Source organism: Schaalia sp. JY-X159, from assembly GCF_014525425.1.
Classification (GTDB): domain Bacteria; phylum Actinomycetota; class Actinomycetes; order Actinomycetales; family Actinomycetaceae; genus Scrofimicrobium.
The window spans coordinates 173,015-286,369 of sequence record NZ_JACEXI010000003.1; the positions used below are offsets into that span (position 1 = coordinate 173,015).

Genomic DNA, 113,355 nt, shown 5'->3' on the forward strand with positions numbered 1-113,355 from the left:
CGTGATGCGACATCGCTGCGTGAGGATGCCGGTTCGATGACGGACGCCCTCGGCGAATCCGTCGAAAACGTCGTCAAGGGTCTGCGCGTCGCCGTCATCGACGAAATCCTTGCCGAAGATTACGACGAGGACGTGCGGGCGAACTTCGAACGCACTCTCAAAAAGCTTGAGGACGCGGGCGCGGAGATCATCCACGTTTCCCTGCCTTCCATCCAGTACGCCTTCCCGACGTACTACATGATCCTCCCCGCGGAGGCGTCCTCGAACCTGGCCCGCTTTGACGGAATCAGGTACGGGACCCGCTGGATCCCCACCGACAACCCGACCCCGACGGTCAATGAGGTCATGGCGTACACCCGCGACCAGGGCTTCGGCGTCGAAGCGAAGCGCCGCATCATCATGGGCACACGCGTCTTGCGCGCCGAAAACTACGATGACTACTTCGGTGCCGCACTGCGCATGCGCACCCTGGTTCGTGAGGACCTTGAGAAGCTGTTCGAGCAGGCCGACGTGTACGTTTCGCCGACCGCTCTTTCGACCTCGTTCCCCTTTGAACGTGAAGTGAAGAGCCCGGTTGAGGCCTACCTCAACGATGTTGCAACCATTCCCGCAAACCTCGCGGGACTGCCCGCCCTGTCGATCCCCAACGGGGTTGACGCCGCGGGCCTGCCCACCGCAATACAGGTGGTGGCGAACCAGCGTGAAGATGCGCGCCTTTACAGCGTCGCGTCTGCCATTGAAGAACTTGTTGCAGAGGACGTGGTGGAATGCCGCTACCTCGATGACTACTCGGTGCCCGCCCCCGCGCGCGCCGATCGGGAAGGTAAGTGAGGGCGTCGTGGCAAAGATGACGTATGAAGCGGCAGTGAAGAAGTACCAGCCGACGCTCGGCCTCGAAGTTCACGTGGAACTGAACACAGCGACGAAGGCTTTTGACGACTCCCCGCAGGAGTTTGATGCGGAACCAAACCGTTCCGTGAACGAGGTCTCTGTGGGGCTGCCCGGAACACTTCCGGTTTTCAACGAGCAGATGCTGGAGTCGGCGATCCGCCTGGGACTCGCCCTGAACTGCAAGATTGCCGAGAACACGACGTTTGCGCGCAAGCACTACTTCTACCCGGACCTGCCGAAGGCCTACCAGATCTCGCAGGCTTCAGACCCAATCGCGTACGACGGTTATGTCGACGTTGAGTTGGCTGACGGTTCCATGCACCGCATTGAGATCGAGCGTGCTCACATGGAAGAGGACGCCGGCAAACTCAACCACGTGGGTGGCGACGGGGCCCGCATTCATGGTGCCAACTACTCGCTGGTCGACTACAACCGTTCCTCGGTTCCGCTGGTAGAAATCGTCACGAAGCCATTCACCGAGGGCGGGGAGCGTGCCGACGAAATCGCTGCCGCCTACGTGCAGACGCTGCGCGATATTTTCCGCACGCTGGACATTTCTGAGGCGCGGATGGAACGCGGTAACGTCCGGGCCGACGTGAATGTCTCCCTGCGTAAGTCCGAGGACGATCCGCTGGGAACCCGCACTGAAACAAAGAACGTCAACTCTTTCCGCTCCATTGAGCGTGCGGTGCGGTTTGAGGTGGCGCGACAGGCTGAGATCCTTGATGCTGGTGAGAAGGTCTTCCAGGAGACACGCCACTTCCATGAGGAGGACGGTTCGACCTCGTCCGGGCGTCCCAAGTCAGACGCTGACGACTACCGTTACTTCCCCGACCCCGACCTACCACCACTAACCCCGGACCCGGTGTGGGTTGAGCAGTTGCGGGCGGGCCTCCCCGAAATGCCTGCCGTGAAGCGGCGCCGCTTGCAGAAGGAATGGGGTTTGGCAGACCTGGAGATGCGTGACATCGTCTCGGCGGGCGCGTTGGAGCTGGTTGAGGCCACTGTTGCCGAGGGCGCCAGCCCGGCTGCTGCTCGCAAATGGTGGAATGGTGAACTGGCTAAGACTGCGCGTATCGACGGCGTCGCACTGGCAGATCTGCCCGTCACACCGGCGCAGGTTGCTGCCCTGCAAACGCTGGTTGATGAGGGGCGTTTGACGGACTCACTGGCGCGTCAGGCACTGGAAGGCGTTTTGGCGGGCGAGGGCGAACCACACGAGGTTGTCGCTTCCCGTGGCCTCGAAGTTGTTTCTGACGATGGCGCACTTGGTGAAGCCATTGATGCCGCGATCGCTGCAAACCCGGATGTGGTTGCAAAGATCAAGGCCGGCAAGGTTGCAGCGATTGGCGCCTTGGTTGGGGGAGTCATGAAGGCAACCCGCGGCAAGGCTGATGCAGCTAAGGTTCGCGGCCTGATCGCAGAGGCCCTAGAGGTCAACTAAGGTGCGGGTCTACCGCCGTTCTCACCCGTAGTAAAAGCCGTTTCCTGAGGAGTTTCCGTGGCTGTTTCACCGTCTTACACCGCTTCATACCGTCTGTTGGTTGATGAATCCAAGACACGTGTGGCAGCCATAGTTGACGTCGCCACCAAGAGTGGGGCAAGCATCAAGGGTCTTGATGTGGCAGAGTCCGAGGGCGGGGCGATGGTCATTGATGCCACGTTTGACCTGCGGGATTCGCAGCACCGCCACGAGGTGCGTGGGGCCCTGGAGGCGATGCCAGGGGTCACTGTTAAGTCGATTGCTGACCAGACGTTCCTGGACCACATTGGTGGGAAGATCTCCGTGTCGCCGCGCAGTCCGCTTCGTAACCGTGACGACCTGTCACGGGTTTACACTCCTGGCGTGGCGCGCGTGTGCACGGCCATTCATGACGAGCCCTCCAAGGCGCGCCTGCTCACGATGAAAGCCAACACGGTGGCGGTGGTTACGGATGGGACGGCCGTCCTCGGCCTCGGGGATATTGGCCCGGAAGCAGCCCTGCCCGTCATGGAGGGGAAGGCTGTGTTGTTCAAGCATTTCGGTGGGGTGGATGCGTGGCCGGTCGTCCTCGACACTAAGGACACGGAAGAGATTATCTCGATCGTCAAGGCGATTGCTCCGGCGTATGGGGGCATTAACCTTGAGGATATTTCGGCGCCCCGATGCTTTGAGATTGAGGCGCGGCTGCGCGACGAACTGGACATTCCTGTCTTCCACGATGACCAACACGGCACGGCAATAGTGGTTTTGGCGGCCCTGCTGAATGCGTTGAAGGTGACGGGGAAGAACATCGAGGACGTGCGGATTGTCGTCTCCGGTGTGGGGGCGGCGGGCTCGGCCATCATCAAACTGCTGCTGACTGCCGGGGCTGTTGACATCATCGGCTACGGCCGCGATGGTGCGCTGTCGCGTGACACGATTGGTGACGCACACGAGTCACGTCGCTGGCTGGCTGAGAACACTAATCCCCACCTGGTGAAGGGGGATTTGAAGGCTGGGCTCAAGGGTGCGGATGTCTTTATTGGCGTGTCCCGCGGGGGCATTCTCACCGGCGACGATATTGCCACTATGAATGACAAGGCGATTGTTTTCGCTTTGGCGAATCCGACACCTGAGGTGGACCCGTGGGAGGCCAACCAGCACGCAGCGGTGGTGGCGACGGGGCGGTCTGACTACCCGAACCAGATCAACAATGTCTTGGCGTTCCCGGGGTTGTTCCGCGGCGTATTGGATGCTCGGGCAACGGAGATCACGGATGAGGTCCTACATGCTAGTGCAGAGGCGATTGCCGGTGTCATTAGCGAGGACGAGCTCAGCGAAAACTACATCATCCCTGGCGTCTTTGACGATCGTGTGGGGCCCGCGGTGGCGCACGCGACGAAGAAGGCGCTTGTGGGTGCCCACCATGTCAAGATCACTCCGCAGGAGGACCTGGGGTCGGAGAGCCAGAGGGCAAGCCTGGGCTAGGCCACTGGCTCCACCCGCCGGTTCCTGGCACAGCCAGTGCCGGCCCGCCCCCGACCCCCTTTACCGCACCATCGCCCGGTCCGCGACGCGCCCGGCCTGAGGCGTCACACCCCCAGTCGGTGTCGGCGCGCCCCGCCCCCGCTTCCTCCACCGCCCGGCCGGCGACGCCCCCGGCCTGAGGCGCCCCGCCGCCAGCCGGTGCCGGGCCGCCCCACCCCCGCGAGCCTTAGCGAGCCGGTTAGGGCATAGGGAGCCCGCTAGGCTTGTAGAACACTGTTATTCGAGGCTGGTTGAGCCTAGTTGGCTCCCTATGCCCTAACCGGCTCCGTAATGCGGGGGCATTCCGTAGCGGTGTGGGGATTTCCGGCTCCGGCAGCGATGACCGCACCCCGGCAGCGATGACCGCACCCCGGCAGCGATGACCGAACCCCGGCGGCGATGACCGAACTCCGGCGGCGATGACCGAACTCCGGCGGCGACAGTTGCACCTCCAGTCTCGGAAACCGCAGCCCGGATCGCTCGGCCGCGCCCTGTCGAGGCGGTTTCTTGGCCGTGCTCTCGAGCGCCTTCCCGAAATGTATACGTGGGGATGAGAAGTGAACGTGGGGTATGTGCCCCAGACGGGGGTCTCGCCCCGACGTATACATTTCGCGGTGGTTGGGGCGATGTGGTCAGGGTCTGGGGGCCTCTGACCCGGTTCGACGGCATCCGACCCGGACCCGCCTCCACCCTGCGATGCGTTGGATCTGGATCTGGGGCTGGGTGCGTTCCCCTGGTGTCGTTAGGGAGCCAGCTAGGGCATACCGAGCCGGTTAGGCTTGTAAAACGCCGTTATGCGAGATCTGCTGGGCCTAGCGGGCTCCCTATGCCCTAGCCGGCTCCGTAATGGTGGCGGGGATGGTGGTGCCGGCCGGATCGGAGCTGGGGATGGCCCGGGGGGACGGCCGGATCGGAGCTGGGGACGGCCAGCGCAACAAGAAACGGGACACCGCGGTGGCCCAAAGCCGCGCGATGTCCCGTTGGAAGCCGGAGCCGCCCTGGGCTACAACCCGCCCAACACCTGCGCGATGAGGATCTTCGCCACCATCGCCACCGGGTAAACAAGGGCGTATCCGAGGGCGACCCGGGGGTCATCCCCGGTACGCGTGTTCGCGAACGCGAGCACTGCTGGTTGGGTCTGCGCCCCGCCAAGCAGGCCGGACAGCCGGGTCCCGCCCATGCGGAAGATCCATCGCATCGTGACGTAAAGGCCAATCGCCATGATCAGCGTGATAATGATGCCGAGGGCGAGGATCTTGACCCACGACCCACCGCGGAACGCCTCCATGATCTGCCCACCTGCGACCGTTCCTGCCTGCGCTAGGAAGATCAGCAGGCCCAGTTCAATCAGCACCTGGCACGCGGTGAACGGCACAGCCGTAACAAATGGGCCGATGCGCCCAAGCTTGCCGAAGATCAGGCCGATAATCAGCGTGCCAGCCGCGGCACCAATGCTAAAGCTTGACCCGCCAACGGGAATCGCGATGTGTCCGATGAAAATACCAAGTGCCATACCAAGGCCCATGGCGATCGGGTTGATGTCTGAAAGACCGCGCGCCGAGTCACCAAAGAACTTGGTGATCTGTACCATTTTGGAGGTCGGGGCAACGACACGAACGCGGTCACCCTGTTGGAGGACGAGGCCGGGCTCACCGATCAGGTCAACGTCACCACGGCGAACGCGAGAGACGGTGGCTGAGTACTGCTGAGCCAGGTCGAGGCTGCCAATTGTGCGACCCGCAACCTTGGGGTCCGAGACGGTGATGCGGCGGAAGTCCAGGTAGGAACGGTCACGCATCAGTGAATGGCTTGAGCCATGTCCCAGTTCTTTGGCGGTTCTTGCCACCAGTTCGGTAGGTCCAACAACGGTGATCAAGTCGCCGGGATCCAGGGTGTCAGACATTGATGGGCGGGTGATCGGCCCGGTCTCCCCGCGGCGCAGGCGTGAGAAGGTGACCTTGCCACCCATCTTTTCGTAAAGGTCACCGATGAAGGGGTGATCCGTGCGCTCCACGCGAACCGTACGGTTCGCGATGGGGGTGGGCGCGTCCTTGTCCGTCTTGGAGTAGGCCAGTGCGGCAAGGCTTGCGCCGATCATGCCAATGACACCAAAGATGTAGGCAATCGAGTAGCCGACTGTTGCCTGCCCGGGGTTGCCCGAAGCATCACCCGCCGCAGCCAACGCCGGGGTGTTCGTGAGGGCGCCAGCGAAGGTACCTGCAACAACGGCCGGGTCGAGGTCGAAGACGTAAACACCAACGCCGTAGCCAACGCCGGCCGCGATGATAAACAGAACCACCATTGTCAGGAGCGGTCCAACTGCAGTCTTGAGGTTATGGAAGAAGGAGTTGCCAGAGTTGATACCTATAGCAAAGGCAAATAGCACCAGGCCAAGCGTGCCAATAGCTGGGGGAAGTACCAGCTCGACGCCTAGCTCGCCAGCCCAGGCAGCCAGGATGATTGCACTGAAAAGAACGGCTGCAGGCCCAAGCCCGATACCTTTGATCTTGATATGGCCGAACGCCATACCAACACCAATTAGGAGGAAGAGGACCAGCACAGGCTGTTCCGCAAGATATTCAAAGACGCCAGTCAACTTGGTTCACCTTTACGGCAGGGGGACAAACAGGCTCATGGTACTTCACCTAGGGCGCCTAGCCTCTAGCACAAGGTCCCGCCCGGACGAACCTCACAGACCGACAGGCCTAAAGCCCTCTCGGTTCCAGAGTTGAGCAGCGGCTTCCTGGAGGTAAACGTTGGGGTATCGCGGCATTGAACCAAACTGTGAGACGTAAAGCTTCCCGCGGCCGCAACGCCTAATATGGGCCAGGTGAAGATCTTGGCGGCAGTCCTGGCGTTTGCGCTCGTGGTCGTTGTACCCGGGCGTACGGTGCCTGCTGTCTGACAGATGGTCCGTACGCCTTACACCCCACGCTCACAAGTGCGGGGGTTTTTTGTTGCCACGGACGGGCTAGGACGGAGAACAGACAAGTGACCACAGACCAAACAATGACCGGAGCGGAAGCCATCATCCGCTCCCTCGAGGAGCTGGGGGTGAAGGAAGTATTCGGCATGCCGGGAGGCGCCATTCTTCCCACCTACGACCCGCTCATGGATTCAAGCATCCGCCACATCCTGATTCGACATGAACAGGGGGCAGGCCACGCGGCCGAAGGTTTCGCTATCACTAGTGGACGGGTTGGGTGCGCAATCGTCACCTCGGGCCCGGCGGCTATGAACGTGATGACGGCCCTGGCAGATGCCAATCTTGACTCGGTTCCAATCGTCATCATCACCGGCCAGGTTGGGTCCGCGCTGATTGGCACGGATGCCTTCCAGGAGGCTGACGTGGTTGGGGCTTCGATGCCGATCTCCAAGCACTCATTCCTTGTGACAAACCCTCAGGACATTCCCTCGCGGATCGCCGAAGCGTTCCACATTGCTTCAACGGGTCGCCCCGGTCCCGTCCTCGTTGACATCACCAAGGATGCCCAGGCAGCACAGATGCAGTTCTCGTGGCCGCCTGCATTCGATATTCCTGGCTATAAGGTGCCGGGGAAGCCCTCTCAAAAGCAGATTAGGGCAGCGGCGGCAGCAATCAACGAGTCAAACGCCCCCGTGCTCTATGTAGGTGGCGGCGTGATTCGCAGTGGCGCATCCGCTGACTTGATGGAGCTGGTGAACCTCACCGACGCTCCGGTTGTCACAACCCTTCCTGCTCGCGGCGCCATTCCAGACAGCGACCCCCACAATCTGGGCATGCCCGGCATGCACGGCACGGTTGCCGCCGTTGGTGCGCTACAGCGCGCCGATCTGGTGATTGCACTGGGCGCCAGGTTTGACGATCGCGTGACGGGACGCCTGGACACATTCGCACCCCGTGCCAAAGTGATCCACGTCGACATTGACGCTGCTGAGATCGGCAAGAATCGTGAAGCAGACGTGCCGATCGTTGGCGACTTGAAGGCCGTCATTGAGGCACTCAATGAGACCCTCCCCAGCGTGCTGTCCCCGACCTACAAGGATGACCTCTCCGGTTGGTGGCGCTACCTGGATCGCCTCCGTGACTCCTACCCGCTGGGATGGATCGATACGGCAGACGGCCTGATGGCGCCGCAGTACGTCCTCGAACGGCTTTCTGAACTGTCAGGACCGGACGCCATTTACGCGACCGGCGTGGGTCAGCACCAGATGTGGGCGGCGCAGTTCTTGAAGATTGAGAAGCCGCGCCATTTCGTGACTTCCGCGGGGCTTGGCACCATGGGTTACGGTCTACCAGCGGGCATCGGCGCGAAGGTTGCCAACCCCGACAACGTGGTGTGGATCGTTGACGGCGACGGATCCCTGCAGATGACACTGCAAGAGTTCGCAACGGCGGTCACCAACAACATTCCAGTCAAGGTCGCCCTCATCAACAACACCGTCCTCGGCATGGTGCGCCAGTGGCAGAACCTGTTCTATGGGGAACGCTACTCAAACACCGACCTCAACGTCGGGGTGGAACGTCAGGTGCCTGACTTTGTCGCGCTGGCGGAGGCATACTCAATGCCTGCCCGCCGCGTTGAGGTGGCCGAGGACGTAGATGAAGCGATCAACTGGGCCCTGTCCATCAATGATCGCCCCGTACTTCTTGATTTCCGTGTCTCTAAGGATGCGATGGTGTGGCCGATGGTCGCAGCCGGCGTTTCCAATGATGACATTCGCTTCGCGCGGGGAATGGCGCCAATCTGGGATGAGGACGAGTGACCATGGCTGAACATTTGCACACCCTGACAGTTCTGGTAGAGAACAAGCCTGGCGTTCTGACACGCGTCGCCGGCCTGTTTGCTCGCCGGGCGTTCAACATCAAGTCTCTGACGGTGGGGGAGACGGAGAAGTCCGGTATTTCCCGCATGACAATCATCGTTGACGCGCAAGACCAGCCCCTTGAGCAGGTCATCAAGCAGCTCAACAAACTCGTCAACGTCCTCAAAGTGGTTGAGTTGCCCGAGGACGAAAGCGTGGAGCGGCGCATGCTTCTGCTCAAAGTTCGCGCGGATGATGAGACCCGCACGGCCGTCTTGCAGATCGTTGACCTGTTCCGCGCTCACGTCATCCACGTTGCCCCCAAGACCGTCATCATTGAGTCCGTGGGCACGCGCGGCAAGTTGGAAGCGCTGCTGGAGAGCCTCGAGCCCTACGGCGTGAAAGAAATTGTTCAATCAGGTGCGGTGGCGCTCAGCCGCAGCCCACGGTCTTTGACCGACCAAATTAAGGAGAAATAGTGGCAAAGGTTTACTACGAAAACGACGCCGACCTGGACCTGATTCGTGCCAAGAAGGTTGCGATTATTGGCTACGGCTCACAGGGACACGCACACGCACTGAACCTGCGTGATTCGGGTGTTGACGTTGTGGTCGGGCTGCGCGCGGGCTCCGCGTCGTGGGCGAAGGCCGAGGCCGCTGGCCTGCAGGTTGCAGAGGTCGCCGACGCTGTCGCCCAGGGTGATGTCGTCATGATCCTGGTGCCAGACCAGTACCAGCGCACTGTTTACGCCGAGCAGATTGCCCCGAACCTGAAGCCGGATGGCGCCCTGTTCTTTGCTCACGGTTTCAACATTCGCTACGGCTACATCGAGGCCGATGCCGCCCACGACATCTGCATGGTTGCCCCGAAGGGCCCGGGTCACAAGGTTCGCGAATCCTACGTTGACGGCCAGGGCATTCCCGCCATTGTTGCCGTTGAGCAAGATGCTGACGGCCAGGCTTGGCCGCTGGCCCTGTCGTACGCCAAAGCAATTGGCGCGACGCGCGCCGGCGCCATCCAGACCACCTTCACGGAAGAGACTGAAACCGACCTCTTCGGTGAGCAGGCCGTCCTTTGTGGTGGCGTGTCGAAGCTGATCCAGTACGGCTTTGAGACGTTGACCGAGGCCGGCTACCAGCCCGAGATCGCCTACTTTGAGGTCCTTCACGAAATGAAGCTGATTGTCGACCTCATTTGGGAGGGCGGCATCACCAAGCAGCGCTGGTCGATCTCTGACACCGCCGAGTACGGCGACTACGTGTCCGGCCCCCGCGTCATTGGCCCGCAGGTCAAAGAGGCAATGCAGGACGTCCTCGCCGACATCCAGGACGGCACTTTCGCTAGGCGTTTCATCGCCGACCAGGACAACGGTGGTCAGGAATTCAAGGCCCTGCGCGCCGAGGGCGAGTCGCACCCCATCGAAGCCACCGGCAAGAAGTTGCGCGCCTCCTTCGGTTGGACGCAGGAAGATTCCGACTACAAAGATGGATCTGCTGCCAGGTGAGTAAGGATCGTTCCGCCCTCCGCGTCGCCGTCATTGCCGGGGATGGTATCGGGCAAGAGGTGACTGCGGAGGCGGTCCGTGTTCTTCAGGCCGCGTTGGTTGATAGCGACCGCACCCTGGTGCTGGCCGACTTTGATTTGGGCGCCAACCGCTACCTGGCGGATGGGCACATTTTGGACGAGGACGATCTGGCTCAACTGGCCGAGTTTGACTCGATTCTGCTCGGTGCGGTGGGGGATCCTCGGGTCACGCCGGGCGTCCTCGAACGCGGTTTGCTGCTCAAGTTGCGGTTCGCTTTTGATCACTACGTCAACCTGCGTCCTTCCAAGCACTACCCGGGCGTGGCGTCGCCGCTAAGGGACCCTGAAGGCATCGATTTTGTTGTGGTGCGTGAGGGGACCGAGGGGCTCTACGTCGGCAACGGCGGGGCGGTTCGTGTCGGCACCCCGCAAGAGATCGCCACAGAGGTGTCGGTTAATACTGCGTTCGCGGCCGAGCGTCTGCTGCGCTACGCGTTCGCCCTCGCTGACTCGCGCCCGGCGAAGCACCTGACTCTGGTGCACAAGATGAACGTCCTCGTCCATGCCGGTTCCCTGTGGAAGCGGCAGGCGGACGCGATTGCGCTGGAGTTCCCGCAGGTCAGCGTGGACTACCAGCACATTGACGCCATCACAATCCACCTGCTCAATAAGCCGCAGAGCTTTGATGTCATCGCAACCGACAACCTGTTCGGGGACATCATTACGGACGAGGCCGGGGCGATCACCGGTGGGATTGGTCTTGCGGCCTCGGGCAACATCAACCCGGACGGCACGTTCCCTTCCATGTTTGAGCCGGTCCACGGCTCAGCACCTGACATCGCGGGGCAGGGGATAGCGGATCCGATCGCCGCGATTGCTTCAGTGGTCCTGCTGCTGGAGAACGCGGGCTTGCAAGCACAGGCGGACCGTGTGCAGCGGGCAATCGATGCGGATATGGCGTGGCGGGCGGAGCATCCCGACCTGGCGCGCGAACGTGGGACCAAGGACGTCGGTGCAGCGGTCCTTGCAAAACTAAGCTGAGGATGGGCCGGGCGCGACTGGAAGTGGTTGCGTCGCCCTCGACCAAAATCACGTGGATTTTGAGAGGAATGGGTCGCCATGACCGAAACGAACTCCGACAGTAAGTGGAACTCTCTTGAGGCGGAGTTCCGCGCCCAGCGGCTTCCCGACGCAGATGTTGCGGCGTCTCGTTTCCCCGTCATCCCCAACGTTAATCCTGCCAGCGAAGAGGATCACGCTGCGGCGATGGAAGAGCTGGCTTTTGGGGTCCGATTTGGCGACTACATGGCTGTTGCTGACTGGTCGGTCGAGGACGGGTGGCACGACAGGCGAGTCGTCCCCTTCGGGCCATTGCAGCTGTCCCCGGCGGCAGCTGTCTTGCACTATTCACAAGAGATCTTTGAGGGGTTGAAGGCGTTTCGGTGGGCGGATGGGAGCATTTGGACGTTCCGTCCCGGTTTCAATGCGGCACGTCTGAACCATTCTGCTCGGCGCATGGCGATGCCGGAGATCCCGCTGGATGACTTCATTGGGTCTTTGGTGCAGATGGTGCGGATGGATGAGCGTTGGGTGCCGGGCGTTCCCAACTCTTCCCTGTATCTGCGCCCCTTCATGATTGCCGATGAGGAGTTCGTTGGCGTCCGCCCCGCCCACCACTACAAGTACGTGGCGATCGCGTCGCCGGTTGGCCCCTACTTCAAGGGCGGTATGAGTGGCGTGTCGATTTGGGTGAGCACAGACTTCAACCGGGCCGCTCCCGGTGGTACTGGTGACGCCAAGACGGGTGGCAACTACGCGTCGTCGCTACTCCCGCAGCGCCTCGCAGCCGAGAAGGGGTTTGAGCAGGTCTGCTACCTTGATGCGGAAACAAACACCAACCTTGAGGAACTGGGCGGCATGAATGTCTTTGTCGTCAAGAAGGACGGCAGTGTCCTCACCCCGCGCCTGACCGGCACCCTCCTTGAGGGTGGGACGCGTAGCGCCATCATCCAGCTGCTGGCCGACCGTGGCATTGAGGTTGACCAGGCAACCATCCCGCTCGCCTGGTTGGTGAAGGCGATCGAGGGCGGGGAGGTGGTCGAGATGTTCGCTTGCGGCACAGCCGCCATCGTCACGCCGATCGCGCGCCTTGCGGGCGACGGGTTTGACGTCACCCTTGACGGTGACGAGGTGACGGGGCAGATCCTTGAGGAGCTCGGCGGTATCCAGCGCGGCACGATCCCGGATCGTCACGGCTGGATGTACCAGTTGGTCTAGCCCGACCCGCCCCAACCTCCCAGACTTCGCGAGATCGCTTAACTCAGCCAAAAAACACCCAAAAACACCGGAGAATTGGCTGAGTTAAGCGATCTCGCGAAATGTATATGTTGGGGCGAAATGTGCGTCTGGGGTAGGTACCCCAAGGCCACATCGGTTCCCCACGTAAACATTTCACGAAGGCACTGGCCCCACCCGCTGCATGCGCGGTCTAGCTTGCGCCAAGCATGCCCTGCGGGCGGGGCGCATGACCTGCGCGCCGCCCGCCCAACGCCCGTTGGCCCTGCGCACGTCGGCCCTGCCCAGGCCCTGCGCGCCGCCCGCCCAGCGCCCGTCGGCCCTGCGCGCCGCCCGCCCTGCGCGCCACCGGCCCTCCCCAGGCCCTCCGCGCCGCCCGCCTCTGCCGAGGTGGTGGAGTGCCCCTGCAGAATTACTACCTATGGAGTCAGATTTCGTCCGATTACCCTATCTGTCAAGCTGGTTGTGAGTCAGTTGATTAGGGAGGGTGTGATGGGTGGTAGACGGCGCTGGAGTGCGGCGGAGGGTGTGCCGATGTTTTCGGTCGCGAGCATCTGGGAAGTGGCAATCAAGTTTGCTCAGGGGCGTTCTAACTTTCAGGTTCCACCAGTAACTCTGCGCAGGGGTCTCTTGAGGAACGGGTACGCGGAGGTCCCAATCGAGGGTGGGACTGCTGAGGTCGTCCAGTCACTTCCGGCCATTCATGGAGATCCATTTGACCGCATGTTGGTGACGCAAGCCCGCGTTCTTGGGGTCCCCCTGTGGACCTGCGACGCCAAGGTTTCGGAGTATGGCCCGGGAGTGCGACTTATCTAAGTCGCCCGGAACCAACAGAACTGCAGACACCGCCCACTTGAGCAAGCCCGATCCTAAGGTCGCCGCTGTCACCTAAAGTCGCCGGTAATTCACAAGAACATAAGCGACCTTTGGTGATAGCGGCGACCTTAGGGGGTGGGTCGGGTGATTCCGGCGACATTAGGACCAGGCACCAGTGCTTTTGGATGTCGCATCACGTACGAGAGCGGGCCCTCTTCAGTGCGTGCCCAGAGATCCACACACCGTTACGCTCATGGCCCGCTACCCATGTCTCGGCGCCTGCATGCCTCCTGTTGTCACCCGTCGTCTTTCGTGTCGGAAGGTCTAACTTCGCTGACTGCGCGGCAAGCATCGAGTAGTGGGTCGCAGAAGACTCAAAGGCGGTAGGTAGTGACATCATCCTTTCCGTCTGGAGTGCAGGTGGCAGCTCGTTGACCGCCTCCTGCGTTGCCTGGGGGAGACGCGCCCCAATCGCCTCGAATATCTCTGAAAAATGAGTGCGGGAGATGCCTAGATCGTCGGCTGTGAGGGCGAGGCTCTCCCCATTTATATAGTTGTATTGGAACGCATTCCCGTAGCTCATGGCCGAGCTCCCCCGAAGTCGCGCCGATCGCGGGTAGTAGATCCCCTGGGTTGAGATGAGGTCGTACAGCGGCGCGAAGAGAGTACTAGCACCTGAGTGCAGCACGCTGTAGTTTTTCGCGTGAGCGTCCGTTCCAGCAGTGAGGAGATTGAAGATCACTGCCTCTGCAAATTTCCTCAAGTCATCTTCAACCCGCATGGAGTGGGATCGAATCGCAGCGGATACTTGCGCAATTCCCGGGCCGCCGTGTTCTTCATACTTCAATTCAGGTGGCGTCGCCAGAACTTGGCAGAAGTCTTCCTGGTGAACTCTGGCTACCGTGCCTTCAGGGGTGACCAACCGGTCAAACCTCTCCACGACCAAGGTCGGCAGACCGTCAAAATCGAGCATCTCCACAGCTGCTACATCTAGGCCCGTAAGATTTGCGGCTCGCATCGTGACGTACTCAAGTGCCTGTGTCTCTAGGTTGCTCATCGAAGCGACTGCCATGCCGGGCTTGACGATGTGTGTACTCGGCATGTTGCCTTGCGGCTCAAACCAGTCACCGCCTGTTTTGACAACTGCGAACTTTGGTTGCCCTCCGGCAAGTGACCACCTATCAAATGAGTCGCCATGGTCCCACACCTTGGGGGACCTGACGAGCGACTCAATCTTCGCGGCCATCCCAGCCTCACCTATTCCGGCGAGGTGTCCGTCCTGGCCTGGCGCCTCGCCGTTAGGAAGAATCTGCACCGCGCCTGGCGCATCGACCCCCATGTGGTGCAGCAGTGCAAATGCGCTTGTCTGAGTGATTCCGAAGTGGGTGGCCCAACTTCTCCGCGTTGTCGGATCATCAGGAAGGAGGTTCTCAAGCCATGGCATGACCACCGACGGGCCACAAGTCGAGCGTGTGCATCACTTGCGCCCCAGGTGTTCTAGGAGAAGATTGGTCTTTGCCTGGCTTTCCTCGCTCACGACCTTGACGTCGAGGTATCGGTTCAGCGCCCTCATCGCCGCGATTGCTGCCCCGATGGTCGGCTGCTGCCGACCTGATTCAACGCTGATCACCCAGGATCGGCTCTTGCCAACCCGCTTGGCCAACTCTTCTTGGGTGATGCCCTCGCGGATTCTTGCGTCGCGGAGAACGCGGGCAAAAGTTGAGGCGTTACGTAGTTCCACGGTACCCCCAATGTTGCTTATAGTCTTCTTTATATGGATGCTTACTATAAACAACATTGCTGCGAATGTAAACATTAGTGAACATTTAGGCTGTTCGGGATGACGTTCGAAAGCTCGTGTGTTCGCCCGGGACCAACAGAACTGTAGACGCCGCCCACTTGAGCAAGCCCGATCCTAATGTCGCCGCTGTCACCTAAGGTCGCCGGTAATTCGCAAGAACATAAGCGACCTTTGGTGACAGCGGCGACCTTAGGCTGGGGGCCGGGCTACCGCGGGTGTCGCGGGAGCGGGCGCGTACGAGGGCGGGCGCGGGCGCGTATGAGGGCGGGTCCCTGGTGCAACGCGGCCCATGTGGTCGAGGTCGCCCTTGTTAGGCTCACCTAACCTGCGATAATAGACAGGTGTCGTCTAGAGCCCTTGTGAAGCCCCCGTTGCCCAAAGGCCGCCTCCTCATTCTCTTGGGAGCGATGGTCGCGCTACTGAGCGGGCTCGACGCCGCCCTGCTGCGTCTGGGCCTCAAAGCCCCCGTCACCTCCATGGATCTTGCGAGCCTGCACGGCGTCCTCATGATCTTCGGGTTCCTGGGCTCAGCCATCACCCTTGAACGAGCCGTCGCCCTTCAGTCTGACCGCCGCCGCATCTCCCTGTGGGCCTACCTCTCGCCCGTCGCAGCCGTTGCGGGCACCGTCCTCGCCCTGATACAAATCGCGCTCCACGGACCCGAAGCCACCCGACTCCTTCCCGCACTCGCCTGGTCCGCATCCATGGCGCTCTTAGTCGGCATCTACGTCGTGGTGTGGCGCAAGCAGCCCATGATCGCAGTGCTCATCCAAGGCATCGGTGCTGTCACGGGTCTAGCCGGCATCCTGCTGTGGGGGCGCGGGTTTGAGATCGCCCAGATCGTCCCCTGGTGGTGTGCGTTCTTGATCTTCACCATCATCGGCGAACGCCTCGAACTTGCCCGCATCACCTTCGCCCGCGGCTCGACAGAGGCGCGCGTCCTCGGCGAAGTGATCCTCACCTGCGTCGGCCTAGTGATGACCCTGTTCGCCCCCGCACTGGGCTACCCGCTCCTCGGCCTCGCCCTTGTCATTGTTGCCATCGACACCGCCCGCCACGACATCGCGCTACGCACCATCCGCCTGCCCGGCGCCCCCAGGTTCATGGCCGCCTGCATGCTGGCAGGGTATGCCTGGATGATCGTGGCGGGCAGCATCTGGGTGATTTGCGGTCCGGTCTTCTCCGGTTACGGCTACGACACCGTCGTTCACGCCCTCACCATCGGGTTCGCGCTTTCCATGGTCCTGGCCCACGCCCCCGCCATCATCCCCGCCATCGCCCGCCGCGACCTGCCCCACAACAGGGCAATGTGGGCTGTGTGGGGCTCGCTGCAACTGGGTTTGGTGATCCGCGCCCTCGCTGGGGCCCGCATGGCCGAGGGCGCCTGGCAGTTCGGCGGCGCCCTCGACATCGCGGGCGTCCTCGCTTTCGTCGTGGTCACCGTGACGACCATCGTCATCGCGGGCCGCCCCCGCGCTACAACGCCGCCGGCACCGGCCGCCCCCAACCCCGAGGCCGCCAAGTGAGCCCCCAGCCCACCACCGCCAAACACAACCGCGGCGACCGCATGACCACCGCGTGGATGGCCGCAGCCCTACTCCTCTTCTCCGCCACCATCGTCGGCCGCACCGCCATCCCCCAGTCGTGGTGGCTGTCGATCCACATCCTTACCCTGGGTGTCCTGAGCAACGCCATCCTGCAGTGGTCGTGGTACTTCTCCCGCTCCCTGTTGCGCCTGCGCCGCGATGACCCGGCCGCCACCACCCACCAGCACATCCGCCAAGCCTTCTTCAACGTCGCCCTGGTCGCCCTCATCGTCGGTATGCTCGCCGCCAACCTCCTGACCGTCACCATCGCCGCAGCCGGCGTCGGCGCCATCATCGCCTGGCACGGCATCGCCCTGGTCGTCAGTGCGAGGGCGAAACTGGGATCCCGCTTCGCCGTCGTCATCCGCTACTACATGGCCGCCGCAGCCTTCCTGGTGATTGGCTGCGTCTACGGCGCCATCATCGCTTCCGCCATGTTCCAGATCGACGCGCCAACCTGGGTGGTCGCGGCACGCAGCGGCCTGACGCTAGCGCACTCCCTAGTCAATGCCCTGGGGTGGCTGGGCTTGACGATCCTCGGCACCCTGGTGACCCTGTGGCCCACCATGTTGCGCACACGTATCGACGAGGACGCTGTCGCCTACTCGACCCGCGCCCTCCCCGCCCTGGTTGGCGGACTCCTCATCGCCCTTGTCGGCGCAACCCTGGGACACATGCTCTTCACCGCAGCAGGCATCGCCATCTACACCTGCACCGCTGCCTGGGGGATCGGCATGCCGCTGGTGGCTGAGGCCCGCAAGAAGCACCCGCACGGTTACGCCACCTGGTCCGCCCTCTCCGGCGTGACCTGGGGGGTGCTCGGCCTCCTCGCAACCACCGTCACCGCGGCTACTTCCGCAGGCCCCGACCAATTCCGCCTGGTTTCCCCCACCCTGATTGTGGTGCTCGGCGTCGGCGGCGCGCTGCAGATCCTGGTTGGCGCCCTCACCTACCTGATGCCGGTTGTCATCGGTGGCGGCCCCGCCGTGGTCCGGCTGGGCATAACCGTCTTGGAGCGCATGGGTCCATTCCGCCTCATCCTTCGCAACGCCGGCCTTGCCCTGGCGCTCACCGCCGGCCCCGCAGCGCCTCTTTTTTGGCTTCTGGTGCTCCTTTCCTTCGCCCTCGACCTGGTGATGTTTGGCGCCGACGGCATGGAGCAGGGCCGCGCCAAACGATCCGCCCAAAACAGAACAGCCACAGAACCCGCACCCCTGGCAGATGAATCAGGAGCCCAGAAATGACGACAGACCAGACCAACCGCAGAGCATCCTCTGCCGTCGCAGCCATCGTCGCCATCATCGTCGTGGCAGTCGCTGCGCTTATGGTAGCGCCCAACCTGGCGGTGACCTCACCGGATGGGGCCGAGGACGCAGCCACGCCACCACCCTCGACCGTCACCGCAACCGGGGCGGTCACAGAGGTAGAAGTGACCGTCCAGGGCATGTCCTTCATTCCCGGAACCATCGAGGTCCCGGCTGGCAACACACTTGTCGTCACACTCAACAACACCGGGGATCAGCGCCATGACCTTGCCTTCGCCAATGGGGTTGCCATTGACCCTGTCGCTCCCGGTGCTTCCGCCACCGTCGAGGTCGGCGTCATCACCGCAGACATGGAAGGCTGGTGCACACTACCCGGGCACCGCCAGATGGGCATGACACTCAACGTCATCGCTATCGGGGCCGAGGACGAGCCTAGCGACTCTGCAACCCCAGAGCCGACGGGTCACTCCATGCACACCTCCACGGCTCCCGGCATGGACGCGCTGATCGCCGAAGCCGCCGCCACCGACCCTTACCCCGCCGAACTACCACTCCTGAGCGACGGGACCACCCACGAGTACACCTTCACCGTCACCGAAGATGAACAGTCCCTAGCCGAGGGAGTTGTGCGTCCGGTGTGGACCTACAACGGCACCTCCCCGGGCCCCACCCTGCACGGCCGCGTCGGTGACACCTTCAAAATCACCCTGGTCAACCAGGGGACAATGGGCCACTCCATCGATTTCCACGCCGGCATCGTTGCCCCCGATGAGCCGATGAGGACGATCGAGCCGGGAGAGTCCCTGGTCTACGAGTTCGTCGCCCCCCGCTCCGGGATCTGGATGTACCACTGCTCCACAATGCCCATGGCCACCCACATCCAAGCCGGCATGTTCGGCGCCGTCGTCATCGAACCGGACGACCTAGAAGAAGTGGACCGCCAGTACGTCCTCGTCCAATCCGACATCTACCTGGATGACGATTTTGCGGCTGGCGACCTCGTCCCCGACCTGGCCGCCTTCAACGGTCGCCCCTTCCAGTACGACGCGCACCCCCTCCAGGCCAATGTGGGGGAGCGGGTGCGGGTGTGGGTGCTTGACGTCGGACCCAACTCTGCCCTGTCATTCCACGTCGTCGGCACCCAGTTCGACACCGTGTGGTCCGAGGGCGCCTACTCCGTCCACCACTCCACCTCCACAGACGGCCTCACCAAGGGGGACACGGGCGCCCAAGTCCTTCCGCTCCTCGCTGCGCAGGGTGGCTTCGTTGAGTTCGTGCCGGTCGAGGCCGGAACCTACCCCTTCGTCAACCACATCATGTCGCTTGCGGAACGCGGGGCGCACGGGCTTTTTGAGGTGGGGGAATGACGCCAGATTACGGGACTGACACCTGTGCAACAGTGCCCAGACCCGAAAGGATGATGGGTCCGTCGCTGTCTGGGATAAAGAGGGCTTGGCCGCGCTGAACCCTAGCCTCACCTTTGAGAGTCTGCACCTGGGTTGTCTCACTGAGACCAACAAGGATGCGTGGGCCGGTTCCCGGGATATGCAGTGGACTGAGGACACCAGGGGCCGCAGGAGTTGCCACTGTTAGTTCGAAGTCTTCCACGGGAGAGCGGAAGAGGTCTAGGCCGGGAACGGGGTGCTCTGGGGCGATGCGGGTTGGTGGGATGCCATCAAAGTTTGCACTGTCCAAGAACCGCTGCGGGTCAATGTGCTTCGAGGTCAGGCCCGCGCGTATCACGTTGTCAGAGTTTGCCATCACTTCAAGACCCAGGCCACGCTGGTAGGAATGGACGGTCCCTGTGGGCACAAATGCTGCGGTTCCTGGAAGAAGGTGCAGGTAATTCATCAGGAAGCACATGACGATTCCTGGTTCGCCGGGGAAATCCTTCTGCAACCCCACGACTATTGAATCAACCTCAGGCTCGGGAGACACACCGGACTGAAGCCGGTCTGAGCAGGCTGTCGCGAAGTCCCTCACCTCGTAGGGCGTCGGTCCGTCCTCGGGGTCAAGAATCCATGACACCACGGGCTTGATACCCCGCCCGGTTGCCAAACGGAGTCGGCGGGAAAGCCGGGAGGCGAGGTGACAGTCCAAACCTTCGAGGCGTGTGCGAGCTTGGCGTCTCACACAGAATCCCACCAGGGCCACGAAGTCCGTGAGTGCGTAGATCATTTCAGGCTTGTGGGTCGTGTCTTGGAAGACTCTTTCAGTCGAGCCGATTGGTATGCCTGCTGCCTCATCCTCTTCGAACCCCTGAACAGCGAGATTTCGGCCGGGGTGAACCTGGAGGGAAAGGGCGCGAGCCGGAGCGATCAGCTTCACCAGGTAGGGAAGTTGGTTTCCAAACATGTACTGGGTGGAGGGCCCAAGGAAAACTGTCGGGTCATTGTCTATGGCTGACCGCAGGTTGGTGCCTGAGTCCAGCAGCCCTGTCCCTAGTGGGTGAGCGCCAAACCACTGCTCTGCCCAGGGTAAGCCGTCCTCGTCCTGCCCCAAGAATTCGGGAATCAGGCTTGATGAACCCCAGTCGTGGTGCTTAGTTACCCCGGTGAGCCTATCCACGGTTCCCTGTCGGTCTAGTTGTGGGCTGCGTAGTACTCGGCGAGAGTATCCGTCTCGAATGCCTCGCGCAACTGTGCCATTCCCTCTGGGTCGAGGAGAATGATGGACTGCCCGTCCGCTGAAGTCCCAACCCCGGCCGTTGGTGCAGTCATGAAGTATAGGTCAGAGGTGCGCACGTTGCGAAGGCTGGCCGCGGTCTGCACAATATATTCGGTTGTGACGCCCTCGGTAACAGCCAGGTAGGGAGAGATAGCGTCAACCATTGCGATCAAACGGGTTGGGTTCGTGAGAGTCTCGCTTGAGATCATCTGCTTGACCACGGCCTTCATGTAAGCCTGCTGGTTGCGAACACGTTGGTAGTCACCATCGGCAAATGGGTAGCGGGCACGTACAAACGTCAGGGCTTCTTCGCCATTGAGTTTGATGTCGCCGACCGGAAAGTTGTGACCGTTTGATTCGAAGGCCACCGTGTTAGTCACAGTAACGCCGCCGAGGGCGTTGGTGAGATCCTTGAAGCCCTCAAAATCGATGACGACCACGTCATCGATACGTGTTCCAATTAGACCTTCAACTACCTGAACGGTAAGAGGTAGCCCCCCGTAGGCCATCGCTGCGTTGATCTTTGCCTCACCGAACCCTGGGATGTCAACCCACGAGTCGCGCATGATGGAAGTGAAGTAGATACCTTCACGATCCGCGGGAAGGTGCATGACCATCAAGGTGTCGGAGCGGCTGTCCTGTGGTCCGTCCAACGCCCCTTCATCGATAGCGCCGCGCGTATCCGAGCCCAAGAGCAGAATGTTCTGCGCGGCATCTTCACGTTCTGCGGGACGGGTCTCTTCCTCAGGGAAAGCCTCTGTTAGAGTCTCCGTGTTTCCTTCATACGAGGTCGAAACGCGAGTCACGAACCATCCCAGAGCCGCGGCGACTGCCACAGCTACTACCACCAGAACACCCAGAAGCGTCAACCCGATTTTGCCGCCCGTGGTCATTTTTGTTCTGGCGGTGGGGGCGGGTTTGCGCGTCCGGATCCTCGGGGTTTGCTGGCTCATGTTTCGCTTCCTGCAATGCTAATCGGACAGGTTTAACCAGGGTGTTGTTCACGCCCTCTAGGACTCTACCAACGCACTGTGGGGAGCTGTCAGTGGATTCGCGCAACTAGTGAGACATCACGCGCGGCGCCCTGAGATGCTGACAGCGCTGTCATGCCGTACAGCTTGAGGGAGGGAGAGACTCGACGCTCGCGTTCCACGGGGGTCCAGGGGTGTTCCCTCTCTTCCTGGTGTATGCGCCGCTCTTCCAGTTCGGCTGGGTCTACAAGCAACTCCAGTTTCGCCTCATTAACGTCGATGAGGATGCGGTCGCCCGTCTCAACCAGTCCGATCAGGCCGCCTGCCGCAGCTTCGGGGGAGATATGACCGACCGAGATGCCGGAAGTTCCACCAGAGAACCTTCCATCCGTGATGAGGGCGCACTTGGTACCCAGACCACGACCCTTGATAAATGAGGTCGGGTAGAGCATCTCCTGCATACCGGGTCCTCCCGAAGGACCTTCGTAGCGGATTACGACCACGTCGCCTTCTTTGACCGTCTTGTCAAGGATCTTCTCGATTGCTTCGTCCTGGGATTCGACGACGAGGGCGTTGCCCTCGAAACGGAACAGGGAAGGGTCAATGCCCGCGGACTTAACGATCGCGCCCTCGGGAGCGAGGTTGCCGTAAAGGACTGTGAGGCCGCCGGATTTAACATATGCGTTCTCAACGTCGTGAATGCACCCGCCCTCGGCATCCCGGTCAAGTTCGGCCCAGCGGTTATTTGTAGAGAACGCTTCGGTGGTGCGCTTATTGCCGGGTGCGGCGCTGAAGAGGTCGATCGCCTTCTGGCTGGTCTTTCCACCGCGAATATCCCAGTCTTCCAGCCATGACTCAAGGTCAGGTGAATGTATGGAATGCACCTCGTGGTTGAGCATGCCACCGCGGTCGAGTTCGCCCAGGAGGGCGGGGATGCCGCCGGCGCGGTGGACGTCTTCCATGTGGTAATCGTTGTGGTTCGGCGCTACCTTCGACAGGGTTGGGACCTTGGCTCCGATGCGCCCGATGTCAGCGAGCGTGAAGTCGATCTTCCCTTCCCGGGCAACAGCGAGAATGTGGAGCACGGTATTGGTTGAACCGCCCATCGCCATGTCTAGAGCCATCGCGTTCTCGAAAGCCTCTTTGGTGGCAATGTTGCGGGGCAGGACCGAGTCATCATCCTCGTTGTAATAGCGCTGGCACAAGTTGACGATGATCTGGCCGGCCTCTTCAAATAGGGCTTTGCGTGCAACGTGGGTTGCAAGTGTGGAGCCATTTCCTGGAAGTGACAGGCCCAGGGCCTCGGTCAGACAGTTCATTGAGTTGGCTGTAAACATGCCCGAACACGAGCCACAGGTGGGGCAAGCCAGCTTCTCAAGGCGCAGCAGTTCGTCATCGCTGATCGAGTCGTCAGCCGTCGCGTTCATGACGGTGATGAGGTTGCCGTGACCCATGGTGGAATCGCCGATGATGGAATCGGCAGGGATGTTCTTGCCCGCCTCCATGGGGCCGCCAGAAACAAAGACCACGGGAATATTGAGGCGCATGGCGGCCAGCAGCATGCCCGGGGTGATCTTGTCACAGTTGGAAATGCACACCATGGCATCCGCGCAGTGAGCCTGCACCATGTATTCCACCGAGTCGGCAATCAGTTCACGGGAGGGGAGGGAATAGAGCATCCCCTCGTGACCCATAGCAATCCCGTCATCCACTGCGATGGTATTGAACTCCTTGGCAACGCCCCCGGCATCGACAATCGAGTCCGCCACCAACTTACCCATATTGCGCAGGTGAACGTGACCGGGAACGAACTCGGTAAATGAGTTGACCACGGCGATGATCGGCTTACCAAAGTCATCGTCACCCATACCCGTTGCGCGCCATAGGGCGCGAGCGCCAGCCATATTGCGACCGGCTGTTGAAGTTGCAGAACGGAGAGGCCGTGGCATGAGTTCCTCCTGGGAGTCCGAGCGGCCTACCTGTTCCTCTTATCCAACGCTGTTGACCGCAACTGGTGTTGCACCAGCTTAGGCGGCCTGAGTGGAGAGAAACTGATCCGTTCATCACGCGGCCAGCTCTTTAGGAGCGCGAGATGTCGGAACCCCCTTTTAGACTGGGAGTATGCACGGAGAATACAAAGAGCCTGGTGGGAAGCTGGTAGTCGTCGACCTGGAAGAGGGGGTTGATGACTATGGTGTGAAGCGCGCGGTGAATGTGAAGATCTCGGGTGACTTCTTTGCTGAACCTGAAGACGTGATCTTTCGCCTCCAGGACGTGGTTGAAGGTGTGCCGACTTCGTCTTCGGCAAGCAGTATCGCTGCGCGCATTGAAGCGCAGTTGCGGTCAGACGACGTCTTGTTCGGGGTCAGCCCGCATGGCATCGGGGTTGCGATTAGGCGTGCGCTGGGGGCGGCCGTTGACTGGGATGACCTGGACTTTGAGGTGATTCACGGGCCATCTGTGAACCCTGTTGTAAATGTTGCGATGGATGAGACGCTGGTGGAAGAGGTGGCTGCTGGACGGCGGAAACCATTCATGCGGATTTGGGAATGGGATGCGCCGCAGATCGTCATTGGCTCATTCCAGAGCTATGAGAATGAGATTGACCCACAGGGCGTTGAAAAGCATGGAATCACGGTGTCGCGGCGGGTGTCGGGGGGCGGCGCCATGTTTATGGAGCCGGGGAACTGCATCACCTATTCGCTGGTGATTCCCACGTCCCTGGTGGACGGGATGTCATTTGAGGATTCCTATAAGTTCCTCGATCAGTGGGTGTTGAAGGCTCTGGAGCGGGTGGGGGTGGAAGCGTACTACGTGCCTCTGAATGACATTGCGTCCGCCTACGGAAAGATCGGTGGGGCGGCGCAGAAGCGGTACGCCAATGGATACATGCTGCACCACGTCACTATGGCCTACGACATCGATGCTGTGAAGATGCTGGAATGCCTGCGGATTGGTAAAGAGAAGGTGCGGGATAAGGGGTTGCGGTCAGCGATCAAGCGGGTCGACCCCATGGCCAGCCAGACCGGGTTGCCGCGCGGGGAGATCATTGAGGTTTTCATCGATGAGTTTGCTAAGACCTACGGGGCAGTGCCGGGGAAGATCACTGAGGCAGACCTAGAGAAGGCGGAAGAGCGGGTGCGCACCAAGTTTGCGACTGAAGAGTGGGTGCACCGGGTGCCCTGATGCAGGAATGGTAGAAAGCTATTCTTGGGGAGGGTAGAATATGTTCATGAGTCTGAACATCAAGAATGAGGAGACGCATGCGAAGGTTCGTCACCTCGCTGAACTCACTGGGGCAAGCCAAACTGCTGCGGTCGATGACGCTGTGGAACGCCGCCTCAGGGAGCTGGGCGCCGACCCCAATCTTGACCGTCGAGCTGGAGTCAATGCTGCGCTCGCAAGGTTCGCAGCCGCATTCTCAGATGAGGAAGCTCATGCCCTTCAGGAGGCTCAAGAGGCCCTCTACGATCCTGACGGGTTGCCAGTGTGATCATCGATACCTCAGCCATCATCGCGGTACTTCGCTCTGAAGATGAATCTGAGCGAATCGCTGAAGCGTTGGCAAGCACCTCAGACTTGAGGATCTCTGCTGCAACGTACGTAGAGCTGTTCGCAGTCCTAAGTCGTTCGCGGGATCACACGATTGCTGCCAGGCGGCTCCTTGACGATCTGGGTGTTACCGTGGAGCCCTTTGACCATGCTCAAGCGAAGATCGCATCATCCGCATACGTGCAGTACGGGCGGGGAAGCGGGCATCGAGCAGGGCTCAACTTGGGGGACTCTTATTCATATGCGCTTGCGTGGATCACGGGGCAGGAACTTTTGTTTGTTGGGGACGACTTCTCACACACCGATGTCCTCCCCGCACTCCGATAGGCCCGGGGCCCCTAGTTGAGGGCCCCGAAGGCGGCCGTCCTCAGGACCACTTGGTTAGAGTCGAGAGTTGCTGGGACATCGAGCACGCAGGTCAGTCGCCATGCCCCCGTGTCATCGGGATCAGCAATGATTTGTCGGGACACCCACCAGTTGCGATCTCCGGCAGATGTCACTGGCACGTCCTCGATGTTGTCGACACCGAAGGCTTCGAGGACCTCGACGCCCTCGGGTGCTTCGGTGAGGTCGAAAAACTCGGAGGCGCGCGCCACCTGGTCGATGCGCATCCACTCAAACTCATCCCAGTAGGGGTCCAGTGCTGCCTCCCAGCGCTGCTGGTCCCACGGCGACCCTTCTGGTTCAAGCGCAGCAAGGCGCATGCAGTTGTCACGAGACAGAAGCTCGACGCGCTTGAACATCTCGTTGCGGACCGCAACGCGCAGGGCGTGACGGTTGGAGCCAAAGAGGATCCGTCCGTCCTCGTCGGCTCCAAAAGCACGTTCAGCACCTTCGGCCTCGGCATCCTGGCGGGTCAGTGACGTAAGTTCCCCGCCGGAGGCGCGGGCTTCCATCATCTGCTGCCATTCGGCAAGCAGCGACGTATCGACTGACCCGAGCATGTCACCCATCCACTCGATGATGGCCTCGACCTCGTCGGTCTGATAGTGGGCGGGCAGCACCTGGCGCAGGGCTTTGTAGACGTCGGACAGGTAGCGTAGCACCACGCCCTCGGCATTGTTGAGGTCGTAGCGTTGCACCAGTAGCGAGAACGTCAACCCGTCCTCGACCATCTCCCGAACCACGCGTTTCGGCGACGGTTCGTACCCCTTCACCCACGGGTTGGTCTGCGCGAAAGTCGCGAACATGGGGACCAGGAGCTCTTCCAGGGGCTTGGGCCAGGAGATCTGCGCCAGGGCGTCGCGCCGCTCCTCATACTCCATCCCCTCGGCCTTCATTGTCTGGAAAGCGCGGTCCTTCGCCATGCGCTGCTGGGCGTAGAGGATCTGCCGGGGATCCTCCATGACGGCCTCAATGACAGAGATGACGTCCATGGCGAATGAGGGCGATTCTTCATCAAGCAGATCTAGCGCCGCCAGTGCAAACGGGGCCAGCGGCTGGTTGAGGGCGAAGTCATCCGGGAGGTCGCCAACAACGCGGATCGCCGTGCCCGTCCGCTCCTTTAGGGGGACGCGCTCGATCAAACCGGCCTGGAGAAGCGACTTGTAGATGTCGCCGAACTCGCGAAGGAAACGGTTCGACTCGGCCTCGCCCGCGGGGAGGCGCTGCGAATCGGAGGCCTCACGCGCCAAGCGAAGGATGCGTTCCTCCGGGTCGCCCGGACCGTCCAGAACATTGAGGAAGGCTGCGTGGCTGGTGTGGAAACGAGGGCGGAGGACCTCGGGTTGTGCGGCGGTGAGGCGCTCGAAAGTGGCCTTGGTCCACGACAGGTCCCCCCGCTTCTTAGGGGAGGCGCCCTTCTTCGCCATCTTCTTCTGCTTCTTGCGGTCCCCGGCCTCTTGGGCCGCGGACATGCGGGCGCGTCGGGCCAGGGCTTCGACCTCGGCAGGAGCGGCAATGGCCTTGACGTAACCAATAGTGTCAAACCCGGGGCGGCCAGCGCGTCCGGCAATCTGGTGGAACTCGCGAGCAGAGAGGTGGCGGGTGCGGGAGCCGTCGTACTTGACCAGGGACGTGAACAGGACGGTGCGGATCGGCACGTTGATGCCGACGCCGAGGGTGTCGGTCCCACAAATCACCTGGAGGAAGCCGCGCTGGGCTAGGCGTTCAACCAGGCGGCGGTAGCGGGGGAGCATGCCGGCGTGGTGGACGGCGACACCCTTAAGGAGCAGTTCCCGCAGTGTTTTGCCGAAACCTCGTGACAGTTCGACACCTCGCAGGGTGTCCTGGATTTGCGTCCTCGTCTCCTTTGGCACGTCGAGCGTTTTTCCCAGGGTTACGGCCGTTTTCACCGCATCATTTTGGGTGAAGTGGACAATGTAGACGGGGGCGCGGTCCTCTTTGATGAGGCGTTGGACGATGGGGTCAAGGTCGTCAACAAGGTACTCAAACTCCAGGGGAACAGGGCGGACCGCATCAGAGATAAGGGATGTGTCACGCCCGGTGCGTTCCTTCAGCTCCGCCGCGATTTCAGAGGTGTCGCCCAGGGTGGCTGAGAGGAAGACGAACTGGGGGTTGGGCAGTTCCAGCAGAGGCACCTGCCATGCCCAGCCGCGTTGCGGGTCGCCGTAGAAGTGGAACTCATCCATGATCACCATGTCGGTGTCCAGGTCTGCGCCCTCGCGCAAAGACTGGTTGGCAAGGATCTCAGCGGTGCAACAGATGATGGGTGCCTTCGGGTTGAGGGCAACGTCGCCGGTCACCATCCCCACATTGGCGGCGCCGAAAGCATCAACCAGGTCAAAGAACTTTTCAGACACCAGTGCCTTCAGGGGGGCGGTGTAGTATGAGCGGCCCCCGCGTGCCAGGGAGATGAAGTGGGCGGCCAGCGCGATTAGGGACTTGCCGCTGCCGGTGGGGGTTTGGGCGATGACGTGATTGCCGTCCAGCAGCTCCAAGAGTGCATCTTCTTGGTGGGGGTAGAGCGGGCGACCCGACTCTTCAGCCCAATCCGCGAAGGCTTCGTAGAGGGCATCGATGTTGTCGGCCTGCCCCGTGTCGTCGAGTTCATCGAGTATTTTGTTTAGCGATCCTGGCACCATCTGTTGATCATCCCACGTCTGCTCTGGTGAGTCGTGCCGGATGTGCGCCGCGGGCGAAAGGAACGGATTTGGAGCTGCTAGGTCAGCGGTGCGCAGCTAGGATCGTGGCATGCGTATCGTGCGATTTTCCGATGGTTCCTCACCCAAATATGGCTTCCTCAAAGATGACTCCACAAGGATCTTTGTGCTGCGGGGGGACCCCTTGTTCTCCAAGATTGAGCTAAGTGGCGAGGTTTTCGAACTGGACGAGGTGCGGTTGTTGTCACCCGTCATCCCTCGCTCGAAAGTTGTGGGAGTTGGTCGTAACTACGCGGCTCACGTTGCTGAGATGGGGTCTGAGATTCCCGCTGAACCGGTGTTTTTCATCAAACCGAACACCTCCGTGATCGGCCCGGATGACCCGATTGTTCTGCCTTCGTGGTCAAACCATGTTGAACCCGAGGGCGAGTTGGCCGTCATCATCAAGACCGTCGCGAAGGACCTCACCCTTGACGCGGTTGACGACGTCGTTTTTGGTTACACCATTGGCAATGACGTTTCGGCGCGGGACAAGCAGAAACTGGACGGCCAGTGGACGAGGGCGAAAGGGTTTGACACTGCCTGCCCGCTGGGGCCGTGGGTGGTTGTTGACCCCGACCTCGATGTTGACAACCTGCGCCTCACCACCACGGTTGACGGCCAGGTGCGTCAGGATGATTCGACCTCGGCGATGATTGTTGGGGTACGGGAACTGGTGGTTGCCGCGTCTCAGACCTTCACGCTCTTGCCGGGCGACGTCATCCTCACGGGGACGCCCGCCGGGGTGGCTCCGATTCATCCGGGCGACCGGGTCGACATCACCATTGAGGGCATCGGCACGCTGTCGAACCCGGTGGTGCGCCGCTAGCGCAGGCCCTCCACGCCCACTACCGCCGGGCGAGGTCCGCGATCGCTGCCACGACCTTCTTCCACGGCTCGGGCGACATGGCGGCGTTGACGCGGATCCAGCGCTCGTAGCCGCGGCCCAGGGTGCCGCCGTCGTTGACGCCCACTCGGTACTCCTCACGAAGCGTCACTGCCGGGTCCTCAAGCTCTGGGTAGGCGTCAAAGCCCAGCCAAGTCAGGTAGGTAGCCTCGGGTCGGTGGTAGTCGACGTCCGTGCCCTCCAGCGCCTCGCCGAGTAGGTCCAAGTTGGCGTTGATCTGGGCGATTGCTTCAGCCAGCCACTCGTCCGACTCCAGGTATGCGGGTACTGCTGCCAGCAGGCCTAGCGCCGCCGGGTAGCCGAAGCGCGACTTGGGGGAGTCCTCGTACTTCTGCCGCAACGCGGCATCGGGCAGGATCACCTGGGCGCAGTTGAGGCCCGCCACGTTCCACGCCTTGGAGGCTGCGACGGCGGTGACCGTGTGTGCCGCGTAGTCGGGGCCAAGCGAGGCGTAAGAAACGAAACTGCCGGGATCGCCGAGGACGAGCGGGGCGTGCACCTCATCCGCAAAGACCAGTGCGTCATACTTGCCGACCACGGCGTGCAAAGCCTGGAGTTCAGCCACGGTGAGGCTGCGGCCCGTCGGATTCCAGGGGTTGCACAGGACGACCAGGCCAGCGCCGTTTTGCAGGGCTTCCTTAATGGCGATCAGGTTGAGCGCCCAGGCGTCCTCGTCCTTGTCCGCTTCAGCATTGTGGAGGGAAGGAATCTCGATAACGTCACGGCCGTGTTCGGCGGGGATGGTGAGGAAGGGCATGTAGGCCGGAGTGGGAACGATCACCGCGGAACCGGGCCGGGTAAGGGCGTCGATGGTGACGCGCAGGGAAGCGAGGATCGACGGGGCCAGGGTGACCCACCCCGGCTTGATGGCCCAACCGTAGCGGCGGTCTTCAAGCTCAACCAGCGCCTCCTTGACGGCCTCGCCCGCCCAGGCCGGAGGGTAGCCAAGAAACCCCTGCTCAACAGCCTTTTGGAGGCGTGCCTTCACGGCGGGGGAGGTGCCGAAATCCATCTCCGCTACCCATGCTCCAAGGGTTGACTCACCATCGGTCGTCTTCACGCCCGACCACTTTTGGGTGCCGGTTTCGTAGAGTTCGGCCTCGGTCGGAGTCCACAGGGTCATTCTTCGCACCTACTTCACTAGGGGGTTGGTCCGCCCCCATTCTTCCACCTTCTACGCGGGCGGTAAGCTGGTTCATCATGACTACATCGCCTGTTGACGGATCCCAGGTCCGCGTCCGCTTCTGCCCCTCTCCGACCGGAACCCCGCACGTCGGTATGGTTCGCACCGCCCTCTTCAACTGGGCCTACGCGCGCCACACCGGCGGTACTTTTGTCTTCCGCATTGAAGACACTGACGCACAGCGGGACTCCCAGGAATCCTTCGACCAGATCATTGAGTCAATGCGCTGGTTGGGCTTGGATTGGGACGAGGGCGTTGGCGTCGGCGGCCCTCACGGCCCCTACCGCCAGTCGGAGCGCATGGACCTTTACAAGGAGGTGGCGGCGAAGTTGCTCGAGGGCGGGTATGCCTACGAATCCTTCTCCACCCCCGACGAGGTCGAAGAGCGCCACCGGGCTGCCGGGCGTAACCCGAAGCTGGGATACGACGGGTTCGACCGCGACCTCACCGACGAACAGAAGGCAGTGTTCCGCGCCGAGGGTCGTGAGCCCGTGATCCGCATGCGCATGCCGGACGAGGACGTCTCGTTCGACGACCTGATCCGCGGCGAAGTGACGTTCAAGGCCGGCTCGGTGCCGGACTACGTCATTGTCCGCGCCAACGGGGATCCGCTTTACACGCTGGTCAACCCGGTGGACGACGCGCTCATGAAGATCACCCACGTGCTGCGGGGGGAGGACCTGCTGTCTTCGACGCCGCGCCAGGTCGTCCTCATGCGCGCCCTCGTCGAAATCGGTGTGGCAGATGAGATTCCCCTTTACGGTCACCTGCCCTACGTGATGGGGGAGGGGAACAAGAAACTCTCCAAGCGTGACCCGGAGTCCAACCTGCTGCTGCACCGTGAAAACGGGATGATCGCGGAGGGGCTGCTCAACTACTTGGCGCTGCTCGGCTGGTCAATCAGCCCTGATGAGGACATCTTCTCGATGGAAGAGATGGTGGCTGTGTTCGACGTCGCCGACGTGAACCCGAACCCGGCGCGCTTTGACCAGAAGAAGTGCACGGCCATCAACGCTACCCACATTCGCATGTTGTCCGAGGACGATTTCGCGGCGCGGGTTGTGCCGTTCCTGCACTCGCAGTCGTTGGTGTCCGCTGACCGGTTTGAGGACCTGTTGCCGCGGGAACGTGAGATTTTGACCAAGGCGGCGCCGCTGGTACAGACCCGCGTGCAGGTACTGTCTGAGGCCGTGGGGATGCTGGGCTTTCTCTTCACTCTGGATGAGCAGATTGTGGTCGAGGACGATGCACGCAAGCAGTTGAAGGGTGACACCGAGGCCGTTTTGGCTGCGGCGGTTGCAGCTCTCGAGGTGATCCCGGCCGAGGAGTTCACGGCTGAGCGGATCCACGAGGCGCTGAATGTTGCGCTGATCGAGGGGTTGGAGCTGAAGCCGCGCTTCGCGTTCACGCCCCCGCGGGTGGCGCTGACGGGGCGTCGGGTTTCACCGCCGCTGTTTGAGTCGATGGAGATCCTGGGGAAGGATGCGTCGCTGACGCGCTTGAAAAACTTCAAGTAGCGGCCCGCCGCGTGGGGCGCGACAGGTCGCTGCCGCACCAACGTTCGCACGTGCCCCGCCACAGGCCGCTGGGGCAATGCCCGCGGTCGTCAGACCCGGGCGTCCCTCACCCACTTGCTTCCCAGGGTGAGAAGTGTGGCGTCTGCGGTCAGGAGCGTGCAGTTCTCATGGAGTGCCTGCGCATAGATGAAACGGTCGAACGGGTCATGCCTGGCAAGCTCTGGCACATCCAGCATGGCAAGGGCATCGGGGCCGGTGAGCGGCAACTCAAGGAGTCCGGACTGCGCTAAAGCCCGTGGGAGATCCCCGTTTCCGGGCATCTCCAACCTGCCAAGCAGGTGTTTGATGACAATCTCTGCGACCGAAACTGAGGAATAGGCAACCACATCTGAGCGGGCAACAAGCTCGCGGGCTTCCCGCCCCAGGCGAGGTGAATCCAAGTAGAGCCAGAGGAGAGCGTGGGTGTCGAGCAGGATCATGCGCCCTGCCCGTAGAACATGGCTCTGACCTCAGCATCTGCACCGTCGAAGGCGCCCTCGTCAAACTGGAACTTACCCTTGCCCAAGCCGAAGACGACTGTTCGCTTGCGGTGGGGAACAAGGTCAGCAACAGGCGTTCCAGCTCGCGCAATGGTCACTTCCTCCCCGGCAAGAACTCTCTCCACGAGCGCTGAGAGCTGCGTCTTCGCCTCATGCATGTTTACTTGGCTGCGGGCCCGGGGAGCGGTGACCCTGTCGACTTGTTGGCTCATAGCCTTAGTCTAGGCGGACTAAGTAGAATCATTCAAGACGTCCTCGGCACGGTATCTGTCGGGTGTCCCCGCGACATGCACCACAGATGGCCGTGATGATTTGGGGATGGGCGTTCGCTCCGGTAATCTTTTCTTTCGCTGGCCCCACAAGGGCCAGCAAACCTTGGGGTATGGTGTAATTGGCAGCACGAGTGATTCTGGTTCATTTAGTCTAGGTTCGAGTCCTAGTACCCCAGCGATTCCGGTGGTCACTTCGTGACCAATGGTTTCAGAGGCTCCCATCGTCTAGTGGCCTAGGACGCCGCCCTCTCACGGCGGTAACACGGGTTCAAATCCCGTTGGGAGTACAAGCGTGGCGACACCCGGTTTGCCGGGTGGTCGTAGCGTCGGGCCCCCATCGTCTAGCGGCCCAGGACGCCGCCCTCTCACGGCGGTAACACGGGTTCAAATCCCGTTGGGGGTACTTTTCAACTCTGCTTGGGGTGCGCGGCCCTGCCGGCACGGTCATTGTGATCGATGCGGCGGGGCTTTTTTGCGTCTCTGGCCGCGCGTGCTGTGTGTGCGGGGTAACGGGGTACCGGGGACAACGGGGGATACCGGCCAGAACGGCCCTTCGAGCCCATGCCTAAGGTCGCCGATGTCGACCTAGGTCGCCGGTAATTTGCCCAAACACCGGCGACGTTAGGCGACATCGGCGACCTTGGGTTGTGGGGTGGGCGACATCGGCGACCTTGAGCTGTGGGGTGGGCGACATCGGCGACTTTGCCCCTGGGGTCTGGTGGCACCCGGCTGCGGTGCCGTTCTTGAGCGGCGCCCCAGATCCCGTAAGCTCAGTGCGGCCGACCTGCTTGCTCAACCATGGGAGATCCGGTGCGCATCATCCACGTTTCTGACACGTTTGCTCCCGTCATGGGCGGCATCGAAACCCAGGTTGCCCGCCTCGCCACCCAACAGGCTCGAGCCGGCCACGATGTCACCGTACTGACGGCTGCCATGGCTGATCCAACCAAGGGCGTGCCCCGCAGCGTTGGTGACGGGCTTGTGTTTGATGACGAGGACGCCCAGCCCTACACCGTTGTGCGGTCACAGTGGCAGAACCCCTTCGGTGCCCCGGTTGACCCGCACGCTCCGGGTCGGTTTATCGAGTACATCCGCGAACAAAAGCCTGACGCCGTCCATGTTCACCTCGGCGAACTGACCCCGGTGGCGATGGGAGTGCTTGCCGCCCTCAAGGATGGCGACATCCCAACCGTCGCATCCGTGCACTGCATCTGGTCCAAGTTCCCAACTGTCCCGCTTTACCGGGGCGGTGCGAAGCTCCTCGACCTCTACGATGCGCCAATCTTCTGGCTCCCAAACTCGGAGTTGACAGCAAGCCGTGTCCGCGAGGTCGTCAACCCCGATCGCGTCCGCGTGCAGAACAATTCCGTTGATCCCGGCGGGTGGAAGACTGAGCCTGTCGCACATCATGGCCTCGTTGCCGTCACCGCCACTCGGTTTGCGCTTCGCAAGCGCGTGCCCGCCCTGCTGCGCATGCTGCGGGAAGTGGGGGAGCAGCTGGGGCTGAACGGAGCAGGCCAGCGCCCTCGTCCGCTGCTTGTCGTTGTTGCCGGTGAGGGGCCCGGACTCAAGGCCGCCCAATCCTACCTTGACCATCGCGGCATGTCCGGCTGGGTGGAACTCCCCGGGCGCCTCAGCAAGGACGCCCTCGTCGAACTCTATTCTCGCAGCGACATATACCTGGCTCCCAGCGTCAAGGATGCCTTCTCCATTTCGGGGTTGGAGGCGCGCGCAGCCGGCCTCGCGATCCTCACCAGGTCCCAGTCGGGCTTCGGGGCGGCCGTCCTCGACGGAATCGAGGGACGAGCAGTCCCCACGGATCGCGCGATGGCGGCAGTCCTAGTGGAGTGGGCGCGGGACCCGGCGGACGTTGCGCGATACGAGGACCACAACCAGGCGGTGGAAATGCCGTACTCGTGGAAGAACGCTCTTCCACAGATTGAGCGGGCCTATAAGGATGCGGCCGCCCTGCACCTGAGCCGCATGTGAAACTCATGAGCCGCCCCCAAATGTATATGTGGGGACGAAATATGCCCCTGGGGTGCGTACCCCCGACAAACATTCCGCCCCCGCATACACATTTCGCGAAGTGGGGGGCGGGTCCGGCAGCAGAGAGGCGTTACAGACCCATCTCCTCAGCCGTCCTCAGGAAGTCGGTGAGGCGGTTTGCGGCGGCGACAACCGCTGGTCCGTAGAGACGACCCGGCTGACGCCCCATGCGCTCAATCGGCCCCGACACGGACAAAGCCGCGATGACGCGCCCATCAACGCCGCGCACGGGGGCGGACACGGAAGCAACACCGGGTTCACGCTCCCCAACGGACTGTGCCCACCCGCGCCTGCGCACCTCAGACAAGGTGGTGGCAGTAAACGATGCGTCGATGAGGCCACGGTGCAATCTCTCGGGCTCTTCCCAGGCCAGCAGCACCTGCGCGCCAGAGCCGGCCTTGAGGGACAGGGTTGCACCAACGGGTATGGAGTCTCGAAGCCCTGTGGTTGGTTCTGCCGAGGCGACGCAGACGCGGTACTCACCCTGCCAGCGGAACAGCTGGGCGGACTCTTTCGTGTGGTCGCGAAGCGCCACCAGGATCGGCAAGGATGATGAAATCAGGCGGTCTTCACCGGCTGCCGAAGCCAGCTCTTGCAAGCGGGGTCCAAGCACGAACCGTCCCTGCATATCCCGGGTTACGAACCGGTGGTGCTCAAGTGCCACCGCCAAACGGTGGGCCGTGGGTCTTGCCAACCCTGTGGCCGCAACCAGTTGAGCCAGGGTTGCGGGGCCCGCTTCAAGGGCTCCCAGAACCGTGGCTGCCTTATCTAGTACACCAACGCCGCTGGAATCGCTAGTCTCGTCCATGGATGAATACTGTCATCCCAATCTGTGAGATGCCAAATCGACACAGCGTGAACGGGCCGCAAACTTTTGTGAACAGGAGGTACAGCCGTCACCAGCTGGCAGTTGAAGTGCAAGAAAAGCATAACCCGCCCCTAAACACCCGCGCAGCTGACACAGGCGTGGTCGACACAGGAGCAGCCGCAGCCGGCACGGCCTCGATGGGTTTTCAAGGAGTGGATTCGCATGGCCAAGACTATGGCCGAAAAGGTGCGTGAGGCACACATCGTAAAGAAGGGTGAGGGCGCGGCGCCCGACCTGCTTTACGTGGACTTGCACTTCGTTCATGAGGTGACAAGCCCGCAGGCTTTTGAAGGCCTGCGCCTTGCCGGGCGTCCCGTGCGGCGCCCCGACCTGACGATCGCCACCGAAGATCACAACACCCCAACCAAGGACATCTTCCTGCCCATCGCCGACCTCACCTCGCGACTACAGATTGACACGCTGCGTCAGAATGCTGAGGAGTTCGGGGTGCGACTGCACTCCCTGGGTGACGTTGAGCAGGGTATCGTCCACGTCGTCGGCCCTCAGCTGGGACTGACGCAACCGGGCGCCACCATCGTCTGCGGCGATTCCCACACCTCCACCCACGGCGCGTTTGGTGCGCTGGCGTTCGGGATCGGCACGTCCGAGGTCGAACACGTCCTCGCCACCCAAACCCTTCCCGTCATGCCCTTCAAGACCATGGCGATCACGGTCAACGGTTCACTGAAGCCCGGTGTCACCTCCAAGGACATCATCCTGGCAATCATCGCCAAGATCGGCACCGGTGGGGGCCAGGGGTACGTCCTCGAATACCGCGGGCAGGCTATTCGCGAGCTCTCCATGGAAGCCCGCATGACGATTTGCAACATGTCGATCGAGGCCGGGGCGCGGGCCGGCATGATCGCCCCGGATGAAACCACGTTTGAGTTCATCAAGGGCCGCCCCAGCGCACCCACGGGCGCGGACTGGGATGCGGCTGTCGAGTACTGGAAGCAGCTGGCTTCGGACGAGGACGCTACGTTTGATGCCGAGGTCGTCCTCGACGCCGCCGACATCGAACCGTTCGTCACCTGGGGGACGAACCCCGGTCAGGGTGTACCGCTGTCCGGCGAAGTTCCTGACCCCGATTCGTTCCAAGACCCCATTGACCGCGCAACAGCGCAGCGTGCCCTGGCCTACATGGATCTGGCACCTGGTACGAAGATGCGTGACATCCCGGTTGACGTGGTCTTCCTGGGATCTTGCACCAACGCCCGCATTGAGGATCTACGTATGGCTGCGGCGGTCCTTAAGGGCAAGAGGAAGGCTGACACCCTGGAGATGCTGGTGGTGCCAGGCTCGCAGAAGGTCAAGCTGCAGGCCGAGGCCGAAGGACTGGACAAAGTCTTCCTCGACTTCGGCGCAGAGTGGCGAAGTGCAGGCTGCTCGATGTGCCTGGGGATGAACCCCGACCAGTTGCAACCGGGCCAGCGCAGCGCATCGACCTCGAACCGCAACTATGAGGGACGCCAGGGGCGCGACGCCCGCACCCACCTTGTTTCCCCTTTGGTTGCGGCGGCGACCGCTATTCGCGGCAGACTGTCAAGCCCGGCCGACCTCGACGACCTCCCAGCCGGGGTGGGACTTGGTTCCGAGTATCAGTCGAGCGGCGCAACGGCACAGAGCGCGAAAGTAGAGGCAAAGTAGCCATGGAGCAGTTCACCTCTCACACCGGAGTCGGCGTCCCGATGCGCCGCTCCAATGTCGATACGGACCAGATTATTCCCGCTGTTTACTTGAAGCGCATCACTCGCACTGGATTCGATGACGCGCTGTTCGCAGCGTGGCGTAAAGACCCAACCTTCGTCCTCAACGACCCTGCTTACGCCAAAGGGTCAGTGCTGGTGGCGGGCCCCGACTTCGGCACGGGCTCATCGCGTGAGCACGCGGTGTGGGCGCTCAAGGACTATGGCTTCCGTGTCGTCCTCGCACCCAAGTTCGGGGATATTTTCCGTTCCAACTCGGGGAAGCAGGGGCTTGTCACAGGGGTGATTTCACAGGAGGACTGCGAGGCGCTGTGGAAGTACTTGGAAACTGAGCCCGGTGCGGAGCTAACCGTTTCGCTTGAGGATATGACGGTCACGGGTGGCGGTGCCACCTATCCGTTCGAGGTCGATGACTACACGCGTTGGCGCCTCATGGAGGGCCTTGACGACATCGGGTTGACGTTGCGGTCCGAGGACGCCATCACTGAGTTTGAGGCCCAGCGCCCCACGTGGAAGCCGAGGACGCTTGCGGGTCAGTAGGGGGTTGCGCGCGGGGTGAAAAGTCCGTGAAGTGTGCCGAGGATCAACCGGGGGTTGTTGGCGCAAGCGGTAAGCTCGCTTCAACGACGATCACAAGCAGGGAGTTACCTTTGCAGCAGACGGAATCGGCTCTCGGAATCCACACCCCAGCAGCGAGCAATAATGTGCTCCGCGTAGAAGGTGGACGACCACTTTATGGGACCATCTCGGTTCGGGGCGCCAAGAACTTTGTGCCCAAAGCGATGGTTGCGGCCCTTCTGGGTCATACGCCCTCCCAACTGCGCAATGTGCCCCTGATCCGCGACGTTGACGTGGTGAAAGAAATGTTGGAAGCCCACGGTGTCGACGTCATTTTTGACGAGGACGAGGGCGTGATCAACCTGGATCCGTCAAACATCGATGCGGCAAGTGCGACAGAGATTGACGCCCTTTCAGGTTCGTCGCGCATCCCCATTCTCTTCTGCGGACCGCTGCTGCACCGTCTGGGTGAGGCCTTTATTCCGGAGCTCGGCGGCTGCGTTATCGGGGACCGACCCATTGACTTCCACCTCGAGACCCTGCGCAGATTTGGTGCAGACGTCGTCAAGGAAGCAGACGGCATACGGTTGCGGGCGCCCGAGGGCGGCCTGGTTGGCACCCGGATTGACCTGCCTTACCCCTCGGTTGGAGCCACCGAGCAAACCCTGCTGACAGCAGTTCAGGCTCAGGGCATCACCACCCTGACGGGTGCAGCGATTGAGCCAGAAATCATGGATCTGATCAACGTCCTCCAGAAGATGGGCGCAATCATCTCCGTGGATACGGACCGTACTATCCGCATCGAGGGCGTTGACCGCCTAGATGGTTACTCCCACACCGCGCTACCCGACCGGATCGAGGCGGCATCGTGGGGGGCTGCAGCCCTTGCGACCAGGGGTGACGTCTTCGTTCGCGGAGCGCACCAGCCAGACATGAGCACCTTCCTCAATACCTTCCGCAAGGTTGGAGGTGCATTCGACGTGGAAGAGGACGGCATCCGGTTTTACCACCCGGGCGGCCCGCTCCGCTCGATCGTCCTCGAAACCAATGTTCACCCCGGCTTTATGACGGACTGGCAGCAGCCGCTGGTTGTGGCGCTGACCCAGGCGGAGGGCCTATCGATCGTTCACGAGACGGTCTATGAGAACCGCTTTGGTTTTGTGTCAGCCCTGCGTCAGATGGGTGCCAACATTCAGGTTTACACCGAATGTGTCGGCTCGGCGCCGTGTCGTTTTGGTGCGCGCAACTTCTCTCACTCCGCGGTGATTTCCGGGCCAACACCCCTGCACGGGGCCGACATTACGGTGCCGGACTTGCGCGGCGGATTCAGCCACCTCATCGCGGCACTCGCAGCGGACGGGGTTTCCCACGTCTCCGGGATTGACGTCATTTCCCGCGGATACGAGCACTTCATGGCTAAGCTCCTCAAACTCCACGCAAGAGTGGAATACGTGTGAGGCCGCCCCGTTCGATGACACTATTGGTGTCATCTGTTTCCGCTCGAGGGCGAGCATTGAGGCTGGGACGCGACGTCGTTGCTGCGTTGCGAGCCGGTGGCTGGGAAGTGCACGTGCGTGTTACCTCAACTGCGAGCGACGTTGAAGAGCTCTCTCGGACGTGCTCGGACTACTACATTGGCGCCCTCGGTGGCGACGGCTACCTAGCTAGCGCAGCGACTGGGCGGGTGGGACACGAAGGCGTCCTCGTCCCATTTCCCGGGGGACGAGGCAACGATTTGTGCCGCTATTTGGGGATCGGTGTTGATCCGGTGGCGTGGGCACAACAGCTCGCTGAGGCCGACCGCGCAACCATGGATCGGTGGACGGGTCCGCTGGACGCAGTTGAGGTCACCAGTGCGGAGGGGACCAAAACCGCCCTCGGCATCATCTCCTTAGGTATCGATGCGACAGCTAACTGGGTGGGCAACCACTCTTGGCTCCGTTCGGGCCCGTTGGCCTACGCGTGGGGCGCCCTCGTCGGATTCGCCGGAGGATTCAAGCCCGCGCCTATTGAAGCACGCATCGACGGGCGAGCCACCGAACTCGGCGGGTGGCTTACTTCGGTGTCGAATACCGGCTGGTTTGGGGGCGGGGTCAATATCCTCCCGCAGTCGAGGGCTGACGATGGAACACTGGAGATCATCAACGTAGAGAAGATGTCGAGGCTGCGCGCGCTTCCGCTTTTGGGGCGCGCACTGGTGGCGCGGCAAATTGATCACCCGATGATCACTGTGAAAATGGGGCGGAAGATTGAGATGATGCGGCCGGTAGGGCTGCGGGCGCTTGCGGATGGGGACGTGGTCGGGCATCTGCCGCTTTCGATGCGTGTCATTCCGGACGCGCTCACGGTGGTGGCGCCTGGGCAGCAGGTGGAGCGCACTGTCGACATTCGCACAGAGAAGTAGTCAGGAGAGCAGATGGCCAAGAACCCGACCCAGGTACGGACCCACCGGGGAAACCTGCACGGCATGTACTGGCTGGGCTACAGGATCCTCACCCCGGTGGTGCACCTGCTTTCTCGACCTCGATGGGACGGACTTGAGAACCTCCCGTCCACGGGTCCCTTCATCCTGGCACCGAACCACATGTCTAACTTCGACCCGGTCTTAATGGGCTACTTTCTGGGAGACAACGGCTTTGAAGTGCGCTTCCTTGCCAAGCATTCGCTGTTCAAGGTGCCGGTGGTGGGGCCGTTCCTGCGTTGGTGGGGGATGATCCCGGTGCTGCGCGGCTCGGACCAAGCGGGCGACGCCCTGAAGTACGCCCATGAAGCGCTGGTCAAGGGCGATGTGGTGGGCATCTACTTCGAGGGGACTCTGACACGGGACCCTGGGTTTTGGCCGATGAAGGGCAAGACTGGCCTGGCACGCCTCGCGCTGGATACCAGGGTGCCGGTGGTCCCGGTTGTGCAGTGGGGCGCGCAGGACATTATGGATCGCTATGTTGGGTTGTCGCTCAACAGGAGGCGGCCGGGTCTATTCGTCCGCGTGTTGCCGCCGATCGACTACTCGGATATTGAAGGGGATTCTTCGAATCACGAGGGCGTTCGGGAGCTCACCGCGCGACTGCAGCGCGCCCTCGGTGAGGGGAGCGAGGCGCTCCGTGGAGAAGCTGGTCCTCGGGAGCCGTGGGACCAAAAGCTTGCGGGCGGGCCGTCGAAGGATGAGCTGACTTCGCTGTCGAAGTGGAGGCGCTCTTTGGCGAGGGCGAGTCGTAGGCAGGACATTTTGGCGGCCCGGCCGTCGTTCGACCGGGCGTAGCACCAGCCCCGTTTTACCCCGTTCGACCCCATCCCACCCCGTTCGACCCCATTCCGCGAGATCGCTTAACTCAGCCAGCCGAGGGTAAAATAACAGAGTAATGTGGCGAAGTTAAGCGATCTCGCGGGGAGGGCCCGGCAGGGTTGCCGATGTCTGCGTGGGGGCCCAGCAAGGTCGCCGATGTCGGCATAGGTCGCCGACAATTCGCTGGAACAGCGGCGACCCATGTTGTGTTCGGCGACCTTGGGGTTTGAGGGTGTTGTGTTCGGCGACCTTGGGGTTTGAGGGTGTTGTGTTCGGCGACCTTGGGGTTTGCGTGGCTCGACGGGTAGCTGGCTAGCAGCGTGTTCCGATGAATTTCCCGAAGTGCGCATGCTGGGTGCTGAAATTTGTCAGGGGTCCACGCACAGGTGCGCATCGGCTTCCTCGGTGCACGTTTCAGACTGTGGCATTGGGAAACCAGCACAGCTGCGGGGCGCCGGCAGGCATGGGGCGCCGGCAGGCATGGGGTGCCGGCAGGCATGGGGTGCCGGCGCCCCACACGCTACTTAGTTGCTATGTCAATGACGATGCGGCTTGGGTTGTCGAGGGCGAAGATGTGGAACGGTTCAACACTGTCAACGCCGATGATGAACTGGGCTCGGCCTTCAAACGTTGACTCGTAGATTGCGTGCACGGAGTTTCCAGATACCTGCTGTCCGCCCTCGTAGTAGGCCGCGTAGTCTGCATCCGTGACCGGAATCGACACCCCTGTGACATCCACTTGCAAGAAGGCATTGCCGGCAATCTCGATGGGGTCACCTTTGCCCTGGCCGGTCGGGGTATCAACGTAGCGGGCCTGCCATCCAGCACCTGGTCCACCCAAGTCAACAACCACCCTTTCGAAGCCCTCATGTGCTGCGACTCGGAGCCCGGTGACGATGACGCCATCTTCGCCGGTTGTTGTCGGTTCCGCAGATGAAGTTAGGGCCCAGGTTGAGGTGTTCACGCCCGCGGCCTCGTCCTCATCGGGCAGTGCCTCTGAGTCGCTATCCCCGCCCGACTGGTCGCCTGGGTCAGCGGATTGGGGCGGTGTAACGGATTGGGGCTGGGACTGTGACTGTTCGCCCTCGTCGTCAGCCGTTGGGGTCGAGGGCGAGCAGCCAGCAAGCGCTCCCAGCGTGAGAAGCGTGGCTGCGCAAACTCCCGCAAACCGGGGAAGCGAGACATTTCGAACTGTGGTGTGCGGCATGATTCCTCCTTAGGAGCTACCCTTAGCTTAAGGCCGTAGTTGCAAGTACCAGTCAATTTTGGGGGTCCGGCGTGGGACAGACAAGTAGTCATATAGCAGTGCTCGGGACAGGCTCTTGGGGCACCACTTTTTCACAGGTACTGGCTGATGCGGGCCTAGAGGTTCGCATGTGGGGGCGCCGTGGGACGATCGTGGAAATGGTGAACTCTGGGGAGAACTCGGCGTACCTGCCGGGTGTTGAGCTCTCTAGCAGAATCACTGCAACCACGGATCTAAAGTCGGCTGTAACCGGAGCTTCGGCAGTGGTCCTAGCGGTTCCCGTGGGGGTGACAGGGGAAGTCGTTGAGGCTGCTGTTGCCCATGCTCCCGAGGCGCCCTTTGTGTCGCTATCGAAGGGTATCGAGCCGGGCACGATGCGCACGGTTTCGCAGCTGATTGCAGCCGCAGGCAACTTGCCGCCGTCGCAAATCGTCGCAATTTCCGGACCCAACCTGTCCATGGAAATCGCCATGCGTCAGCCCACTGCAGCGGTCGTGGCCAGTGAAGACGTAGAAACAGCCAAGCAGATCGCCCGGGCCTGCCACAACGAATACTTCCGTCCGTACGTGTCGACAGACCTCGTCGGGGTCGAGGTCGCGGGGGCAGCAAAGAATGTCATCGCCCTCGCCATTGGAGCCTCTGAAGGGATGGGGCTCGGAGCTAACACGCGTGCAACCCTGATTACGCGGGGGCTGGCAGAGATGACTCGGTTGGGTGTTGCTCTGGGTGCGCGGGCCTCCACATTTGCGGGCCTGGCCGGTGTTGGCGACCTTGTGGCGACATGTTCGTCAAGGCTGTCACGCAACTACTCGCTGGGGTTCCGCCTCGGCAAGGGCATGACCCTTGAGGAGGCGTTGGCGCTGTCACCGGGCATCGCGGAAGGGTACAAAACGGCTCCGCCGATGCTGGCGCTTGCCGGTGATCACGACGTTGATATGCCGATCACGCGCGGCGTTGTCGAGGTGATCGAGGGCCGTGCGACCGTCGCACAAATGGGAGAGATGTTGCTGGGCCGGCCCCAGAAGATGGACGGCTGGGAGATAGAACTGCTGGATTAGGGGCTCCTAACTGGGGGCGCCTATCTGCAGGTCAGCGCACTCCGGCCTCGTACGCCAGGATCACGGCGTGAACTCGGTCGCGCAGTTCCAGCTTGGTCAGCACTCTTCCAACGTGTGTCTTCACCGTCGACACCGACAAAAACAAGCGGTCGCCGATCTCAGCGTTCGTGAGACCCTCGGCGATGAGGGCGAATACGTCTCGTTCCCTGTCGGTGAGACGTTCAAGGATAGCGGCAGCATCCTCGGTGCTACGAGCACCGTCCCTGACGTCGGCGGTTGCGCGACCGGAGCCATTCGGATTAGGTCCCTGCGGGTTCCCTATGGGCTCCGCACCGTCGCGCAGTCTAGAGATGAGCCGCCGTGTCAGGCTGGCTGCCATGACGGCGTCGCCCTCGGCAACGGAGCGAACTGCGGCGACCAACTCCGGTGCCCTTGCATCCTTCAAGAGGAACCCGCCGGCTCCCGCCTCGATGGCAGCAAGCGCGTATTCGTCGAGGTCAAAGGTGGTGAGGACGAGGACGCGTGAGTCGGGATAGTCCCTGACTATTAGCCGCGTAGCTTCGATGCCATCCATGCCCGGCATGCGTACGTCCATCAGCACGACATTGGGCAGGCGGTCCTGCTCTGCGAGCCTCTGCATGACTCTGAGCGCTTGGACCCCGTCGCCTGCTTCCCCCACAACCTCGACGCTTGGGCCGCCGCCAGCGCCTGACGTAGAAAGTATGAGGGCGAACCCCGTGCGGATGAGTTCCTGATCGTCGACAAGGAGGACGCGGATCACATCGTCATCGCGCCAGCCTTCGCCGCTGAGATCTTCAACTGTTGAGTCATCGTGGTCTCGGTTGCTTCTCACTGCTGCTCACTCCTTTCCTCCGGGATGCCGTGATGGTCCTCTGCGGGTGCCGCGGCTGGCACCGTTGCCACCAGGCGCCAGCCGGTTCCGTGAGGCCCGGCCTCGAACGAACCGCCAAAGATCTTTGCGCGCTGTGCCGCGCCAGTAAGGCCCCGTCCGCTCCCCGGGATGGGCCGAGCCAAGGTGGACGTCGCGGCGCCGCCACCTTGATCTGCTTCCCCCGCTCTATGGGCAGGTCCGTGGTCAAGCACCTCGACGGAGGTTTCCTCCGGCGAATGGTGAAGCGTCAAATGTGTCCGAGCACCTCGACCCGCATAGCGCAGGGTGTTTGTGAGCCCCTCCTGGATGATCCGGAACACCGCGAGCTGCTGGCTCGCATCGCCAGCGGAGACTCCGGTCTCGGCCACGGTAACCTCCAGCCCGGCCTGACGGAATCCATCGATCAGCCCGTAGAGCTCCGCCATGCCCGGTTGGGGGTTTCTCGGAGCGCTGCTTGCCTCTGCGGTCTTCGCAACTTCGCCCGGACCTCGATCTGCAGCGGGTTTGCTGCCAGTCGTCTTTCCGTCCCCCTCGCCCAACACGCCAAGCAGCCTACGCATCTCGACGAGGGCGGTACGGCCGGTTTCCGCCGCGCGTTCCATAGCGTTCTTCGCCGCTTCTGGTTGGGACTCAACCGTCACCGAGGCCGCCTCACTCAACGTAACGACGACGGAAAGGGAGTGGGCAACAATGTCGTGCATTTCGCGTGCGATCCGCGACCGTTCGGCGGCGGCGGCCAGTGCGGCCTGTTGCTCGCGTTCGCGCTCCAGTTGGTGGGCCCGTTCGATGAGTGCGCCCACGTAGCGTCTGCGGTTGCTGAGGTTGATCGAGATCATGAGGACGGCCAGGAGCCAAAGTGCATTGATGGTGGAGAGTATGAAGTTGCTGTCTTGAAGGTACTGGCCATCGGCGGCGAAGATCGTCACGCTTGGGCCGATGACGGCAGTGGAAGTGTTGCCAGAGAGGAAGATCTGCGCCGTGTTGACCGCCACGACAATCGCGTAGCCGACCCACCCTTGCGCTAGTCCGCGGTAGAGAGGCACAGCGTAGAGGAGCACTACCAGTGCCATTGAGTTGGGGACGGTCAGTGTTCCTTGCTCAAGGAAGAGCAGGAGCGCAACGACTACCAGGCCGACCAGCGGGAATCGACGCCGGTACAGCAGTGCCACGGCAGTGACGACGATAATGAGGATGACCACCATTGCCCACGGCCACTCAAGAAAAGAAGCAACCCCCGCGACCTCGGCTTGGGCTTCGGGGTCGATGGCGGCGAACTCGCCAGCAAAACGACTCACCGTAAGTGCGAACATAATCGCAAGCGCACAGGCCAGGAGGTATGTGGCGACAATTATCCAGTCGACCGCTCTGGGGTGTGCTGCGATCCAACGGCGAAGCACCCCGGGTGGGCGCGGAAGCCGCAGCTCCGAGTCAAGCTCAGAGTTCGTGGCGGTGTCCACACCGACCGGGGTGCCTGTCACGTTCATGTTCACACAGCGTCTCTTGTCTTGAGCAGAATCGCTGCTGGCACCAGTGCTGCGCCAGCCCAGGCGACTAGGCCGCCCAACGCCGCCCAGTATCCCACGCCGACGATCTCAGTGGGGGCATCAGCCGGTAGGAGGGGGCTGGATGACATTTCGTATCCGAGGTCGGCTGGCAACCACTGTGCCGCCTCCGGTACCCAGGCCCAGCCGGTGACGCTGAGAATCTGGAACACAAGGGTTGAGACGAACAGTAGCAGCACCACCACGGAGATTGCGCCAGCACCGGAACGGAATATCACGCCAATGCCGAGCGAAAGGAGGGTAGCGAGTGTCAGGTAGATTGTTGTGCCCAGCATCGAAGCGAGCACGGCAGGTGAAACAAGGACACCGAACGCGTCCCCGCCCATGAAGAGTGCGGCAATGACACCGCCACCAAGGGTGGAGAGCCCGCCCACGACGAATGCAATGCCAGCGACGACCAGTGCCTTGGCAGTAAGCAGCAAGCCGCGGCGCGGCGTAGCGGACAACGTACTGAGGATCATTCCGCTGGAGTACTCACTTGTGGCGGCCAAAACCCCGATTACACCCATGATGAGGACGGTGATGTTACTCCCGAAGGTCGCAGACTGAGCGAGCAGTGTTGGCAGCGTGTCGGCATCGACGGACCCCGTGTCCACCATCGCGAAACTCATGAGCGCTGCGCCAGCCGCGCTAACAAGGAGCATGGTGATGATTGACCAGCGGATCGAGCGCAAGGATGCCAGCTTGATCCACTCACTGCGAAGAATGCCTGCGAAGGTGAGATGCCCTTCCGTCTGCCTTGCTCTGGTTGGGCTGTGAACGGTGGGGGCCAGCGTGTTGGCCGCGGTGGCGGTTGCGGTAGTCATGATTTGTTCTCCTCGGGGAGCAGTAGGCAAAAGGCGAAAGTCGGTGATGAGCAGGTCGGTCGGTCACGGCGTTACGCCGCGACGTACTCGATCTCTCCGTGGGTTAGTTCGAGGTAGGCGTCTTCGAGGGAGGCCGAGTCTGTAGAGAGAGAGTGCAGGACGAGGGCGTTTGCTGCCGCGATCTCACCGATACGTTCCGCAGGCACTCCGTGAATGAGGAGCTCGTTGCCGCCCTTCAGTTGGGTCGTGTGTGCCCCTTGCGCGCGAAGGAGTTCGCCGAGCCTGAGCGAGTCTGGTGATGTGACGCGGACGGTCCGTTGCCCCTTGCCAGTGGCGATAAGGTCGCCAATCGGAGCATCAGCGATCACCGCTCCGCGTCCAAGCACGATGACGTGGTCCGCGGTCTGAGCCATTTCGCTCATGAGGTGGCTGGAGAGCAGCACCGTACCGCCCTCGGCCGCAAAAGACCGCACGAAGTTGCGGACCCAAAGAACGCCGTCGGGGTCGAGGCCGTTGACCGGCTCATCCAACACAAGCACTTGCGGGTCGCCGAGTAGGGCTGCAGCTATGCCGAGTCGCTGCCCCATCCCCAGCGAGAACCCACCGACCCTCTTGTTCGCAACCGACTCCAGTCCGGTGAGTTCAAGTACCTGGTTGACACGTGCTTCACTGATGCTGTGCGTGGCTGCGAGGGCCCGCAGGTGACTGCGTGCGGTGCGTCCCGGATGAACACCTTTCGCATCCAGCAAGGCTCCGACAACACACAGTGGGTTGCGGTGCTCAACGTAGGGTTTACCCATTACGGTGATAGATCCGCTGGTAGGGCGGTCGAGTCCCATAAGTAGGCGCATAGTCGTTGATTTGCCGGCGCCATTTGGACCCAGAAAGCCAGTGACCTGGCCGGGCGCCAGTGAAAAGCTGACGTCTGATACCGCCGTTTTCTTGCCGTACGTCTTCGTGAGGTGTGTTGCCTCGATCATGATGTTCCTTTTGTCGGTCTTGTGGGCCTCCGTGACCCCATGTAGTAAAAGTACGAGGGCGCCCCCGGCTGGCGCGTCAGCCTCAGGTGCCGAAGGTGTCAGCCTGTGGGATGATTCCTGCGGAATCCGGGAAGTGGTGTTAGGTTTTCCTCGTGAACAAGAACCTGGACTGCGCCACAACCGCTCCCGCTGCTATCTGCAGCCGGGACGAAGTTGTTATGGCCATGGTTCGAATGTGCAACGGCTTCTCGAAGTAGAGACGACTAACCGCACTTTTTCGCCTCCCGGGATAAGCAGACCTCCAGGTTGCAACTGGCCTCCCAGTAACTAGGTGACCTCCAGGTTTCAACCAACCTCCGGTGCCAACCTGAGGTATCCCCTTCGAGAAGCTGTGTTCTAGACAGAGTGCCCCGCACTATCTGGCATTGGACATAGGGATATGAATCCGCATTTTCGACCATCACACATGGTTTCGTTTGAGGTGCTTCCACCCAGACGACCCGACCTCATCACCAGGTTCTGGTCTAACGTCGACCAGCTCCTAGCAAGCAGACCAAATTTCATTTCAGTAACATACGGCGCAGGCGGCACGGACCGCGATGGAGCCTGTACGGTTGTTGAGCAGCTGGTCCGGGAGACCCCGGTTCAGCCCATCGCGCATCTGACCTGCGTCGCCTCCCCCAGAGCCGAGGTGCGCTCCGTTGTGGAACGCTACCTGGACCTGGGTGTTCGCTCTTTCATGGCGCTTCGTGGTGACCCTCCCCGAGGCGCCGAAGGGTGGATACCCGCGCCGGGTGACCTTGAGCAGGCCACCGACCTCGTCGCCCTCATGAGGCAGGTCGAGGCCGAGCGCATCGCAGTCGACCCGGGTTTCGCCCTGCGCTCTGCATTCAAACCGCTGACGATTGCCGTGGCAACATTCCCTGGCGGCAATCCAGCAGCGGGAACAACTCCGGAACAAGAGGCGGACCGCCTCCTAGCGAAACAGAACGCCGGAGCATCCTTCGCGGTTACCCAGTTGTTCTGGAATCCCGGATGCTACGAGTTATTCCTCGAGCTCGCGCGTCGAAGGGGCGTCACCATCCCCATCGTTGCCGGGATCCTGCCGCCAACGGACCCCAGGCGGGTGCGACGGATGCAGGAACTCACCGGGGTTGCCGCCCCGTCGTGGCTGCTGGACCCGCTGGATGCGACCTCGAACGCAGAAGAAGCACGGGAAGTTGGCACTGCCCTGGGCCGCAAGATCGCCAGGGAAGTGCTCGAGGCCGGTTCGCCCGGCCTACACGTCTTCACCTTCAACCAGGCCGGACCCGCCCTCGACCTGGTGCGTGATCTTGACCTCTCTGACTCACACGAAACCTCACTTTCGCTTCCTTCAAAGGAACTGATATGACCAAGCAACACCCACAATCCACCCCTGAAACCAGCCCATCAAACGGAAGGCTTACCGTGACCACCTCTTTCCCAAACGCAACAATCATTGGCTACCCGCGGATCGGAGCGGATCGCGAGTTGAAGCGCGCCACGGAGAAATACTGGAGGAATGAGCTTTCCGACGAAGACCTCCTGGCCGCCACAACGGATCTGCGTGACGCCACCTACGCCCGACTCGCGGAGCTGGGGCTGGACAAGGGCGGATACGCCATCCCAGAGTCCTTTTCCCTCTACGACCAGGTCCTCGACACGGCCGTCGCACTAGGCGCGATCCCGCAGCGCTACCGCGGACTCGACGGTTTGGAGCGCTACTTCGCCCTCGCCCGTGGCACCGATACGCTGCCCGCCCTCGAAATGACAAAATGGTTCGACACCAACTACCACTACCTGGTTCCCGAACTCTCGCCGTCTTCTCAGTTTGAGTTCGAGGACGTCAGTAAGGTCGCCGAGTTCGAACGTGCTCGGGACAACGGCTATCTGGTTCGTCCCACTCTGGTCGGGCCGGTCACCTTCCTCGCCCTTTCGAAAGCGGACGAGGACGCACCCGGCGACTGGCATCCCCTGGAATTAATCGACAGGGTCACGGCGGCCTACCGCACCGTTCTGAGTGCATTTGCCGAGGCCGGCGCCGAATGGATCCAGTTCGATGAACCTGCGCTGACCTCTGACAACTTAGACGCGCCCCGCGCCGAACTGATCAGTGCTGCCAAGGCGGTGTGGAGTGAGCTCTCTCGAAGCTCGGAGCGACCGCAGATCTTGGTTGCGCTTCCCTACGGCGACGGAAGCGCCGCCGCAAAGGCACTTGCGGACACCGACGTCGAAGCAATCCACCTGGATCTGCGTCGTAGCCCAGCGCCCGATGCGGAACTCACCACAGCTCTGACAACCAAGACAGTCGTGGCCGGAGTCGTGGAAGGGCGCAATATCTGGCGCGCTGACCTGCGGAAAGCAGCTCAAACGCTGGAAGCACTGCAACAGGCAGGGATCACCAACCTTTCAGCCGCCACCGCAACCTCGCTGCAGCACGTCCCGATCACGACCTCGGCGGAGCAGTGGGACGATCCCGCCCTCGACGGTGCATTGCACAGTTGGCTGTCGTTTGCCGACCAGAAAGTCGAAGAGGTTGTCTTGCTAGGTAAGGGCCTGACGCAAGGCTGGATCGCGGTGGAGGACAGGCTAGTGGCATCCGACCGGGCCATCACGTCACGCGCGGCATATGAAGGCGTGATCCGCCCTGAGGTGCGGCAACGCACCGCCAACGTCACCCCCGCAGACACCGAGCGTGAGGATTCAGAAGCCCGCCGGGCCGCGCAGGCCGAGGTCCTCAACCTGCCACCCCTGCCGACAACGACGATTGGTTCCTTCCCCCAGACGCCAGAAATCCGTCGGGCCCGGGCCGCTCACGTGCGGGGCGACCTCACGGCAGAGCAGTACCGGGAGGCAATGGAGGCCGAAATCGCCTCCGTTATCCGTCTGCAGGAGGATCTGGGCCTGGACGTCCTCGTTCATGGCGAAGCCGAACGCAACGACATGGTGCAGTACTTCGCCGAGCAACTTGACGGGTATGCGGCAACCACTAACGGCTGGGTGCAGTCTTACGGCACGCGTTGTACGAGGCCGTCGATCCTCTGGGGTGATGTGACCCGCCCCGAGCCGATGACGGTTGGCTGGACGACATACGCTGCGTCTTTGACAGACAAGCCGGTGAAGGGAATGCTCACTGGTCCAACCACCATGATCGCCTGGTCGTTCCCTCGCGAAGACCTACCCTTCGGTGAGGTTGCGGCGCAGATTGGCCTGGCGCTACAGGATGAGGTGAGAGACCTCGAAGCCGCTGGAATCCACATCATCCAGGTTGACGAACCGGCCCTTCGTGAACTGCTTCCCCTCGACTCTTCCAAGCACCAGGACTACCTAGACCAGTCGGTGACGGCATTCCGCCTGGCGACCTCGAACGTGGATACTGCCACTCAGATTCACACCCACCTGTGCTATTCAGAGTTTGGTCAGGTCCTTGAGGCAATCCTCGGCCTGAATGCGGATGTTACCTCGATTGAGGCCGCGCGTTCCCGGATGGAGTTGCTTGAGGACGTCGACACCGACGACCTCATTCGCGGGTTGGGTCCGGGAGTGTGGGATATCCATTCGCCGCGTGTCCCAAGCGCCCAGGAGCTGGCTGATCTTCTCCGCGCCGCAGCCGCAGCGGTCCCCGCAGGGCTGCTGTGGGCAAACCCGGATTGCGGGTTGAAAACCCGCGGCTATGCCGAAACTGAGGCCGCTTTGAAGAACCTGGTTGAAGCAGCGAAGACGGTGCGCGCAGAACTCGCACCCGAGGGGGCATAACCCATGACAGCCCGACCCGACAAAGCCCATCCTGAGACCCTGGGGTTCAGTACCCAGGCCATTCATGTTGGCAACGCCATTGATGAGGGTTCCGGTGCGATCCGCACCCCCATCATCATGGCTAATTCCTATGCGCTGCCCTACGACCCTTCCACGGTTGACTGGTCCGGCACCGACATTCCGCTCTACACACGCAATACAGGCGCAAACCAGATCGCGCTGCAGCACAAGATTGCCGCCCTCGAAGGCGCCGAGGACGCGGTTGTTCTGGCAACCGGAGTCGCTGCTCTGCACGGCGTGTTCTTCACGACCCTGAAGTCGGGGGACCACGCGATCATCTCTGACACCACCTACGAGGCGACTTGGCGCCTATTTGAGGAGATCTTCCCAGAGAAGTACGGGATCGAGGGGACTTTCGTGGACGTGACTGACCTGGATGCTGTGCGCGCGGCTCTGCGCCCCAACACGCGCCTCATCCACACGGAGACCATCGCCAACCCAACTACGCTGACTGCGGACGTAGCGGCTTTGGCGCAGATTGCTCACGATAATGGCACCCTCCTCAGCGTGGATTCGACCTTCACGCCGCCCCCTCTATATCGACCGCTCGAGGACGGTGCAGACTTCGCGGTGCAGTCGCTAACCAAGTACATCAATGGTCACGGGGACGCGATGGGGGGATCGGTTGCCGGATCCACAGAGCTGATCCAGACCATCAAGTCTGACGCCATGGTTGATGTGGGCGGGGCAATCTCTCCGTTCAACGCCTGGCTCATCCAGCGTGGCTCCGTCACCTTGCCGCTGCGCCTGCAGCGCCACCAGGAAAGCGCCCAGAAGGTTGCGCGGTTCCTTGAAGGCCACCCCAAGGTCGCGTACGTCTACTATCCGGGCCTGGAATCGCATCCTCAACACGAACTCGCCACCCGCCAGTTTGGCGGCCGCGGGTACGGCGGTGTGCTTTGCTTTGCCGTCGAGGGCGACCGTGACACCCAGAACCGTTTTGTCGCGAACCTGAAAGTGGTCACCTCCGCAGTTTCGCTGGGACACGACGAAACCCTCATCATGCACGTCAGTAATGAGGGGCCGCGCGTGGTCTACTACCCCGAGCCTTTCAAGGACTATGGTCACCTTCGCCTGTCAGTGGGACTGGAGGATGCGGAAGACCTGATAGCTGATCTGGGGGCTGCCCTGGAGTCGGCATGACCTGCGGGGGGCGGGTACTAAAGTTGTTCCCATGACTGCTGATCCTCGCCCCCTCGTCGCCGTCCTCTTCGGCGGAATGTCAGGGGAACACCAGATTTCCTGTGCAACTGCCGGTGGCGTCCTCGGCGCTATTGACGAAGAGAAGTGGCAGACCTTCGCCATCGGTATCACGCCCGACGGGCAGTGGGTTCCTATGCCCTCGGACCCGCTTGCCTACGTCCTTGGCGACGACGGTGGGTACACGGTTGAGGCAGGGGACCTGCGCGTCGCAATCCTGCCGGGTTCGCCGCGGCTGATTCAGTTTGAGGTGGACGACGGCGGTCATCCAGTCCCAGAAACCGTGCGCACCATCGGTGACATCGACGTCCTCTTCCCACTGCTTCACGGCCCGTACGGCGAGGACGGAACCGTGCAGGGGCTGCTGGAACTCTCCAAGGTTCGCTACGTGGGGTGCGGGGTCGCGTCCTCGGCGGTATGCCAGGACAAGTACCTGACGAAGACCGTCCTCGGCGCCGCGGGCATCGACGTGGGGGAGTGGGTCGCCTTCACGCAGCGAGACTGGCTAGGTGACCAGCAGGAATGGGAGGCGCAAGTCGCCGCCCTCGGCTTCCCGGTATTTGTGAAGCCGTGTCGTGCCGGGTCGTCCCTCGGTGTCTCCAGGGTGGATGCGGCAGCCGACCTAGCCGCCGCCCTCGACGAAGCCATGCGTCATGATCCGCGCGTGATTGTTGAGGCAGCATGCCCTGGTCGTGAAGTTGAGTGTGGAGTCCTTGGAACGGCGGACGGCTCCCTGAGCGCCTCCGCAATTGGGGAAATCCGCGTCCTCACGGAAGGCTTCTACGACTACGAATCCAAGTATTTTGCCCCCCAGGCCGTACAACTGGACTGCCCAGCCGATCTTCCCGAGGACGTGGCGCGAGCAATCCAGAAGATCGCCCTCGTCGCATTCGAAGCGGTAGAGGGGGAGGGGATTTCCCGTATCGACTTCTTCTACAACGAAGAAAGTGGGCGCATCGTCCTCAACGAAATCAACACGTTGCCCGGCTTCACCCCCGGCTCGTTATACCCCGTCATGTTCGACCGAGTGGGGATCACGTATCCAGAACTGGTGAGCGCGCTCTTGGAAGAGGCAGCAGCACGGCCGGTGGGATTGCGCTAACAGCTTCCCTGTAACCACGGCATCTGCGCGACGCCGACGCGGTAACGTAGGGTCATGAGCAAACCAAAGGTGACCCTGGCGACAGCGGCGTCGATGCCGAACCTGTACCCGGATGAAAATGGACTGCTGGACGCCCTCGCCGAACGCGGCATGGACCCGCAGATCAAGGCGTGGACCGACCCTGATGTGAACTGGGATGACGCGGGACTGGTTGTGGTCCGCTCAGTCATTGATTACGCGCGTGATCGCAAGAAGTTCCTTACCTGGGCTCGCAGCGTGCCACGTATTCTCAATAGTGCGGATGCGCTGACGTGGAACTCGGACAAACACTACTTGCAGGAGTTGGCCAGTCGCGGGCTCCCCACCATCCAGACCACGTGGATCGCGGCGGCAAACAACTACGAAAAACGGCAGGTCCACGCGCGTTTCCCAGCGTTTGGTGACTTTGTCGTCAAGCCGACGGTGTCTTCGGGTGTGCGCGACATTGGACGCTACAGCACGAATGACTTGAAGCAACGTCAGGCGGCAATGGCTCAGGCGATGACGCTGCTTGGTGAGGGGCGCGACATCATGGTGCAGCGCTACCGCGAAGAGATTGACGAACATGGTGAGATGTCGTTGATCTTCTTCAACGGGCTTTTGTCTCACGCCGTACAGAAGAAGGCGTTACTGCACCCATCGGAAGTGACGGATCGTTCCATTCGTGAGGCTGTTGTCTCCGCGCATATTCCAACCGAGCAGGAACTGGTGTGGGGGGAGCAGATTCGCCTAGTCATCCACGACTACGTCCGTTCACGGCTGGGTCGGGATGAACAGTTCCTCTTCAACCGCGTCGACGTGGTCCCCGATGGGGAAGGGTCATTCCTGGTGATGGAGATCGCCCTCGTCGATGCTGATCTTTATGAAGATTCCACGCCGGACGCCATGGGTAACTTCGCTGACGCGATTGGGATGCGCGCGTTCTGGTGATGGACGAGGACGGGGGCGCCGCAGCGGGGGAAACGCACGAACCGGATGGGGCCGAACCGGTCGCAGCCGAGCCGGATGCTCCAGAAGTTGAGCTCCCCATCACGGATGAGGAGTTCGAGGAGATGGTGGAAGCCGCCCTCGAACGTGTCCCCAAACACTTCACGGCAGCGGTGGAGAACTGCGCTTTCATTGTGGAGCATGATCCGCCGGGTGGTCGCCGCAACCTGCTGGGGCTGTATCACGGTGTGTCGCTGCCGAATCGGGGGCATTACTCGGGTGCGATGCCGGACACAATCACCATTTACCAGAACCCGATCATCCGCGTGTTTCGGACGCGGGAACGGGTGCGTGAAGAGGTGTACAGAACCGTGGTGCATGAGATCGGGCATTACTTCGGGATGGATGACGAGGAGCTGCACGGATTGGGTTGGTAGACGCACCTCACCCTCACGGAGGGGCGCTCGTGGTCTGAACGGCGGGTTTCCTCTGCTAATATCTGTAGGTGCTGCCTGAGGTTATGGGCGGCAATGGTGGTTGTAGCTCAGTTGGTAGAGCCCCGGCTTGTGGTGCCGGTTGTCGCGGGTTCAAGTCCCGTCAGCCACCCCACTCGGGCGAGGTTCAAACCCTCGACAAGAGGAACCAGTCTGGTTCCGGTTTGAACCTCGCCCCTTTTCTTTGCCTCGGCAGCCCAGGTGAGGGCGTTGCCTTGGACCTCGGGATCACACAGGGTGTCGTAGGGGCGATGGTAGGTCACGCTGGGCTGCCCGTCTTCGTCGATGTAGATCGCTGTGAAGAGCGCCTGGTTGCACAGCCTCCGGTTCAGATCGTCGCAGCGCTGGTAGATGTCCGAGACGTGCGCGAGCAGTCCGAGTGAGTCTTCCAGGTTCTCCCTTGCGTCGGCGTACTTGTTGTCGTGGGCAGCGATGCGGAAGTTGATCCGCTCAAGTGCCGCGCTGATCCGGTCTTGTTCGCTTTTGAGCATGTCGAGTGGGACGGCATCGGCGTAGTGGGCCTGCATCAACTTGAAGCGTTCGCGTTCTAGCTCGCCGCGTTCCTTCACGAGCCGGTCCAGTTCCTTGGTCTCGCAGGCCATGAGTCGGTCGAACTCGGCGTGCAGCATCCCGGCGACGTCCTGGCGGGTTTGGGCGGAGACCTGGACGGTTGTGTAGTACTCCTCGATGAGGCGTTCGACATCTTCGATCAGCATGGCTTGGCGGGTGCAGTCGGTGTTCCCGCTGTGCCTGCCGGAGCAGATGAAGTAGGGGTAGACCTTGCCGTGTCGGTTCTTTGCGTTGCAGATGATGAGCCGGGAGCCGCACTGCCCGCAGTAGACGGTTCCTTTGAGGTAGTGATCGTGTGTCTGGGTCTTGTCGGCGGCAGAGATGTGGGCTTGGAGGACGGTTTGGACTTGGTACCAGACCTCGCGCGGAACGATAGGCTCATGCGTACCCTTGTAGGTCACCTCTTTGTAGGTGATGTCGCCCTTGTAGTACGGGTTCGACAGCATCCGGTGGACGCTCGACTTGCCTATCGGCTTCGATGGCCGCTTCGGTGTCGGTCGGGTCGTCAGCCCGCGCCGGACGAGTTCACGATGTAGCTGGGCAACGGTCCACAGCCCAGAGGCGAAGACTTGGAATGCCCAGGTCACCAGCGCGGCGCGTTCGGTGTCGATCCTGACGGTGCGTTCTTCCCTGCCGTGCTCATTGCGGATACCGACGTTCTCATACCCGATGGGAGCCAGCCCGATGGTGCCGCCCTGGGATGCCTTCTGGGACAAGCCCTTGACGGTTTCGGTGGCGAGGTTGCGTGAGTAGAACTCGGCGATGGAGGACATGATGCCGTGCAGCAACATGCCGCTCGGGGTTTCGTCGATGTTCTCGCTGGCAGATACCAGCATCACTCCGGCTTCGCGCAGCGCCAGGTGGATGGTCACGTCGTCGGCCCGGTTGCGCGCGAGCCGGTCTACCTTGTGAACAACGCAGTAGTTCACTTGGTGCTCTGCCACGTACTTGATCATCCGCATCAGCGCGGGACGGTCAGCCTTTCTGGCGGACTCGCCCGCGTCCACGAACTCCTCAACGACGGTGGCCCCGAGCTGTTCAGCTTTGCGTCTGTTCGCATCGCGTTGGGCCGGGATGGAATATCCCTCTTCGCCGCCGCCCTTCTCGGCCTGTTCCTTGGTCGAGACGCGCAGGTAGATCACGGCGGTTGCTCCGCCGTCAGGTACAGAGGGGGAAACGAGGCTATCGACCGGGGGTCGGTCGTCTAGAAGGGTTGTCATGGCTCTTCTCCGCAGCTAGTGGTCAAGCCACCGCAGAGTCATCAACTGCGAATGTTGATCGTGAGAAGAGCCCGAAGGCCGCAAGGACATGGCCGTGAAGGCCAAGTAAGATTCCCCGTCACAAACGGACGAGGTCAGGGACCACAACATCCACCTCTACGGCGGACATCTTCATTCTATGCGGAGCCGGTAGTGCCTGTCACCGACCCTCGCGAGGAGGAACGCTGAACGCGACGCTGCCCCGTCTCTTGGAGGGTGAAACGGATCAGGAGTTCGGTGAGCTTGTCCACGTCAGGGCTCTCGCGATGCTCCGCCCGCACCGAGAGGTGGCGTTCTTCGCGGGGACGTTGATTCGTCTTGCGCCGGTAGGTCCGCACCATCAGCCGATCACCTCGCCCGTCTCTGGATCGACACCAGCGAAGAACGCATCCTCTGCCTTGCGGCGTCGGTTGACTTCTTCGATGACGAAGGCAACGAAGTCTTCGTCTCGGTCGTGGATCGGTGTTTCTTCGATGGGTTCGGCGGGGTCTTCGCCGGGCCAGCTGGTCTGGCGGGTGGCACGGTCTCGGTCGAGCCTTGTGCCGCTGGTGGCCACCCATTCACGGAGACGATGGCGGGCATCAGCGAAGTCGCGGTGCCAGCCCAGGGGCGCGGAGGCGTTCTGTTCGGGATCGTATGCAGCGAGCCAATGAAGGTGTAGGGCGGAGAGTTCCCAGAGAAGTTCACTGTGGCGGTGCCACAAAGGCGGGATCACGCTAGCTGGTAAGCCGTAGGTGTGTCTCAACCAGTCAATCCAACGGTTCAGTTCCAGCAGCTCCGCTTCCAAGTCCACGGAGGACAAGAGATTCCAGTTGATCGGGTGAGGAGGGATGGGGAGCCCTGCGTCGGGCTCGAAGTCTGATTGACCTTCTGGGAAGTCCACCTCGGCGGCGGTGAAATCCTGTTCGCTCATGGTCTGACCTCACATTCCAACCGCAGCACGAGAGGAGCCGTTGCCTGCTCTCTCGGCCAGCTCAAAAGGGGTGGACTCGCGTTCTGCCCCGTCGCGCTCAAGCTCGTTTCGGTGCGGTGACTCGTCCGGTACACGTCGAGTCCTCGCAAGGTCTGGGCCAAACCTCTTGGCAATGAAGCGCGTGCTCTCTTTGCCCGTCTTCTCGTCGAAGTACTTTTCAAGCTCCCCCTGCGCGATGAAGAACTGCCGCTTCAACAGTTTGTCTTTGGCGTGGACCGCAGCACCTCGGAAGGCGACGACGCGGAAGAATCTGGTCTTCTGTTTCGTGAACGTTCCGTCAGACTCGTGCGTGTACCGCTCTTGCCCCGCCATAAAGAACAGTCGTGGGACGCCCCCTTTGGGGTTCTTGAACTTCGGCGTGGAGGCGACGAACCCATAGACGCTGTCTTCGATCTTGGGGTCATTCGACGAGCCGGAGCCGTCGAGGTCCAGTTGCTCTTGGGAAGCCAGTACCGCTTCATCTTGCGTGGACATGGACTCACTCCTGTCTGCTCTTGAAGCCCGCATTCCGGGCCTTGCGACAGACAGGTGGGAATCTCGTCCCTGCTACTGGGAGCGGCGGAGGAGGTTCTCGATCTCGGCTCGGTCAGCGGCGAGTTGTTTGGCGTCGGGGCGTCCTGGCCAGGGGTGGAGGTCGGTGATGATGGGTGGCGCGGAGCGCAGTAGGACGATCCCGGTGCCGAACGGCAAGCGCCGAATGTGGTCAGGCGGCAGGATCGGGACACGACGGACGGAGCGTTGGTTGGAGCGGCTGCCGTGGTCACCAAGGGTCACGGAGTCGGTGTATTCGTCGCGTTCCCCGATCAGGTTGGACACGTCTTGGAGGTCGCGCGCCCCGGAGGCACCGCCGAGGACGATCTTGACGATGGCCGCATCCCAGATCGCACTGGCTTGGTGCTCGTTCCACCGATCACGCGCTTGAGAAAGTGACTGCAATATCGGCATCGTGGTGATCCCCGACCCACCCCCTTCAGCCATCAACGTCGGCAGGGACGGAAGCGGTGAGAGGTTGGCGATCTCATCCAACGCCAAGAGCATGGGTGGATCGAGGCGCGCGCCGGGAGATCGTGCGGCCATCCTCCGGGCGGTCTCGATCAAGTCCTCCACCAGGGCCGCGACCAGCGCGGCGGATGCCCCGGCACCGCTGCCGGTCGCCAGTAAGAAGAACGTGCCCTTGCCTTGGATGAAGGCCTCGGGGTCGAAGCTCTCGCCAGGACCGGGTGATACGGCGTCCAGGACGCGCGGGTCAGCGAGCGAGCCGAGGGCGAGGGAGACGCCTTGCCAGATGGAGTCGCGGGTGCGTGGGTCGGAGTCGATCATGGCTTGTAAGGATTCGGCCCAGCCGGTCGCGGCCTTGGGTGAAGCGTTGAGGATCGCCACCGCATCGGCAGCGGCTACCGGGTCGAGGGTCCACCGGAACAGCTCGGCAGGACTCCGGTTGTCGATGGCCGCCGCGTGCAGCAACGCTTGAAGGGCACTTCTGGTCTTGCCTTCCCAGAAGCCACCGGAATCGACCCCGCCGGATGAGAGTCCGGTTCCGGCGGCCAACCCAGTGGCACGGATCATCGCGGTCTGCGGGTTCTCACATCCCCGGATCGGTGACCAGCGCATCCCCGAAGGCAGTCCTTCGGCGAGGTGTTGAGGGTCGAAGATCGCGACCGGTCCGACTTTGGCGCGCGCCCTCATGCTGGCGGTCAGGTTGTCCGGGCGGGTGCTGGTACACACCACAGCACCCGGAGCATCCAAAATCGCGGGAATCACCAAATGGAGCCCTTTGCCGGAACGGGGCGGGCCGATGACCATGATCGAGTCCTCCACCGACGCCCAGATACTCGCGCCCTTCGACGTGCCGAGTAGATAGCCGACTTCCTCGGGCTTCGGAGACTCCAGACTTGGACGGAGACTATTCGCGCGCTTAAGAAGCGCCCTGGTGGAGGCCGTGGCGTTGATGTCGTGGCGGGTGGCGACACCGGCCATGCGACGCGGATCAGCCTCGACCGTCGTGGTGTAGCGGCGTATCCGCAACCAGACGAAGGCTCCCAGGATGCCGGTGAATGTCAGCATGAGCCCGGTGATGATCCAGTAGACGACCGGGCTGAGACCGGGAGCCCCCAGAGCGGTTGCGGGATCGGACGGGTTGAGCAGCACACTGACCCCGGACGCCGGACCACCAGAAGGCTGAGCAGAGCGGGTGATCCAAGCGGTCACCGATCCGGCCCCGCGCAAGATGAAGGTCAAGGCGACCAGGGCCAGCAGACCGACCATGGCGGCGTTGGTCAGCTCATCACCCATCGACCCGGTTTGGCGTGAGGGCTGGCTCATCCCAGCCGCCTGATCGCCATGGTCCCGGAGATACGCCCGACCAACACGACCTCGCAGCCTTCGGGGTGCTCGCTGGCGTCGATGAGCGTGCGGGCAAGGCCGTCACCGGTGGCAGCGGTATAGCCAGTGACCAGAGCGATGGCCACGTCCTCACCGGGAACGAAGCCCTCCGTGCGGACCTCGTGCAGCTCTGGGTGTTTCGCGCGACGCGGCCCCCGGCTCGGCGCAGGATCGCTCGGTGCTGGTGTGGGGATGCCGAGGGCCGGGATCAGATCGGTGAAGGAACTGCCGTCGGTTTCACGTACTTCGATCCACACCGCGACGGTGCGGTGCTCGGTAGCCTGGTCGATGATGTCGGGCAACGAGGAGCGCCGCCACACGGTGTTGGCCGGTGGCGGCAGAACGGTTCCGTCCATCGAGACGATCACGGTGCCGCCCGGCTGGACGGTCAAGACGACGGTGGGAATAGTGGCAGGCACGGCTGCCGGATGGGGTTTCTTCATGCCCGGCAGGTACACACCCCACAACCAGCGTCCGCTCGGCCGCAGGAACACTGAACATGCGGATTCACCCGCTCGTCATACGAGTCGTCGTGTCGAAGAGCGACAACTCACCCGGGTGCATCTGATGCTGCACAACGAACGACCTGTCCTTGATGCGCCACAGCCCCTGCCCAGTGGAAAGAGTGGGAAGGAGCTTCTGCTCGGTGCCAGTCAAACCCAATGTCTGCGCGGTGATACCGAGCTGGTCGGACTCTTGCCGGTAGATCACCCTGGTCTCCGCGTTCGCCAACAACGAGGTGGCCAGCGCCCGGTTGGCGGAACCAAGATCGCCCACGGTGTCCAGGTCGGAGAGCTTGTGGAAAATCAACATGTTGGCCAGCCCAAAGTGGCGGGCCAAACGCCATTGAGCATCCATACGGCGCAGCAACGCCGGATGGGACATCAACCTCCACGCCTCGTCGTAGACCATCCAGCGCTGTCCGCCGGCAGGATCGAGGAGCGCCGATTCCATCCACGCACTGGCACAGGTCATCAGCACCGACAGGAGCGCGGTGTTCTCCGCCACTCTCGACAAGTCCAACGAGATCATTGGCAGGGTCGGGTCGAACGCCACGGTGCTCGGCCCGTCGAACAGGCCTTGAAGGTCACCGGCGACCAAGCGACGTAGCGCATGGGCAACCAGACGCCCATCTTCTGCCAACCTGCCGTCATCACCGGTGGGGTTGGGGTTGAAGAGCCGGTCCACCACGTGCGGGAGGATCGGCACCGTGTTCTCGCGGACCGTCGCGGTCAGGGCAGCATCGACAGCCGTGTGCTCCAACGGCGTGAGCGGCCTGCCGAGCACGGTCTCAGCCAAGGCTCCGAGCAGATCGCGGCGGCGGGAGGCGACGGTGGAGGCCCACGACTCATCCGACAGTCCGGCGGGCCGGTGGCCCTCATCGAGGGGGTTCAACCGGGCGGTGAGTCCGTGGCCAAGAATGATGGCTCTCCCACCGACCGCTTCGGCGACCGGGGTGTGCTCGCCTTTGGGATCGCAGGGAATGTAGACCCGCCTACCGAACGGCAAACTCCTGGTGTAGAGGCTTTTCGCGAGCGATGATTTCCCGCTGCCGACGATCCCGGCGACGATCACGTTCGGGGCGGTGATGGCTCCGTCTTTGTAGAGCTGCCACGGGTCGTAGACGAAACTGCCACCGGAGTACATATCGGCCCCGACGAAGACACCCCGCGCGCCGAGCCCGCCTTCGGCGAGGAAGGGATACTGACCCGCCAACACAGCGGACGTGTCCTGATGCCGGGGCAGGTGGAACCGTCCCGGCGAACGCAGCGCGGCAGGGCCTGGCTCTCCGGCTTTGGGCAGGTAGTGGGTGGCGCGCAGCTCCGCACGTTCTGCCTCCCGCCGCTGCCGCGCGGCCTGCTTGTCGGCCTGCCGTTGCTGGGCCAGGAGCCGGGCGGCGGCTCCACGGCGTTGCTTACGCAGGCGACGCTTCTCATGGGCCGGGGAGATCAGAACAGCGGTGTGCAGTCGCTCCTCGTTCATAGCCCCAGCCCCCGAGACTGCGTGGCATCAGGCCGTCGAACCGGCTGGTACCCAGAGGCGTCACGCACGGCCTGGCGTCGTGGCGCGGGTTTCGGTGCAGGCGTTGCTGGTTCCTCGCCTACGTCAGGGTGGCGGAACAGACCGACGTGACCCATGAACGGGTTGTAGGTCAGGGTGTAGATCCCGTGCTCGGCCACCTTGTCGAGGGTTCCGGCGGGGATCGCATCGTAAGTCGATTGGTTGGCGATGGCCGCGCTGGTGGTCTCCTCCCCGTAGTCCCAGTTCGACAGGTACTCGACCGCCGTCTGGGTGCCGTGGGTGTCGATCAGGTCGAGCACCTCGTCGGCGTCGTCGCCTTGCAGGAACACCACGCTGATCCATGTCCGATTCATCGTCGTGTGTGTTTCTGGGGAGGGGTCGTGGTGCCAGGCGATCCGGCCCGCCGCGACGAATCCGGTGGCGAGCCGGTCGTAGGACTGGTCGAGCAGTCGGGCGGCCTGCCTCAGCTCGTCGGCAGCAGTCAGTGCGTCCTGCACCCCGGCGTCATGGTTGCCGTCGTCGTTGAATGCGCACGCCGCCCTGTTCTCGTGGTTGGTAGCGAGTTGGTCGAGTACCTGGTGCAGCGAGCGCATCGCTGAGGACAGGTCACCGATCACCCCATACATTTCGGCGGGCTGATCGAAGACGCGGCTGGCATGCGCCAGGCCCCGCAGGGCGTCGGAGGCCTCAGCGGCGTCGATGGTGGAATTGTCATATGTGGGCATCGTCAGCCTCCTAGATGGTTCGGGTGAGTGGGAGTGCGGCGGCGGTGAACGCGGCGGCTTGCTGGCCGACCAGCCGTCTGGTCTCACAGCTCGCTTGGATCGCGGCCTGCTCGATGGCTGCTATCGCGGATTCCAGCTCCGTCTCGGTGGGTGCGGTGACAGCGATCAGGCCGGAGTAGCGCAGCACCCCGTGACCGGCGGTCAACTCGGATTCTTGTTGGAGAACGTCGTGGTACTCGGCGGTCTGCGAGGCGTCTTCTATCTGCCCGATCCGTGCCCTCTGGTTGAAGTCGCTGATGTATTCGACCTTTTTCTTCCTGATGTCCTTCGCGGCGACATCGGAACGCAGTGGGGTGTAGATCAGCGACAGAGAGCGCTGTATCCCGCTCGACAACGCCACGGGTGCGAGGAATCCCGGATACACCAGCGAGCGCGGCCACTCACTGATCCAGAGCACCGCGTGGTACGCGGAGTCGGTGCGCAGGTTCCCCCAGGTCTCGGTCACCGCGACCGGCCCAGCAGTCGCCAACGCCCGCCCCACTGTGCCGTGGCGTTCCAGCGCGGAGGCCACGGCGGGGTCATAGGCCGAGCGCAGGATCACCGCCACGTCCCCAGCCGTCAGCCACCCAGAAGGGTGAAGGTCGGCAGACCTGAGTGCGGTGGTCAGGGTGGCCATTTCCTGACGGAGCACCGCAGCAGCACCCTTGATGCCGCCACCGGCGGTTTTGATCTGGCGTGCGGCAGCCCGCATGTCCAGGGACAGACTGATGGTGGTGGCGTGGCGTTCCCCGGCGGGACCGGCACGCTCGATCAGCTCCGCGTAGGTGGTGGCGGCCCAGGTGTGGTCGTGGGTGCCGTGTTCGGCCCACCATTCAGCGAGCCCGGTGCCCGAATCTGGGAGGGTGCGTTCCAGGACTTGGAGGGTGGAGATCCTGCCAGAGCGGCAGGCGGTGGCCAGGACTCGGCCCCAGGCGGTGACGCGGCGTTCCTGCTCACCCGGATCGAGCAGGATGAACGCAGGATGGGTGACCTCGCAGATCACCGTCAGAGTCGGCCCGTGGGGGTCGTGGATCATGCAGGCCCCGCTGGTGGGGTCGGTGTATTCACGCAGGCGGGCCATGTCGCCCGGCAACGCCAAGGTGCCTTCGGGGCGGGGCTTGACGATCCGTCGCCGGTAGAGGAACTGTCCGCCGGTGGTCTTCCACAGCCACCAGAACCCGACCGGTAGCCACTCCACCAAAGGCCGCCGGCCGACGGGTATCCAGGTCAGGGCGAGACAGGTGACCCAGATGGGTGCGGTGTAGGCCAGCAGCATCCCGCCGCCGGAGTAGACCGCGAACACCACCGCCCCCAGCGTGATGCCCAGGGTGACGAGCTGGGACACCGACAGCCCCAACAAGACACCCCTGCGGGTGAGGCGAGAGAACTTGACCGGCACCAGCTCGGTGCCCGGCGTGTTGTCGTTACTCATGGCTCACTCCTTGCCAGGTGGGGTCTTCGGGACGGGCGGTGGCGGCGGTGGAGGCGGTTCACTGCCACGCGGCGCACCCGCCGGAGCCGACGGAGTAGATGACGCCGGTGCGGGCGCGTTCGGCGGTGGCGGTGTGCTCGTGGATTGATTCGCGGCGTCGGCAGCCTGTTCGCCTTGTGCGGCCAGCGCGGTGCCCGCTTTGGGTCCGGCGGTCGCGGCCTCTTTGGCGACCACCACCGCAGCGACCGGAGCAGCCACAGCAGCACCACCAGTCGCAGCACCTCCGGTCGCGGCGGTCCCTTCACCGGCAGTCGCCGTCGCCGCAGGCGCAGCCGAGGACGCTGGACCACTGCTTGACGGGTTGCTGGGCGGTGGGCTGCTGGTGGGTTTGTCGCCGGTGTTGGTGTCGAGAACCTTCTTCGGGCCGTCGCCTGCGGGTTTGGTGGGGATCGGCACGGGCCGGTTGACGGCACTCTTGGCTTCTTGTTCTGCGCCGATCTGGTTGTAGAGGTCCACCCCGACGAAGGACAGGAACCTGTAGACGAGATACGGGCTGAAGCCCGCCAGCGCCATCAAGACGATGCCCGCCAAAGGGTCGGACACCGAGGTCAAGTCGGTGGAGATCGGGGCGGAGACCTGGGTGATGGCGACAAGGAAGATGATGACGAGCACGAGCTTGGACAACACCAGGGCGAGGACGAACATCGCCCATTTGCTGATCCAGCCCTTCGCGGCGTCCCAGGAGGAACCGGAGAACGCCAACGGTGCCAGCGCGATGGCCACCAGGAGCAGAGCTTTACGAACCAGCAAGGAGAGCCACACAATCGCGGCGGCAGCGATAGCGAGCCCGGCCAGGAAGATGATGAGGACCGCGCCGACACCGGGGGCGGCCATCGTGATGCCGCCCAGACCGGCGACCAGGATCGAGATTTTGCCGCCCATGGAATCGACGGTTTCCCCGGCGGCTTGGATGATACCGATGCAGAGCTGATCGGTGATCTCCAACGCCAATGCCACCAGCGTGATCACCACGAAGCTGCCGAGCACGCTCTTCGCGAGGCCCAGCACGGCCCGCGACAACGCGGTGGGGTCGCGTTTGACCAGGCCGGTGATCAACTGAAGACAGAAGAACAACAGCATCAAGCTGACGGCGATACCGAAGATGATGTTGTAGACCGCGACGTACTCGGGGCGGGTCACGTCCACCAGCGTGGTGGCGTCGAAGGCGTCCCAGACGGCCTCGAACAGCCATTCAGCTGCCCCTCCCATCGCTGAGGCGATCAGCTCGAAGGGAAACGCGGCGACCGTCGCGGCGGCTTCACCGGCAACGTCGCAGACGTTGGAGACAATGGGCCAATCGCACACAGACATTACGAGCCCTCTCGTTGGCTGGTGAGTGGGTTCATACGGACTGGCCGACGTTCCAGAAGAAATTGATCAAGGCCACACTCGCGCCGCAGATCACGGCAGCACCGCAGGACACCAGAACGCCGACCTTGCCGCGTGAGGCGAGGTGCGGATTGCTTGAGTTGGCTCCGAAGCCCCACACAATCGCGCTGATGATCAACGCGAGGACCGACAGGATGAGGCCGACGGTCATGATGGCTCCGACGATGGTGCGCAGCTGGGAGATGCCCGGCAGGCCGGAGTCGTTCGGGGTGATGGTGATGTCCATGGGCAGCAGGCCCACGACATGGACGAAAGAGGTGGTGATCAGTTCAATCACGGCGGACTCCAATCCAAAACAGTGCCCACCGGTCGGTGGGCAGCAGAGGTTGTCGCCTGGCAGGTGCTCCCTGCGCCCCGAACAGAGGAAAGGCCCGCCCCCAGTGGGGACGGGCACGAGCCTTTGAGCCTCAGATTTGTTCGCCGACGCTGATGAGCCAGTTCATGAGCGCGACCCCGCCACCGGCCAGCACCGCTGTACCGAGGGCGACCAGCACGCCGATACGTCCGCGTGAGGCGACCTGGTAGTTCCCGGACGAAGAGGCCAACGCCCAGATCACCCCGGAGATCACCATGACCGCAACAGAGGCGATCAACACGATGGTCAACAGCGCCCCGACAACCTGCTGTAGATCGCTGACGCCGGACAGGCCATTGAAGTCAGGAAACACGTTCATGACGGCCAGGTGCGCCCGGTACAACCGGGGCCTGGCCGACGTGGGGCCTTACATTAGATGTACGAATCGTGCATCAGATGCAATCGCCCCACAGCGCCCTCATCGGCGTGCTACCAGGGGAAATACCGCGTCCATGGGGGCTATTCGGACGGTTTGGATATTCGCTAGTTCACTTTCACGGTGATGTGGAGGTGGTCGAAATGACCGCCCGTGATCGAGGCCGGGTCGTGCATGCCGCCACCGTTGTACAGTCGCCATCCTTGGTCGTCGCGGGCCAGTGACCAGATTTGTCCTTGCCAGATCAGGTACTCCACACCGAGAAGCTCGGCGTTGTCTTTGACCCAGTTCGTGACTTGCCATCCCGCGTCCAGTTGCGAGGGCGTGGGGCGGGAGCCGATGGCGTTACCGAACGTGATGTCGCACGCTCTACCTTTCGGGTGCTCGCTGTTCTGTCCGGGCCTGGGTGAGTAGCACGACCAGCCAGTGTCCGGGAACGCGGCCTTGGTCTGGGCCATGACCTGGGCCATGCGGGAGGTGATCCGCCCGCCCGTGGTGGGGTCATCGACCATCTGTCCGCCGTCCCCGGTGATCGCGGTCGCTTTCCCGCTGTAGCGGTTGGTGGCGCAACCATCACTCGATACCCCAGCGCTGGTGGAACCGTTCTGGGTGGTGGCCTTGTGGTCGGCCAGCCAGGCATCGGCATCAATAGCCTCCCCGCCACCCGGACGCACCTCGAAATGCAGATGCGGTCCAGTGGAGCGCCCGGAGTTGCCGACATCACCGATGTGCTGCCCGGCGGTCACCCGGTCACCCACGGTGACGTGGATGCCGCTTCGCCACATGTGGATGTATCCGGTCGAGACGGGCTGGCCTCCCACCGTATGGTCAATGACGATCTGCCCACCCCAGGTATCGGAGTATTCCGCGACCGAGACGATACCGTCGGCGACCGCATAGATAGCGGTTCCATCAGCAGCCGCGTAGTCCGTGCCCTCATGCAGCTTCCATTCATTGAGGGTCGGATGCATCCGATAACCGAACGGCGAGGTCATCACCCAACTGTTCTCCGGGAGCGGGAACACGATCCGCGAAGTCTCCGGGATGGCCCTGTTCGACCCGCCACCGCTGCCGGGCGTCGGCTTGGTGAGCGCGTCCAAAATGGTGTCGGCGACCGGCTCGTAGTTGGCGTACCGGTCCGGGAACGCAGACACTTCTACGGCCTGGGCGGCTTCGCCCTTGTCCATGGTCTGCCAGCCCGGAATGTCCAGCAAGCCCCTGGGTGACGGATAGTTCGGGCCGGTGGGGCCGCCGAAGAAGGCCTGGGCTTGATAGGTCGGGCCCATCAACTCTTTGACGGTGCCCCACCCGGATTGCGGTCGCATCTGGAACAAGCCCAAACTGTCGTGGTCCGAGGCATCGCCGTCGTTCGGGTAGTCCGCCGACTCCGGGTAGGCGCCGGTGTTCGACAGCATCCGTAAGGTCGATTCGGTGAGCGCGGCCATGAGCGCGATCTGAATGCCGTCACGGGTGACGCCCTCGATCTGCGAGCCCACGGTGATGATGGTCGCCGCATGGGTGAGCTGCTGCTTGTTGAGCGTGAACGAGGTGCCATCCCTCGCTGTCACCTGCAAAGAATCGGGGATGCTGCCCACTGTCAGACCAGAACCCAGGACAGAACATCCGGCGTTCCCGGCTGGGTTGACCAGCAGAGCGATGGCCATGAGGATCGTGGCCGGGCCGAGCAACACCATGGCCAGGGCGGCCAGTGCGAGCTTCTTGAGCATCAGACACCCCTACTTCAGGGGGTTGTCGAGCTGGGACAGTCTCAGCACATGGCACGAGTCCGCCACTGGTGGGCAGGCGATGAAGATGGTGAAAGCGACTGGGAAGTCGTCGGTGACGGGGGTGCCGTTCCATGTCCCGGCCCGGTGGCGGATGCCCTCAATCGTCACCGCGCTCGCCCCGGTCGGCACCTGCCCCGGTGGAGCCTGAATGATCGCGTCCGCCCACGCTTCGGGCACATAGGTTCGCTCGATGGTCAGCGTTTGGCTGGTGGCGTGCTTGCGCAGCTCGACCCATTGCTCGCGGGAGGGCAGATAGTTCGCCACATCGGACGCCAATCCGGCTTGCTCGGTCCCGGACGGGTCACCAACGGCGAGGATCGCCGCGCTGTAGTCCAGCGGCATCAACCCGGACGCGGTATCCCAGGCGAACAACGTGGTCGCGACATTGCGGGCGAACTGGTCCGGGTCGGTGGAGCCGACGACACGCGGAGGTTCGGTCACTCGTGGCGACTGTGTGCCCGGCCCCGGAGAAGTGGATGGGCTCGACGTTGCAGGCGGCGCGGGTGATGGCGGGGTTTTGGGGCCGGTGACCAGGCCGTAGATGCCAACACCGGCCAGGATCAAGAACACGATTCCGGCGGCGAGGGCGGCATAGAGGCGGCCACGCGACGAAGGAGCATCAAGTGAAGTCGTCATACCCGGCAGGTACTCGTACGGCACCTCACGTCCTAGAGTGCGCGGAGCTGGGGCTGTTGGTCGCGGAGTTGACGGAGTTTCTGCGCGGTCTGCGCGGTGCCTTCGGCGGTGGCGTAGAACGCTTCGGCTTGCTCGTCGGTCAGTTCACGGGCCAGTGTGTCGAGGTCGTAGCGGTCCCACCACTCGAACAGTTCGCCCCAGGTCATCACGAACGCTCGCACCGCATACCGGGCAGGCGCCGCCGAACGCTTCGGCGTCGAAGGCTTCGGTTTCTTCGCGGCCTCCTTCACTCGCGCCAATGCTTCGTCAGCCAGGGCGTGCAAGTGGGAGGCACGATCTTCGTGGAGAGCGTCGGTCGCCGACCGGAGACCCTGGTAGATCGGGTGAACAGCCCCGCCCGCGTCGATCTGCGCCAGCCCATCGCGGGCCTGCTGCCGCAGCTCGTCGGGAAGCTCCGCATCATCGGCGGCGTCGCGCAGGTAGCCGATCTTGTCCAGCGTGGAGTGTTTGGGTGCCCCTGGGATCATCGCGGCGGCCTGGTCGCGGCTTTCACCTGCTGACGGTGCCGCCAATTTGGCGGCACCGTCGATTCCCGGTTGATTGTCGGTGCTGAACCGGGACGCGGCCTGGCGGCGGGACGCATCCTCAGCGAGTAGCTGCTTGATCTCCCGATAGAGGGCTTCGGCCTCCAACGGTGAGAGCGCCTTGTGCAAAGCGTTGTCGTCCTGCTCGGCCAGCAGATGCGCCAGCCGGTCCGAGATCGCTGAGCGCACCCACACGTTCACGGTGCGCCAGCCGAGCCGCCGGACGGCAGCTAGCCTTCTGGCCCCGCACACCAGCACGCCGTCAGGGGTGATGGTGATGGGCTGAAGGAGTCCGTCGCGTTCGATGGAGGCGATCAGGGCGTCGAGGTCGCCCATGTCCTTGCGGTGGCGGTGGCCGACCTGGATCGACTCAACCGTCCGGTCGAGTTCGATATAGCCGACTGCCGCACCCATCAGGCACCCCGCAGTTCCCGCCTACCCGGAGCCGCCAGCACAATGACGGCCACCAACTCATCGTCGGCGAGCAGATCGGCCAGCTCTTCGCCGATCAGCAGCCGCAGCAAAATGCCCTGACCACGGCCCGTGGCCCCGTAGGCGGCATCCATGCTGCCGAGCAGGACACGCAGCATCGCGGTCCACGACCCGGCAGGCACATCCAGCAACGCGCGGGCATGGCGATCACGCCGCAACGCCTCATAGGTCGAGGCTCGCGAGCCCAGCCGGGCCAGCGATTCGCAGACGTGACTGATCGCCGCGCTCGCCGTCCCGTGAGGCCAGCCCAGCAGCACAAACAAGGTGATGGCATCCTTGATAGCTGCCGCCACTGATCCCGTTTCCTTGGGTTCGGGCTCCTCACCGCAATAGGTATCGCGGGTCTGGAACGCGGGATGGTAGTCCATCAGCAGGTTCTCCCGGTCAGAGAAACGTTCCGGGTCATGATGCGCCGAGACATGAGGGCGGCGTGCCTGGTGGGTTGAGCACAACAACCCCTGGGCACGCTCCTCGGCGATGCAGGTGATCCGCACCGCATGAGTCACCACCGCCCACGGATCGGCAGCATTCCGGGCGGCGCGGGTGCGCATCACATCAAACGCAGCAGACGCCGCCTCCCACGGATCGAGATGGTGTTTCCTAGCCAACGCGGCGTACCGATCAGCGGTGAACTCCATCAGCTCACCCGCCCGCGGATCACTCCGCCACGCGCCCCGGCCCGCCTGGTGCAGCCGGATCAACAAGGCACGCAGCCCCTCACCGGTACGGAAATCATCACCGCCACTCGTAGCGGTCCTCTTCTTCGTCGTCGTCATCGTTCAGAAACCTCCTGCACAACAGGTAGGTTTCTGCTCCCTGCATGCGTTCGGCCCTGCCAAATGGGAGTTCATCAGGGTTATCCCCGCATCCCGACCGCAGGACGTACCGGGCCATCAGCTGGGGCATTGCGCCGCCCGAACGCCCAGGGTGGGGGCAGCTGGCGCGCCCGCTTCGAGATCGCACGCCCGACCGTTGCGACGCCGCGCCGGGCCTGGGTCGCCGCCGCCTTGTTGAAGCGGATACCCGCCCTCGCCGCCACGGAACTACCGCGCGTGATCAGATCAGAGGCGCGCACCCACTCCACCCCGCGACCACGCACCGCGCCCAGCCGCTCCTTCGCCGCTCGTCTCGATGCTTCCGCCTGCTTGACCGCATCCGGCACCACTTCCGTCTCCGGGACGTCGGGCTTCACCGCCTCTACGGCCTCGATGTCGCGGCGGGGTTCTGGTACCTCGATGGGGAGTGTCTGCTCGCTCATGACTCATCTCCTGTCGTTTCCGATTCGGTGTCGATAGGTGGGTGCTCTCGGGCAAACCAGCGGCCCACCGTCGAGGCATGAACACCGAGCTGACGGGCGATCTGCTTGTTCGACCAACCCGCCTCCCGCAGCCCCACCGCCTGCTCGCGCCGATCCGCCACGGACTCAACCGTGGCCGGATCGCCCTCCACCGGGGCTACTGGTACGAGTTCCATTGGCCCCTCAGCCGACACCAGCTCAGGAATGGAGTTCAGGACGGGAATCTGGTGGACTTCCAGCCTCGGAGCCTCGGCAGTGGTGTCGGCAGGTTTCCTGGTCAAGATCACTGTCAGGTGATTGATCGCCAGCAGCACGATGGGTGGGACAGCGGCGACCGCAGCCGCCAGCACATTCGGCACATCCGCATCAGCAGACACCACCGCATGAACCGCATTCGCGGTCACCGAGATCAGCGCCCCACCCGCAAGGAGCATCCACGGATACCACGCCGTCTTCTGCCCGGCCAGGGCGACAACCGAGACCGTGGCGACCACGATGATCCCGTCCACGATCAACGGCCACGCCCACGCCTGACCCGCCGCGATCCCCGAACGCGTCGCCAGATCAGCCAACGCCGTAAAGCTGAGCCAGAACGCCCCGAACGCGATCAGGCACGTCCCCGCAATCGCCGTCCGTGCCGCCCACCGGTGACTCATCGTCTCGCCCATCACAGCCCCCTCATCGCCGGGGATGCCCGCACCGGCACACGCCGCTCACAAAGGGCAGGCGTCGGAGCTGGCCGGGCGGTAGTGGGGTGGGTGGAGCGGTAGGCGGACTGCACGGTTCTGGTGATCTCGCGCTGCCCGAAGTCGGGCTGCTCGACGGCCAGGAAGGCATCGAGGGCATCGCCGATGGGCACGTTTCCCTCGGCCAGGCGGCACGCCGCCCAGAACAGCTTGAGGTTCCGATCCGTCGTCTGCTGCGCCAGCCACGTCGCCAGCCGGGACACATCCACCCGCTCAACCGGATGATCCCGAGTGGGCCGCTGGATCACGGGGCGCGGGTCGAGAAAGTCCCGCAACCGGCCCGAATCCACGGGCGTTGATGCATCGGGATGCAGCTGGAACACCTCATACGCGCGCAGCACCCCGTCCACCCGGACCCGTGACGGTGGGACGATGATGTAGCCTCCATCGCCGCGACAGTCGATCCCCACCCTCCCCGCCTGCCACGACCTCTGCTCCAACGCGTCGTCAGCCGGGTAGTAGAGGTGCATCCCACCCGACGGGGTACGGACGACGGCCAACGGGATCGGTAACAACCCAGCGGCACGGGCGCGACCGAACGCCTCGAAACCGTTGATGCCGTGAACATCGACATCGACCACCACCACACCCGACGCCTTCCCGGTTGGGATCGCCACGTTCGCGTTCGGGAACCGCCCCCACCAGTCCGCGACCTGGCTCGGATTGGTCGTCGCGTCATGGAAACCAGAACTGCCCGGCAGTGGCCTCTTCCCGCCCGCCCCGCATGGGAACAGCGGGATACCGGCCTCCGTGAGTCGGCGAGCAGTCAGCGCCGGAGCAGACGGAACACCGCTGAACACGGAGACGAGCGGATGCGTGGCCATCACAGCCCCCGCCCCACAAGAACCGGCTCAGCCTGAGCGCCCTGTGGCTCCACCGCTGGTTGGGTTCTGCCCGAAGCCCGACCCGATCTCTTCGCGGCGTCGCGGTCGAGGCCGGGCGGGGTGCCGTCGCCCACCTTGATGGTGTCGAGCTGATCGAGAATCCCGGTCGCGACCTTACGTACTCGCTCACCCGTGGCCTTGACGACCTCGACCGGGCTGGTGTCCTTCACCGAGGCTGCCCACCCCGACACATACGGCACCGTGTAGAGGCTTGTGTCCATGCCATGAGCAGCGCCGATCATCAGCGCCACCGACTCGGCCTCCACCTCACCGATACCGCGATGCTGACGCGCCTCCTGATTGTCCGGGCCATGCATCAACACATGCCCCAGCTCGTGCGCCAGAGTCTTCACCTGAGAGGCATCCGACATATTCGACCGCACCGAAGCCGTCTTCGACACGTAGTCCGTGACGCCGTTCGCGCCACGAATCACCGACTCGTCAGGAACGCGCACCAGATCGAAACCCGCAACCCTCACCTGGACGGCGAGACCATCCCACAACCCAGCCGGTGCCTGGCCTTCCAACAGCCTCGGCTCCGGAGTCGCCGGGATCGGCGCGCCGTCGGTCTGGCTCACATCCCACACATAGGCCGGTTTCGCGCCCACCATCCGTGACCGCTCGATCTCGTTAACCCTGAGCTTCTCACCCGGTCCCAGACGACGCCAGGAGAGCGGATCCGACGGGTTTGCCGAGGCGAACCTCGCGGTCACCGGGGCAAAGATCATGTACCCGGACTGGCCCTTAGCCACCTGACGGTCCAGGCCCTGCCATTGCCGATACCCCGCCACATAGGTCGGGAAAGGGTCAGACACCCGGCCCTCGTCGAAGGCCTGCATGTGCTGAGCCCAGATCAGCAGGGTGTTGTTGAAGCTGCGCGTTCTGAACTTGGCCGCAAACGACAGCGCCCGTACCCAGTCCTCACCAGTGACGAGCTGTTCGACCGCGCCGGTCAGCTTCTCGTGTAGTTCCTCAAGCCGCGCCTCACGCGCTGCCCGAGCCTCCTCTTTCGTCGCCATGTCGGGGCCTCCCTCCATCGTCGGGGCCACCCAGCAGTGGGTAGTCGTGCGACTGTGAGGTACGCCAGGAACATCTAGGAGACAAGGGCAAGCCAAACAGAGGGCCACACAGTCACGGTCACCGGATCAACCTGGCGAGACCAAAAGTTCTACCCCAACTGGTGACGTCATAGAGGGCGAAGGACGCAAATGTGCGGGTACCGAGAAAGTTCTCGATGCTATAGAGCGAGTCACGCCACTGCGTTGTGGGTGCGCCGATAGGTGCCCGGCGTCATGCCGACGTACTCGCGGAACACGCGGATCGCGTAGCTCATACTACGCCAACCAACCAGCCCGACAGCATCCTCAACCAGCATGTCAGTCTCCCTGAGCAACCGCGCCAATTCCTCCACCCGAGACATCGCCAAATAGGCCATCGGAGTCTTTCCATATGCCTCCGCGAACACTCGGGACAGCTGTGACTCAGACAAATGAACCCTGCTAGACAGCTCATTCATGGTCCAATGATGTGTTAGATCATCTCGCAACAGTTCGGCGGCACGCCTGGCCTCAACCCGCAGTGGTACAAATCGACGATGCCGAGGCATGGTCGGACGCTGCCGTTCACGCTGAGAGGGCGATAGCCTGATCGAGGAAACTTTGACCAACGGACTGATTTTGTCGGCTAGTGCGAACCAGAGCGATTGGATGCGATAGAACCTCTCGGCGTACCCATCATCAGCGGTGAGGACCACAAGCTCGTCAAGACAGGGCGTGATCTCGTGGAGTTGTTGTTCGCCGATGTGAAGAAGCTGCACGGGCGCGACATACAGTTTGCTGGCTAGTTCTTTGGCATCGAGTCGGTCCGATAAGAGTCCAACGTGTTGCCAGAAGACCTGGTCGACGAGGTAGTCGGTATCGATATAGACGATTGTGACGGCGAAGCACTCTTCTGGCTCAACGGCACACAATGTGTTGGTGCATAGCAGAACGGCGTCTCCGACTGTGACCACTCGCTGGCCGATCTGCGAGCTGAGGATGGCTGAACCTTCGCGAACAAGGGAAACCTTCACACAGTCAAAAGCGACTGCCTCAATGGGCTTCGTGAACGAATAATGACGCACGCTGATCGGCACATATGGAGCAATGCGCCGAACATTCATGTTCATAGCCCATTCTCCCTTTTTGAGGTCCAGTGAGGACTGGGTTGCTTACTCCGATTCGGATGGCGACGCGCGTCTATTAGAGCGCCTTTGGACTGACTATTGCTCGGTTCTTCTCATGCGGCAATGTCTTTGTGTTTGTAATACAGGTAGGTGAAGACTGTGGCACTCGCGCAGACGACAACTGTTATGGCCAAATAAAGCGGTTCGATGGTGGTGTTGACGACTAGGTCTTTAGTGTTGAAGTAGCTGAACGGCGTCAGGTACTTCGTAAAGCTCAGTTTGTCGCTCAGTGAGGCAACGATGCTTAGGAAGTATCCGACGAAAACTATTCCCAGGCCTACGGAAATGTCGGTCCGAGTTCGAGGAATCGTCGCCGAAATAGCCAGTCCTAGGAATGCGAAGACCAGGTGAATTAGCCAGGCCCCAAGAGAGACAAGAAGAAATCCTTTCATGCTGAAGTCTTCTAGTTTGAAGTGATTCAGGATCACTAGGTTTACTGCTGAGAAGCTGACATCAAAAGCAGTGACATACACGAGCACGCTGAACGTCTTGGAGGAGACGATGGAAACACGGCTCAGTGGTTTGGAGAGCAGGAACTCGATTGTGTGGTCGTTTTCCTCCTTTGAAAGAATGCAGGAAGAGAGCATAATCGCATATACGCTGCCCATGATGGTGATGAGCAAGAATGACCTACTGGCATAGAAATGCAGGACGTTCGTCATTTTCAAGACATCCAAGTTCATGGCTCTTACGAACTCTTCGGGGTATTGCGACAGCATGGCTTCAGTGTTCTTCGCCATCTCTGCCACTGACGGGAAGCTCGCCATCACCATCGCATTGACGGCAATCATGGCAGTGATCCATATCAGAAATGAGGTTCGGTTTCTGCGCATCTCTCTAGCAAACAGGTTCATGATGCGCGCTCGCCTTCGTAGTAGTGCAAGAAGACTTCCTCCAGTGGCGGTTCAAGGATCTCCAGATCATCGACCGTATCTGTCCTGAGAACGGATAGGAGTCGGTTGAGGTCGCCGGAGTAAAGAAAGGTTGCGGCGCGGCCATCAAGCTGGACCTCCTTTGCCCCCTCCACATCGAAAGCAGTTTGAGGCGTTCGAAAGGTCACTCGGACCCGCTTAAGGCTGCTTTTCCTCAGAGCCTCTACACTCTCCACGCGTAGGATATGGCCATTCTTGATTATGGCGACACGATCACAGACCTGCTGCACTTCGCTGAGTACGTGAGAGGAGAACAAGACCGTGTTCCCCTTGTCTTTCTCTTCCTCCAATAGCGTGAAGAACTCGTGCTGAACCAATGGGTCTAGGCCGCTAGTTGGCTCGTCAAAGACGTATAACCTAGGTTCATGCTGGAACGCCTGGACAATGGCGACCTTCTTCCTGTTGCCCAGGGAGAGCGCCTTGATCTTCTTGGTCATGTCAAGACCGAGCCTGTCGCTCAGCTCATACGCTCGCTGTGTGCAGTCGCGTCGATAGAACCTCGCTGAATAGCGTAAGAGATCACGCACGGTCATATCGTCGTAGTAGCTGACTTCCGAAGGGATGTAGCCGATGTCCTGTTTGACTACGCGGCCCTTACTCACACAGTCCTTACCGAATATGGCTGCTGTTCCGCTGGTGGGATAGATGAAAGACAATAGCACTCGAAGTGTCGTGGATTTTCCCGCACCATTTGGGCCGATGAACCCAAATACCTCACCCTCTTCTACCGTGAGGTTTACGTTTTCAATTGCCATGGACTTGGCGTAGAACTTCGTCAGTCCTCTACACTCAATGGCGTTCGTCATTAATCACTCCATAAAGCAATAGGTCCAGATACTCTTTGATTTCGGAGCGCACCAAGGCCTCATTTTGAAAAAGCGCCCCTGGGTCGTCTCGATAAAAGGCCAGGTAACGGTTGATGATGGCATCCACGTACAACGACATCCCGGTCAACAGTCGCTCCGTTTTCTCTGGGTTCTCAATATCGAGCGTGTCAATAGCCCGCTTCAAAACCGCTTGGGACCCTTGTTGAGCTTGAACGAAGTACCTTCCGATGAGCGCATCCTTTTCGGCCTTGACTTCCTCATGGGTCTCTTTCGCCCCACGGCTTACGAACAAGATGTGTTCCTTGCGTCCGCCCTCATAAAGACGAAGCTTCCGGTGCAATGCCTCAAAGACGATTCCGTAGAAGTCGGTAGCCGCTATGCTCTGATCCTGCGGGAGCAACAGCTGGATCGACGTTTCCAGTAGATATAGGTAGAAGTCCTTCTTGCTGCCGAAGTAGTAGAACAGACTACCTTTTGAAATCCCCAGCTCTTTCGTGATCTGGTTCGTGCTGGCCTCACCATAGGAATACTTGGTGAAAATTTCGACACCCTTATCCAAGATCCGCTGCCGCTTCTCAGCAGACAAATTGGTGAACGCTTCAGTCGCCACGACACTCCCTTCGAACCTGAAACAAGCCCTTTCGGAGCGGCCTTGCCAGTAGGTTACCACCAGATTGACCAGGTGGTCAATCGCGAGAAAGTTCAGACAGAAGGCCAACGGCAACAGCCGACATGGCGAAGCGTCACACGTCTGGCAGAAGAGGATCGGCCTGAGCTTCATCACGCGCCTCTGACCGCTTCGTTCCGGGTTTCATGGCCCACCTGCCCTCCGTGAGGGAGGTGGGCCATGACTGTTTCGATGCGCGTGATGAGTGCTGGCGACGGCTACAAGTACCTACTGAAGTCAGTGGCTGCTGGTGACGGTGACAGGAGCCTTTCGACGCCGTTGACCCGCTACTACGCGGAGGAGGGGAACCCGCCGGGGTTCTGGCTCGGTTCCGGGATCGCTGGCTTTGGTGAGGGCGAGCTGGCTGCGCACTCTGAGGTGTCGGAGACTCAGCTCCAACTCCTGGTGGGGATGTGCCGTGACCCTCTCACTGGTGAGCCGTTGGGCCGGGCGTATCAGCAGTTCGCGCCGGTGGCCGAGAGGATCGAGGATCGAACCAAGAAGCTCAGCCCGAGTCTTGACCCTTCCTATCGGGCGGAGCTGGTCGCCGAGATCGAGGCTGAGGAGAAAGAGCGCGGGACGCGCAAGGCGGTTGCGGCCTTTGACTACACCTTCAGTGTTCCGAAGAGTGTGTCGGCGATCTGGGCGGTGGCCGATGCGGGCACTCAATCCCTGATCGTGGCGGCGCATCATGCGGCGGTTGCCGAGCTGGTTGAGCTGATCGAGCAGGAGGTTGCCGCAACCCGTGTGGGCGCAACCGGCAACGATGGCGCGGTTGCACAGGTCGATGTCCTCGGCGTGGCTGCAACCGCGTTCGACCACTACGACAGCAGAAGCCACGACCCCCAGTTGCATACGCACGTCGTCATCAGCAACAAGGTCAAGACCGCCCAGGATGGGAAGTGGCGAGCCCTGGATTCTCGTCCGATGCACCGGGCGGTGGTCGCGATCTCGGAAATGTACAACGCGGTCCTGGCCGATCACCTGACCCGCACGTTCGGACTCGAATGGGAGACCCGTGACCGGGGCCGGGACCGGAACCCCGCATGGGAGATCGCCGGCGTCTCCGATGAGCTGATCACTGAGTTCTCCACCCGCACCAAGTTCATCGAGGTAGAGAAGAACCTGCTCATCGACGCCTACGTCGCTAAGCATGGACGTCAACCCAGCCCCAGGATCGTGTTGAAGCTTCGCGCCCAAGCGACGTTGGCGACCCGCCCGGAGAAAGACGTGCGCTCCCTGGCTGACCTGACCGCAGAGTGGCGGCAACGCGCCACGCAAGTCCTGGGTGAGGATGCAACCACCTGGACACGAGTAGTCATCAGCAGCGAGGTTCTACCGGCGACGGTGCGTGCCGATGATCTACCTCTGGATGTGATTGAGCAGATCGGTTGGACCGTCACCATGATGGTGGGTGAGAAGCGTTCGACCTGGACCCGCTGGAATCTGCACGCCGAAGCCAGCAGACAACTCATGGGGTTGCGGTTCGCCTCGACCATGGACCGTAAAGCCATCACCGGCATGGTCGTCGACGCCGCCGAACAAGCATCCTTGCGATTGACGCCACCGGAGCTGGCGCTCAGCCCAGCGCTGTTCCGCCGCACGGATGGCTCATCACGGTTCCGTCCCTACGCCTCCACCGTCTTCTCCTCCGAGGACCTACTGAAGGCGGAAGACCGACTCCTGGCACGCGCCGACAAGACCACCGCACCCACCATCGCATTGGAGACTGTCGAGGCCATCACTAGGAAACCGGACAAGAAGGGCCGGTCCCTCGGGGCCGATCAGGCCGCCGCGCTGACGGCGATTGCGATGTCGGGCCGTGTCGTGGACGTACTTGTCGGCCCCGCTGGTGCTGGGAAGACAACGGCCATGTCGGCGTTGCGCCGGGCGTGGGAGGCCGAGCACGGCAAAGGTTCGGTGGTGGGTCTCGCGCCGTCCGCTGTGGCCGCCCAAGTCCTCGCCGACGATCTCGGGATTGCCACGGAGAACACCGCGAAGTGGCTGCACACCTTCCACACCACCGGAACCACCTTCGCGAAAGGTCAACTCGTCATCGTTGACGAAGCCTCCCTGGCGGGGACGTTCACTCTCGACCAGATCACCGCCCAAGCCGAGGTGCAGGGTGCGAAGGTCTTGATGGTGGGTGACTGGGCGCAGCTGCAATCGGTGGATGCGGGCGGGAGCTTCGGGCTGCTGGTCTCGGTGCGTGACGATGCGCCCGAGCTGACGAATGTGCATCGGTTCATCCGCTCCTGGGAGAAGAAGACCTCACTCGATCTGCGCCACGGACGCACCAGCGCTATCGACACCCTGATCAAGCATCAGCGGGTCCACGGAGCAGAGGAAGAACAGGTCATGGATGCCGCCTACACCGCCTGGCGCGGCGACCAGACGGCAGGAAAAGCCTCGATCCTGGTGGCCGAAACCCAACAATCAGTCACCACGTTGAATCAGCGGGCACGGGCTGATCGGATCATCGACGGAACCATCAACCCCGAACGGGAAATACCCCTGCACGACGGAACCGCCGTCTGCGAGGGTGACCTCGTGATCACCCGACGCAACGACCGGAGGCTCCGCTCTGGTAGTTCGTGGGTGCGCAACGGGGACAGGTGGATCGTCACCCAGCTCCGCGACGACGGCTCGATCACCATCCGCCCCACTCATCGTCGGTTCGGTGGCTCTATCGTGCTGCCCGCCGCCTACGTCGCCGAGCACCTAGACCTTGGATATGCGGTCACCGCCCATAGGGCGCAGGGCGTCACCACTGACACCTCCCATGTTGTTGTCACCGCCACGACGACGCGGGAGAACTTCTATGTCGCCATTACCCGTGGCCGCGAGGCAAACCATGCCTATGTCGCTATCGACCGCCCGGACGAAGACCACTCCCAAGCCCATCCCAGCGACAACCTCGAAGCCACCGCCCGCAGCGTCTTGTTCGGCGTCCTTCAGCACGTCGGGGCCGAGCTATCCGCCCATCAGATGATCACCGCCGAACAAGACCGGTGGGGCTCCATCAGTCAGCTCGCCGCCGAGTACGAGACCATCGCGCAAGAAGCTCAAGAGGATCGCTGGCACGCTCTCCTCGCCAACTCAGGGCTCACCACCGAGCAAGTCGAGAGCATCTTTGCCTCCGATGCTTACGGTGCATTGTCGGCAGACCTACGCGCTGCGGAGGCCAACCATCACGACCTCGATCAGCTCCTGCCACGCCTCGTGAGTATCCGGGGCTTTGAGGACGCTGACGACATTGCCAGCGTGCTTCACTCCCGTGTTGCTCGGGCGACCGCGCGGCCTGCCGGATCGGGACGCACCCGCAAACCGCCACGATTCATCGTCGGGCTCGTCCCGAACGCTGACGGCCCCATGGACGCCGAGATGCGCCAAGCTCTCACCGAGCGGCGAAACCTCATCGAGCAACGCGCCGCCACACTTCTCAACGGGGCACTCGCCGATGAGGAGGCGTGGACTACCCAGCTCGGGACCAAGCCCGATGAGCAGAAGAAGCAGGCGGCGTGGCTGAGGGCCGCGCGCACGGTCGTCGCATACCGCGACCGCTACCAGATCACCGACGACCACGACGCTCTCGGACCGGCACCAGCGGATCAGAACGTCAAGCAGAAGATCGACGCCGCCCGGGCACGAGCCGCTCTGGCACAGGCTCGGAAGACTGCTGAGCCGCACGTCTCTGTTGGGGTGCGCAACCCCACTGCCACAGTGCAACCAGGACTCGGGTTCTAGGAGCCATCAGCCGGACACTGGAAGTCTGGCATTGCCTCTTGGGTCAGCGAAAGGATCAGTGATGCTATGCGCATCATGGTCGGAGCATGCCCACATGAAACGGGCTCCGTATCTATCGCTTCCGACCGGTTCGGGCACGCAATCGCCACCGCATACATCGCAGGTCCGATAGCCCTCATCAGAGTCCTCGATATGGTCACGATCTGAGCGGAAAGACAGACGGCTCATGGCGCTGATCTTACACTTCACGTTGTTGGAATGATCGCGCAGGCTTCTCTGCATGTTCATCGGCAAGAGCTACCGAACTACACTGCGCTTGTTCGGGCAAGCGGTTAACGTGTCCGCACTCAAATAAAGAAAATTCTCCGAGATCAGTCGATATCGAGCTTGTCTCGAAGTTCCTTGATCCTTGAATCACGATACATGTTCGCGTAGCCGCCCGTGAACTTGATAACCGTGTCGAAGAGGGTTCTAGACGGACGAGAAATCACCTTGGGCTCAAGAAGGTCTAGCAGCTGACTCATCTGTTCCTGCGGTGATTTCGAGAGCAACCTGCTTGATAGCGTCTCTCCGGTCACAAAACGGAGCGCAAGAGTAGCCTGCTCTGGTGACAATCCTTCGAGGAGTGACTCATAAATTGGATTTGCATTCCAGGAGATTCCAGAACCGCGACCGATATACACCTCAACCAAGGTTTCTACGTACTTGACTTCCACTCCCTTAGGTACAGGCTTATCTCCCACATACTCCTTCAGTTCGCGGGCGAGGGGTGGCTCGTTGTGGAAGTTGTTCAGCGCGTGATGAACTCCGATCAACCTGTCGAGAATCGCATCGATTTCCGATACGCGGATATCTTCAGGGAGGTAGGATGCTGCCTCCATCGCTTCGAGCAGCTCGCGAGCATACTTGGCCTGATCCTCGTCCAGGTTTGCTTTGTAGCGCGCGTACCGTACTCCAAAGCTAAACTTTGTTTCTTCAGACAGAGACTCCCAAATCTTTGGAAAGACTGCACGCACGTTGTCCCTTGCCACATTCGATGACTCAGGAAGGACGTATATCCCAAACAGTCCCTTGGCAAGAACCTCTGCTTGATCCTTGCGCAATCCTGAAAACAGTGAATCGTATCGCGCTGCATCTAGGTCTGTTACCGTCGCTGTCTTTATGTTTCGCAATAAGGTCGAAGTCTCAATCATCGTCGGTGACTCCGGAAGAGTGATCACCTCCTTGATGCACGTTTCCAAGTAGCCCATCAGGGCGTACGGAGTGAGTTCATGCTGATTTGGATGCGCCGCGCTAGCATGATTGCGCATGTGCCGGACCAAGTCCAGCTGGTGAAAGCCGAGGTCTGAGATGAACCCGATCTTCGCCGCAGAACGAATGAGTTCATCATCGGTAATCTTGACTAGATCCTCTGGACCGCTGAGGTCTTTGCGTTTCTCAGGGTCAGTTGCCGCTTGATCAAAGAAGTATTGCAGGTCGTAGTTGATTATCCGTTGACGCAGTTCGCCTATCGTCTCGTCCCACAGGTAGTTCAATGCAGCATCGAGTAGCCCGGCACCGACGGCCACCATGAACTTCGACAGATACATCGCGGTGCCCCTGCGCTCTTCGGGCAGACCCCTGACAACATTTCTCATGTTTGCGAGCACAAGGACGCGTTTCTCTTGGTCCGCCACAACCCCAGAGGTCGGCAAGTTTAGGTAGTCAGCTTCATCAAGGATTCTCTCCTCGAACGACCCGATCACGGTAGTGAGCGAGTCATCCGAACCTGAACTCGTTGGTACAAGAGCGCGCGAATCAGTCATAACTATCAGACTATGCGTTATGGAATGCCGGGTAGCCTGCAACTCGCCGCATATGCCGTTACGCTTGCCCGGAGCCCGGGGACCGCTCGTTCGTATCATGATCCGTGGTCCCAAGACCAGGTTTCGCTGGATGAACCCTCACTCTAGCCTCTACGGGAACGACTGAGTGCTCGAAGGGCGCGAGACCCAACGCCGCATCGGATCGGAACGTTCCTGATCCTTCAGAGAGCAGGTGCAGAGTGGCGACTTGGAGCGGGCGACCGAGACCACTCAGCGCTCGACGCCCATGACGCTTTTGGGGACGCGAGATCACGAATCCTGTCAGGGCGGAAGCCGGACCACGTCTCGCCGTCGGCAGTCTCAACGATGGGGGCTCGCATCCACCCGGCTGCCTTGAGCCTGTCGAGCACTTCCATGTTGTCACTCAGGTTGATCTCGATGAAAGGGATGTCGTGCTTGTTCAGGGCTCGCTTGGTGGCGTCGCACTGCACGCAGTCCGGCTTCGTATAGACAGTCACCGCATGCTCGACCGTGAAATCAGCGTTTCCCATGGTCGTCATCGCTGCACCTACAGTCTTGGCACCGGAGGCTCGGACCTCCGACTGGTCGGGGCAAACTCATTGGCTGTGGTCGGACGGGACACCGGCACGGTCTGGTCATCGAGCAGGCGGAGAACGTCGCTGGCGTGAGCGACCACCGATGCGGTCCCTTGCCGCAGCATGTCGTTGGGTCCGTAGCTTGCGGCGCTGGTCACCGGGCCGGGCACAGCGCCCACTGGCCGCCCCAGCGCGGCGGCTTCGTTGACGAGGTTGCGTGCCCCGGAACGGTGGGCTGCTTCAACGACCACGCTGGCCCCGGACAGCGCGGCCATGACTCGATGGCGGGCAAGGAAGAACGGTCGCTTCGGCGGCGTCGCTGGGGGAAGCTCGGTCACTAGCAGTCCGACATCGCCGATGGTGTTCAGCATCGTCGCGTTGCTCGACGGGTACCGCTGGTCGATTCCGGTAGCCAGCACCGCCACAGTGTGACCCCCAGCAGCCAGCGCCCCACGATGGGCCGCACCCTCGATCCCGTAGGCACCCCCAGCCACGATTACTCGGTCCTCATCGGACAAGTCAGCGGCAAGAGCACCAGCAACATGCTCCCCATAGCGTGTCGCCGCGCGTGACCCGGTGATCGTCACCCGATCCGCCAACGACCCAGACAGCAGCGACGTAGCGCCCTTCGTCCACAGGAGGTAGGGCTGGCGTGGGCCAAGATCAGCCAGAGACCTCGGCCAATGCTCGTCGGAGTAGATCAGCGTGGTCAGTCTGCGTTGCTGATGGGCGTCCGCCGTGGCGAGCACGCCCAGGTTCAAGTGCGGAGTTAACCGGGAGCGCCACACCTGCACTTCAGTCTCACCCAGTGTGGGCACACGCAGATCGGACTCAAGAAGACGTAGCGTCTCGACGCCACCGACCTGATACACCACCGCGCCTGTCATCGCGTCGTCGGGATCAGCGATCATCGACAGCATGATCCGCGCCGTGCGCTCATCGCGTACTTGGTCTGCCACCGTAGCCATGGCCGGTTCCTCTCACTTGAAGGTCACCGACCAGGTACGTAGTGATGTCCCGCAAAGGGTTCCCCACGTCACATGCTAGGCGTACAGTAAGAGACGAGGCAGGTTCACCAATCTCCGTGGTCCCGAAGGGATCGCCCCACACGGGGCACTCAACTCATAGCTGCCTTACCGGCGTCTTTCGCCGCGCTATGACGAGGAGACCCCCGTGATCCGCCTACTACTCGCCGTCAGCATCGCCATCAGCGACTACCTGCGCCGCTACATGCCCACGAACAAGATTCGTGACCGCGTGTACGCCCGCGAAGGACTCAAGTGGGGCATTCCCGCCATGCTCCTCGCCATCCCGTTCTTCGGCATCGCCCTGTGGCTCGCCCGCATCATCGAGAACGGAGCACCCGGAGGGCTCAACGTCGCCGTCCTCATCTGCCTGTGGTCCGGCTTCAAGATGCTCTGGCTCGGCCCTATCAGCGTTGTCAGGCTCATACGGGCACGCATCCGTGAGCGGACCCGACGTCATCGCCGTTGCGTCGGTGAGATGGAGATCAACCCGTCAAACGGCACCGCCGGTACAACAATGGGGACCAGCCTGTGACTGGACTCATTCCCCCATGCTGAAGCACTCTCAAGCCACCTGAGGCCTATCTCGCCTCGTTGGTGCGCAGAGTGCGCGCGGGCATCTTGGTAAGGCAGGTCTCGTCGTATTCACGGTCCGAAGCCGTGACGGGGGTGAGACGCTCGCGACACTACCTGGCTCTCGGGGCAGCCAGCCTGCTGGCCCGGTAAGATTGTGATCACGACGTTGATGCCAATCATGATGGAGAGGAGGCATCGTAGCCATGATCGATTCGGCTTGGAAGGCTTGGTACCGAGCGCAGCATGACCTTCGGTGCCGCGCTTCGGGCGAGACGTTTGAGGGATACGCGACAGGCGTGCTGGCACGCCTACACGACGACTATCTGAATCCCGATCCTATGGGAACCCTCGGCGATGGCGGCTGCGACGGACTTGCCGAGAACGGCTCCATCCTCTATGCCTGCTATGGCCAGCGCGCCACTACGGGAGTTGACCAGAAGACCAAAGATAAACTGGAAGCAGACTTCGCCCGAGGGTGCTCCAATTGGCCAACCTTCACGATGTGGCGGTTTGTGACTAACTCCCAGTTTGGTCCTACCCCGACCTCGAGCTTGGTCGCCTTGCGAAAGCGGCATGAAGAGGGCACCGAGCGTCCACTGATTCTGGAACTCTGGAGAGCGCCTGATGATCTATGGTGGAAGGCGGTCGATAAACTCACGCCAGCCCAGCTAGATGAGATCATGCCGGGTGTCCCGCACGCACAGGATGTGGAGCTTGCCGATCTCGTTGAGCTTATCGAGTCTCTCACGGCGATCAATGGGCAAGTCGATGACCTCCTCGACCCGATCAGGCCCGTCCCTTCCACCAAGATGGACTTCAATAGACTCCCGGAGACGACTAGGGCAGAGTTCAATGAGGGGCGGTTGTTGTCCCCTCGTATCGATAAGTGGTTCGCTGAGCAGACTGATCCCGCCCTGCGGGATGCGAAGGCGCAACGCTTCCGCTCGATCTACCAAGAAGCCCGACAGACGACTACTGACGTGCGCGAGATAGTGAGATACATATACGGTGCCTTAGGCGGGCAAGACTTCGACATGTCCACGAAACGCGCAAACGCGGTCTACGCCGTTACAGCATATTTCTTCGATTCGTGTGACATATTCGAAGAACCTCCTCTGGGCTATTCCGGGGGTGAGCTTAGCGATGCTGCTCCCAACTAAAGGAATCGGTCCCGAGCGCGCTCTATTGACAGTAGGTGCTACGTTACTGTCCCTGCTGGGTTCATCGCCCACCACTGTCTCGGGATTGTGGGAGAGATTCTCGAAAGACGCGCGATCAAGGGATGATCGCGGCACGATCACATTTGACTGGTTCGCCATGACGCTGTCTATGCTATTTGCAGTACGGGCGGTCACATGGAATGAATCCGGACAGTTGGTGAGGTGTCATGTTCCTGCATGATCTCGGCTCCTCCGATGGCCGTTTCAAAAAACTGAGCTTTCACGAAGGTATGAATATTCTGCTGGCAGATAAGACAGCGGAGTCGAAGCTCGGAGATAGCCGAAATGGTGCTGGCAAGACCAGTTTCGTACGTATTCTTCGATACCTACTTGGTGGAAACATCGACGACAGTCTCAAATCCAGCAAACTTAGTCAGTTTTCCTTTTGGGCCGACCTGGAAATGGATGATTCCGCCAGTACGAGTAGAATTGAACGACCAGTGTCACCGCGCACGAAAGTCCAGGTTGATGGTGTGGTCGCCAGCAACGACGAGTGGAAGTTAGATGTCGCTCGGCTTTTCGGGCTCCCTGAAGACTCGACTCGCCCCACCGTTGGCCAGCTTGTCGGCCAACTTGTTCGAGACTATTTCTCGGATCCGCTCAAGACGTTTGCCGTGGAGTCCTCTTGGGAATCAGGCGCAAGAATCGGATACCTTCTGGGGTTTTCTCCTGAGATCCTCACTAAAGCCGGAGAAGTCGCCGCGCTAGAGAAGAACCGCAAGGCACTTAAGAAGGCGATCTCCGATGGGGCCCTCGGTTCCATAACACTGAACGAGGCAGAGTTGCGCGCACGCCTAGCTCAAGCACGACAGCGTCGGTCGCGCCTCGAATCAAACCTGTCAGGGTTCCGTATTGATGAACAGTATGCTGAACACCAGACGGAAGCCGATAATCTCACCCACGCCATCAGGGACCTAAATGACGAGGGCTTGGCGCTGGAGCAACGAAAGCGCGACCTAGAGCTTGCAATGCAGGAAGCGAGCCCAGCGTCACCAAGCGCTGAGGTAACAAAGCATCTGGAGGCGATGTATGCCGAGATCGGCATCGTTCTCCCTGATACCGTGGCTCGGCGATTTGACGAGGTATCAGACTTCCACGCATCCGTAGTACGTAATCGTCAGATGTATCTTCAGTCTGAACTGGCGGCTGTCGTTGAGAGGCTCGGATCAATTCAGAGTGAGCGTCGGGTGCTCGACCAGCGCCGGGCCGCTGTGATGAACCTGCTCAATGATTCAATGGCGCTGGAGACTTTCCGCACAGCCGAGCGGGAACTTTCAGAGCTAGATGCTGTCATTGCAGACCTAGAGCGGCGGTTGGAACTTGCACAGTCAGTAAGCGACACGGGGCTTCGTCTTCGTTCGATGATGACGGACGCAGAGACCAGCGTGCGAACCGAAATCGCCGAACGCGAGAAGCCCCTGGAAGAGGCCATCTCCTTGTTCCAGCAGCTTGGCGAGGAGATATACGACGACCGCGAAGTATCCTTGCTCATCGAAGCAACAAATAAAGGTGTCCTCAAGGTTGTCCCCAAGATTGATGGCGACGCATCAGCCGGAATCCTAGGCGTGAAGACCTTCCTCCTCGACATTGTTTGCATAGTGATGGCCATCAAAGCTGGCCGTGCTCCTCGGATTCTCGTACACGACAGCCTTTTGTTTGACTCAATGGATGATCGACAAGTTGCCTCCTGTCTCAATATCGGAGCGCGCCTTGCTGACACCGTCGGATTCCAATACGTTGTCACACTCAACTCAGACCGCCTCACAGCTGCCGAAGCCGAAGGGTTCGACCGGAATGACTACGTTATCGATCCAATCTTGACAGACGCTGGTGAGGACGGCGGACTCTTTGGCTTCCGCTTCCAGTAGCGACGACCAGGGCAATTCGAGGAGACTTATCCCACAGCTGATGGGTGTGCCGAGTGAGAGAACTCCCCACGCCCGTTGCCTAAATTGATGCCTGCTTCAACAAGATTGCCACGAACTGTCTTCCGGTTGACGCCCATCGTTTTCGCGATGGCGCGCATCGACCAGCCTTCCTGATGAAGTCGCACTGCCTCGGCGGCTTCCTCGACACCGAGCCCGGCCGGTCGTCTCGTCACGCCCCGGCGAGTCAGATGCGCAGAGACCGTCGCGCGATGAATGCCGTAGCTCTCGGCAAGCTCGTTGACTGTTGCTCCCGCGAGGTAGTCCTCCACGAGTGTGGTCGCCTCGGAGGCGGTGAGAAAAGTTTGAAGAGTTCCAACTCTCCGCACGACCTCGCCCCGAGAGTCCCGAATCGGGGTGGTTCCAGGGCGTTGCGAGGTGCGGTAGACGCCTCGTCTCCACCGTGTTATCAACGTTTTGAGCCGTGGGGCAAAGTTCACGAAGTGGCGCGTCAGGGACCCCATAGTGGTGAGGTTCAAACCCTCGACAAGATTATCCAGTCTTGTGAAGGTTTGAACCTCACCCTTTTTTGTTTTTGCATCTGTTGCTGCCGCTGCCCAGTTCAGTGCGTTCGCCTGCTGTTCGGCATCACACAATGACCCATACGGTCGCTGGTACTCAGCCCGCGCTTCCCCGTCTTCATCGATGAAGATTTTACGAAAGAACGCCTGGTTACAGATTCTCCGGTTCGCGTCATCGCAGCGCCCATAGATCAGCGACACGTTCGCGAGTAACGCGAGTGAATCTTCAAGGTTTTCACGCGAAGACGCGTACTCTTCGTGATGTGCGTTAATGCGATGCTCAATATCTTCGAGCCGGTTCGAAATCCTCCCCTGCTCCCGTTTCAACAAATCAAGCGGCACTGCCCCCGCATAGTGAGCCTGCAATAGTTTTGTGCGCTCTTCATCGAGCTGGTCGCGTTCGGCAGCAAGGTTTGCAAGCTCAGCCGATTCGCTGGCCATCAACCGATCGAACTCGGCATGCAGCATGCCAGCAAGCGACTGCCGCACCTCGCCACTCACTTGTATGCGCCCGTAGTACGCCTCGATGAGCCGTTCGACATCTTCTATGAGCACGGCTTGCCGCGTGCAGTTCGTTTTCTTTGAATGCCTACCGTTGCATACGAAATATGGGTAGACCTTGCCGTGCCGGTTCTTTGCGTTGACAATAATCAACCGCTCACCGCACTGCCCGCAATACACGGTGCCCTTCAAGTAATGGTCATGCACTTGGGTCGCGTCGGCCGCTGACTTGTGCGAATCCAACACGTTCTGCACCTGATACCAGACCTCTTTCGGCACGATCACCTCGTGCGCACCCGGGTAGGTTGCGCCTTTGAATCTGACGACTCCGGTGTAATAAGGGTTTGTGAGGATGCGCTGCAAGCCCGACAGGCTGATCGGCTTTGATGGCCGCTTCGGTGTCGGCAGTGTCGTGAGCCCTCGGCGTTCGAGTTCTCGGTGCAGCTGCGAGAGTGTCCACCTGCCTGAAGCGAATCGTTCGAAAGCCCACTTGATGTGTGCTGCCCGCTCTACATCTACCTCAACGGTACGATTCTCACGGCCGCGCTTGTCGCGCACACCGACATTCACGTATCCGATCGGTGCCCGGTTCGTGGTACCACCCTGCGCGGCCTTCTGCGAGAGGCCCTTCACCGTTTCGGTAGCCAAGTTACGTGAGTAGAACTCTGCGATTGACGACATGATGCCGTGTAACAGCATGCCCGACGGCGTCTCGTCAATGTTTTCACTCGCCGACACGAGCGTGACCCCTGCATCACGCAGCGCCAAATGGATCGCAACGTCGTCGGCGCGGTTTCGCGCAAGCCGGTCAACCTTATGCACGATGCAGTAGTTGATCTGGTGCTGGGCGACGTATTTGATCATCCGCATCAACTCGGGTCGGTCTGCCTTGCGCGCAGATTCGCCAGCATCAACAAATTCGGCGACAACGGTCGCCCCAAGGTCATCGGCTTTGCGCTGATTCGCTTCACGCTGGGCGGGGATTGAGTAGCCCTCCTCTGTGCCACCTTTCTCAGCCTGTTCCTTGGTTGAGACACGAAGATACGTGACCGCAACCGCTCCGCCCGAAGGGATCGAAGGGTACGCAAGATCATCGATCGGCTGCCTGTCTGGAACAGTGATGGTCATTGGCTCTTCTCCAAAGTGGGGTAACAAGTGCCCACCGCAGAATCATCAACTGCAAATGTTGATCGTGAGAAGAGCCCGAAGGCTGTAGGACTAAGCCGAATCGGCCACGTTATCTTGCCTCGAATTATTGCCCGAGGGTTTAATGCCACAACATCTACCGCAGCGGCAGACAACTTCATTCTACGCCGACCGCGCAGATTTGGCCTCGAATATGCGGTCGCCTGATTCAGTGGTTCGTCGTGCCCCAACATCTTGGAGGGAGAAACGGATGAGTAGCTCGGTGAGGAGATCGACATCAGGAGTGTCGCGGTGCACTGCGCGGATGCTGAGCTGACGTTCTTCTCTGCTCCGTCGATCAGTCACTCGTTCATAGTTCGGAGTCATCACTCTTCTGCCTCACTGGCGTGCAAATCGATGCTTGCAAAGAAGGCATCTTCTGCGGCTTGGCGGGCTGCGACCTGGTCGAGAACGAACTGCACAAAGTCAGCGTCACGGTCGGTGACGACCTGTTCTGCAATTTGTGGAGGTTGTTCCTCGCCGGGCCAGGGTGTTTGCCGCGTCGGCCGGTCTCGATCTCGGCGAGTGCCGCTTGCGGCAACCCAATCCCGCAGCCTGACACGAGCGTCAGAGAAGTCGCGGTGCCACCCAAATGGTGCTGAACCGTCTTGCTCCGGGTCATAAGCGCAGAGCCAATGCAGATGCAGGGCAGACAGCTCCCAAAGCAGCTCGGAGTGCCGGTGCCACATCGGTGGTATTTCTGACGCTGGTAGCCCGTACTCCGTGCGAAGCCAGTTGACCCAGCGGTTGAGCACCAACAGCTCCTGTTCCAGATCGTGCGCTGTCAGCAGGTTCCAATTGATTGGGTGCGGCGGCACGGCAGCTGGCTCGGGAGAAAAGCTGGACTCCGCAGTGTCATCGAATTCAGTGTGATCGTTCATGAGAGACGCCCCTATTCCCGTTCAACGACCGAGGCCTGGAGTATCGCTACTTGGCCGCCGCCTGGGCGCTTCGAACGTTCTATTTTCCCCTCGTGACGGCACGTCGTGCGCGCCACTGCGAGAACTGCGATCGACGCTGTAGTGTGTGCGAGCGGTGTCGTGCCCGATTTTCTTTGCGACGAACTCTTCACCTTCGAGGTTTTGCCCATCGCGCTCGTAGTTGTACGGATGCAAGTAGCCTTCAGCGACGAAGCTGTCGCCTTTCACGAACCGCTCGTAGGCCCGCTCGGCGGTGGCACGGTATATGACGAGGTTGTGGAAACTTGTTTCAAGTTTCGTGAACGTGCCGTCGCTTTCGTGCCGGTAGTTTTCTTGCCCGAAGCGTGCATAAAATCGCGCTTCACCACGGTCTGTTTCAGTGAGCTGCGGGTCGCTGGCGATAAAACCAGAGATCGACTGCTGTGTGCGAATAGTCATTGGACTGTTCTCCTGTCTGAGTGGAAGCCGCCAGGCCGGTAGCTCCTATCAGGCAGGTGCGCGAGCACCCCCGCGGGGAGTTTCAGTCATCAGATGCAGGTTTAAGCAGCAGCGTTTCGATTTCGCTGCGTTCTCGTTGCAGAGCCTTCGCGTCGGAGCGCTTGGGCCACGGATGCAAGTCGGTAATGATGGGCGGGGCTGAACGCAACAGCAGAACACCGGTGCCAAACGGGATCGTACGGATACGGTCGGGCGGCAGGATCGGCACACGGCGCACAGAACGCTGGCTCGTGCGTGAGCCGTAGTCGCCAAGGCTCACTGAGTCGGTGAACTCGTCCCGTTCACCGATGAGCGTAGAGAGGTCTTGCAAGTCTCGTGAGTTTGAAGCGCCGCCGAGCACGATCTTCACGATGCTGGCGTCCCAGATGGCGGACGCCTGATCGTCGCTCCATTTATCTCTCGCCTGCGCGAGCGACTGCAACACCGGCATTGTCGTGATGCCTGTGCCTCCACCTTCTGCCATCAGCGTTGGTAGAGAGGGCAGCGGTGCGAGATTGCCGATCTCGTCGAGTGCCAGCAGAAGCGGCGGGTCAAGTCGTGCACCGGGTGATCGTGCCGCAATACGACGGCACATCTCCACGAGATCCTCGACGAGTGCCGCAACCAGCGCTGCGCTATTGCCAGCACCGGCCCCGGTAGCCAGCAAATACAGGGTGCCCTTGCTTCGAATGAACACTTCGGGGTCAAATGTTTCATCTTCTGTAGGGCTCACTGCATCCATCACGCGCGGGTCAGCCAGAGCCGCAAGTGCGAGTGAAACACCTTGCCATATGGAATCCCGGGTGCGCGGGTCTGCTTCGATCATCGCCTCCAGCGAGTCCGCCCATCCCGTCGCTGCCCGTGAAGAGGTGTGCAGAATTGCGACTGCGTCTGCTGCAGCTGATGGGTCGAGCGTCCATCGAAACAGTTCAGCAGGGCTGCGATTATCGAGTGCGGCAGCATGCAGCAGTGCTTGGAGCGCGACACGGGTTTTTCCTTCCCAAAACCCGCCACCATCAACACCGCCGTCGCCAAGTCCGGTGGCTGCTGCGAGCCCGGTGGCACGGATCATTGCGGTGAGCGGATCCTCGCACCCGCGAATTGGCGACCATCGTAACCCTGAGGCAACGCCGTCGGCGAGGTGTTGGGGGTCAAACACCATCACCGGGCCGATCCGTTCTCGTGCACGCAGCGTCGCGGTGAGGTTATCTGGCCGGGTCGAGGTCGTTACTACTGCGCCGGGCGCATCAAGAATTGCTGGGATCACTATGTGCAGCCCTTTCCCTGAACGGGGTGGGCCGATGAGCAAGATTGAATCTTCAACGCTCGCCCACACGTCTTTGCCGCGAGATTGCCCGAGTAGGTACCCGATATCTGCTGGCGTCGGGTGTTCGAGCGATGGCCGAAGCGTTCCGGCCCTGCGCAGCAGAGACTTCGCAGAGGCCGCGGTGTGCACCTCATGGGTGGTCGCAACACCAACGAGCCTGCGCGGGTCAGTGTCAATCTTGCGCGAATGCCGACGCCAGAGGCTCCACACCCAGACGGTCACAGTGCCCAAAACACTGAGCATGATCGCTGTGACCATCCAATACGCGAATGAGTTCAGATCTTCAGTTCCGAGCGCAGTGCCGGGATGGCCAGGCGTGAATAGTACGTTCACGCCGCCCGCAATACCTACCTGTGGTGGGTCGCTGCTCATTATGAATGCCGTGATTGTTCCGGCTGCGCGCAGCACGAGGGCGAGGGCGAAGACTCCGATGAGTGCTGCAATCATGATGTTGGTGAGTTCGTCTCCGAGCGCACCAGCTTGTCGGTTCGTTGGTTTCATGGCAGCTGCTCGGTAATGATTCGGCCCGAGATGTTGCCGATCAACAGCACCTCGGTTGCGTACTCGGCCAGTTGGGCGAGATCGATCAGTGCGCGCACTACACCACGTGCATCACTTTCAGCGGAGCTGATGGTAAGTGCGACGGTGATGTCTTCGCCAGGGATGAACCCGGCCCCACCAAGTTCGAGCAGCTGCGGTATTCGGCCCCTCCGTGCGCGCTGTGACACCGGTGCTGGCGTCGAAGGGGCTGCAGGCATGTGTGTAGACATGATTGGGCGTGTGGTGTGAATAATGTCGGTGAACACGGTGCCGTCGCTCTCGCGCACCTCAACCCGAATAGTTCGCGTGCGGTTCAGAGTGAGGGCGTCGAGCAGCTCACCGAACCGCGCTCGACTCCAGGGAGCATCCGGTTCGGTAGCTGGAAAATCAGCACCATCGAGTGTGACGTGTACGTGACCGATTCCACCAACAGTGATGACCGCAAGCGGCAGCTCAATCAACGGTGCTTCGGTGACGTTCGAGTGGGGGTTCTTTATGCTCATGCGACGTAGGTGCGCTTACTTTCCCAGACGGCATTCACCGAGCTGTGTCGCCTGCCGTGGAAGGCTTTGCACTGCAGAAATTGGTGCGTTACTGCGTGTTCATCCGCCCAGTTGTATCGAAAAGCTCAAGTTCAGCGGGGTGGAGCTGATGCTGGCAGACGAACGAGCGGTCTTTGATACGCCACAGCCCTTGGCCGACACCGAGGCCAGGCAAAAGCTGCCGTTCGGTGCCGGTGAGTCCGAGCGCGTTTGCAGTAGCGCCGAGTTGGTCAGATTCTTGGCGGTAGATGATCCGTGTTTCTGCGTTCGCGAGCAGTGAGTTTGCGAGGGAACGCATTGCTGATCCTTGGTCGCCTACGTTTTCAAGATCGGTGAGTTTGTGGAAGATGAGCATGTTTGCGATGCCGTAGTGGCGTGCAAGTCGCCAGTGCGCGTCCATACGCTTCAACAGGGCCGGGTGTGACATGAGCCGCCAGGCTTCATCGTAGATACACCAGCGTTGCCCGCCGTTCGGGTCAAGCAGCGCCGATTCCATCCACGCTGACGAGCAGGTCATCAGCACCGATATCAGTGTCGAGTTCTCTGCAACGCGTGACAGATCGAGCGAGATCATCGGTAGCGTCGGGTCAAACTGCACCGTCGATGGCCCGTCAAAGAGCCCTGCAAGATCGCCTGATACGAGTCTTCTGAGTGCGTGCCCGACGAGCCTGCCATCTTCGGCAAGCCGCCCATCACTATCAGCCGCCTGGTCGGGGGCAAGTACATGGTCGACGATCATTGGCAGGATCGGTACCGTGTTGTGCCTCACGGTTTCTGTCAGCGCAGTATCGATCGCCGTGTGTTCAAGCGGCGAGAGCGGCCGGTCGAGCACTGTCTCTGCGAGTGCTCCGATCAGGTCACGACGCCTTGCGGCAACTGTAATTGCCCACTCATCGTCACCTATTCCTGAGGGCCGGTAGCCTTCGTCGAGAGGGTTGAGGCGCGTGATGAGTCCGTGGCCGAGCACGATCGCGCGCCCACCGACTGCTTCAGCGACGGCAGTGTGTTCACCTTTCGGGTCTCCCGGCACGTAGACACGCCGCCCGAATGGGAGCGATCGAGTGTAGAGGCTCTTTGCGAGGCTCGATTTCCCTGACCCGACGATGCCAGCGAGCACGAGATTTGGGGCCGTGATGATGCCGCGCGAGTAGAGCACCCAGGGGTCATACACGAAGGACCCACCCGAGTAGAGGTCTTGGCCAACGAATACACCGTCGGAGCCGAGCCCACCCTCGGCAAGAAACGGGTACGCGCCAGCGAGCGTTGCTGACGTGTCTTGATGCCGCGGCAATTTGAACCTGCCTGGCGATCGCAATTGTGCAGTGCCAGGTTCTCCTGAGTTGGGTAAATATATGGTGGATCGGCGCTCCGCCTGCTCCGCCTCCCATTTCTCGCGCGCTGCAGCCTGCTCGGTCCGGTGCTGTGCGACTTCAATCTGCTTCGCTGCTTTCACCCGCTGCTTACGAAGGCCACGTTTTCTGCCGCGGGTGAAACGAGCACCGATGTGTGCAGACGCTCACGCTCATCGCGTTTCACAGCCCGAGCCCTCTCGCTCGTTTCACCGCGGCGACTCCGGGATGTTCAAACCACGAGGAGTGATGAACATGCTGAGAGTTACGTGCAGTCGTGTTGAGCACGGGCTGATCCTCGACGGCGTCTTCGGCACTGATCTCGTGCTGCCGGTAGAGGGCAACATATCCGAAGGAGTGACTGTAGGTCATGTCGTAGTCGCCGTCACGAACTTCGCGTTCCAATGGACCCGTCGGCGGTGACTCATAGACATGCCCGTTCTCTAAGGCGGCTTGCGTGCTTTCGTCGCCGTAATCCCAGCTCTTGAGATGGTTGAGAGCAGCATCGATGCCCTCGTCATCGATCAGTTGCAGTACTTCGTCAGCGTCTTCGCCCTGTAAGAAGCAGATGCTCACCCAACGCTTGACTGTGGCGGGTTCTGCGGGAGACTCAGCATGCCACGCGATTCGAGCTGCCGCTGATGCTCCAGCGTTTACGTGCTCTTCCGCTTGGTCAATGAAGATTGCGGCTTGATGTAGTTCGTCAGCTGCTGCGAGAGCATCTCTTGCCCCTGTTTGGTGGTTGCCGTGATCGTCGAAGGCGCGTGATCGCGTCGAAGCATGAGCAGTAGCCAGCTGATCGAGCACCTGCCGCAGTGAGCGTATGTTAGCGAGTAGATCGCCGAGCACTCCGTACATGTCTTGTGGGTGCTCGAAGTTGCGGCTCGCATGGGCAAGCCCGCGCATCGCGTCGGCGGCTTCACTGGCATCGGCGACTGGATCGTAAAAAGTAGGCATGACGGCCTCCTCCATGAAGAGTGTTGGATCACTGATCTGATAGGTGTGCTTGGTCGCGCAACTTGACAGCAAACCTGTTTAAACATTTCCCAACGCGCAAAGTTGCTCAATGGGCAAAGTTGCTGTTACTCTCGCTGTATGACAACACCCGGGTTGAGAGACCAGAAACGCAAACAGACCTCGCACGCGCTTTCGCGCACGGCGTTTGAATTCACCCAGGAACGTGGCCTGGATGGGTTTACCATCGACGACGTTGTCAAGCAGGTCGGTGTTTCCAGGCGTACATTCGCTAACTATTTCTCGTGCAAAGAAGAAGCTGTTGCAGCGCTCGCTCTTGAACAGTTAGAAGACGGCATTGCCATGCTGCCGGAGATGCCCGAGGGCATCCCGCTACTGGAGTGGGTGCGCGCACTCGCGCTTCATCAACTTTCGGGGGGCATGCTTGACCTGTTGACCCAGCTGCGAGACCTGGCACGGAAAGATCCGGCTTTGCAGCCGTTCGTTGAGAACGTGCACGCAGAAATTCGTAGAACTGCGCAGGCTGTGGTCACGGCGCAAGCTAAGAATTCTGCGGCGAAGTTTGCGGCTCCGATCATCGTTGGAGCCGCCTACGGTGCACTGACTTCGTTCATCGAAGCCGGGTCTTCGGGGTCGGAGTCGTCGCTCGATGAGTTCGTTGAGAAGGTGTTCTCAAAGCTCAGAGCCGGTCTCTAACCCCACCATTTTTCAACTCTTCGCACGTAGGGGCCCACCCTACGTTTACTCGGCATGCCAGAAAGGCTTTTGATGTCCATATTTCTGTACCGTTTATCACGGTTTTCCTACCGGCGTCCGTGGGTGTTCATTCTCACTTGGCTGCTCATCGTTGGCGGGGTGCTCGGCCTTGCTGTTGCAAGCGGGGCCAAAATCAGCTCGGCAATCACGATCGATGGCACCCAAAGTCAGACGGTCATCGACCAGCTGCGCACCGAGTTTCCCGAAACTTCTGGCGGTCAGGGCACCATCGTCTTCACCGCTGATGAAGGCAAACGCCTTGATGAGGATGGAGCTGCAGACGCGGTTCGCGCGGCAATGAAAGAAATTTCTGAAAACGAATACGTCGTTGCCCGTGAAGCCCCAGCATTAGCAACCCCACCCACCCAAGCGACAGCTGGTCAACAGGCGCAGCAACCGGGGCTGCCACAACAATCAGCTGAGCAGTCACCGATGCCATCCCCGAATGCTCCGCCAAGTCCTGAGCAGCAAGAAAAGATGATGCAAGAGGCCTTGCTGAAACAGGGCATGCTTGCACCCGGGGTGCTCGTGTCAGCTGACGGGGCTGTTGCCCTCATGCAGATCCAGTTCACCGAACAGGTTGAAGACCTGCCATCTGGCGTCATCGAAGACGTCGTTGCGATCGCATCCGAGCATGCCGACACAGCAGGGCTCACGGCACTTCCCACGGAATCTCTGAAACCACACGAACCACCCTTGGGTGGCCATGAAGCGCTCGGGTTACTCGTCGCGGGCCTCGTACTCTTGCTCACGCTCGGCTCGCTTCGAGCGGCGGGCCTGCCACTGGTGACCGGCATCATCGGTGTCGCGGTCGGGCTCGGCGGAGCCTTCGCACTCTCCCAGAGCATCGAACTCACCAGCGCCACCCCGGTACTCGCCCTCATGATCGGGCTCGCCGTCGGGCTAGATTACGCACTCTTTATCGTGAACCGGCAACGCCACCTGATTCTGCGTGAGGGCCTTTCGGCAGAAGAAGCCGCAGGCAGGGCCGCAGGTACAGCAGGAAGCGCCGTGCTCTTTGCAGGCCTCATCGTCATCATCGCCCTCGGGGGCCTTACCCTCATCGGTATCTCGTTCCTCACCACAATGGCGCTGGTAGCGGCAGCAACTGTGCTCTGTGCAGTGTTGATCGCATTGACACTCTTACCAGCACTTCTCGGGCTCATCGGCGAACGAATCCTGAGCACAAAAGCGCGTACTCGCGGGCAGAAGCGCAGCTACGAACAGCGCCACGGCTTCGCCCACCGCTACGCGACAGCACTGGTAAAGGGCAGGTGGGTAGTGATCGTTGCGGTCGTGGCCCTTCTTGGTGTGGCCGCAATCCCGATGACGCAAATGAGCCTGGGCATGCCAAACGGTGCCACAGCAAACCTCGACACCACCGAACGCCAAGCAGCAGACGCCGTCTCCGAAAGCTTCGGTGACGGGTACAACGCACCCCTTGTCACCGTGATCCACGCCCCCGACGGCACTAGCTTCACAGATTCCCAACTGCCTGGCATCACCAGCGAACTTGAACAAAGCGACGCGATCGAAACGGTACGCCCAATGGGCATTTCGCCTGATAGTTCGCTGGCGTTGTTCTCGGTGATCCCGACTGCCGGTGCTGATGATGACGCAACGAAGACACTCGTGCATACCCTGCGTGAAGACACGGGCACGCTCACCGGTATTAGTGGCACCACCATCGGCGTGACAGGGCTCACCGCCATCAACCTCGACATTTCAGAGAAACTCGCAAGCGTCTTGCCGCTCTACATCACCATCATCGTGGTGCTGTCACTTCTCGTGCTGCTCGTCGTATTCCGGTCGGTGCTGATTCCAGTCAAAGCAACCGCCGGATTCTTGCTCACGATCGGTGCCACCTTCGGCATTATGACCGCTATCTTCCAGTGGGGCTGGCTGAAAGAGATTGTAGGATTCGACACGCCAGGCCCGATCCTCTCGTTCCTACCGATCATGGTGACCGGCATCTTGTACGGCCTCGCCATGGACTACGAAATGTTCCTGGTCAGCTCCATGCGTGAAGCCCACGTACACGGGCGCGCAGGCAAACAGTCGGTGATTCATGGATTTGAGCAGGCCAGCCGCGTCGTCGTCGCAGCAGCAGTCATCATGGTGTCCGTGTTCGCAGGATTCATCTTCAGCGACGACAGCATGGTGAAACAATTCGGTCTCGCCCTGGCAGTTGGCATTCTCGTCGACGCGTTCCTCGTGCGTATGACGCTTGTTCCAGCGCTCATGTCGGTGCTTGGAAAAGCGGCATGGTGGATTCCGAAGTGGCTCGACAAGCTGCTCCCCAACCTCGATATCGAAGGCGACCGACTCTTGAAACACCTCCACCAGAGTTCAAACGCCAAACAGCAGGTCGAAGGCGGGGCTCACCCCAATACAGCCCACTAACCTCAGGTGATGCACACCACGCAACGACAGGCACCATGCGGTTCCCGTTGCGTGGTGTGCACACTGTGAGTAATGAAAATGATTGCTATAAGGATTCTGGATGAACCATGCCCAATGCTCAGTTTTCAAACGTTGCGGCACAAGGGCAATGCCGCAGCAGTGAATGCTTGAGCCTGTTGCCCAACGAGTAGCCGGGTTTCACAGGACGCCTGGATCGCGGCCTGCTCGATCGCGGCGACAGCAGCATCAAGTTCTTCCGCGGTCGTTGCAGACTCGCTGACTAGGCCGGTGTAGCGGAGCACGCCGTGGCCAGCGGTGAGATCAGCCTCTTGTTGCAGCACATCATGAAACTCTGCTGTTTGTGACGCGTCCTCGATCTGACCGATGCGTTGGCGCTGGTGAGCGTCCGAAATGTATTCGGTCTTCTTCTTCCGAATATCGCGGGCGGCCTGGTCCGAGCGCATAGGAGTGCACAGCAGCGAGAACGAGCGTTGGATTCCCGTCGATAACAGTAGAGGTGCCAGAAACCCGGGGTACACCATCGATCGGGGCCATTCGCTGACGGGGCTTACCCCTTGTTCTTGGACACGTGATTTCCTGCATTCCTGTTGGAAGAGAGCGAGAATCTAAGAGATGGCAAAGAACTACTACCCCGAGGAATTCCGGCGCAAAGCGGTCGACCTCTACGAATCCACCCCTGAGCAGACGATGCAGGAGATTGCAACAGACCTTGGGATCTCTCGCAGTGCCCTGGACACGTGGGTCGCGAAATACGGGACCGGGCAACGAGCCCCTGCTACGCCGACAGCAACCACCACAGGTGCTGACACACCAGAATTCACGATTCGCCGCTTAGAGGCCCAGCTGGCGGCAGCGAAAGCCGAAACTAGGAAGCTCACCACCGAGCGTGACATCCTGCGTCAGGCGGCCAAATATTTCGCGGGAGAGACGAACTGGTGAGCCGCTTCCAGTTCGTTGAAGACCATAAGCACGTCTGGGGCGTGAAGCGGTTGTGTGAAGTTATCGACGTCGCGAGGTCCTCGTTCTATGCCTGGCTCAACGCCGCTGCAGGACGAGCTGCGAGGGCTGCGGCCGACGATGAGTTGGCGGCTCGTATTCGGAGATTGCAGGACCCGGAACAAGGTGGTGATCGTGCGTATGGTGCGCCGCGAGTCACTGCCGAACTTAACGATGGGGTGTCTGCTGGTGAACGGGTGAACCACAAGCGAGTTGCCAGGGTGATGCGTGAGCATCAACTTGTAGGGATACGGCTGCGGCGTCGGGTGAGGACCACGATCGCTGAGCAGAGCGACGAGAAGTTCCCTGATCTACTGGATCGTGACTTCAGTACCGGCGAGTCGGGGCGCCGCTATGTGGGCGATATCACTTATCTGCCGATTAAAGATGGCACGAACTTGTATCTCGCGACCTGTATCGATTTGGGGTCGCGCAAGCTTGCGGGTTGGTCGATGGCCGATCATATGCGCACCGAACTTGTTACTGATGCGCTCACGGCTGCGTGGCGTGCGCGTGGCGGCTGTCTTCAAGAGGCTGTGTTTCACAGCGACCACGGCTCGGTCTACACCTCGAAAGCGTATGGGCAGCTGTGTACACAGTACGGGGTGCGCCAGTCGATGGGGCAGGTAGGTTCGTCTGCCGATAACGCGCTTGCGGAATCGTTCAACGCGGCACTCAAGCGTGAGCTCCTTGAGGGGCGGGCCGCGTTTGCTGATCAGGCGAGTGCGTATCGGGCGGTGTTCAGATGGGCGAACCGCTACAACACCAGGCGGAGGCATTCAGCGATCGGGAATATTGCACCAAACGAGTACGAGCGGCGTGAGGCGGATATGCTTCAGAGCGCGGCATAACTATGTGAACAAGATGTCCAAAATCAAGGGTCAAGGCCCCTCACCCGTGTCGCGAAGCGCAACCCAGATACACGCATCACCTGGGTGCTGCGGCGCGGCACCGTCGGGAACACATTCGGCGGGGGCAGTGAAGACGAGCTGCCCGAACGCGGCGCGCTGGGGCAGCGGGCAAAGCAGGCCGTCGAGGACGGAATTGTCGACCTCGTCGCTGGTTTTCGCACGGAACAGATCCTGATGCGTGAAGGCCAAGCTGAGCTTGCGGCAGAGGACGGCCGTCACCTTGACCGTGCGGCCAAGGTGTTTGTTGCAGCCGGGTTCCGGCCTGACCTGTCCTTCCTCTCCGAGATTCGACTCGACCTCGATGTGCGGTTGCAGGCCCCCTCGAAGGTCGCGCTTGAAGTCGACCCGAACCTGCATTCCTGTGGATCCGTGTGCGCTACTGGTGCGGCAGATCTTGCCCAGCCGGAGTCGGGCTTCTGCATCGTGGGTGCGAAGTCGTACGGTCGCGCCCCGACGTTTCTCGCTCTCACCGGCTTCGAACAAGTGCGCAGCGTGGTGGCGGCGATCGCAGGTGACACCGCAGCGGCTGCGCGGGTTGATCTTGTTCTGCCAGATACCGGAGTGTGCGGCGGTGCCGGCCTCTTCGACGCACCTGCAGAGGAATCGGCTGGCGGGTCCTGCTGTGCGCCAGCACCGCAGCTTGTTCAGGTCGGAACGGCGTCCTCGACCTGCTGCTGAATCCTGAACGACCAAGGGGGCAGGAACCAGATCGGTTGCTGCCCCCTTCATGTATGGTGACGTGCTTTGGGCAGACTCTCCGGGAGATCGCGCAGCCAACCGGCAGTCATTTGGGAACGACCCGCGTTGTGGACGCAATCGAAGGGTACGGTGGGCTGGTGTTCGGTAGTCTTGTCTGGGTTGCACTTTCAGTCTGAGGCGAGGGAGTTGAGCAGTGTACGCACGCGGCCTGCGATATCTTCGCGTATCTCAGCGAGTTCGTCGGTGGAGGCGAGGGCGGGATCGCCCACTGCCCAGTCTTCTTAGCGGACCCCGGGAATGATTGAGCACACGTCGGTCGCGAGGTGTCGCCATTACCCGGCCGCCTCAATGAGTTCGCGCAGCGCCCGCGTCACGGGGACCTTGCCCGAGACCACGACCTGCTCGTCGATCACGAGCGCGGGGGTCTGCATGACCCCGTATGCGGCGATCTCGGCGTAGTCGGTCACCTTGGTGACGGTGGCGTCTCGCCCGAGTTCAGCGAGAGCCTCATGGGTGCGCTTCTCGAGTGTGGCGCAGTTGCGGCAGCCGGGGCCGAGAATCTTGATGTCCATGTGCGTGGCCTTTCGAGGGTGGATCTGCCAGCCAGTCGGCGCGATGGCCTTCGGGCGGCTATCAGGCGATCGGGATGAGGTTGAAGATGAAGCCGATGAGGAAGATCGCGGCGAGCACGATCCCGGTGAAGAGCGCCAGCAGCGGCCACTTCATGACCCGGCGCAGCATGATGAGTGAGGGGATGGAGAGCGCGACGAGGCTCATCATGAACGCCATCGTGGTACCGAGTGCGACACCCTTCGTGAAGAGCGCTGAGGCGAGCGGCACGACCGCTGCCGGGTTCGCATAGAGCGGGGCCCCGGCAAATGTGGCGATGAGGAGCGAGAACGGATTCTCGGGGCCCGCGACCTCGGCGAAAAACTCGTCGGGCACCCACCCGTGAATCGCGGCACCGATGAGCACGCCGAGCACCAGGTAGGGGAGGATCTTTACGATTATCTGCCGGGTCTCCGCCCATGAAGCGTCCACCCTGTCACGCATGCTGGGCCTCTTCTGAGCGGTTGCGAGCTGCGTGGTGCGGCTGGTGAAGACGAAGGGCTCGACCCACTGGTCAAGTTTGAAACGCGACAGCACCAGTCCGACCGTGATCGAGACGGTCGCACCGGCGAGGGCCCAGCCTGCGGCGATGTCCCACCCGAAGGTGCCGCCCATCAGGATGATGCCTGTCTCGCTAATGAGTGGGGAGGAGACGAGGAAGGCGAGGGTCACGGCGAGGGGAACGCCCGCGGCGACGAGGCCGATGAAGATCGGGATCGAACTGCACGAGCAGAACGGGGTGATTGCCCCGAGCGCCACCGCCAGCAGGATGCCCACGAAGAGCCCCTTGCCGGTGAGCACCCCGCGCACCCTCTCTGGTGAGATCTGCGTGTTCACGAGGCCCACGAGGAACAGGAGCCCCACGAGCAGCAAGGTGATTTTGACGGTGTCGTAGAGAAAGAACTCAAGGGCCGCGCCGAGTGTGGATGCGAGATCTACCCGGAAGAGGTCGCCAAGCAGCCACGGCCACAGCACCTCGTTCACGGCAAACACCACGCCCCAAACTGCTGCCAGGACCACAAGTAGTGCCCAAACCTTCAGGTCGTCTCGGGGTGACGCGGATCGCGTCGGGCGCGCACTGTCGACCGTCATGCGTGCCTCCCGGAGTTCGTGCTTGCATTGATAATATTCGATGTGAGTCGGGGCGTGTGGTGATTGAGTTCTCGTCGGGTGCTGCACGGGGCGCGGCAGTCTCACAGCGTACTGTTGAGTTACAGGCTGCGTGAGGGGTGGGAACTGATGACGACCGCGGAGGGAGTGCTGCGCGAACTGCTTGCCGAGGCGATGGGCGCGATGGAGCAGGCCTCAGGCGGCGCCTCGGTGTGCAGTTTCACGAAGTCAGGTGTGCCCGTTCCCGCACTGAAATATGCTGAGGGACGATGGGCTGCGTTGCGCGAGCTGAAGTCCCAGGGCGCCACCGAAGAAGCGTCGCTGGCATTGGGTGCCGTCTGGCAGGAGCGCCTCGCGGAACTGCAGTCACGTGGTGCGGGAAGCGATTGGCTCGCGTATACGACCGGAGGGGTTGATGCGCTTGCGGAGTTCAGGCTGCGTGTCAGTCATGAATCCGGGGATGATCGGCCCTAAGGTCGTCCGGTCTGAAACTCGGCCATTTGCTCCGGGGTGAGTGTTCCACCTTGCTCGGCGGCTGCCTGAAACGCTGGCAAATGGACATCGGCTGAAGCGCGGCGAAGATTGGTGAGCACACGGAACAGCGCGGCATCATCCGTCTGAGCGAGGAGGGTGTCGTACATGGCAATGTTCGCGACTTCTCCGTCGGCCCACGCCCGGGCGGCCGTCGTTCGATCTGAGGGGGCCTGGAGCCTCCCGAGGTAAGGGTTTTCGGGAACCTCGATGCCAAGCCGTTCCAACTGTCTGACGAGCGCGCTGCTGTGTCGATCCTCCGCAGCTCGGATCGAAACATAAGGTTCGACTTCACCGAATTTCTCGATGACTGCGAGATAACTCGCGGAGGCATGGTACTCGCCGTCGGGGCCCATCAAAGCCTCCCAGGCGATCGCTGCGTCGGTGCCTGCAGGGGGAGCCTCCGGAAGGGTCACGCTTTCCGGGGAATCCCGCTCGGCGCTCTCCTCCACCGTGCTCTCGGCTGGGGCCTCCGTCGTGGCTGGCGTGTCGGCGTTCTCTGTGACTGGTGCGACTGTCGTGCATCCAGCCAGTCCTATCATCAGGGCGGTTGTTGCGAGAAGGGCGAACTGCCTGATCATTTCGAAACCCCAAACTGTGTGATCGTAATGCGTGTCCTGATACTACCAGGGGTATCTATGTGAGGCCAGCACAAGTTCAGTGATCGGGCAAAGTCATGCGAAGCCGGGGAGCAAAGGGATATGGGCTCACTTGTGACCTGACCTACAGTTTTATTTCCACTCTCACCTGAACGAGCATCAGACCCGAGCGTGACTGTGTGCTTGTCGTGGGGGCTTCATCTCAATTCACGGTCGAGCGTTCGCGATAATTGCACCAGCTGTGACTAGCGAGATGCGCACCTGCTTTCGGTCGGCGCCGAGTGTGCGGGCGATCGCGCGTATCGAGATGCCGCCGCCGTGCAGTTTCACTGCTTCAGCGGCATCCTCGATCGTGAGTCCGTGCTGGCGGCGCACGACATTGTTCCGGGTGAGGTGCTTCGAGACTGTTGCACGGTGCACACCATACTTCTGTGCGAGATAGCCGACGCTGAGACCAGCGAGGTAATCGTCGACCAGGCGGTCTACTTCAGAGGGGGTGAGAAAGGTTTGAGGTTTCCCAATCCTCCTGACGCAGGCCCCTCGAACGTCCTGAATTGGGGTGTTCTCGACCCGCTGAGACACCCGGTAGACGCCTCGTTTCCAGCGGGATATCAACGATTTCAGCATCGGGGTAGGGTTTGAAAACTCTCTACGCAGGAACCCCAAGGAGAGCTGAGAGAAGTGGGAGCTTGCTCACACTTCCGAGGCCGACGCAGGGGTTGATGCGCGCAGCGCGATCACCCCAGATGGGTCAGGTTTGAACTTGTGGCCAGGGTCCGCCCTTGGTTGCGGGTCCTGCCTGGCCCTTTTTCTTTGCGTCAGCGGCCGACGGCGCGCATGCCTGCAGCGTCGTAGCGATCGCCGGACACGCCGAGCCGCTCGACGATTTGGTCCAGGGCGGTGTCGTGCTGTTTGGGGCCGCTATCCCGCTATCCCTATCTCGCCGCCCCCGAGCGTAACGGTGCGCGTTTGGCGTAACGGTGCGCGTTTGGCTTGAATAACGGTGTGATGACGGACGAAATCGAGCCAACCGCGCACCGTTATCCAGGGTTCGTCTCGAGCTTGTCACTAGGTCGCCGATGTCGACATATATCGCCGTTGTTTTGGTGATTTATCGGCGACATATGCCGACATCGGCGACGTTGGGTGGCGGACGTTGGGTGGCGGACGACTTACTTGCCATCCCCGGGGTGGCGCAGGTTCGCACTGCTTATATGGAGTACTCGGAGCCGTCAATCGCCACGCAGCTCAAGGCCTTTGACGCCGATGGGATCACCGATGTCCTTGTCATTCCATTGTTGCTCACGGTCAGTGACCACAGCCTTGATGACATCCCGGCGATTTGTGGACAATCCCATGATCCGAAGCTCTTGGCTCAGCTGGCTTCGGAAAACATTGAGGTGTATCACCCCAAAGCGGACATTCAGTTCTCTCCGACACTTGATTTCTCTGGGCTCGTTAGGGCAAACCTTGCCCGTCGGGCCGACAAGTTGCTGGGGAAGCGGGCCTCGGATGACACCCGCACGGGCCTGGTGCTTGTTGGTTATGGCAGTGCCGAGTTCGATGACGAGTGGACGGCATTCTTCGAAGAGACCCGGCGTCACGCGGAGGAGGATTTGGGAGTTGTGGCCTCTACCCACGCGTGGTGCGGGCATCTGGTTGATTACAGCCGCAAGCCCACGGTGGATGCGATAAACAAAATGCTTGAACAAACCGACCAGGTGGTAGTGGTTCCGCAGTTGGTTTCCTATGATCCAATGTTCCAGGAACGCATTGTTGGGCGGGCAACCAAGGAGTCGGCGGATCCTTCGCGGGTTCTTTACAGTGCGGATGCGATCCTCCCGGACCCGGAAGTTGGTAACTGGGTTGTGCGGATTTCAAATGAGTTGCTGAACGCTCAGGAGAAGCAGGCTTCCTGAGGTAGGAGGCTTCCCCGGACGGCGCGTCTTCCCCTACTTTCCTGAGTAGACGGGGAAGTCGCTGTGTTCGCCGTAGTCGCGGGCGTATCTGAAGACCCGTCCGCGGTGGGGGCGATGACGACACTAAGTTCATCGCAGAGGTTGGCTTGGATGAAGGACCAGTTGAGGACGCCACCGCCTCCCAGCATCAGCGTCTGGACATCGAATAGATCTGAAAGCTTGTCCAAGAGCAGCTCGAAGTCAATACTTGTATCCCCGGCGATCACATAGGAGATCCCCAGCTTTCGTAGGAACGCCATATAAGCGTTCGATGCTCTTCCGGTGAGGACCTCGATGACGTGCGCAGTGGTGGTTCGGTAAGTCATCTCCGCACTGTCCCAGCCGAGCCGTCCGGAGGGGTCAATAGATATGTAGTACTTGCTTGCATCACTCACGGCGACGAAGTCTCCATCGGGCACGGGGGCTGCGTCCGCTTCCGGCGTCCGCATGTAGTTGCCGATTATCTTCCCATCCAGTGACGTCATCATGTGGCAGAAAACGTACGGTCTCGTCATGGCTTCTCCTGTTCATTTTGCTGGTTTCTTCTGATCAGCACATGTACATTTTCCTGCGTCTTCCCGCTTCACGGGAGTGGAGAGTTCTATCCTGGGAGGGATCTATCCCCCTCACATAGTCGTGGGTTTCAAGGACAATGGAGGAATGAAACGCGACATGCTGTACAACGAGCTCGGGACCTTCCTCAAGGCCCGCCGCGCCGAACTAAGCCCTCGCCGAGCAGGCCTTCCAGACGGTGTTCGGCCCCGCCGTGTTGCGGGACTCCGTCGGGAGGAGGTCGCAACACTCGCCTCCATCAGCACCGACTATTACACGCGTATTGAGCAGGGACGCATCCAAGCTTCAGCACCTGTCCACAACACCCTTGCCGATGTGCTCAGTCTTGACCAGGACCAGCGTCGCTACCTGCTTGACCTTGCGGGCAAACCCTCCACAAGGAGCCCCCGGCAGAGCGTGCAGAAAGTCAAACCTCAACTCCAGCGTTTGCTTGACGATCTGGTGACAACTCCGGCGATTGTGATGGGCAGGCGGCTGGATGTTTTGGCCTGGAACAGGCTTGCCGCAGCAATGATCACCGACTTTGGCCAGGTGCCTGCTAAGCACCGCAACTACGTGCGCACCCTCTTTACCGACTCGGCGATGCGCCGACTTTATAAGGACTGGGAGTCCGTCGCAAGGACCGCTGTAGCGCAACTGCGGATGCAGGCCGCTAGGTACCCCGATGACCCGCGTCTCGCTACCTTGGTTGGTGAGCTCTCAGTGTCCGACGCGCAGTTCGCCCAGTGGTGGGTGGCCCAAGGAGTTGCCAGCCTATCCACCGGGACCAAAACTGTGATCCACCCGAAAGTGGGGGAACTCGTACTCGACTGGGACACACTCGCCGAGGCCGATGACGCCGACCAGCAACTCGTAGTCTGGACAGCAGAGCCTGGCAGCCCGACGCATGAGGCGTTGCGTTTACTTGCTACCGGCATGGCAGACAGGCGCCACTAGGCGCTCGCCGGCATCCTCAGGGAATCCACGAGGCGATCAATCCTCATGTTGGTACCGTCAAGACGGTCATTTAGGGAACGAAGCTCGGCTTTCATATCGCCGCGTAGCTCTGAGATTTCCTGCCGAAGCGCGTCATCTGCATTCTGTGTTTGGGTGCGGAGTTCGCCGATCTCGGTGCGGAGGGATTCGTCTCCGGCTTGCATGTCTGTGCGGAGTTTGCTGATTTCGGTGCGGAGGGATTCGTCTCCGGCTTGCATGTCTGTGCGGAGTTTGCTGATTTCGGTGCGGAGGGATTCGTCTCCGGCTTGCATTGCGCTACGCAGGGATTCGTCTCCGGCTTGCATGTCTGTGCGGAGTTTGCTGATTTCGGTGCGCAGGGATTCGTCTCCCACCTGTATTTCTTTGCGAAGTGAGCTTTCCACTTCCCGGATCTCTCTGCGCAGGCTGCTGGAAAAGACTGCCATTGCGGAGAACATCGCGACGACAACTCCCAGCCCCGTGAGCACGGTGGCCAGTGTTTCTACTGACACCTCTATCATCCTCCCAGTATCGCCTATGTGGCTTCTGTCTGCCACCATGGACACAGTCTGCTGGAAGGTCGGCGACACTGGCGACCGGAGACGACCGAACTGTGGAAAACGCCCACAATCAGGTGCTGTGGACACGCAGAGCGGACTCCAGTAGGTCCTCCATCTTCAAGACCGGGCGCCAACAACTGCAGGGTGCTGAGCTTTTTCTGGCTACCGGGCAGTTCCCAACGCGCGAAGCTGCCCAACACCAACGGGTGGGGTTTCGCGGTAAGGCGTGACAGCTATGCGGCTGGCGTGGGCTTTGACGTGTTTCAGTGGGTCTTGCTCCGCATGAATCCTCTCGGTCAAAAGCGGACTGGACGTATCGGTGGGAGTCAGCGCGCGATTGACGATCCATCCCCATGTGGCGATATCGGCTCTGCCTAGTTCAGAGCAAAGCCCAGCGGCTTCCAACACCGGAGTTGTCTCCGGCAGTGTGACGATGATGACCGTGGTGTTGTCGGGGTCCTGAAGTCGGGTTAGGGGCGTGTGTCCGGCCTCGTCGGGAAGGTTGCGGGCAACCTCGCGATGGTAGGAACCAGTGGCATCCATGAGGAGTAGTGTGTGCCCGGTTGGCGCCGTATCCATGATGACGAACCTGTGAGTGGACTGCTCCACGGCCGCTGCGAAGGCTTGAAATACCGCAACCTCCTCGGTGCACGGTGAGCGCAGATCCTCTGCGAGGTTCGCGCGTCCAGCATCGTCTAGTGCGGCGCCCTTGGTCTCCATGACGTGACGTCGGTAGTCTTCGACTGCCTTCGTTGGATCAATGCTGGAGACCTCGAAGGTTCCCTCATCTCCCACGGTCCAGGAAAGGTGAGCGGCGGGATCAGTGGTGGTTAGGAGCACGTCTTTGCCACGATCGGACAGGCCGACAGCGATGGCGGCGGCCATTGTCGTCTTGCCCACACCTCCCTTTCCCACGAGCATGACGAGGCCGTGGTCCCGAGCTGCCAGCTGATCGATAGTGTCTGTCAGGGTCCCCAGCGTTTCACGGGTGCTGATAGGTGTCTCGTGTGAGACATGGGCTTGATCTGCAGTCTCGGACAGCAATGTGGTGAGTGCACTGAGGCCCATGACATCGCGGGATCGTAGCGGGAGCCTGTCGATGACAAGTTCCGAGAGATTCGCAGGCATGTCAACCAGGGCGGATGCCTCCTCAGTGCGAATGGCATCAGCGAGGGCGTCTTCGACACCTTCCTCGGGAAGGATGCCATTGACGACCAGGTGGGTGGCGCGCACCCCGGCTTCGGCAAGTTCATCGGCCGTGCGGGAGGCTTCAGCTAGTGAGGAGGTTTGCGGACGGGCAACCAGGCCAAGTCGTGTCACTTCCGGGTCGGCAAGGGCTGCGAGTGCGGCAGCGTAGGTGGTTCGGGTCTTATCTAGGCCGGCCATCGGACCCAAACATGAGGCGTCGCCAAGGCCGTCCTCGAGGAAGTCAGTCCACTCCCCGGGTAGCTTGAGGAGCCGGACGGTGTGGCCTGTCGGTGCGGTATCGAAGACAACATGGTCGTAGTCTCGCGTCGTTTCGTCGCTTGCGAGGAAGCTGGTGAACTCGTTGAACGAGGCGATTTCGGTTGTGCAGGATCCCGACAGCTGTTCGGTAACGTCGGCAAGGTCGGTCGCTGACAGAAAGTCACGAATGGGGGCGAGGGCGCGCTCGCGGTACTCTTCCGCGGCATCCTCGGGGTCAATCTCCAGTGCGTCGAGACCTTTCACACCCTCGATCGGGGTGATCTTGTTACCGACCGGTTGGTCGAAGACATGCCCGACGTTCGAGGCAGGATCGGTGGAGACCAGCAGGACCCGGTTCCCTCGGCGTGCGAGCTCCGTTGCGCTGGCGCAGGCAATGCTTGTTTTGCCGACACCGCCTTTGCCAGTTAGGAACAGGAACCTGGGAGGGTTATGGATGAGCTCGATCATCTTGACCGCCTCTATGCCTGAGGTGTGGGCTGGATGGATGCTCTCTGAGGAGTGTTGCAACAACCCGCTGAGGTAGGAGAGTCCTCGCTGCAGCAGCCGCTTGCCGCGACATCGGTTGGTGCTTCCAGACCCGCGATCCGAGCCAGCTCGGAGCGAGAGGGGTAACGGCCGGTTGCGACAGTTACGTCGTCGACGACGATCAGTGGGAGCCCAGAGGCGCCGACCTTCTGTATAAAGGAGCGAGCCAAATCGCTGTCTGCGAAGGCAGCTGGATCCTGTGCCAGGTTTACTCGTCTAATGGGTACGTCTTGGCGCTGGAGCCAGTCGAGATCCGCGGTGAAGTTCACCAGCGCCTGGTCGGGGTCTGGGCCGCAAACCCCGGTGTTGCAGCAAAGCGGGCCTTCGAAAACCTGGATCATGTGGACACCTCTCTCAGATTGATGATGTTCGATATGAAGGCTACGGCTCATATCGATAACTGTCAATCTGAAGTGGTATGCTCTCGGTCATGACTCAGAATCTCCCTGTAGTTGACTGTGTCCCGCAGGGGGCATTAGTCCTTGCCGATGACGTGGCGAATCAGGTCTCCGCCACCTTTAAGGCGCTCTCCGACCCAGTCCGCGTCAAGCTGCTTCACCACATATCTGCCAACTGCTGCTCCAGCGTGTGTGCCTGTCATATGCCGGACAGTCTCGGGATCAGTCAGCCGACTCTTTCTTATCACCTAGGCCGCCTAGTCAAGGTGGGTCTGATTAGCCGGGAGATGAGGCACAAGTGGGCGCACTATCACGCCACTCCGCAAGGACTTGAGATGATACGAGAATTCCTTGGAGGTCTGCCAGATCCGAGCAGCTGCTCAGTGAGTCAACCAATCGACCAGCAACGGAAAGTGGTTCAGCCGTGACTCCTTCCAAGCCGTCAGTGCTCTTCGTGTGCGTGCACAATGCCGGTCGTTCTCAGATGGCAGCAGGTTATCTGCGCCACCTCGGTGGTGGTCGAATTGAAGTTCGCTCGGCAGGCTCGGTCCCCGCTGACCAGCTCAATCCCGTAGCCATCGAAGCAATGCTTGAAGAAGGCATTGACATTGCCGCTGAACAACCGAAGGCTCTTACAACTGACGTAGTCCGCGACTCAGATGTTGTCGTCACGATGGGCTGTGGTGACACTTGTCCGTTCTACCCCGGGAAGCGCTACGAAGATTGGAACCTCGATGATCCCGCTGGCCGGAGTCTTGACGCTGTCCGCCCCATCCGCGACGCCATCAAGGCGCGAGTTGAGGAGTTGATTGCCTCCCTGAACGTCTAGTGCGAGCCGTCGGAGCCCGTCGCCGGTGTCGGCAGGAGCGTCGAGAACTCCTGGGTCTGATACCCTATAGGGTATTATCTAGTCAGACCGAGAGGCCCCCGTGAGCGCTAGTAGTACAAAGACCCCAAGAATTGCCAAGACCGAGCCCGATGCTCCACATATCGGAAGGATCGTCCCGGGGTACTCTGTGCCTGTGATTGACGAACGTGCGGTGCGGATTGGGGCCGGAATACTCTTTTCTCTCGGTCTCATCTCCTTCCTCGCGGCGCTCGTCGAAGGAACGTCTCGGCCGCTGCAAC

At 61.4% G+C, this 113,355-nt stretch carries 108 protein-coding genes, 4 tRNA genes and 2 pseudogenes (2 of these 114 only partly in view); 51 read left to right on the top strand and 63 right to left on the bottom strand.

Annotation, left to right across the window (positions count from 1 at the left end):
* The 3 genes in view from gatA to IDL90_RS06350 are tightly spaced (at most 57 nt apart) and all read left to right on the top strand, a layout consistent with a single transcriptional unit that may run on beyond the window.
* Positions 1-831: the 3' portion of an Asp-tRNA(Asn)/Glu-tRNA(Gln) amidotransferase subunit GatA gene (gatA, locus tag IDL90_RS06340; RefSeq protein ID WP_187994819.1), read on the top strand. Its footprint begins 708 nt before the window's first position; 831 of the gene's 1,539 nt are visible here — the last part of the coding sequence; its start codon lies off the left edge, out of view; the stop codon is at positions 829-831.
* A 16-nt stretch (positions 832-847) separates the two neighbouring features.
* Positions 848-2,335 (top strand): Asp-tRNA(Asn)/Glu-tRNA(Gln) amidotransferase subunit GatB, encoded by a 1,488-nt coding sequence (gatB, locus tag IDL90_RS06345; RefSeq protein ID WP_262509110.1) that lies wholly within the window; start codon positions 848-850, stop codon positions 2,333-2,335.
* Between the two features lie 57 nt (positions 2,336-2,392).
* Positions 2,393-3,841, top strand: coding sequence for an NAD-dependent malic enzyme (locus tag IDL90_RS06350; protein ID WP_187994820.1), 1,449 nt, complete (start codon positions 2,393-2,395; stop codon positions 3,839-3,841).
* 1,042 nt (positions 3,842-4,883) lie between these two features.
* Here the strand turns inward: IDL90_RS06350 and IDL90_RS06355 are convergent.
* A complete protein-coding gene (locus tag IDL90_RS06355) occupies positions 4,884-6,476 on the bottom strand; it encodes an aspartate:alanine exchanger family transporter (RefSeq protein ID WP_187994821.1) in 1,593 nt (530 codons plus the stop codon).
* Positions 6,477-6,889: 413 nt separating this feature from the next.
* On the opposite strand from IDL90_RS06355, the gene IDL90_RS06360 reads away from it, so the two are divergent.
* The 6 genes from IDL90_RS06360 to IDL90_RS06385 all read left to right on the top strand — a co-directional run bounded on the left by IDL90_RS06360 (position 6,890) and on the right by IDL90_RS06385 (position 13,300).
* On the top strand, positions 6,890-8,626 hold the full coding sequence (locus tag IDL90_RS06360) for an acetolactate synthase large subunit (protein ID WP_187994959.1): 1,737 nt from the start codon (positions 6,890-6,892) through the stop codon (positions 8,624-8,626).
* 2 nt (positions 8,627-8,628) lie between these two features.
* Complete coding sequence (gene ilvN / locus IDL90_RS06365) at positions 8,629-9,144, top strand: acetolactate synthase small subunit (protein ID WP_182141215.1); 516 nt, start codon at positions 8,629-8,631, stop codon at positions 9,142-9,144.
* Positions 9,144-10,169 carry a ketol-acid reductoisomerase gene (gene ilvC / locus IDL90_RS06370; protein ID WP_182141214.1) on the top strand — a complete coding sequence of 342 codons (1,026 nt, stop codon included), beginning with the start codon at positions 9,144-9,146 and terminating at the stop codon, positions 10,167-10,169. Before ilvN ends, ilvC begins: the two co-directional genes overlap by 1 nt.
* On the top strand, positions 10,166-11,230 hold the full coding sequence (locus IDL90_RS06375; protein ID WP_187994822.1) for a 3-isopropylmalate dehydrogenase: 1,065 nt from the start codon (positions 10,166-10,168) through the stop codon (positions 11,228-11,230). Before ilvC ends, IDL90_RS06375 begins: the two co-directional genes overlap by 4 nt.
* Positions 11,231-11,308: 78 nt before the next feature.
* A complete protein-coding gene (locus IDL90_RS06380) occupies positions 11,309-12,466 on the top strand; it encodes a branched-chain amino acid aminotransferase (RefSeq protein ID WP_187994823.1) in 1,158 nt (385 codons plus the stop codon).
* Between the two features lie 552 nt (positions 12,467-13,018).
* Entirely contained in the window at positions 13,019-13,300 is a 282-nt protein-coding gene (locus tag IDL90_RS06385; RefSeq protein ID WP_187994824.1) for a type II toxin-antitoxin system VapC family toxin, read from the top strand.
* A 193-nt stretch (positions 13,301-13,493) separates the two neighbouring features.
* Here the strand turns inward: IDL90_RS06385 and IDL90_RS06390 are convergent, their stop codons facing one another.
* Positions 13,494-14,744 (bottom strand): HipA domain-containing protein, encoded by a 1,251-nt coding sequence (locus tag IDL90_RS06390; protein WP_187994825.1) that lies wholly within the window; start codon positions 14,742-14,744, stop codon positions 13,494-13,496.
* Between the two features lie 33 nt (positions 14,745-14,777).
* Positions 14,778-15,098 (bottom strand): helix-turn-helix transcriptional regulator, encoded by a 321-nt coding sequence (locus IDL90_RS06395; protein ID WP_187994826.1) that lies wholly within the window; start codon positions 15,096-15,098, stop codon positions 14,778-14,780.
* A gap of 344 nt (positions 15,099-15,442) precedes the next feature.
* Between IDL90_RS06395 and IDL90_RS06400 the strand changes: the two genes are divergently transcribed.
* Genes IDL90_RS06400 through IDL90_RS06410 form a run of 3 tightly spaced genes read left to right on the top strand, consistent with a single transcriptional unit; the run spans position 15,443 to position 19,319 of the window.
* Positions 15,443-16,627 (top strand): hypothetical protein, encoded by a 1,185-nt coding sequence (locus IDL90_RS06400; RefSeq protein ID WP_187994827.1) that lies wholly within the window; start codon positions 15,443-15,445, stop codon positions 16,625-16,627.
* Positions 16,624-17,931, top strand: coding sequence for a hypothetical protein (locus IDL90_RS06405; protein ID WP_187994828.1), 1,308 nt, complete (start codon positions 16,624-16,626; stop codon positions 17,929-17,931). Before IDL90_RS06400 ends, IDL90_RS06405 begins: the two co-directional genes overlap by 4 nt.
* On the top strand, positions 17,928-19,319 hold the full coding sequence (locus tag IDL90_RS06410) for a multicopper oxidase domain-containing protein (RefSeq protein ID WP_187994829.1): 1,392 nt from the start codon (positions 17,928-17,930) through the stop codon (positions 19,317-19,319). The genes IDL90_RS06405 and IDL90_RS06410 overlap by 4 nt, the downstream gene beginning before the upstream one ends.
* A 7-nt stretch (positions 19,320-19,326) precedes the next feature.
* Here IDL90_RS06410 and manA read toward each other — a convergent pair whose 3' ends face one another.
* The 3 genes from manA to ilvD form a co-directional block, all read right to left on the bottom strand.
* On the bottom strand, positions 19,327-20,520 hold the full coding sequence (manA, locus tag IDL90_RS06415) for a mannose-6-phosphate isomerase, class I (RefSeq protein WP_187994830.1): 1,194 nt from the start codon (positions 20,518-20,520) through the stop codon (positions 19,327-19,329).
* 14 nt (positions 20,521-20,534) lie between these two features.
* Positions 20,535-21,512, bottom strand: coding sequence for an LCP family protein (locus tag IDL90_RS06420; protein WP_187994831.1), 978 nt, complete (start codon positions 21,510-21,512; stop codon positions 20,535-20,537).
* A gap of 149 nt (positions 21,513-21,661) precedes the next feature.
* Positions 21,662-23,539 carry a dihydroxy-acid dehydratase gene (gene ilvD / locus IDL90_RS06425; protein ID WP_187994832.1) on the bottom strand — a complete coding sequence of 626 codons (1,878 nt, stop codon included), beginning with the start codon at positions 23,537-23,539 and terminating at the stop codon, positions 21,662-21,664.
* A gap of 172 nt (positions 23,540-23,711) precedes the next feature.
* On the opposite strand from ilvD, the gene IDL90_RS06430 reads away from it, so the two are divergent.
* The 3 genes from IDL90_RS06430 to IDL90_RS06440 are packed head-to-tail and all read left to right on the top strand — an operon-like array spanning position 23,712 to position 25,469.
* On the top strand, positions 23,712-24,776 hold the full coding sequence (locus IDL90_RS06430; RefSeq protein ID WP_187994833.1) for a biotin/lipoate A/B protein ligase family protein: 1,065 nt from the start codon (positions 23,712-23,714) through the stop codon (positions 24,774-24,776).
* A gap of 46 nt (positions 24,777-24,822) precedes the next feature.
* Entirely contained in the window at positions 24,823-25,083 is a 261-nt protein-coding gene (locus tag IDL90_RS06435; RefSeq protein WP_187994834.1) for a type II toxin-antitoxin system VapB family antitoxin, read from the top strand.
* The gene (locus IDL90_RS06440; RefSeq protein WP_187994835.1) at positions 25,080-25,469 is read left to right on the top strand and encodes a type II toxin-antitoxin system VapC family toxin; all 390 of its coding nucleotides are present in this window, start codon (positions 25,080-25,082) and stop codon (positions 25,467-25,469) included. The genes IDL90_RS06435 and IDL90_RS06440 overlap by 4 nt, the downstream gene beginning before the upstream one ends.
* A gap of 11 nt (positions 25,470-25,480) precedes the next feature.
* Here IDL90_RS06440 and IDL90_RS06445 read toward each other — a convergent pair whose 3' ends face one another.
* A complete protein-coding gene (locus tag IDL90_RS06445) occupies positions 25,481-28,186 on the bottom strand; it encodes a DUF3516 domain-containing protein (RefSeq protein ID WP_223175234.1) in 2,706 nt (901 codons plus the stop codon).
* A 109-nt stretch (positions 28,187-28,295) separates the two neighbouring features.
* On the opposite strand from IDL90_RS06445, the gene IDL90_RS06450 reads away from it, so the two are divergent.
* Positions 28,296-29,072: a fumarylacetoacetate hydrolase family protein gene (locus IDL90_RS06450; protein WP_187994836.1), complete on the top strand. Its 777-nt coding sequence runs from the start codon at positions 28,296-28,298 to the stop codon at positions 29,070-29,072.
* A 19-nt stretch (positions 29,073-29,091) separates the two neighbouring features.
* Here IDL90_RS06450 and IDL90_RS06455 read toward each other — a convergent pair whose 3' ends face one another.
* The gene (locus IDL90_RS06455; protein ID WP_187994837.1) at positions 29,092-30,273 is read right to left on the bottom strand and encodes a MalY/PatB family protein; all 1,182 of its coding nucleotides are present in this window, start codon (positions 30,271-30,273) and stop codon (positions 29,092-29,094) included.
* Positions 30,274-30,350: 77 nt separating this feature from the next.
* On the opposite strand from IDL90_RS06455, the gene gltX reads away from it, so the two are divergent.
* On the top strand, positions 30,351-31,850 hold the full coding sequence (gene gltX / locus IDL90_RS06460; protein WP_187994838.1) for a glutamate--tRNA ligase: 1,500 nt from the start codon (positions 30,351-30,353) through the stop codon (positions 31,848-31,850).
* Between the two features lie 89 nt (positions 31,851-31,939).
* Here gltX and IDL90_RS06465 read toward each other — a convergent pair whose 3' ends face one another.
* Entirely contained in the window at positions 31,940-32,329 is a 390-nt protein-coding gene (locus IDL90_RS06465; RefSeq protein ID WP_187994839.1) for a type II toxin-antitoxin system VapC family toxin, read from the bottom strand.
* Complete coding sequence (locus IDL90_RS06470; protein WP_182141195.1) at positions 32,326-32,601, bottom strand: type II toxin-antitoxin system Phd/YefM family antitoxin; 276 nt, start codon at positions 32,599-32,601, stop codon at positions 32,326-32,328. The genes IDL90_RS06465 and IDL90_RS06470 overlap by 4 nt, the downstream gene beginning before the upstream one ends.
* A gap of 164 nt (positions 32,602-32,765) precedes the next feature.
* Here IDL90_RS06470 and IDL90_RS06475 point away from each other — a divergent pair.
* The 4 genes from IDL90_RS06475 (at position 32,766) to IDL90_RS06490 (ending at position 34,650) form a co-directional block, all read left to right on the top strand.
* Positions 32,766-32,837, top strand: a tRNA-Gln gene (locus IDL90_RS06475).
* 38 nt (positions 32,838-32,875) lie between these two features.
* A tRNA-Glu gene (locus IDL90_RS06480) sits at positions 32,876-32,948 on the top strand.
* A 43-nt stretch (positions 32,949-32,991) separates the two neighbouring features.
* Positions 32,992-33,064, top strand: a tRNA-Glu gene (locus IDL90_RS06485).
* 407 nt (positions 33,065-33,471) lie between these two features.
* Complete coding sequence (locus IDL90_RS06490) at positions 33,472-34,650, top strand: glycosyltransferase family 4 protein (protein WP_187994840.1); 1,179 nt, start codon at positions 33,472-33,474, stop codon at positions 34,648-34,650.
* A 130-nt stretch (positions 34,651-34,780) separates the two neighbouring features.
* Here IDL90_RS06490 and IDL90_RS06495 read toward each other — a convergent pair whose 3' ends face one another.
* Entirely contained in the window at positions 34,781-35,518 is a 738-nt protein-coding gene (locus IDL90_RS06495; RefSeq protein ID WP_182141193.1) for an IclR family transcriptional regulator, read from the bottom strand.
* 222 nt (positions 35,519-35,740) lie between these two features.
* Here IDL90_RS06495 and leuC point away from each other — a divergent pair, with 222 nt between their 5' ends.
* The 5 genes from leuC to IDL90_RS06520 all read left to right on the top strand — a co-directional run bounded on the left by leuC (position 35,741) and on the right by IDL90_RS06520 (position 41,101).
* Positions 35,741-37,225 carry a 3-isopropylmalate dehydratase large subunit gene (gene leuC, locus IDL90_RS06500; RefSeq protein ID WP_187994841.1) on the top strand — a complete coding sequence of 495 codons (1,485 nt, stop codon included), beginning with the start codon at positions 35,741-35,743 and terminating at the stop codon, positions 37,223-37,225.
* Between the two features lie 2 nt (positions 37,226-37,227).
* Positions 37,228-37,824, top strand: a complete 597-nt coding sequence (gene leuD / locus IDL90_RS06505; protein ID WP_187994842.1) for a 3-isopropylmalate dehydratase small subunit — start codon at positions 37,228-37,230, stop codon at positions 37,822-37,824.
* A gap of 110 nt (positions 37,825-37,934) precedes the next feature.
* The gene (murA, locus tag IDL90_RS06510; RefSeq protein WP_223175235.1) at positions 37,935-39,299 is read left to right on the top strand and encodes a UDP-N-acetylglucosamine 1-carboxyvinyltransferase; all 1,365 of its coding nucleotides are present in this window, start codon (positions 37,935-37,937) and stop codon (positions 39,297-39,299) included.
* A gap of 14 nt (positions 39,300-39,313) precedes the next feature.
* Positions 39,314-40,246: a diacylglycerol kinase family protein gene (locus tag IDL90_RS06515; protein WP_187994843.1), complete on the top strand. Its 933-nt coding sequence runs from the start codon at positions 39,314-39,316 to the stop codon at positions 40,244-40,246.
* Positions 40,247-40,258: 12 nt separating this feature from the next.
* Positions 40,259-41,101 (top strand): 1-acyl-sn-glycerol-3-phosphate acyltransferase, encoded by an 843-nt coding sequence (locus tag IDL90_RS06520; RefSeq protein WP_187994844.1) that lies wholly within the window; start codon positions 40,259-40,261, stop codon positions 41,099-41,101.
* Positions 41,102-41,645: 544 nt separating this feature from the next.
* Here the strand turns inward: IDL90_RS06520 and IDL90_RS06525 are convergent.
* A complete protein-coding gene (locus IDL90_RS06525; protein WP_187994845.1) occupies positions 41,646-42,332 on the bottom strand; it encodes a hypothetical protein in 687 nt (228 codons plus the stop codon).
* A gap of 71 nt (positions 42,333-42,403) precedes the next feature.
* Here IDL90_RS06525 and IDL90_RS06530 point away from each other — a divergent pair, with 71 nt between their 5' ends.
* Entirely contained in the window at positions 42,404-43,429 is a 1,026-nt protein-coding gene (locus IDL90_RS06530) for an NAD(P)H-dependent glycerol-3-phosphate dehydrogenase (protein ID WP_187994846.1), read from the top strand.
* Positions 43,430-43,460: 31 nt separating this feature from the next.
* On the opposite strand, the gene IDL90_RS06535 is transcribed toward IDL90_RS06530, so the two are convergent.
* The 4 genes from IDL90_RS06535 to IDL90_RS06550 form a co-directional block, all read right to left on the bottom strand.
* On the bottom strand, positions 43,461-44,282 hold the full coding sequence (locus tag IDL90_RS06535) for a response regulator transcription factor (RefSeq protein ID WP_220458737.1): 822 nt from the start codon (positions 44,280-44,282) through the stop codon (positions 43,461-43,463).
* Positions 44,279-45,805, bottom strand: coding sequence for a sensor histidine kinase (locus IDL90_RS06540; RefSeq protein ID WP_259349615.1), 1,527 nt, complete (start codon positions 45,803-45,805; stop codon positions 44,279-44,281). The genes IDL90_RS06535 and IDL90_RS06540 overlap by 4 nt, the downstream gene beginning before the upstream one ends.
* 2 nt (positions 45,806-45,807) lie before the next feature.
* Complete coding sequence (locus IDL90_RS06545) at positions 45,808-46,689, bottom strand: ABC transporter permease (protein WP_182141185.1); 882 nt, start codon at positions 46,687-46,689, stop codon at positions 45,808-45,810.
* 71 nt (positions 46,690-46,760) lie between these two features.
* Positions 46,761-47,669, bottom strand: coding sequence for an ABC transporter ATP-binding protein (locus IDL90_RS06550; protein WP_182141184.1), 909 nt, complete (start codon positions 47,667-47,669; stop codon positions 46,761-46,763).
* 466 nt (positions 47,670-48,135) lie between these two features.
* Here IDL90_RS06550 and IDL90_RS06555 point away from each other — a divergent pair, with 466 nt between their 5' ends.
* From IDL90_RS06555 to IDL90_RS11495, 8 genes are all read left to right on the top strand, one after another.
* Entirely contained in the window at positions 48,136-49,062 is a 927-nt protein-coding gene (locus IDL90_RS06555; RefSeq protein ID WP_259349497.1) for a methylenetetrahydrofolate reductase, read from the top strand.
* A complete protein-coding gene (metE, locus tag IDL90_RS06560) occupies positions 49,059-51,446 on the top strand; it encodes a 5-methyltetrahydropteroyltriglutamate--homocysteine S-methyltransferase (RefSeq protein ID WP_182141182.1) in 2,388 nt (795 codons plus the stop codon). Before IDL90_RS06555 ends, metE begins: the two co-directional genes overlap by 4 nt.
* A gap of 3 nt (positions 51,447-51,449) precedes the next feature.
* The gene (locus tag IDL90_RS06565; protein ID WP_187994847.1) at positions 51,450-52,649 is read left to right on the top strand and encodes a PLP-dependent aspartate aminotransferase family protein; all 1,200 of its coding nucleotides are present in this window, start codon (positions 51,450-51,452) and stop codon (positions 52,647-52,649) included.
* 31 nt (positions 52,650-52,680) lie between these two features.
* Positions 52,681-53,808: a D-alanine--D-alanine ligase family protein gene (locus IDL90_RS06570; RefSeq protein WP_182141180.1), complete on the top strand. Its 1,128-nt coding sequence runs from the start codon at positions 52,681-52,683 to the stop codon at positions 53,806-53,808.
* 54 nt (positions 53,809-53,862) lie between these two features.
* Positions 53,863-54,777, top strand: a complete 915-nt coding sequence (locus IDL90_RS06575) for a RimK family alpha-L-glutamate ligase (RefSeq protein ID WP_182141179.1) — start codon at positions 53,863-53,865, stop codon at positions 54,775-54,777.
* Positions 54,777-55,211, top strand: a complete 435-nt coding sequence (locus tag IDL90_RS06580; protein WP_182142734.1) for a metallopeptidase family protein — start codon at positions 54,777-54,779, stop codon at positions 55,209-55,211. The genes IDL90_RS06575 and IDL90_RS06580 overlap by 1 nt, the downstream gene beginning before the upstream one ends.
* A 96-nt stretch (positions 55,212-55,307) precedes the next feature.
* Positions 55,308-55,383 (top strand) — tRNA-His (locus IDL90_RS06585).
* Between the two features lie 136 nt (positions 55,384-55,519).
* Positions 55,520-55,651 carry a hypothetical protein gene (locus IDL90_RS11495; protein ID WP_262509090.1) on the top strand — a complete coding sequence of 44 codons (132 nt, stop codon included), beginning with the start codon at positions 55,520-55,522 and terminating at the stop codon, positions 55,649-55,651.
* Between the two features lie 354 nt (positions 55,652-56,005).
* Here IDL90_RS11495 and IDL90_RS11855 read toward each other — a convergent pair.
* Positions 56,006-56,425: pseudogene (locus IDL90_RS11855) on the bottom strand (recombinase family protein); the annotation flags it as partial.
* Between IDL90_RS11855 and IDL90_RS11305 the strand changes: the two are divergent.
* Complete coding sequence (locus IDL90_RS11305; RefSeq protein WP_223175236.1) at positions 56,408-56,587, top strand: hypothetical protein; 180 nt, start codon at positions 56,408-56,410, stop codon at positions 56,585-56,587. The pseudogene IDL90_RS11855 and the gene IDL90_RS11305 overlap by 18 nt on opposite strands.
* Here the strand turns inward: IDL90_RS11305 and IDL90_RS11860 are convergent.
* The 24 genes and pseudogenes from IDL90_RS11860 to IDL90_RS06705 all read right to left on the bottom strand — a co-directional run.
* Positions 56,588-57,058, bottom strand: a pseudogene (locus IDL90_RS11860) (recombinase family protein); the annotation flags it as partial.
* Positions 57,059-57,234: 176 nt separating this feature from the next.
* Positions 57,235-57,438 carry a hypothetical protein gene (locus tag IDL90_RS06595; protein ID WP_223175237.1) on the bottom strand — a complete coding sequence of 68 codons (204 nt, stop codon included), beginning with the start codon at positions 57,436-57,438 and terminating at the stop codon, positions 57,235-57,237.
* The gene (locus IDL90_RS06600) at positions 57,438-58,010 is read right to left on the bottom strand and encodes a hypothetical protein (protein WP_187994848.1); all 573 of its coding nucleotides are present in this window, start codon (positions 58,008-58,010) and stop codon (positions 57,438-57,440) included. The genes IDL90_RS06595 and IDL90_RS06600 overlap by 1 nt, the downstream gene beginning before the upstream one ends.
* 9 nt (positions 58,011-58,019) lie before the next feature.
* Positions 58,020-58,544, bottom strand: coding sequence for a hypothetical protein (locus IDL90_RS11510; RefSeq protein WP_187994849.1), 525 nt, complete (start codon positions 58,542-58,544; stop codon positions 58,020-58,022).
* Between the two features lie 72 nt (positions 58,545-58,616).
* Positions 58,617-60,392 (bottom strand): TraM recognition domain-containing protein, encoded by a 1,776-nt coding sequence (locus IDL90_RS06610; protein WP_187994850.1) that lies wholly within the window; start codon positions 60,390-60,392, stop codon positions 58,617-58,619.
* Positions 60,389-60,946 carry a hypothetical protein gene (locus IDL90_RS06615; RefSeq protein ID WP_223175238.1) on the bottom strand — a complete coding sequence of 186 codons (558 nt, stop codon included), beginning with the start codon at positions 60,944-60,946 and terminating at the stop codon, positions 60,389-60,391. The genes IDL90_RS06610 and IDL90_RS06615 overlap by 4 nt, the downstream gene beginning before the upstream one ends.
* A 13-nt stretch (positions 60,947-60,959) precedes the next feature.
* The gene (locus tag IDL90_RS06620) at positions 60,960-62,435 is read right to left on the bottom strand and encodes an ATP-binding protein (RefSeq protein ID WP_187994851.1); all 1,476 of its coding nucleotides are present in this window, start codon (positions 62,433-62,435) and stop codon (positions 60,960-60,962) included.
* Positions 62,432-63,199, bottom strand: a complete 768-nt coding sequence (locus tag IDL90_RS06625; RefSeq protein WP_187994852.1) for a hypothetical protein — start codon at positions 63,197-63,199, stop codon at positions 62,432-62,434. The genes IDL90_RS06620 and IDL90_RS06625 overlap by 4 nt, the downstream gene beginning before the upstream one ends.
* A 10-nt stretch (positions 63,200-63,209) precedes the next feature.
* Complete coding sequence (locus IDL90_RS06630) at positions 63,210-64,670, bottom strand: SCO6880 family protein (protein ID WP_187994853.1); 1,461 nt, start codon at positions 64,668-64,670, stop codon at positions 63,210-63,212.
* Between the two features lie 3 nt (positions 64,671-64,673).
* Complete coding sequence (locus IDL90_RS06635) at positions 64,674-66,041, bottom strand: conjugal transfer protein TrbL (protein ID WP_187994854.1); 1,368 nt, start codon at positions 66,039-66,041, stop codon at positions 64,674-64,676.
* Between the two features lie 31 nt (positions 66,042-66,072).
* Positions 66,073-66,345 carry a DUF6112 family protein gene (locus IDL90_RS06640; protein WP_187994964.1) on the bottom strand — a complete coding sequence of 91 codons (273 nt, stop codon included), beginning with the start codon at positions 66,343-66,345 and terminating at the stop codon, positions 66,073-66,075.
* 181 nt (positions 66,346-66,526) lie between these two features.
* Positions 66,527-66,793: a DUF6112 family protein gene (locus IDL90_RS06645; protein ID WP_187994855.1), complete on the bottom strand. Its 267-nt coding sequence runs from the start codon at positions 66,791-66,793 to the stop codon at positions 66,527-66,529.
* Positions 66,794-66,957: 164 nt separating this feature from the next.
* The gene (locus IDL90_RS06650) at positions 66,958-68,577 is read right to left on the bottom strand and encodes a M23 family metallopeptidase (RefSeq protein ID WP_187994856.1); all 1,620 of its coding nucleotides are present in this window, start codon (positions 68,575-68,577) and stop codon (positions 66,958-66,960) included.
* Between the two features lie 9 nt (positions 68,578-68,586).
* Positions 68,587-69,297, bottom strand: a complete 711-nt coding sequence (locus IDL90_RS06655) for a hypothetical protein (protein WP_316930299.1) — start codon at positions 69,295-69,297, stop codon at positions 68,587-68,589.
* A gap of 8 nt (positions 69,298-69,305) precedes the next feature.
* Positions 69,306-70,271 (bottom strand): ParB N-terminal domain-containing protein, encoded by a 966-nt coding sequence (locus IDL90_RS06660; protein WP_187994857.1) that lies wholly within the window; start codon positions 70,269-70,271, stop codon positions 69,306-69,308.
* Complete coding sequence (locus IDL90_RS06665; protein WP_187994858.1) at positions 70,271-71,125, bottom strand: hypothetical protein; 855 nt, start codon at positions 71,123-71,125, stop codon at positions 70,271-70,273. Before IDL90_RS06665 ends, IDL90_RS06660 begins: the two co-directional genes overlap by 1 nt.
* 80 nt (positions 71,126-71,205) lie before the next feature.
* On the bottom strand, positions 71,206-71,607 hold the full coding sequence (locus tag IDL90_RS06670) for a hypothetical protein (RefSeq protein WP_187994859.1): 402 nt from the start codon (positions 71,605-71,607) through the stop codon (positions 71,206-71,208).
* Entirely contained in the window at positions 71,604-72,314 is a 711-nt protein-coding gene (locus tag IDL90_RS06675) for a DUF2637 domain-containing protein (protein ID WP_187994860.1), read from the bottom strand. Before IDL90_RS06675 ends, IDL90_RS06670 begins: the two co-directional genes overlap by 4 nt.
* Positions 72,314-73,216, bottom strand: a complete 903-nt coding sequence (locus IDL90_RS06680; RefSeq protein ID WP_187994861.1) for a bifunctional DNA primase/polymerase — start codon at positions 73,214-73,216, stop codon at positions 72,314-72,316. The genes IDL90_RS06675 and IDL90_RS06680 overlap by 1 nt, the downstream gene beginning before the upstream one ends.
* Positions 73,216-74,295, bottom strand: coding sequence for an ArdC-like ssDNA-binding domain-containing protein (locus IDL90_RS06685; RefSeq protein WP_187994862.1), 1,080 nt, complete (start codon positions 74,293-74,295; stop codon positions 73,216-73,218). Before IDL90_RS06685 ends, IDL90_RS06680 begins: the two co-directional genes overlap by 1 nt.
* A gap of 230 nt (positions 74,296-74,525) precedes the next feature.
* Positions 74,526-75,443 carry an AraC family transcriptional regulator gene (locus tag IDL90_RS06690; protein ID WP_223175239.1) on the bottom strand — a complete coding sequence of 306 codons (918 nt, stop codon included), beginning with the start codon at positions 75,441-75,443 and terminating at the stop codon, positions 74,526-74,528.
* Positions 75,444-75,553: 110 nt separating this feature from the next.
* Positions 75,554-76,354: an ABC transporter permease subunit gene (locus IDL90_RS06695; RefSeq protein ID WP_187994863.1), complete on the bottom strand. Its 801-nt coding sequence runs from the start codon at positions 76,352-76,354 to the stop codon at positions 75,554-75,556.
* Entirely contained in the window at positions 76,351-77,238 is an 888-nt protein-coding gene (locus tag IDL90_RS06700; protein WP_187994864.1) for an ABC transporter ATP-binding protein, read from the bottom strand. The genes IDL90_RS06695 and IDL90_RS06700 overlap by 4 nt, the downstream gene beginning before the upstream one ends.
* Positions 77,222-77,869, bottom strand: coding sequence for a TetR/AcrR family transcriptional regulator (locus tag IDL90_RS06705; RefSeq protein ID WP_187994865.1), 648 nt, complete (start codon positions 77,867-77,869; stop codon positions 77,222-77,224). Before IDL90_RS06705 ends, IDL90_RS06700 begins: the two co-directional genes overlap by 17 nt.
* A gap of 237 nt (positions 77,870-78,106) precedes the next feature.
* On the opposite strand from IDL90_RS06705, the gene mobF reads away from it, so the two are divergent.
* On the top strand, positions 78,107-81,673 hold the full coding sequence (gene mobF / locus IDL90_RS11515) for a MobF family relaxase (protein ID WP_187994866.1): 3,567 nt from the start codon (positions 78,107-78,109) through the stop codon (positions 81,671-81,673).
* Here the strand turns inward: mobF and IDL90_RS06715 are convergent.
* The 4 genes from IDL90_RS06715 to IDL90_RS06730 all read right to left on the bottom strand — a co-directional run bounded on the left by IDL90_RS06715 (position 81,670) and on the right by IDL90_RS06730 (position 85,042).
* Positions 81,670-81,852 carry a hypothetical protein gene (locus IDL90_RS06715; RefSeq protein WP_187994867.1) on the bottom strand — a complete coding sequence of 61 codons (183 nt, stop codon included), beginning with the start codon at positions 81,850-81,852 and terminating at the stop codon, positions 81,670-81,672. The two genes, mobF and IDL90_RS06715, sit on opposite strands and share 4 nt — an antisense overlap.
* Positions 81,853-82,044: 192 nt before the next feature.
* Complete coding sequence (locus tag IDL90_RS06720; protein WP_187994868.1) at positions 82,045-83,478, bottom strand: hypothetical protein; 1,434 nt, start codon at positions 83,476-83,478, stop codon at positions 82,045-82,047.
* 221 nt (positions 83,479-83,699) lie between these two features.
* Complete coding sequence (nrdH, locus tag IDL90_RS06725; RefSeq protein ID WP_262509093.1) at positions 83,700-84,038, bottom strand: glutaredoxin-like protein NrdH; 339 nt, start codon at positions 84,036-84,038, stop codon at positions 83,700-83,702.
* Between the two features lie 8 nt (positions 84,039-84,046).
* Positions 84,047-85,042: a DNA-processing protein DprA gene (locus IDL90_RS06730; protein WP_187994869.1), complete on the bottom strand. Its 996-nt coding sequence runs from the start codon at positions 85,040-85,042 to the stop codon at positions 84,047-84,049.
* Positions 85,043-85,247: 205 nt separating this feature from the next.
* Between IDL90_RS06730 and IDL90_RS06735 the strand changes: the two genes are divergently transcribed.
* The 4 genes from IDL90_RS06735 to IDL90_RS06745 all read left to right on the top strand — a co-directional run bounded on the left by IDL90_RS06735 (position 85,248) and on the right by IDL90_RS06745 (position 88,763).
* Positions 85,248-85,634 carry a sulfate permease gene (locus IDL90_RS06735; RefSeq protein ID WP_187994870.1) on the top strand — a complete coding sequence of 129 codons (387 nt, stop codon included), beginning with the start codon at positions 85,248-85,250 and terminating at the stop codon, positions 85,632-85,634.
* A gap of 244 nt (positions 85,635-85,878) precedes the next feature.
* Positions 85,879-86,835, top strand: coding sequence for an ABC-three component system protein (locus tag IDL90_RS06740; protein ID WP_262509094.1), 957 nt, complete (start codon positions 85,879-85,881; stop codon positions 86,833-86,835).
* A complete protein-coding gene (locus IDL90_RS11705; RefSeq protein ID WP_316930301.1) occupies positions 86,819-87,076 on the top strand; it encodes an ABC-three component system middle component 6 in 258 nt (85 codons plus the stop codon). The genes IDL90_RS06740 and IDL90_RS11705 overlap by 17 nt, the downstream gene beginning before the upstream one ends.
* Positions 87,063-88,763, top strand: a complete 1,701-nt coding sequence (locus tag IDL90_RS06745) for an ABC-three component system protein (RefSeq protein ID WP_187994871.1) — start codon at positions 87,063-87,065, stop codon at positions 88,761-88,763. The genes IDL90_RS11705 and IDL90_RS06745 overlap by 14 nt, the downstream gene beginning before the upstream one ends.
* 26 nt (positions 88,764-88,789) lie before the next feature.
* On the opposite strand, the gene IDL90_RS06755 is transcribed toward IDL90_RS06745, so the two are convergent.
* The 8 genes from IDL90_RS06755 to IDL90_RS06790 form a co-directional block, all read right to left on the bottom strand.
* Positions 88,790-90,970: a recombinase family protein gene (locus IDL90_RS06755; RefSeq protein ID WP_223175240.1), complete on the bottom strand. Its 2,181-nt coding sequence runs from the start codon at positions 90,968-90,970 to the stop codon at positions 88,790-88,792.
* A 180-nt stretch (positions 90,971-91,150) separates the two neighbouring features.
* Entirely contained in the window at positions 91,151-91,333 is a 183-nt protein-coding gene (locus IDL90_RS06760) for a hypothetical protein (protein ID WP_316930302.1), read from the bottom strand.
* Between the two features lie 20 nt (positions 91,334-91,353).
* Positions 91,354-91,908 carry a hypothetical protein gene (locus IDL90_RS06765; protein WP_182141177.1) on the bottom strand — a complete coding sequence of 185 codons (555 nt, stop codon included), beginning with the start codon at positions 91,906-91,908 and terminating at the stop codon, positions 91,354-91,356.
* 21 nt (positions 91,909-91,929) lie between these two features.
* On the bottom strand, positions 91,930-92,385 hold the full coding sequence (locus IDL90_RS06770) for a single-stranded DNA-binding protein (RefSeq protein WP_182141176.1): 456 nt from the start codon (positions 92,383-92,385) through the stop codon (positions 91,930-91,932).
* Positions 92,386-92,467: 82 nt separating this feature from the next.
* Positions 92,468-94,252 carry a type IV secretory system conjugative DNA transfer family protein gene (locus IDL90_RS06775; protein ID WP_182141175.1) on the bottom strand — a complete coding sequence of 595 codons (1,785 nt, stop codon included), beginning with the start codon at positions 94,250-94,252 and terminating at the stop codon, positions 92,468-92,470.
* Complete coding sequence (locus IDL90_RS06780) at positions 94,249-94,794, bottom strand: hypothetical protein (RefSeq protein ID WP_182141174.1); 546 nt, start codon at positions 94,792-94,794, stop codon at positions 94,249-94,251. The genes IDL90_RS06775 and IDL90_RS06780 overlap by 4 nt, the downstream gene beginning before the upstream one ends.
* Positions 94,795-94,882: 88 nt before the next feature.
* The gene (locus tag IDL90_RS06785; RefSeq protein ID WP_259349495.1) at positions 94,883-96,286 is read right to left on the bottom strand and encodes an ATP-binding protein; all 1,404 of its coding nucleotides are present in this window, start codon (positions 96,284-96,286) and stop codon (positions 94,883-94,885) included.
* 79 nt (positions 96,287-96,365) lie between these two features.
* Entirely contained in the window at positions 96,366-97,139 is a 774-nt protein-coding gene (locus IDL90_RS06790; protein WP_182141173.1) for a hypothetical protein, read from the bottom strand.
* 138 nt (positions 97,140-97,277) lie between these two features.
* Between IDL90_RS06790 and IDL90_RS06795 the strand changes: the two genes are divergently transcribed.
* Together IDL90_RS06795 and IDL90_RS06800 are read left to right on the top strand one after the other, a co-directional pair.
* Positions 97,278-97,853 (top strand): TetR/AcrR family transcriptional regulator, encoded by a 576-nt coding sequence (locus IDL90_RS06795; protein ID WP_182141172.1) that lies wholly within the window; start codon positions 97,278-97,280, stop codon positions 97,851-97,853.
* 72 nt (positions 97,854-97,925) lie between these two features.
* Positions 97,926-100,316, top strand: a complete 2,391-nt coding sequence (locus IDL90_RS06800; RefSeq protein ID WP_182141171.1) for an MMPL family transporter — start codon at positions 97,926-97,928, stop codon at positions 100,314-100,316.
* A 125-nt stretch (positions 100,317-100,441) separates the two neighbouring features.
* On the opposite strand, the gene IDL90_RS06805 is transcribed toward IDL90_RS06800, so the two are convergent.
* Positions 100,442-100,942: an SCO6880 family protein gene (locus IDL90_RS06805; protein WP_316930307.1), complete on the bottom strand. Its 501-nt coding sequence runs from the start codon at positions 100,940-100,942 to the stop codon at positions 100,442-100,444.
* Between the two features lie 7 nt (positions 100,943-100,949).
* Between IDL90_RS06805 and IDL90_RS06810 the strand changes: the two genes are divergently transcribed.
* Positions 100,950-102,184 (top strand): IS3 family transposase gene (locus IDL90_RS06810; RefSeq protein ID WP_187994872.1). Its coding sequence is split into 2 segments (ribosomal slippage): positions 100,950-101,259 and positions 101,259-102,184, totalling 1,236 coding nucleotides; the frame shifts between segments, so codons are not numbered across the junction.
* Between the two features lie 84 nt (positions 102,185-102,268).
* Positions 102,269-102,922: an NAD(P)-binding domain-containing protein gene (locus IDL90_RS06815; protein WP_223175241.1), complete on the top strand. Its 654-nt coding sequence runs from the start codon at positions 102,269-102,271 to the stop codon at positions 102,920-102,922.
* A 353-nt stretch (positions 102,923-103,275) separates the two neighbouring features.
* Here IDL90_RS06815 and IDL90_RS06820 read toward each other — a convergent pair whose 3' ends face one another.
* Both IDL90_RS06820 and IDL90_RS06825 read right to left on the bottom strand, forming a co-directional pair.
* The gene (locus IDL90_RS06820; protein ID WP_182141169.1) at positions 103,276-103,515 is read right to left on the bottom strand and encodes a thioredoxin family protein; all 240 of its coding nucleotides are present in this window, start codon (positions 103,513-103,515) and stop codon (positions 103,276-103,278) included.
* A 61-nt stretch (positions 103,516-103,576) separates the two neighbouring features.
* The gene (locus tag IDL90_RS06825; protein WP_187994873.1) at positions 103,577-104,644 is read right to left on the bottom strand and encodes a permease; all 1,068 of its coding nucleotides are present in this window, start codon (positions 104,642-104,644) and stop codon (positions 103,577-103,579) included.
* Positions 104,645-104,791: 147 nt separating this feature from the next.
* On the opposite strand from IDL90_RS06825, the gene IDL90_RS06830 reads away from it, so the two are divergent.
* A complete protein-coding gene (locus IDL90_RS06830) occupies positions 104,792-105,136 on the top strand; it encodes a hypothetical protein (RefSeq protein ID WP_182141167.1) in 345 nt (114 codons plus the stop codon).
* On the opposite strand, the gene IDL90_RS06835 is transcribed toward IDL90_RS06830, so the two are convergent.
* Both IDL90_RS06835 and IDL90_RS11325 read right to left on the bottom strand, forming a co-directional pair.
* The gene (locus IDL90_RS06835; RefSeq protein ID WP_187994874.1) at positions 105,133-105,774 is read right to left on the bottom strand and encodes a hypothetical protein; all 642 of its coding nucleotides are present in this window, start codon (positions 105,772-105,774) and stop codon (positions 105,133-105,135) included. The genes IDL90_RS06830 and IDL90_RS06835 overlap by 4 nt on opposite strands.
* A gap of 225 nt (positions 105,775-105,999) precedes the next feature.
* Positions 106,000-106,419: a hypothetical protein gene (locus IDL90_RS11325; protein WP_223175242.1), complete on the bottom strand. Its 420-nt coding sequence runs from the start codon at positions 106,417-106,419 to the stop codon at positions 106,000-106,002.
* A gap of 452 nt (positions 106,420-106,871) precedes the next feature.
* Between IDL90_RS11325 and IDL90_RS06845 the strand changes: the two genes are divergently transcribed.
* On the top strand, positions 106,872-107,711 hold the full coding sequence (locus IDL90_RS06845; RefSeq protein ID WP_187994875.1) for a sirohydrochlorin chelatase: 840 nt from the start codon (positions 106,872-106,874) through the stop codon (positions 107,709-107,711).
* Here IDL90_RS06845 and IDL90_RS06850 read toward each other — a convergent pair.
* Positions 107,690-108,265, bottom strand: coding sequence for a dihydrofolate reductase family protein (locus tag IDL90_RS06850; RefSeq protein WP_187994876.1), 576 nt, complete (start codon positions 108,263-108,265; stop codon positions 107,690-107,692). The genes IDL90_RS06845 and IDL90_RS06850 overlap by 22 nt on opposite strands.
* A gap of 145 nt (positions 108,266-108,410) precedes the next feature.
* Between IDL90_RS06850 and IDL90_RS06855 the strand changes: the two genes are divergently transcribed.
* Positions 108,411-109,259: a helix-turn-helix domain-containing protein gene (locus tag IDL90_RS06855; RefSeq protein ID WP_187994877.1), complete on the top strand. Its 849-nt coding sequence runs from the start codon at positions 108,411-108,413 to the stop codon at positions 109,257-109,259.
* Here the strand turns inward: IDL90_RS06855 and IDL90_RS06860 are convergent.
* The 4 genes from IDL90_RS06860 to IDL90_RS11520 form a co-directional block, all read right to left on the bottom strand.
* On the bottom strand, positions 109,256-109,789 hold the full coding sequence (locus IDL90_RS06860; RefSeq protein WP_182141163.1) for a DUF4407 domain-containing protein: 534 nt from the start codon (positions 109,787-109,789) through the stop codon (positions 109,256-109,258). The two genes, IDL90_RS06855 and IDL90_RS06860, sit on opposite strands and share 4 nt — an antisense overlap.
* Positions 109,790-109,999: 210 nt before the next feature.
* Positions 110,000-111,751 (bottom strand): arsenical pump-driving ATPase, encoded by a 1,752-nt coding sequence (arsA, locus tag IDL90_RS06865; RefSeq protein WP_223175243.1) that lies wholly within the window; start codon positions 111,749-111,751, stop codon positions 110,000-110,002.
* Between the two features lie 11 nt (positions 111,752-111,762).
* Positions 111,763-112,170, bottom strand: coding sequence for an arsenite efflux transporter metallochaperone ArsD (gene arsD, locus IDL90_RS06870; RefSeq protein ID WP_187994878.1), 408 nt, complete (start codon positions 112,168-112,170; stop codon positions 111,763-111,765).
* Between the two features lie 134 nt (positions 112,171-112,304).
* Positions 112,305-112,430: a hypothetical protein gene (locus IDL90_RS11520; RefSeq protein ID WP_262509096.1), complete on the bottom strand. Its 126-nt coding sequence runs from the start codon at positions 112,428-112,430 to the stop codon at positions 112,305-112,307.
* Here IDL90_RS11520 and IDL90_RS11865 point away from each other — a divergent pair.
* From IDL90_RS11865 to IDL90_RS06885, 3 genes are all read left to right on the top strand, one after another.
* Positions 112,392-112,655 (top strand): ArsR/SmtB family transcription factor, encoded by a 264-nt coding sequence (locus IDL90_RS11865; protein ID WP_398397286.1) that lies wholly within the window; start codon positions 112,392-112,394, stop codon positions 112,653-112,655. The genes IDL90_RS11520 and IDL90_RS11865 overlap by 39 nt on opposite strands.
* On the top strand, positions 112,652-113,056 hold the full coding sequence (locus tag IDL90_RS06880; RefSeq protein ID WP_187994879.1) for an arsenate reductase ArsC: 405 nt from the start codon (positions 112,652-112,654) through the stop codon (positions 113,054-113,056). Before IDL90_RS11865 ends, IDL90_RS06880 begins: the two co-directional genes overlap by 4 nt.
* 193 nt (positions 113,057-113,249) lie before the next feature.
* Positions 113,250-113,355: the 5' portion of a DUF4395 domain-containing protein gene (locus tag IDL90_RS06885; protein WP_223175244.1), read on the top strand. Its footprint extends 362 nt past the window's final position; 106 of the gene's 468 nt are visible here — the first part of the coding sequence; its start codon is at positions 113,250-113,252; the stop codon falls past the right edge of the window.

What these genes read in the sequence shown, in the direction of transcription:
- IDL90_RS06360 (WP_187994959.1), top strand. Translation starts at nt 6,890, where the DNA reads ATGACCGGAGCGGAAGCCATCATCCGCTCCCTCGAGGAGCTGGGGGTG.
- IDL90_RS06600 (WP_187994848.1), bottom strand. Translation starts at nt 58,010, where the DNA reads ATGAGCGAACAGGATTTCACCGCCGCCGAGGTGGACTTCCCAGAAGGT.
- IDL90_RS06635 (WP_187994854.1), bottom strand. Translation starts at nt 66,041, where the DNA reads ATGTCTGTGTGCGATTGGCCCATTGTCTCCAACGTCTGCGACGTTGCC.
- metE (WP_182141182.1), top strand. Translation starts at nt 49,059, where the DNA reads ATGACCAAGCAACACCCACAATCCACCCCTGAAACCAGCCCATCAAAC.
- IDL90_RS06830 (WP_182141167.1), top strand. Translation starts at nt 104,792, where the DNA reads ATGACGACCGCGGAGGGAGTGCTGCGCGAACTGCTTGCCGAGGCGATG.
- IDL90_RS06395 (WP_187994826.1), bottom strand. Translation starts at nt 15,098, where the DNA reads ATGTTGTTTATAGTAAGCATCCATATAAAGAAGACTATAAGCAACATT.
- IDL90_RS06625 (WP_187994852.1), bottom strand. Translation starts at nt 63,199, where the DNA reads ATGCCCACATATGACAATTCCACCATCGACGCCGCTGAGGCCTCCGAC.
- IDL90_RS06825 (WP_187994873.1), bottom strand. Translation starts at nt 104,644, where the DNA reads ATGACGGTCGACAGTGCGCGCCCGACGCGATCCGCGTCACCCCGAGAC.
- IDL90_RS06675 (WP_187994860.1), bottom strand. Translation starts at nt 72,314, where the DNA reads ATGGGCGAGACGATGAGTCACCGGTGGGCGGCACGGACGGCGATTGCG.
- IDL90_RS06595 (WP_223175237.1), bottom strand. Translation starts at nt 57,438, where the DNA reads ATGGTGCGGACCTACCGGCGCAAGACGAATCAACGTCCCCGCGAAGAA.
- IDL90_RS06790 (WP_182141173.1), bottom strand. Translation starts at nt 97,139, where the DNA reads ATGCCTACTTTTTACGATCCAGTCGCCGATGCCAGTGAAGCCGCCGAC.
- IDL90_RS06420 (WP_187994831.1), bottom strand. Translation starts at nt 21,512, where the DNA reads ATGACCACGGGCGGCAAAATCGGGTTGACGCTTCTGGGTGTTCTGGTG.
- IDL90_RS06515 (WP_187994843.1), top strand. Translation starts at nt 39,314, where the DNA reads ATGACACTATTGGTGTCATCTGTTTCCGCTCGAGGGCGAGCATTGAGG.
- IDL90_RS06620 (WP_187994851.1), bottom strand. Translation starts at nt 62,435, where the DNA reads ATGAACGAGGAGCGACTGCACACCGCTGTTCTGATCTCCCCGGCCCAT.
- IDL90_RS06385 (WP_187994824.1), top strand. Translation starts at nt 13,019, where the DNA reads ATGTTTTCGGTCGCGAGCATCTGGGAAGTGGCAATCAAGTTTGCTCAG.
- IDL90_RS11325 (WP_223175242.1), bottom strand. Translation starts at nt 106,419, where the DNA reads ATGCTGAAATCGTTGATATCCCGCTGGAAACGAGGCGTCTACCGGGTG.
- IDL90_RS06660 (WP_187994857.1), bottom strand. Translation starts at nt 70,271, where the DNA reads ATGGGTGCGGCAGTCGGCTATATCGAACTCGACCGGACGGTTGAGTCG.
- IDL90_RS06745 (WP_187994871.1), top strand. Translation starts at nt 87,063, where the DNA reads ATGTTCCTGCATGATCTCGGCTCCTCCGATGGCCGTTTCAAAAAACTG.
- gltX (WP_187994838.1), top strand. Translation starts at nt 30,351, where the DNA reads ATGACTACATCGCCTGTTGACGGATCCCAGGTCCGCGTCCGCTTCTGC.
- gatB (WP_262509110.1), top strand. Translation starts at nt 848, where the DNA reads ATGACGTATGAAGCGGCAGTGAAGAAGTACCAGCCGACGCTCGGCCTC.
- IDL90_RS06455 (WP_187994837.1), bottom strand. Translation starts at nt 30,273, where the DNA reads ATGACCCTGTGGACTCCGACCGAGGCCGAACTCTACGAAACCGGCACC.
- IDL90_RS06795 (WP_182141172.1), top strand. Translation starts at nt 97,278, where the DNA reads ATGACAACACCCGGGTTGAGAGACCAGAAACGCAAACAGACCTCGCAC.
- arsD (WP_187994878.1), bottom strand. Translation starts at nt 112,170, where the DNA reads ATGATCCAGGTTTTCGAAGGCCCGCTTTGCTGCAACACCGGGGTTTGC.
- IDL90_RS06450 (WP_187994836.1), top strand. Translation starts at nt 28,296, where the DNA reads ATGCGTATCGTGCGATTTTCCGATGGTTCCTCACCCAAATATGGCTTC.
- IDL90_RS11510 (WP_187994849.1), bottom strand. Translation starts at nt 58,544, where the DNA reads ATGTCCACGCAAGATGAAGCGGTACTGGCTTCCCAAGAGCAACTGGAC.
- IDL90_RS06845 (WP_187994875.1), top strand. Translation starts at nt 106,872, where the DNA reads ATGTCGACATATATCGCCGTTGTTTTGGTGATTTATCGGCGACATATG.
- mobF (WP_187994866.1), top strand. Translation starts at nt 78,107, where the DNA reads ATGACTGTTTCGATGCGCGTGATGAGTGCTGGCGACGGCTACAAGTAC.
- IDL90_RS06380 (WP_187994823.1), top strand. Translation starts at nt 11,309, where the DNA reads ATGACCGAAACGAACTCCGACAGTAAGTGGAACTCTCTTGAGGCGGAG.
- IDL90_RS06820 (WP_182141169.1), bottom strand. Translation starts at nt 103,515, where the DNA reads ATGGACATCAAGATTCTCGGCCCCGGCTGCCGCAACTGCGCCACACTC.
- IDL90_RS06540 (WP_259349615.1), bottom strand. Translation starts at nt 45,805, where the DNA reads ATGAACGTGACAGGCACCCCGGTCGGTGTGGACACCGCCACGAACTCT.
- IDL90_RS11705 (WP_316930301.1), top strand. Translation starts at nt 86,819, where the DNA reads ATGCTGCTCCCAACTAAAGGAATCGGTCCCGAGCGCGCTCTATTGACA.
- IDL90_RS06780 (WP_182141174.1), bottom strand. Translation starts at nt 94,794, where the DNA reads ATGAGCATAAAGAACCCCCACTCGAACGTCACCGAAGCACCGTTGATT.
- IDL90_RS06850 (WP_187994876.1), bottom strand. Translation starts at nt 108,265, where the DNA reads ATGACGAGACCGTACGTTTTCTGCCACATGATGACGTCACTGGATGGG.
- IDL90_RS06855 (WP_187994877.1), top strand. Translation starts at nt 108,411, where the DNA reads ATGAAACGCGACATGCTGTACAACGAGCTCGGGACCTTCCTCAAGGCC.
- IDL90_RS06715 (WP_187994867.1), bottom strand. Translation starts at nt 81,852, where the DNA reads ATGAGGGCTATCGGACCTGCGATGTATGCGGTGGCGATTGCGTGCCCG.
- IDL90_RS06740 (WP_262509094.1), top strand. Translation starts at nt 85,879, where the DNA reads ATGATCGATTCGGCTTGGAAGGCTTGGTACCGAGCGCAGCATGACCTT.
- IDL90_RS06640 (WP_187994964.1), bottom strand. Translation starts at nt 66,345, where the DNA reads ATGGACATCACCATCACCCCGAACGACTCCGGCCTGCCGGGCATCTCC.
- IDL90_RS11520 (WP_262509096.1), bottom strand. Translation starts at nt 112,430, where the DNA reads ATGACAGGCACACACGCTGGAGCAGCAGTTGGCAGATATGTGGTGAAG.
- leuC (WP_187994841.1), top strand. Translation starts at nt 35,741, where the DNA reads ATGGCCAAGACTATGGCCGAAAAGGTGCGTGAGGCACACATCGTAAAG.
- IDL90_RS06575 (WP_182141179.1), top strand. Translation starts at nt 53,863, where the DNA reads ATGAGCAAACCAAAGGTGACCCTGGCGACAGCGGCGTCGATGCCGAAC.
- IDL90_RS06765 (WP_182141177.1), bottom strand. Translation starts at nt 91,908, where the DNA reads ATGAACGATCACACTGAATTCGATGACACTGCGGAGTCCAGCTTTTCT.
- IDL90_RS06410 (WP_187994829.1), top strand. Translation starts at nt 17,928, where the DNA reads ATGACGACAGACCAGACCAACCGCAGAGCATCCTCTGCCGTCGCAGCC.
- IDL90_RS06685 (WP_187994862.1), bottom strand. Translation starts at nt 74,295, where the DNA reads ATGGCGACGAAAGAGGAGGCTCGGGCAGCGCGTGAGGCGCGGCTTGAG.
- IDL90_RS06720 (WP_187994868.1), bottom strand. Translation starts at nt 83,478, where the DNA reads ATGACTGATTCGCGCGCTCTTGTACCAACGAGTTCAGGTTCGGATGAC.
- IDL90_RS06470 (WP_182141195.1), bottom strand. Translation starts at nt 32,601, where the DNA reads ATGAGCCAACAAGTCGACAGGGTCACCGCTCCCCGGGCCCGCAGCCAA.
- IDL90_RS06580 (WP_182142734.1), top strand. Translation starts at nt 54,777, where the DNA reads ATGGACGAGGACGGGGGCGCCGCAGCGGGGGAAACGCACGAACCGGAT.
- IDL90_RS06645 (WP_187994855.1), bottom strand. Translation starts at nt 66,793, where the DNA reads ATGAACGTGTTTCCTGACTTCAATGGCCTGTCCGGCGTCAGCGATCTA.
- IDL90_RS06550 (WP_182141184.1), bottom strand. Translation starts at nt 47,669, where the DNA reads ATGATCGAGGCAACACACCTCACGAAGACGTACGGCAAGAAAACGGCG.
- IDL90_RS06755 (WP_223175240.1), bottom strand. Translation starts at nt 90,970, where the DNA reads ATGACCATCACTGTTCCAGACAGGCAGCCGATCGATGATCTTGCGTAC.
- IDL90_RS06665 (WP_187994858.1), bottom strand. Translation starts at nt 71,125, where the DNA reads ATGACGACGACGAAGAAGAGGACCGCTACGAGTGGCGGTGATGATTTC.
- IDL90_RS11495 (WP_262509090.1), top strand. Translation starts at nt 55,520, where the DNA reads ATGGTAGGTCACGCTGGGCTGCCCGTCTTCGTCGATGTAGATCGCTGT.
- IDL90_RS06680 (WP_187994861.1), bottom strand. Translation starts at nt 73,216, where the DNA reads ATGGCCACGCATCCGCTCGTCTCCGTGTTCAGCGGTGTTCCGTCTGCT.
- IDL90_RS06555 (WP_259349497.1), top strand. Translation starts at nt 48,136, where the DNA reads ATGGTTTCGTTTGAGGTGCTTCCACCCAGACGACCCGACCTCATCACC.
- IDL90_RS06670 (WP_187994859.1), bottom strand. Translation starts at nt 71,607, where the DNA reads ATGAGCGAGCAGACACTCCCCATCGAGGTACCAGAACCCCGCCGCGAC.
- IDL90_RS06445 (WP_223175234.1), bottom strand. Translation starts at nt 28,186, where the DNA reads ATGGTGCCAGGATCGCTAAACAAAATACTCGATGAACTCGACGACACG.
- IDL90_RS06800 (WP_182141171.1), top strand. Translation starts at nt 97,926, where the DNA reads ATGTCCATATTTCTGTACCGTTTATCACGGTTTTCCTACCGGCGTCCG.
- IDL90_RS06835 (WP_187994874.1), bottom strand. Translation starts at nt 105,774, where the DNA reads ATGATCAGGCAGTTCGCCCTTCTCGCAACAACCGCCCTGATGATAGGA.
- nrdH (WP_262509093.1), bottom strand. Translation starts at nt 84,038, where the DNA reads ATGACGACCATGGGAAACGCTGATTTCACGGTCGAGCATGCGGTGACT.
- IDL90_RS06610 (WP_187994850.1), bottom strand. Translation starts at nt 60,392, where the DNA reads ATGAGCCAGCCCTCACGCCAAACCGGGTCGATGGGTGATGAGCTGACC.
- IDL90_RS06650 (WP_187994856.1), bottom strand. Translation starts at nt 68,577, where the DNA reads ATGCTCAAGAAGCTCGCACTGGCCGCCCTGGCCATGGTGTTGCTCGGC.
- IDL90_RS06520 (WP_187994844.1), top strand. Translation starts at nt 40,259, where the DNA reads ATGGCCAAGAACCCGACCCAGGTACGGACCCACCGGGGAAACCTGCAC.
- IDL90_RS06430 (WP_187994833.1), top strand. Translation starts at nt 23,712, where the DNA reads ATGCACGGAGAATACAAAGAGCCTGGTGGGAAGCTGGTAGTCGTCGAC.
- IDL90_RS06465 (WP_187994839.1), bottom strand. Translation starts at nt 32,329, where the DNA reads ATGATCCTGCTCGACACCCACGCTCTCCTCTGGCTCTACTTGGATTCA.
- IDL90_RS06525 (WP_187994845.1), bottom strand. Translation starts at nt 42,332, where the DNA reads ATGCCGCACACCACAGTTCGAAATGTCTCGCTTCCCCGGTTTGCGGGA.
- arsA (WP_223175243.1), bottom strand. Translation starts at nt 111,751, where the DNA reads ATGATCGAGCTCATCCATAACCCTCCCAGGTTCCTGTTCCTAACTGGC.
- IDL90_RS06630 (WP_187994853.1), bottom strand. Translation starts at nt 64,670, where the DNA reads ATGAGTAACGACAACACGCCGGGCACCGAGCTGGTGCCGGTCAAGTTC.
- IDL90_RS06570 (WP_182141180.1), top strand. Translation starts at nt 52,681, where the DNA reads ATGACTGCTGATCCTCGCCCCCTCGTCGCCGTCCTCTTCGGCGGAATG.
- IDL90_RS06700 (WP_187994864.1), bottom strand. Translation starts at nt 77,238, where the DNA reads ATGACGAACGCCATTGAGTGTAGAGGACTGACGAAGTTCTACGCCAAG.
- IDL90_RS06695 (WP_187994863.1), bottom strand. Translation starts at nt 76,354, where the DNA reads ATGAACCTGTTTGCTAGAGAGATGCGCAGAAACCGAACCTCATTTCTG.
- IDL90_RS06495 (WP_182141193.1), bottom strand. Translation starts at nt 35,518, where the DNA reads ATGGACGAGACTAGCGATTCCAGCGGCGTTGGTGTACTAGATAAGGCA.
- IDL90_RS06730 (WP_187994869.1), bottom strand. Translation starts at nt 85,042, where the DNA reads ATGGCTACGGTGGCAGACCAAGTACGCGATGAGCGCACGGCGCGGATC.
- leuD (WP_187994842.1), top strand. Translation starts at nt 37,228, where the DNA reads ATGGAGCAGTTCACCTCTCACACCGGAGTCGGCGTCCCGATGCGCCGC.
- IDL90_RS06545 (WP_182141185.1), bottom strand. Translation starts at nt 46,689, where the DNA reads ATGACTACCGCAACCGCCACCGCGGCCAACACGCTGGCCCCCACCGTT.
- IDL90_RS06390 (WP_187994825.1), bottom strand. Translation starts at nt 14,744, where the DNA reads ATGCCATGGCTTGAGAACCTCCTTCCTGATGATCCGACAACGCGGAGA.
- IDL90_RS06775 (WP_182141175.1), bottom strand. Translation starts at nt 94,252, where the DNA reads ATGAAACCAACGAACCGACAAGCTGGTGCGCTCGGAGACGAACTCACC.
- ilvD (WP_187994832.1), bottom strand. Translation starts at nt 23,539, where the DNA reads ATGCCACGGCCTCTCCGTTCTGCAACTTCAACAGCCGGTCGCAATATG.
- IDL90_RS06770 (WP_182141176.1), bottom strand. Translation starts at nt 92,385, where the DNA reads ATGACTATTCGCACACAGCAGTCGATCTCTGGTTTTATCGCCAGCGAC.
- IDL90_RS06435 (WP_187994834.1), top strand. Translation starts at nt 24,823, where the DNA reads ATGAGTCTGAACATCAAGAATGAGGAGACGCATGCGAAGGTTCGTCAC.
- IDL90_RS06690 (WP_223175239.1), bottom strand. Translation starts at nt 75,443, where the DNA reads ATGAACATGAATGTTCGGCGCATTGCTCCATATGTGCCGATCAGCGTG.
- IDL90_RS06565 (WP_187994847.1), top strand. Translation starts at nt 51,450, where the DNA reads ATGACAGCCCGACCCGACAAAGCCCATCCTGAGACCCTGGGGTTCAGT.
- ilvN (WP_182141215.1), top strand. Translation starts at nt 8,629, where the DNA reads ATGGCTGAACATTTGCACACCCTGACAGTTCTGGTAGAGAACAAGCCT.